Source organism: Adlercreutzia muris (genome assembly GCF_008831045.1).
Classification (GTDB): domain Bacteria; phylum Actinomycetota; class Coriobacteriia; order Coriobacteriales; family Eggerthellaceae; genus Adlercreutzia; species Adlercreutzia muris.
This window is the reverse complement of record NZ_WAJS01000001.1, coordinates 55,777-171,119: the sequence shown is the minus strand read 5'-3', so window position 1 is coordinate 171,119 and position 115,343 is coordinate 55,777. Positions and strand designations below refer to the sequence as shown.

The 115,343-nt window shown below is 64.0% G+C and carries 91 protein-coding genes, 1 tRNA gene and 2 pseudogenes (1 of these 94 running past the window's edge); 23 read left to right on the top strand and 71 right to left on the bottom strand.

Annotation, left to right across the window (positions count from 1 at the left end; all coding sequences use genetic code 11):
* Positions 1-39: 39 nt before the first annotated feature.
* The 5 genes from F8D48_RS00740 to F8D48_RS00720 all read right to left on the bottom strand — a co-directional run bounded on the left by F8D48_RS00740 (position 40) and on the right by F8D48_RS00720 (position 2,046).
* A complete protein-coding gene (locus F8D48_RS00740) occupies positions 40-477 on the bottom strand; it encodes a Lin1244/Lin1753 domain-containing protein (RefSeq protein ID WP_114538710.1) in 438 nt (145 codons plus the stop codon).
* Positions 470-808 carry a hypothetical protein gene (locus F8D48_RS00735; protein WP_151429548.1) on the bottom strand — a complete coding sequence of 113 codons (339 nt, stop codon included), beginning with the start codon at positions 806-808 and terminating at the stop codon, positions 470-472. The genes F8D48_RS00740 and F8D48_RS00735 overlap by 8 nt, the downstream gene beginning before the upstream one ends.
* On the bottom strand, positions 805-1,203 hold the full coding sequence (locus F8D48_RS00730) for a hypothetical protein (protein WP_114538708.1): 399 nt from the start codon (positions 1,201-1,203) through the stop codon (positions 805-807). Before F8D48_RS00730 ends, F8D48_RS00735 begins: the two co-directional genes overlap by 4 nt.
* A gap of 164 nt (positions 1,204-1,367) precedes the next feature.
* On the bottom strand, positions 1,368-1,772 hold the full coding sequence (locus F8D48_RS00725; RefSeq protein ID WP_151429547.1) for a hypothetical protein: 405 nt from the start codon (positions 1,770-1,772) through the stop codon (positions 1,368-1,370).
* 70 nt (positions 1,773-1,842) lie between these two features.
* Entirely contained in the window at positions 1,843-2,046 is a 204-nt protein-coding gene (locus tag F8D48_RS00720) for a helix-turn-helix domain-containing protein (protein ID WP_114538707.1), read from the bottom strand.
* 162 nt (positions 2,047-2,208) lie between these two features.
* On the opposite strand from F8D48_RS00720, the gene F8D48_RS00715 reads away from it, so the two are divergent.
* Both F8D48_RS00715 and F8D48_RS12205 read left to right on the top strand, forming a co-directional pair.
* Positions 2,209-2,451: a helix-turn-helix domain-containing protein gene (locus F8D48_RS00715; protein WP_151429546.1), complete on the top strand. Its 243-nt coding sequence runs from the start codon at positions 2,209-2,211 to the stop codon at positions 2,449-2,451.
* Between the two features lie 64 nt (positions 2,452-2,515).
* A pseudogene (locus F8D48_RS12205) lies at positions 2,516-3,457 on the top strand (recombinase family protein); the annotation flags it as partial.
* Between the two features lie 490 nt (positions 3,458-3,947).
* On the opposite strand, the gene F8D48_RS00705 reads toward F8D48_RS12205, so the two are convergent.
* From F8D48_RS00705 to F8D48_RS00690, 4 genes are all read right to left on the bottom strand, one after another.
* A tRNA-Ala gene (locus F8D48_RS00705) sits at positions 3,948-4,023 on the bottom strand.
* Positions 4,024-4,091: 68 nt separating this feature from the next.
* The gene (locus tag F8D48_RS00700) at positions 4,092-4,949 is read right to left on the bottom strand and encodes an Mrp/NBP35 family ATP-binding protein (RefSeq protein ID WP_135971403.1); all 858 of its coding nucleotides are present in this window, start codon (positions 4,947-4,949) and stop codon (positions 4,092-4,094) included.
* 157 nt (positions 4,950-5,106) lie between these two features.
* The gene (locus tag F8D48_RS00695) at positions 5,107-5,424 is read right to left on the bottom strand and encodes a CDP-alcohol phosphatidyltransferase (RefSeq protein WP_151429545.1); all 318 of its coding nucleotides are present in this window, start codon (positions 5,422-5,424) and stop codon (positions 5,107-5,109) included.
* A 38-nt stretch (positions 5,425-5,462) separates the two neighbouring features.
* On the bottom strand, positions 5,463-5,813 hold the full coding sequence (locus tag F8D48_RS00690; RefSeq protein WP_151429544.1) for a CDP-alcohol phosphatidyltransferase: 351 nt from the start codon (positions 5,811-5,813) through the stop codon (positions 5,463-5,465).
* A 203-nt stretch (positions 5,814-6,016) separates the two neighbouring features.
* Between F8D48_RS00690 and F8D48_RS00685 the strand changes: the two genes are divergently transcribed.
* The gene (locus tag F8D48_RS00685; protein ID WP_135971400.1) at positions 6,017-6,535 is read left to right on the top strand and encodes a metallophosphoesterase family protein; all 519 of its coding nucleotides are present in this window, start codon (positions 6,017-6,019) and stop codon (positions 6,533-6,535) included.
* A gap of 238 nt (positions 6,536-6,773) precedes the next feature.
* Here F8D48_RS00685 and dmsD read toward each other — a convergent pair whose 3' ends face one another.
* The 5 genes and pseudogenes from dmsD to F8D48_RS00660 form a co-directional block, all read right to left on the bottom strand.
* Positions 6,774-7,421, bottom strand: coding sequence for a Tat proofreading chaperone DmsD (gene dmsD / locus F8D48_RS00680; protein ID WP_151429543.1), 648 nt, complete (start codon positions 7,419-7,421; stop codon positions 6,774-6,776).
* A gap of 113 nt (positions 7,422-7,534) precedes the next feature.
* Positions 7,535-7,831 (bottom strand): 4Fe-4S dicluster domain-containing protein, encoded by a 297-nt coding sequence (locus F8D48_RS00675; protein ID WP_151429542.1) that lies wholly within the window; start codon positions 7,829-7,831, stop codon positions 7,535-7,537.
* A gap of 43 nt (positions 7,832-7,874) precedes the next feature.
* A pseudogene (locus tag F8D48_RS00670) lies at positions 7,875-8,249 on the bottom strand (4Fe-4S dicluster domain-containing protein); the annotation flags it as partial.
* Positions 8,250-8,405: 156 nt separating this feature from the next.
* Complete coding sequence (locus F8D48_RS00665; RefSeq protein WP_151429540.1) at positions 8,406-8,978, bottom strand: 4Fe-4S dicluster domain-containing protein; 573 nt, start codon at positions 8,976-8,978, stop codon at positions 8,406-8,408.
* Between the two features lie 4 nt (positions 8,979-8,982).
* Positions 8,983-11,343, bottom strand: a complete 2,361-nt coding sequence (locus F8D48_RS00660) for a molybdopterin-containing oxidoreductase family protein (protein ID WP_151429539.1) — start codon at positions 11,341-11,343, stop codon at positions 8,983-8,985.
* Positions 11,344-11,647: 304 nt separating this feature from the next.
* Between F8D48_RS00660 and F8D48_RS00655 the strand changes: the two genes are divergently transcribed.
* Both F8D48_RS00655 and F8D48_RS00650 read left to right on the top strand, forming a co-directional pair.
* Positions 11,648-13,456 carry an ATP-binding protein gene (locus tag F8D48_RS00655; protein WP_151429538.1) on the top strand — a complete coding sequence of 603 codons (1,809 nt, stop codon included), beginning with the start codon at positions 11,648-11,650 and terminating at the stop codon, positions 13,454-13,456.
* 423 nt (positions 13,457-13,879) lie between these two features.
* A complete protein-coding gene (locus F8D48_RS00650) occupies positions 13,880-14,581 on the top strand; it encodes a response regulator transcription factor (protein ID WP_151429579.1) in 702 nt (233 codons plus the stop codon).
* A 150-nt stretch (positions 14,582-14,731) separates the two neighbouring features.
* On the opposite strand, the gene F8D48_RS00645 is transcribed toward F8D48_RS00650, so the two are convergent.
* From F8D48_RS00645 to F8D48_RS00635, 3 genes are all read right to left on the bottom strand, one after another.
* Positions 14,732-15,361 carry a GNAT family N-acetyltransferase gene (locus F8D48_RS00645; RefSeq protein ID WP_151429537.1) on the bottom strand — a complete coding sequence of 210 codons (630 nt, stop codon included), beginning with the start codon at positions 15,359-15,361 and terminating at the stop codon, positions 14,732-14,734.
* A gap of 101 nt (positions 15,362-15,462) precedes the next feature.
* A complete protein-coding gene (locus F8D48_RS00640) occupies positions 15,463-16,731 on the bottom strand; it encodes a chloride channel protein (RefSeq protein WP_151429536.1) in 1,269 nt (422 codons plus the stop codon).
* A 514-nt stretch (positions 16,732-17,245) separates the two neighbouring features.
* Positions 17,246-19,648, bottom strand: a complete 2,403-nt coding sequence (locus F8D48_RS00635) for a hypothetical protein (RefSeq protein ID WP_151429535.1) — start codon at positions 19,646-19,648, stop codon at positions 17,246-17,248.
* A 389-nt stretch (positions 19,649-20,037) separates the two neighbouring features.
* Here F8D48_RS00635 and F8D48_RS00630 point away from each other — a divergent pair, with 389 nt between their 5' ends.
* Both F8D48_RS00630 and F8D48_RS00625 read left to right on the top strand, forming a co-directional pair.
* Positions 20,038-21,582, top strand: a complete 1,545-nt coding sequence (locus F8D48_RS00630) for a vWA domain-containing protein (RefSeq protein WP_240806153.1) — start codon at positions 20,038-20,040, stop codon at positions 21,580-21,582.
* 56 nt (positions 21,583-21,638) lie between these two features.
* The gene (locus F8D48_RS00625) at positions 21,639-23,162 is read left to right on the top strand and encodes an ATP-binding protein (RefSeq protein ID WP_151429534.1); all 1,524 of its coding nucleotides are present in this window, start codon (positions 21,639-21,641) and stop codon (positions 23,160-23,162) included.
* Between the two features lie 124 nt (positions 23,163-23,286).
* On the opposite strand, the gene nrfD is transcribed toward F8D48_RS00625, so the two are convergent.
* Genes nrfD through F8D48_RS00605 form a run of 4 tightly spaced genes read right to left on the bottom strand, consistent with a single transcriptional unit; the run spans position 23,287 to position 27,567 of the window.
* Entirely contained in the window at positions 23,287-24,153 is an 867-nt protein-coding gene (nrfD, locus tag F8D48_RS00620; protein WP_151429533.1) for an NrfD/PsrC family molybdoenzyme membrane anchor subunit, read from the bottom strand.
* A gap of 6 nt (positions 24,154-24,159) precedes the next feature.
* A complete protein-coding gene (locus F8D48_RS00615) occupies positions 24,160-24,696 on the bottom strand; it encodes a 4Fe-4S dicluster domain-containing protein (RefSeq protein WP_135971220.1) in 537 nt (178 codons plus the stop codon).
* Entirely contained in the window at positions 24,696-26,879 is a 2,184-nt protein-coding gene (locus F8D48_RS00610; protein WP_151429577.1) for a molybdopterin-containing oxidoreductase family protein, read from the bottom strand. The genes F8D48_RS00615 and F8D48_RS00610 overlap by 1 nt, the downstream gene beginning before the upstream one ends.
* Positions 26,880-26,937: 58 nt before the next feature.
* The gene (locus tag F8D48_RS00605; protein ID WP_151429532.1) at positions 26,938-27,567 is read right to left on the bottom strand and encodes a molecular chaperone TorD family protein; all 630 of its coding nucleotides are present in this window, start codon (positions 27,565-27,567) and stop codon (positions 26,938-26,940) included.
* A gap of 154 nt (positions 27,568-27,721) precedes the next feature.
* Between F8D48_RS00605 and F8D48_RS00600 the strand changes: the two genes are divergently transcribed.
* Positions 27,722-29,368, top strand: coding sequence for a LuxR C-terminal-related transcriptional regulator (locus F8D48_RS00600; protein ID WP_151429531.1), 1,647 nt, complete (start codon positions 27,722-27,724; stop codon positions 29,366-29,368).
* A gap of 284 nt (positions 29,369-29,652) precedes the next feature.
* Positions 29,653-31,065, top strand: a complete 1,413-nt coding sequence (locus F8D48_RS00595) for a S1C family serine protease (RefSeq protein WP_151429530.1) — start codon at positions 29,653-29,655, stop codon at positions 31,063-31,065.
* 255 nt (positions 31,066-31,320) lie between these two features.
* On the opposite strand, the gene F8D48_RS00590 is transcribed toward F8D48_RS00595, so the two are convergent.
* The 6 genes from F8D48_RS00590 to F8D48_RS11845 form a co-directional block, all read right to left on the bottom strand.
* On the bottom strand, positions 31,321-32,253 hold the full coding sequence (locus tag F8D48_RS00590; protein WP_151429529.1) for a DUF4097 family beta strand repeat-containing protein: 933 nt from the start codon (positions 32,251-32,253) through the stop codon (positions 31,321-31,323).
* Positions 32,250-33,173, bottom strand: coding sequence for a helix-turn-helix domain-containing protein (locus F8D48_RS00585; RefSeq protein WP_240806152.1), 924 nt, complete (start codon positions 33,171-33,173; stop codon positions 32,250-32,252). The genes F8D48_RS00590 and F8D48_RS00585 overlap by 4 nt, the downstream gene beginning before the upstream one ends.
* A gap of 377 nt (positions 33,174-33,550) precedes the next feature.
* Positions 33,551-34,519, bottom strand: a complete 969-nt coding sequence (locus F8D48_RS00580; protein WP_151429528.1) for a helix-turn-helix domain-containing protein — start codon at positions 34,517-34,519, stop codon at positions 33,551-33,553.
* Between the two features lie 204 nt (positions 34,520-34,723).
* Entirely contained in the window at positions 34,724-35,266 is a 543-nt protein-coding gene (locus tag F8D48_RS00575) for an NYN domain-containing protein (RefSeq protein WP_151429527.1), read from the bottom strand.
* Between the two features lie 15 nt (positions 35,267-35,281).
* Positions 35,282-36,034, bottom strand: coding sequence for a 23S rRNA (guanosine(2251)-2'-O)-methyltransferase RlmB (rlmB, locus tag F8D48_RS00570; protein ID WP_151429526.1), 753 nt, complete (start codon positions 36,032-36,034; stop codon positions 35,282-35,284).
* 166 nt (positions 36,035-36,200) lie between these two features.
* Complete coding sequence (locus F8D48_RS11845; protein ID WP_240806151.1) at positions 36,201-36,563, bottom strand: response regulator transcription factor; 363 nt, start codon at positions 36,561-36,563, stop codon at positions 36,201-36,203.
* Positions 36,564-36,580: 17 nt separating this feature from the next.
* On the opposite strand from F8D48_RS11845, the gene F8D48_RS00560 reads away from it, so the two are divergent.
* Positions 36,581-38,002 carry an FAD-binding protein gene (locus F8D48_RS00560; RefSeq protein ID WP_240806150.1) on the top strand — a complete coding sequence of 474 codons (1,422 nt, stop codon included), beginning with the start codon at positions 36,581-36,583 and terminating at the stop codon, positions 38,000-38,002.
* Between the two features lie 241 nt (positions 38,003-38,243).
* Here the strand turns inward: F8D48_RS00560 and F8D48_RS11840 are convergent, their stop codons facing one another.
* The 5 genes from F8D48_RS11840 to F8D48_RS00535 form a co-directional block, all read right to left on the bottom strand.
* The gene (locus tag F8D48_RS11840; protein WP_240806149.1) at positions 38,244-38,762 is read right to left on the bottom strand and encodes a hypothetical protein; all 519 of its coding nucleotides are present in this window, start codon (positions 38,760-38,762) and stop codon (positions 38,244-38,246) included.
* 292 nt (positions 38,763-39,054) lie between these two features.
* Complete coding sequence (locus tag F8D48_RS00550) at positions 39,055-39,669, bottom strand: helix-turn-helix transcriptional regulator (protein ID WP_170272669.1); 615 nt, start codon at positions 39,667-39,669, stop codon at positions 39,055-39,057.
* 259 nt (positions 39,670-39,928) lie between these two features.
* Positions 39,929-41,689 carry a proline--tRNA ligase gene (locus F8D48_RS00545; RefSeq protein ID WP_151429524.1) on the bottom strand — a complete coding sequence of 587 codons (1,761 nt, stop codon included), beginning with the start codon at positions 41,687-41,689 and terminating at the stop codon, positions 39,929-39,931.
* Entirely contained in the window at positions 41,686-42,810 is a 1,125-nt protein-coding gene (ispG, locus tag F8D48_RS00540) for a flavodoxin-dependent (E)-4-hydroxy-3-methylbut-2-enyl-diphosphate synthase (protein ID WP_151429523.1), read from the bottom strand. Before ispG ends, F8D48_RS00545 begins: the two co-directional genes overlap by 4 nt.
* Positions 42,811-42,914: 104 nt before the next feature.
* On the bottom strand, positions 42,915-44,024 hold the full coding sequence (locus tag F8D48_RS00535) for a site-2 protease family protein (protein WP_151429522.1): 1,110 nt from the start codon (positions 44,022-44,024) through the stop codon (positions 42,915-42,917).
* A gap of 508 nt (positions 44,025-44,532) precedes the next feature.
* Between F8D48_RS00535 and F8D48_RS00530 the strand changes: the two genes are divergently transcribed.
* Positions 44,533-48,357, top strand: a complete 3,825-nt coding sequence (locus tag F8D48_RS00530; RefSeq protein WP_151429521.1) for a VaFE repeat-containing surface-anchored protein — start codon at positions 44,533-44,535, stop codon at positions 48,355-48,357.
* A gap of 136 nt (positions 48,358-48,493) precedes the next feature.
* On the opposite strand, the gene dxr is transcribed toward F8D48_RS00530, so the two are convergent.
* From dxr to F8D48_RS00495, 7 genes are all read right to left on the bottom strand, one after another.
* On the bottom strand, positions 48,494-49,744 hold the full coding sequence (gene dxr, locus F8D48_RS00525) for a 1-deoxy-D-xylulose-5-phosphate reductoisomerase (RefSeq protein ID WP_151429520.1): 1,251 nt from the start codon (positions 49,742-49,744) through the stop codon (positions 48,494-48,496).
* Between the two features lie 42 nt (positions 49,745-49,786).
* Positions 49,787-50,938, bottom strand: coding sequence for a phosphatidate cytidylyltransferase (locus F8D48_RS00520; RefSeq protein WP_151429519.1), 1,152 nt, complete (start codon positions 50,936-50,938; stop codon positions 49,787-49,789).
* The gene (locus F8D48_RS00515) at positions 50,939-51,718 is read right to left on the bottom strand and encodes an isoprenyl transferase (protein WP_151429518.1); all 780 of its coding nucleotides are present in this window, start codon (positions 51,716-51,718) and stop codon (positions 50,939-50,941) included.
* Between the two features lie 32 nt (positions 51,719-51,750).
* Positions 51,751-52,314 (bottom strand): ribosome recycling factor, encoded by a 564-nt coding sequence (gene frr / locus F8D48_RS00510; RefSeq protein ID WP_135970644.1) that lies wholly within the window; start codon positions 52,312-52,314, stop codon positions 51,751-51,753.
* An 84-nt stretch (positions 52,315-52,398) separates the two neighbouring features.
* Positions 52,399-53,115 (bottom strand): UMP kinase, encoded by a 717-nt coding sequence (gene pyrH, locus F8D48_RS00505; protein WP_135970643.1) that lies wholly within the window; start codon positions 53,113-53,115, stop codon positions 52,399-52,401.
* A 500-nt stretch (positions 53,116-53,615) separates the two neighbouring features.
* A complete protein-coding gene (locus F8D48_RS00500; RefSeq protein ID WP_151429517.1) occupies positions 53,616-54,185 on the bottom strand; it encodes a hypothetical protein in 570 nt (189 codons plus the stop codon).
* Positions 54,185-55,849 (bottom strand): FAD-dependent oxidoreductase, encoded by a 1,665-nt coding sequence (locus F8D48_RS00495; protein ID WP_240806148.1) that lies wholly within the window; start codon positions 55,847-55,849, stop codon positions 54,185-54,187. Before F8D48_RS00495 ends, F8D48_RS00500 begins: the two co-directional genes overlap by 1 nt.
* Before the next feature lie 342 nt (positions 55,850-56,191).
* Between F8D48_RS00495 and F8D48_RS00490 the strand changes: the two genes are divergently transcribed.
* Positions 56,192-57,661, top strand: a complete 1,470-nt coding sequence (locus tag F8D48_RS00490; RefSeq protein WP_170272668.1) for a helix-turn-helix transcriptional regulator — start codon at positions 56,192-56,194, stop codon at positions 57,659-57,661.
* A 149-nt stretch (positions 57,662-57,810) separates the two neighbouring features.
* Here F8D48_RS00490 and F8D48_RS00485 read toward each other — a convergent pair whose 3' ends face one another.
* The 19 genes from F8D48_RS00485 to F8D48_RS00395 all read right to left on the bottom strand — a co-directional run bounded on the left by F8D48_RS00485 (position 57,811) and on the right by F8D48_RS00395 (position 83,613).
* The gene (locus F8D48_RS00485) at positions 57,811-58,512 is read right to left on the bottom strand and encodes a hypothetical protein (protein ID WP_151429515.1); all 702 of its coding nucleotides are present in this window, start codon (positions 58,510-58,512) and stop codon (positions 57,811-57,813) included.
* 595 nt (positions 58,513-59,107) lie between these two features.
* On the bottom strand, positions 59,108-60,667 hold the full coding sequence (locus tag F8D48_RS00480; RefSeq protein WP_151429514.1) for a S1C family serine protease: 1,560 nt from the start codon (positions 60,665-60,667) through the stop codon (positions 59,108-59,110).
* Positions 60,668-60,914: 247 nt separating this feature from the next.
* On the bottom strand, positions 60,915-66,665 hold the full coding sequence (locus tag F8D48_RS00475) for an isopeptide-forming domain-containing fimbrial protein (RefSeq protein WP_151429513.1): 5,751 nt from the start codon (positions 66,663-66,665) through the stop codon (positions 60,915-60,917).
* The gene (locus F8D48_RS00470; RefSeq protein ID WP_151429512.1) at positions 66,628-66,927 is read right to left on the bottom strand and encodes a hypothetical protein; all 300 of its coding nucleotides are present in this window, start codon (positions 66,925-66,927) and stop codon (positions 66,628-66,630) included. The genes F8D48_RS00475 and F8D48_RS00470 overlap by 38 nt, the downstream gene beginning before the upstream one ends.
* A gap of 186 nt (positions 66,928-67,113) precedes the next feature.
* A complete protein-coding gene (locus F8D48_RS00465; RefSeq protein ID WP_135970633.1) occupies positions 67,114-67,806 on the bottom strand; it encodes a histidine phosphatase family protein in 693 nt (230 codons plus the stop codon).
* Between the two features lie 9 nt (positions 67,807-67,815).
* Positions 67,816-68,586, bottom strand: a complete 771-nt coding sequence (locus tag F8D48_RS00460) for an amino acid ABC transporter ATP-binding protein (protein WP_135970632.1) — start codon at positions 68,584-68,586, stop codon at positions 67,816-67,818.
* Complete coding sequence (locus F8D48_RS00455; RefSeq protein WP_135970631.1) at positions 68,579-69,232, bottom strand: amino acid ABC transporter permease; 654 nt, start codon at positions 69,230-69,232, stop codon at positions 68,579-68,581. Before F8D48_RS00455 ends, F8D48_RS00460 begins: the two co-directional genes overlap by 8 nt.
* Positions 69,233-69,504: 272 nt before the next feature.
* Positions 69,505-70,359 carry a transporter substrate-binding domain-containing protein gene (locus F8D48_RS00450; protein WP_151429511.1) on the bottom strand — a complete coding sequence of 285 codons (855 nt, stop codon included), beginning with the start codon at positions 70,357-70,359 and terminating at the stop codon, positions 69,505-69,507.
* Positions 70,360-70,512: 153 nt separating this feature from the next.
* Entirely contained in the window at positions 70,513-71,679 is a 1,167-nt protein-coding gene (locus F8D48_RS00445; RefSeq protein ID WP_151429510.1) for a 4Fe-4S binding protein, read from the bottom strand.
* Between the two features lie 92 nt (positions 71,680-71,771).
* Complete coding sequence (gene mobB, locus F8D48_RS00440) at positions 71,772-73,091, bottom strand: molybdopterin-guanine dinucleotide biosynthesis protein B (RefSeq protein WP_151429509.1); 1,320 nt, start codon at positions 73,089-73,091, stop codon at positions 71,772-71,774.
* A 352-nt stretch (positions 73,092-73,443) separates the two neighbouring features.
* On the bottom strand, positions 73,444-74,961 hold the full coding sequence (locus tag F8D48_RS00435; protein ID WP_135970627.1) for an alanine/glycine:cation symporter family protein: 1,518 nt from the start codon (positions 74,959-74,961) through the stop codon (positions 73,444-73,446).
* A gap of 357 nt (positions 74,962-75,318) precedes the next feature.
* A complete protein-coding gene (locus tag F8D48_RS00430) occupies positions 75,319-75,846 on the bottom strand; it encodes a shikimate kinase (protein WP_135970626.1) in 528 nt (175 codons plus the stop codon).
* A gap of 50 nt (positions 75,847-75,896) precedes the next feature.
* Complete coding sequence (locus F8D48_RS00425) at positions 75,897-77,708, bottom strand: DUF2207 family protein (RefSeq protein ID WP_151429508.1); 1,812 nt, start codon at positions 77,706-77,708, stop codon at positions 75,897-75,899.
* On the bottom strand, positions 77,708-78,379 hold the full coding sequence (locus F8D48_RS00420) for a potassium channel family protein (protein ID WP_135970624.1): 672 nt from the start codon (positions 78,377-78,379) through the stop codon (positions 77,708-77,710). Before F8D48_RS00420 ends, F8D48_RS00425 begins: the two co-directional genes overlap by 1 nt.
* Before the next feature lie 9 nt (positions 78,380-78,388).
* On the bottom strand, positions 78,389-79,051 hold the full coding sequence (locus F8D48_RS00415) for a potassium channel family protein (protein WP_135970623.1): 663 nt from the start codon (positions 79,049-79,051) through the stop codon (positions 78,389-78,391).
* 132 nt (positions 79,052-79,183) lie between these two features.
* Positions 79,184-80,002 carry a CMP-2-keto-3-deoxyoctulosonic acid synthetase gene (locus tag F8D48_RS00410; RefSeq protein ID WP_151429507.1) on the bottom strand — a complete coding sequence of 273 codons (819 nt, stop codon included), beginning with the start codon at positions 80,000-80,002 and terminating at the stop codon, positions 79,184-79,186.
* Positions 80,003-80,228: 226 nt separating this feature from the next.
* Entirely contained in the window at positions 80,229-81,080 is an 852-nt protein-coding gene (locus tag F8D48_RS00405; protein WP_151429506.1) for a hemolysin family protein, read from the bottom strand.
* Positions 81,081-81,172: 92 nt separating this feature from the next.
* Positions 81,173-83,122 carry a PH domain-containing protein gene (locus F8D48_RS00400; protein WP_151429505.1) on the bottom strand — a complete coding sequence of 650 codons (1,950 nt, stop codon included), beginning with the start codon at positions 83,120-83,122 and terminating at the stop codon, positions 81,173-81,175.
* Entirely contained in the window at positions 83,122-83,613 is a 492-nt protein-coding gene (locus tag F8D48_RS00395) for a PH domain-containing protein (protein ID WP_028027793.1), read from the bottom strand. The genes F8D48_RS00400 and F8D48_RS00395 overlap by 1 nt, the downstream gene beginning before the upstream one ends.
* Positions 83,614-84,056: 443 nt before the next feature.
* On the opposite strand from F8D48_RS00395, the gene F8D48_RS00390 reads away from it, so the two are divergent.
* The 7 genes from F8D48_RS00390 (at position 84,057) to F8D48_RS00360 (ending at position 92,815) form a co-directional block, all read left to right on the top strand.
* Positions 84,057-84,731 carry a response regulator transcription factor gene (locus F8D48_RS00390; RefSeq protein WP_151429504.1) on the top strand — a complete coding sequence of 225 codons (675 nt, stop codon included), beginning with the start codon at positions 84,057-84,059 and terminating at the stop codon, positions 84,729-84,731.
* Entirely contained in the window at positions 84,728-85,822 is a 1,095-nt protein-coding gene (locus F8D48_RS00385) for a sensor histidine kinase (protein WP_151429503.1), read from the top strand. Before F8D48_RS00390 ends, F8D48_RS00385 begins: the two co-directional genes overlap by 4 nt.
* Positions 85,823-85,905: 83 nt before the next feature.
* Entirely contained in the window at positions 85,906-87,222 is a 1,317-nt protein-coding gene (locus F8D48_RS00380; RefSeq protein WP_151429502.1) for an RNA-binding domain-containing protein, read from the top strand.
* A gap of 646 nt (positions 87,223-87,868) precedes the next feature.
* Positions 87,869-88,627 (top strand): ABC transporter ATP-binding protein, encoded by a 759-nt coding sequence (locus tag F8D48_RS00375; protein WP_028027790.1) that lies wholly within the window; start codon positions 87,869-87,871, stop codon positions 88,625-88,627.
* Positions 88,617-90,824 carry an ABC transporter permease gene (locus tag F8D48_RS00370; RefSeq protein WP_151429501.1) on the top strand — a complete coding sequence of 736 codons (2,208 nt, stop codon included), beginning with the start codon at positions 88,617-88,619 and terminating at the stop codon, positions 90,822-90,824. Before F8D48_RS00375 ends, F8D48_RS00370 begins: the two co-directional genes overlap by 11 nt.
* Before the next feature lie 373 nt (positions 90,825-91,197).
* Positions 91,198-92,307, top strand: a complete 1,110-nt coding sequence (locus tag F8D48_RS00365) for an ATP-binding protein (RefSeq protein WP_151429500.1) — start codon at positions 91,198-91,200, stop codon at positions 92,305-92,307.
* A gap of 64 nt (positions 92,308-92,371) precedes the next feature.
* Positions 92,372-92,815 (top strand): GatB/YqeY domain-containing protein, encoded by a 444-nt coding sequence (locus F8D48_RS00360; RefSeq protein ID WP_016310254.1) that lies wholly within the window; start codon positions 92,372-92,374, stop codon positions 92,813-92,815.
* 280 nt (positions 92,816-93,095) lie between these two features.
* Here F8D48_RS00360 and F8D48_RS00355 read toward each other — a convergent pair whose 3' ends face one another.
* From F8D48_RS00355 to F8D48_RS00340, 4 genes are all read right to left on the bottom strand, one after another.
* The gene (locus F8D48_RS00355) at positions 93,096-93,386 is read right to left on the bottom strand and encodes a GIY-YIG nuclease family protein (protein WP_136433772.1); all 291 of its coding nucleotides are present in this window, start codon (positions 93,384-93,386) and stop codon (positions 93,096-93,098) included.
* A gap of 5 nt (positions 93,387-93,391) precedes the next feature.
* Positions 93,392-94,690 carry an ATP-binding protein gene (locus F8D48_RS00350; RefSeq protein WP_151429499.1) on the bottom strand — a complete coding sequence of 433 codons (1,299 nt, stop codon included), beginning with the start codon at positions 94,688-94,690 and terminating at the stop codon, positions 93,392-93,394.
* Positions 94,691-94,855: 165 nt separating this feature from the next.
* Positions 94,856-95,947, bottom strand: coding sequence for a hydrogenase formation protein HypD (gene hypD / locus F8D48_RS00345; protein ID WP_151429498.1), 1,092 nt, complete (start codon positions 95,945-95,947; stop codon positions 94,856-94,858).
* A 110-nt stretch (positions 95,948-96,057) separates the two neighbouring features.
* On the bottom strand, positions 96,058-96,321 hold the full coding sequence (locus tag F8D48_RS00340) for a HypC/HybG/HupF family hydrogenase formation chaperone (RefSeq protein WP_028027785.1): 264 nt from the start codon (positions 96,319-96,321) through the stop codon (positions 96,058-96,060).
* 675 nt (positions 96,322-96,996) lie between these two features.
* Between F8D48_RS00340 and F8D48_RS00335 the strand changes: the two genes are divergently transcribed.
* On the top strand, positions 96,997-97,227 hold the full coding sequence (locus F8D48_RS00335) for a hypothetical protein (protein ID WP_151429497.1): 231 nt from the start codon (positions 96,997-96,999) through the stop codon (positions 97,225-97,227).
* 71 nt (positions 97,228-97,298) lie between these two features.
* Here F8D48_RS00335 and F8D48_RS00330 read toward each other — a convergent pair whose 3' ends face one another.
* Together F8D48_RS00330 and F8D48_RS00325 are read right to left on the bottom strand one after the other, a co-directional pair.
* Positions 97,299-98,348: a DNA-processing protein DprA gene (locus tag F8D48_RS00330; RefSeq protein WP_151429496.1), complete on the bottom strand. Its 1,050-nt coding sequence runs from the start codon at positions 98,346-98,348 to the stop codon at positions 97,299-97,301.
* Between the two features lie 38 nt (positions 98,349-98,386).
* Positions 98,387-98,950: a hypothetical protein gene (locus tag F8D48_RS00325; RefSeq protein ID WP_151429495.1), complete on the bottom strand. Its 564-nt coding sequence runs from the start codon at positions 98,948-98,950 to the stop codon at positions 98,387-98,389.
* Positions 98,951-99,301: 351 nt separating this feature from the next.
* Here F8D48_RS00325 and F8D48_RS00320 point away from each other — a divergent pair, with 351 nt between their 5' ends.
* Positions 99,302-99,526: a helix-turn-helix domain-containing protein gene (locus F8D48_RS00320; RefSeq protein WP_084636631.1), complete on the top strand. Its 225-nt coding sequence runs from the start codon at positions 99,302-99,304 to the stop codon at positions 99,524-99,526.
* On the opposite strand, the gene F8D48_RS00315 is transcribed toward F8D48_RS00320, so the two are convergent.
* The 5 genes from F8D48_RS00315 to F8D48_RS00295 all read right to left on the bottom strand — a co-directional run bounded on the left by F8D48_RS00315 (position 99,523) and on the right by F8D48_RS00295 (position 108,280).
* Positions 99,523-100,704 carry a PDDEXK nuclease domain-containing protein gene (locus F8D48_RS00315; protein ID WP_201757820.1) on the bottom strand — a complete coding sequence of 394 codons (1,182 nt, stop codon included), beginning with the start codon at positions 100,702-100,704 and terminating at the stop codon, positions 99,523-99,525. The two genes, F8D48_RS00320 and F8D48_RS00315, sit on opposite strands and share 4 nt — an antisense overlap.
* 2 nt (positions 100,705-100,706) lie before the next feature.
* Positions 100,707-103,352, bottom strand: a complete 2,646-nt coding sequence (locus F8D48_RS00310) for a carbamoyltransferase HypF (RefSeq protein ID WP_151429494.1) — start codon at positions 103,350-103,352, stop codon at positions 100,707-100,709.
* 326 nt (positions 103,353-103,678) lie between these two features.
* Positions 103,679-105,625 carry a glucose-6-phosphate isomerase gene (locus tag F8D48_RS00305; protein WP_201757819.1) on the bottom strand — a complete coding sequence of 649 codons (1,947 nt, stop codon included), beginning with the start codon at positions 105,623-105,625 and terminating at the stop codon, positions 103,679-103,681.
* Positions 105,626-105,915: 290 nt separating this feature from the next.
* Positions 105,916-106,629 (bottom strand): LytR/AlgR family response regulator transcription factor, encoded by a 714-nt coding sequence (locus tag F8D48_RS00300; RefSeq protein ID WP_135970511.1) that lies wholly within the window; start codon positions 106,627-106,629, stop codon positions 105,916-105,918.
* Positions 106,630-106,870: 241 nt separating this feature from the next.
* Positions 106,871-108,280, bottom strand: a complete 1,410-nt coding sequence (locus tag F8D48_RS00295; protein ID WP_151429493.1) for a Sapep family Mn(2+)-dependent dipeptidase — start codon at positions 108,278-108,280, stop codon at positions 106,871-106,873.
* A gap of 277 nt (positions 108,281-108,557) precedes the next feature.
* Here F8D48_RS00295 and F8D48_RS00290 point away from each other — a divergent pair, with 277 nt between their 5' ends.
* Positions 108,558-109,880 carry a dicarboxylate/amino acid:cation symporter gene (locus tag F8D48_RS00290; RefSeq protein ID WP_151429492.1) on the top strand — a complete coding sequence of 441 codons (1,323 nt, stop codon included), beginning with the start codon at positions 108,558-108,560 and terminating at the stop codon, positions 109,878-109,880.
* A gap of 143 nt (positions 109,881-110,023) precedes the next feature.
* On the opposite strand, the gene F8D48_RS00285 is transcribed toward F8D48_RS00290, so the two are convergent.
* Positions 110,024-111,994, bottom strand: coding sequence for an FAD-dependent oxidoreductase (locus tag F8D48_RS00285; protein WP_151429491.1), 1,971 nt, complete (start codon positions 111,992-111,994; stop codon positions 110,024-110,026).
* 610 nt (positions 111,995-112,604) lie between these two features.
* Here F8D48_RS00285 and F8D48_RS00280 point away from each other — a divergent pair.
* The gene (locus F8D48_RS00280; protein WP_170272667.1) at positions 112,605-113,552 is read left to right on the top strand and encodes a helix-turn-helix transcriptional regulator; all 948 of its coding nucleotides are present in this window, start codon (positions 112,605-112,607) and stop codon (positions 113,550-113,552) included.
* 335 nt (positions 113,553-113,887) lie between these two features.
* Here F8D48_RS00280 and F8D48_RS00275 read toward each other — a convergent pair whose 3' ends face one another.
* Positions 113,888-115,343, bottom strand: partial view of an ATP-dependent Clp protease ATP-binding subunit gene (locus F8D48_RS00275; RefSeq protein ID WP_205717298.1) — the 3' portion only. 1,358 nt of this gene lie beyond the right edge of the window; the window shows 1,456 of its 2,814 coding nt (coding positions 1,359-2,814); the start codon falls outside the window, past its right edge; its stop codon occupies positions 113,888-113,890.

The following is a 115,343-nucleotide window of genomic DNA, read 5'->3' as shown; positions in this document are numbered from 1 at the left end:
TTCCGTGTGGTTTTCGTTCTCGCGCTTTTCATGGGTCTATCAGGCGTTTTGGTTTGGCTGTGGGTTTTTGCGCGGTCTGCCGCCCTTGCGTCCGGCTGCACGTTTCTTGCCGAAACTAAGCGCGTTTTCGTGCATCCGGGGATTTTCCAAGCACCCGTTTTCATCGGTCTGCAAAAGCCCGATGCTTAGCAACTGATCTACGAACGCCGTAACCTCTTCGATGCAAAGCAGTTCGCAGAAGTTGGAGCCGTCGCCGAATTGCAGCACGTCACCCAGAATCAACTTATCTTCTTCGGTGCTGAACGGGATTACGTGCCCTTTGTTGGATGCCAGAAGTTCGCACACGCGCCACCAACGCCCGTAACCGCTCCAACCAAGCCGCCTGATAAGGCGCTGGCACTTAATGTCATTGGACGCGTTGGAATCGTGCGGGAAGTACGCCAAGCGGTCTTGCGCAAGTTCGCTTGCGTTAGGCATCTTCGCGCCCCTCTGCTTCGGCGTGCATTGCGGCAACCCTCGCGGCTACCTCGTCGTGCTTGCTGTCCTTGCGGCGAAGGTAGATTGCGCCAGCTTGCTTGATGCTGCCGGTGACAGCGGCCATTTGGCGCTGCTCGGTCAACTTGGGTTCTTCGATGATCGCCGCCGCGAGAACCAAACCGGCTTGCAGACCGGCGAACAGCGCCGTTGAATCAAGCTTGATGGTTTCGCCGGTATCGGCGTTGACTATGGCAACATCGGCACCCACGCAATCAAGCAGCGCGAAAGTGTCCGTGATGCGCTCTTTGGCTTTCTTCGTGTTGGTCATCATTTCTTTTCGTCCTTCCTGTCGAACATTGATTTGCGCGTCTCTATGCGCAAGTCGGGGTTGTTTTCAAGCAGCCACCGCGCAAGCAGCGGGGTAACTGTGTTGTTGATGCTGTAGTGGTGCGTGATGCCGTGCTGGTCGGTGTAGGGCACCGCTACAAGCCTGTAAGCGCTCTCGTATCGCACGCGCTCAATTAGGTACTTCGTGGACACCCGCAAGCCGCGCCGGTGGATGGCAAGCGCCGTCAACTCGATTTCGTGCGCCGCCTTGGGATTGACCCGCAACCACTCGTTGAACAACTCGCGGTAGCTTTCAGCTTTGAGCGGCACCGGGAACACAAAGGCGCGTTCTTGGGCTATGACGGCTTCCACGGGCTGCGTGTAGTCATCAACGTTCATAGCGGTGCTGCCTTTCAAGGCGTGCCAGCAAGCAATCAAAGGCGAAGCGGGCTTGCTCATACGTGGCAGTGAACGGCACCGGCAACGGGTGGCGAACGCGCACACCGCCGCCCTGCTCAATGTAGGCCGTCCAGAATCCGCGCTTGTCGCGCTCGAATGTGGCTTTAGGCATAGCGCTTCACCAGCCACACGATCACGGCAGCGTCAACGACGATGCAAAGAGCCGTCAGCCAAAGCCCGTAGGTGTCGCCAAGCCAGATTTGGAAGGTGGCAACGGCCATGGGCAAGATGCCGGACATTGTGAGCGCTAGGAAAGCCATAACGGCAATGCGCTGCCAAAGGCGCGGCCAACGTGCTAAGATTTCTTCGTCAAATTGCGGCCAGCATTTTTGACGTGCAAGCGTGCGGGTTCCAGCCGTGCGCTTGCTTCGTTTTTGTGGCGGCATCGTAAAGCGGTTGCAAGGCTTTGAAAGAAAGCCGCTTGCGTTGCATCCAGCTTGCCGCCCTCGCGGTCGGTAACCATTATCAAAACCAAAGGTTTTAGCGCTGGTTTTCATGGTGGTTAACATTCGCTTTCGGTCGTGGTTTGGTCATTGGTTTTTCTCCTTTCTTAGAACCAACGCGCTAGACCGATGCCCGTTAAGCTGCTGCAAAAGGCACGATGCCTAGCAATTCGTCTGCCGTGCATTCGTACAACTTGCAAAGCTGAATCAGGCGTTGCGCAGTGGGTGACGTTTTCCCGTTCTCCCATGAACCAAGCGTGGTGATGGATACGCCAAGGCGCGTTGCCGCTTCTTGGGCGGTATAGCCCTTGCGCTCGCGTGCTTTGCGATAGTTGCCCATAATTCCTACCCCCTTTCTTTCTGCTCGTATAAGCCTTTGTGTTTCCAAAATAAACCAAACGGCTTACTTTGTGGTTTAGATAATAAGCCGAACGGTCTAGCGCGTCAACAATATTTTGTATACAATTATCCGCAAGGCTCACAAGCGGGAAAGGTTAGGCAAATGGATAACGAAAATGTAAAACGCCTGATTGGTTCGCGTATAGCGATTGCACGCAAAGCCGCTGGCTTGAATCAAGATCAAGTAGCGGAAGCAATCGGCGTGCATAAGCAGACTATTTCACGTTGGGAAAGCGGGAAACGTGCGCCCAATGGTGAGGAAATCAGGTTGCTAGTTAACCTGCTTCATTGCTCCGCTGATTTCATTCTTGGTCTGTCGGACACAATCACGATTCCCGAACAATAGAAAAACCCCGCGCAGGTTTGACGGCTGGCGCGGGGCAATACCAAATAGGCAAGGTGATTTTATCATGGTCAAACGTAGAGCGGCTATATACGCCCGCTTTTCGTCACACAACCAACGGTCGGAAAGCATCGAAATACAGGTTGACGCTGGCACCCGCTACATAGCTGAAAACGGCCTTGAACTGGTGAAGATATATGCGGACTACGCCAAGACGGGGCGCAACACTGACCGGCGCGAATACAAACAGATGATGAACGATGCCCGGTTAGGGCTGTTTGATTATGTGGTGATCTACAAGGTGCCGCGCATCATGCGCAACCGTGACGAAATGGCGCTAACGCGCATCATGCTGCGCAAAGCCGGTGTTGAAATACTCTACGCCGGTGAGGAAATCGCCAGCGGTTCGGCTGGCGTGCTGCAATTGGGAATGCTCGAAGTGCTGGCCGAATGGGAAAGCGCCATAGACAGCGAACGCATCATTGACGGCATACAGAAGAACGTGCAAAGGTGCATGGCGAATGGCCGCACGCTCTACGGTTGGGACATTGTAGAAGGGCGCTACGTTATCAATGACCGCGAAGCTGCGGTGCTGCACAAAATGAAAAACATGGTGTTTGCAGGTTCGATAATCGCCGAAGTGGTCAGGGCTGTTGCAAACGTGCGCACACGTCAGGGAAAGCCCATTAACCATGATCGCGCTAAGAAGCTGTTGTTGCGCCCGCAAAATGGCGGCACGTATAGCTACGCCGGGCACGTGGTTGAAGGTGGAATGCCCGCGCTCTGGCCGAAAGCTGAACAAGATATGCTAATAAGCATCTTAGGAAATCCGCGCCCGCGTCGCCGCGTAGACCACGCCGCAGAATGGCCGCTAACCGGCAAGCTGTATTGCGCAGAGTGCGGCAACACTCTTGCCGGAACGTCCGGCACCGGCAAAAGCGGCACGGTCTATGCCTATTACAAGTGCAAGAAGTGCAAGCGCACTTTCAGACGCGACATTTTGGAAGATGCCATAGTTGACATGACCATATGCGCCCTAGAGCGCCCCGACGTGCGCAAGCGCATTGCCGACGGCATGGCAACCTATGAAGCCACTATGGAAGATGCGCCGCTTGAAAGCGAGCGCCTACGCAAGGAAATAAAAAGGATTGATGCCGCGTTTGAACGAATCTGGCAAGCCATAGAAGACGGCATAGCGCCACCGGGCGGCAAAGGACGCATTGAGGATTTGAAAGCCCGCAAAGATGCGTTGGAAACCGAATATCAGATAGCCAAGGCCAATGAAAACATTGAACCGGGCTTTTCGGAATTGATGGACTGGCTAGACAATGTAGCCGAAGAAATGAACCCGCAAGAAATCCTAACAATGTTTGTGCGGGCGGTGCAGATCGACAAAGCCGAAGTGCGGTTGTACTTCGCCTTTGACTATTACGGCGACAATTTCACGCCGCCAAAAAAAGACGAACACCAGTTAAAACGGTGTTCGTCTAATTCTCCTATGGTGGAGCCTAGGGGGATCGAACCCCTGACCTCATGGCTGCCAGCCATGCGCTCTCCCAGCTGAGCTAAGGCCCCGTAAAAGTGCGAGGAATATAATAGCACAACGGGTCGGGGGCGCAAGTACTTTTTTGAAAAAGTTTTTGCTATTTTTCGGCAGCCTCGGCAGCGGCCTTCTCCACCTGCTCGATGATGCCGTCCAGGGCACCTTCCACGTCGTAGGCCTCCACACGGCCCTCGTCCACCAAACGGGCGAAGTTCGGGTCCATGGGCAGGGTGGCCACGGCGGGGATGGCGTACTTCTCAGCCACAGCCGCGCCCTGGGGCTCGCCGAAGATATGGTGCTCCTTGCCGCAGTCGTCGCACTTGAAGTAGGCCATGTTCTCCACGAGGCCCACCACGGGCACCTCCAGGGAGCGGGCCAGGTTCACGGCCTTGCCCACGATCATGGCCACCAGCTCCTGGGGCGCCGACACGGTGACGATGCCGTCCACGGGCAGCGACTGGAACACGGTGAGGAACACATCCGAGGTTCCCGGAGGCATATCGACGAACATGTAGTCCACGTCGCCCCAGTTCACTTCCTGCCAGAACTGCTTGATGGCGCCGGAGACCACCGGACCGCGCCAGGCCACGGGCATGTCGCCCTCGGGCAGCATGAGGTTCACGGACATGAGCTTGATGCCGCTGGCGGAGGCGGCGGGATTGATGCCGTCGGCATCGCCGGTCAGGCGGGCATCCACGCCGAAGGACTTCGGAATGGAGGGGCCGGTAATGTCGGCGTCCAGAATGGCCACCTTGTAGCCGCGCTTGTTCATCTCGGAGGCCAGCAGGCTCGTGACGAGGGACTTGCCCACGCCGCCCTTACCAGACACCACGCCCACCACGTGCTTGATGTTGGAGCGCTTATTGGCCTCCAGCGTAGAGGGGCCCGCCTCAGCAGTGCGGTCTCCGCAGCCGGACACGCCGCAGCTGGAGCACTCGTGGGAGCATTCTTCTGCCATGATTCCTTCTTTCTCTCTTCTCAGGCGGTTGCATTATTCGCAACCAAGATAGTTCGTGGGGCATCATAGCACAACCCCCGAGGTGCAGGGTGCATTTCCTCGGGGGTTGCGAGAGGCTGGGCGGAGTCGGGCCCCTGAGGGCCGACAGCGACGCCCCCTAGAGGTCCTCGGGCATGTCCTTGCCGTCGCCCGAGGCGTAGAAGGTGGCCTCTTCAGCCAGGTCGCGCACGGATTTACCCTCGTGGAAGGGCAGCTCCAGAAACTCGGCGATGGTGGGCACGAGGGGGCTGCAGTCGACGTAGTGCCCCTTCTCGTTGAACTGGTTGGTGTCCTGCGCGCGCCAGTACTGGTCGTTCACATCGGTGAGGTAGTACAGGCCGTCGGCCACTTCCATATACAGAGAGTGGTTCGTGTGCAGGTAGGTGGGCAGCTCGTCGAAGGTGATGTCCAGGGCCTCAACGTCTTTCTTTCCCATGGGTGCTCCTGTTCTCGCGCGGGTGGATGCCGCTGATTCTACTCCTCGGCGGCCTCGGCATCGGCGGCGTTTTCCACCTCCACGATTTCCTTCCCATCGCCTGATGGATAGAAGGTGGCCTCGGCGAAGACGCCCTTGATGGTATGGCCCTCGTCGTTGTAGGGCAGCTCCAGAAACTCGCCGATAGTGGGCACCAGCGGGCTGCAGTCGATGTAGTGGCCCTTCTCGTTGAAGCGCTCGGTGTCCTGGACGCGCCAGTAGCGGTCGTTCACGTCGGTGAGATAGTACAGCCCGGCGGGCGTCTCCATGTACACGGAGTGGTTGGCGTGCAGGTAGGTGGGCATATCCTCATATGCGATGTCGAGCGCCTCGTCGATTTTCTTACCCATGGGACGTCCTCTCTCGAGCGGATTCGCGCGGGGGCGCCGCCCATCGACGGTACTCCCCGCCTGGTACCCCCATCATAGCAGGGACGCTGCGTCAACGAGGGCGCGCGGCCGATAATTTATAAGCGTTTTGCTTCGACTTTGCTGCGCAAAAACGGCTATTATCGTTGCAAGAACGAACGCTCCCCAAAAAAACAGGAGGCCCCATGCGCATCGGCATCATCTCGGACACCCACGGCTCCTTGAGCCCGGCGGCCTACGCGGCCCTGGCGGACTGCGACCACATCATCCATGCCGGCGACATCGGCGGCCCCGCCATTCTGCGAGAGCTGGAAACCCTGGCCCCCGTGACCGCCGTGCTCGGCAACAACGACTTCGCGGAATACGGCAGCGCCGTGGACCATTTCGCCCGGCCCGTGATCGGGGGCGTGAAGTTCCTCGTGGGCCACAAGCCCGGTGACGTGCGCGTGAACCGCGGGGGTGCCTCGCGGGGCCTCGGCCCCGGCGACCCCATTCCCGACGTTATCGTGCACGGCCACACCCATGTGCCGGAGCTGATCGTCGGGCCCGAGGCGCGGCCCGCGGCTATATATATGTGTCCCGGCGCGGTGTTCCGCCCCCGCAGCGACTTCGGCCGCACCATCGCGAAGATGGATGTGGCAGAGGGCCGCGTGCTGCACACGTGGATCGAGAACCTCGACGGCAAGGTGCTGCTGGAGGTGTAAGGGCAGCCGCCAAGCGTCGGCGAGAGTTGTGGGCGCGCACGCCGCAGAAGGCCGCAACCACGCCGGCGAGGCCCAGCACGACGAAGGCGGCGGCCTCCTCCCCCGTGGCGCGGCCCGTCAGCACGGGCAGGCTCATGAGCAGGTAGGCCATCGCTCCCGACGGCGCCAGGGTGGTGAAGAGCGCCAGGGTGATCTCGCTTATGGCAAGGGGCGAAGCCGTCCATGGAACGCTGGCGCCCTAGCGGTAGAAGCGCGGGAGCTCGACTGTCAGGCCGCGCTCCCGCTGGAGGCCGACCAGGGTGAGGCGCGTCAAGCGGGCAAGACCGACGTAGAAGGGCTGCTCGGCCGCCTCTTCCAGGGCCTCCAGATAGTGGGGCGCCCAGGTGAGCAGATGGTCGCGCAGGTAGTCGTCCACCAGCTCGGGCCGCTCGGCGGCAAGGAAGGACAAAAGAGCCAGCATGAGGCCGATGTGATCCTCGGGAGTGCGCTCGTCGGCCAGGCGCTCCACGCCCACGGCGCGCATCCACGCCCGCAGGGCCAGGGTGCTCTCGCCGAAGACGACGCACTCGCGATCGGTGTACACCGAGCCCCAGGGCGGCGCGGGCAGATGCCCCGGCCCTACGAACAGGCGGCGGTACTCCCACACCACGTCATCGTGGTCGGCGCCGGCGGCCAGGCCCTCCTTCATGGCGGCCAGGGCGCCCTCCACCGCAGCGATCTCATCGCCGGCGAAGGGCCATTGCGCAGCCGCAGCGGCCACATCCAGCTCGGCCAGGGCGGCAAAGGCATCGGCGGCATCGCCGGTGCGGGGGTCGTTCAGGAAAAACGGCGCCAGGCTCGCCCCCGCGAAAACGATGGCGTCCACAGGCTCAGTAGCTTCGGTCATGGCTTCCCTCTCTCTTGTGCTTGCCCGCAGGCTCGGCCACTCTGACCGGGCTCGGGCCCTCTTTCCTCGACGGCACCGCGCCCCTCCCGGGGCAGGACGCGACGCCCCCTTCCCTATACGATCTCGCGGCCGTTCTGCACGCGGCCCTCGGCGCGAACGCGACCGGGATCGGCCTCGGCGCAGACGGGCAGCGTGATGGCCAGGTGCGGCGCGGTGACCGTCGCCTCGGGCAGAGGCGGCAGGTCGGCCCGGTCCCCGAAGCGCTCGCGCACCTCATCGATGGGCCCGAAGCCCAACGCCCGCAAAGGGCAGGCCTCCGCGCACACCGGGGCGCTCCCGGCGGCGATGGGCTCGGTGCACCCGTCGCACCGCCGGCCGTTGAAGTGGAACCCGTACTGCACGGCGCCCATTCTCTCCTAAGCCCCTGAAACCGTCGCTGCCATTCTACCCCACTCAGGTGCGCCTAAGGAAGTCGGCGAGACTCCGGCAGGCGCCTGCAGGCTTGGCATCAACGGGCACGGTGATGACCAGGTTCGGCTGGCTCTCGCTGGCCGCCGGCAGAGGCGCGATCTCCGCGTCGGTGCCGTAGGTGGCCCGCAGCTCCTCGATGTCGCCGAAGTCCAGGGCGCGCAGGGGGCAGGCCTCCACGCAGATGGGCTGCTTGCCCTCGGCCACGCGCTCGGCGCACATGTTGCACTTCACGGACTTCATGGCCTCCGCCACCTTCGGGGCGCTGTAGGGGCAGCTCATGGTGCAGGTGCCGCAGCCGATGCACTTCTCCGGATCGCTCTTCACCTCGCCGGTGTCCAGGTCCTTGTCGATAGCGCCCTGGGGAACTTCCGCCGGGTCGCTTCCTGAGAGCCATGCCTCGAAAGGGCGGTGCCCCGACGAAGGGTCGGGGCACCGTTGGGAGGGCTTGCTTGCCGACGGGCCGCCGCTGGCGTGCCGTCGGCGTGTCGCCGGTCTGCTGCCGACGGGGGAGCCTTAGGCTTTCTCGGCGGCTGCGGCGACGACGGTGTCGTCGGGCTCTTCGGAAAGCGCCGCATCCACGGTGATGACGAAGTTGGGCTTGGTGCCGGAATTCTCGTCGGACACAATATCGGCTGCGTGAGCGCTCTGCAGCGCGTCCATCTCATCGAGGGCCAGGTTCGCGCCGGGGCAGGCGGCCACGCAGGCGGGCAGCTCGCCGCGCTGGCGGCGGTCGTAGCAGCCGTCGCACTTGAACGTGGTGCTCGTCGCCTCATCATAGCTGGGAGCGCCGTAGGGGCAGGCCGAGATGCAGGTCTTGCAGCCGATGCACACGGTGTGATCCTGCATGACCGTGCCGTCTTCCAGCTTAGTGTAGGCGCCCACGGGGCACATCTCCACACAGGCCGGCTCCTCGCAGTGGTTGCAGGCCATGGAGAGGAAGGCGAAGGCCGTCGGGTCGTCCTGGCGAATCTCGGTCACGGTGCGCAGCAGCACGCCGCGATCCAGCTGCTTCTCGCTCTTGCAGGCGATGGAGCAGGTCTTGCAGCCGTAGCAGTTCTTGTTGTTCATCCAAAATCCGATGGCCATGGCTTTACGCCTCCTTCTTCACGTCGACGAGAGTCTGGTTGCAGCAGTGGGTGCCGCCGAGGGTCTTCCACTTGTCGTTGGTCACGTAGCTGGACGAGCCGCCCTGCTGCTCCCACCAACCGTTCTGCAGGCCGATCACGCCGGGTTTCAGCAGCTTGTTCACCCGCGCGATGCCCCGGTGCTCGCCGCGATCGTTGAATACCACCACGGCGTCCCCGTCGGCAATGCCGCGAGCAGCCGCGTCATCAGCATGGATGAGGATGTGCGGCTCGGTGTCGCAGATCTCGTCCATCCACGGCAGGGCGTGGAAGGTGGAGTGCACGCCGCGATAGGTCTTCTGCTGCACGGCGAACAGCGGGTACTTGCTTGCCAGCTCGTTGTCGTTGCGGGCGTCCTCCTCGGAGCGGGCGTAGGTGACGATGGGGTCGAAGCCCTCTTCCTTCCAAGCGGCCACCCAGAACTCGGCCTTCTTGGAGGGGGTGAGGAACTCGCCGTCCTTGTAGGGGATGTAGTCGGGGCCCACCACGTCGATGGCCTTCTTCTCCTTCAGTTCCTCCAGGGTGATGCCCGTCGGCTCGATGACATTGCTGATGAGGGTGTCCATGGGCACGTCGAAGGCGTCGCCGAAGCCGTAGCGCTTCGCGAGCTCGGTGAAGATCTCCAGGTCGGACTTGCACTGGCCGGGGCCGTCCACGGCCTTCTCCACCAGCTGCACCCAGTGGGAGCGGGCGTTGGCCAGCACGCCTTCCATCTCGAACATGCCGGTGCAGGGCAGCACCAGGTCGGAGTAGAGGGCCGTCGAGGTGAGGCAGTGCTCCACGGTGACCACGAAGGGAATGGCCTCCAGGGCCGCCTTCACCATGGTGGTGTTGGGCCACTGGGTCATGGGGCTGCCGGTCATGGACCACAGCACGTTCACCTTCAGCGGATCTTCGGCCAGCACCGCCTCGCCGAACTTGAAGCGGGGAATGGCGGGAACCTTATGGTCGAGCTCGGGCACGGGGATGGGGGCGCCGGTCTTCACCTCGTTCATGCCGCCGGCATCGGACACGCCGTCGCCGACGTGGCCCACCTGCCCGCAGAAGGCCGCCAGGTACGCGCCTACGGCCGTGGCGTAGGTGCCGTTCTCGGTGCGCATGAAGCCGCCCATGTTCTGCACGATCATGGCGTGCTCGGCGGTTGCGTACTCGCGGGCGATGCGCTGGATGTCGGCCGCGGGCACGCCGCACTCCGTTTCGGCCGCCTCGGCGGTCCAGGGGGCGGCGTTGGCGTAGATGAGCTCGAACTCGGTGCTGTACTGTTCGGCCTGGGGCGTGCCCTCCAGGGTGAGGGCGGCCGTGATGTTGGGGGCGTCGTGGCGCACCACCGTGCCGGTGGCCGTGTCGAGCACCATGAACGAGGCCGGGTCCTCGGCGCTCTCGAGCACCGGCGCGCCCGTGGCCTTGTCCACAAGGCAGGGGGCGCAGGTGTGGGCCAGCAGGAACTCCTCGTCATAGAGCTTCTCGTCCACGATGGTCTTCAGCATGGCGAGGCCCAAGGCCGCGTCGGTGCCGGGCCAGGGAGCGATCCAGTCGGTGGCCTTGGCGGCCGATTCGGTGTAGATGGGGTCGATGACCACGAGCTTGCCGCCGTTTTCCACCACCTTCTCGAAGCGCTGGAAGTAGCCCTGCTTGGAGATGGCCGGGTTGTTGCCCCAGATCACACAGTAGGTGGAGTTCTCGATCTGATTGCGGCAATCGAGGAAGCGCTGGCCGTAGATGGGCACGATGGCCGCCGTGGTGCCCGCACAGCAGAGGCTGCCCACCGTGGTGGAGGCGCCCCCGAGATGGGCGAAGAAGGCGTTGGCCACCGGGCCGTGCATGGCCCCGAAGTTGCCGGAGCCGGTCACGTAGCAGATAGATTCCACGCCGTCGGTGGCGATGGCTTCGTCGAACTTCTGCTGGATGAGGTCGAAGGCCTCGTCCCAGGTGATTTCCTTGAACTTCCCCGAGCCCTTGTCCCCGTCGCGCAGCAGCGGCACCGTCAGGCGCTCCGGGTCGTTGGTCATGTAGGCGCGGGCGATACCGCGGCCGCAGGCAGCGCAGTCGTTCAGCTCGGAAGACTCCACCTTCACCAGCTTGCCGTCCACCACATAGCCCTTGAGGTTGTGATGCTGGCACTCCGGCGGGCACGTGGAATAGAAGATCTCCGCGCCCTCGTAGGGATCCTCGCCCGTCGCGGGCAGCCCCTCCTCGGCGGGCGCGTCGTCGGTGGCCGCAGGCGCGCACCCGGCCAGGCCCGCGGCGGCTGCCGTGGCGGCCGCGGCCCCCACGAAGGCGCGACGGGTGAGCGTGGCGTCTGCGGCGCGTTCGCTGTTCTTCGTCATAGAACTCTCCTCCCTCAGATAGGATTTCCTCGCGGCGCTGTGCCGACAGCCCCCCACCGTCCGTCGCGCCGACTGCGACGCGCATCACCGAGGGGCGCTGTCTGCGGGGCGGCGGCCCTCCTCGACCGAGACCCCCAGCGCACAGGCCCATTGTGCCGCTGCCGAGGATCGGTCGCAATGGTCGGGAAGGGAACTTTCCATTAAGAATTCGGGACAAATATTAAAAAAGAATTACCTTCCCCATCAGCTATTCCCGCGCCCCTCCCCATCGGGCATAATAGGGTGGTTGGCAAGGAGGGGATCCATGGCGCAACAACCGTCGGAACGCTCGTTCCGCTTCGGCATACGCTTCAAAATCGCCGTATCCATCGGCGTCATCATGGTTGCGCTCATGGGCGTCGATATCCTGTGGAACCTGTCGCTGCAAAACGCCCAGGCTGAGAACGAGGCCCGAGAGAAGGCCGAGGTTCTGGCCGCCGAGATGCGGGCCGCCTGGGACTTCGTCGATAGGAACCAGAACGTCATCAACCGCGCCGAGGACGGCAGCTTCCGCACGAAGCACCTCGTATGCGTGGTGGCGGCGAAGTCCATTTCCATGCTGTTCACCACGGAAACCGACTATTCCATCCGCTTCACCAACGACACGCCCCGCCAGGCGGCCAACGCCCCGGACGCCTTCGAGCAGGAAGCCCTGGCCGCCTTCAATGCCGACCCGGAGCTGAAGGCCTATTGGCGCGTCATGGCCGGCGCCGACGGCGAGCGGGTGTTCCGCTACCTCGAGCCCCTGTACGTGACCGAGTCATGCCTGGAATGCCACGGCGAACCGGTCGGCGAGCCGGATCAGTACGGCTACCCGAAGGAGGGCATGGCCGTGGGGCAGGTGGGCGGTGCCATGTCCATCACCGAGCCCATGGACATTTACGCCGCCGGCATCCAGAACAGTATGGTGCAGCAGGTGGTCATGGTGCTGTTCATGATGGTGGCCGCCTTCGCCGGGCTCTACTTCGTCACAAGCCGGCTGGTGCTGCGGCCCATCGATGCCCTGCGCGCGGCGGCGAAATCCGTGGGCGAGGGCGACTTCGACTACACGCTTGCGGTGCCCGACCCCCGGGCCAGGCCCCGTGACGAGATCACCGAGCTCTCGGGCGAGTTCGGCCGCATGGCCCGCGACCTGGAGGCGCTCTATGCCGACCTGGAAGGCCAGGTGCGCTCCAAGACCGATGATCTCATGGTACTGAACGACCTGCTCAACTACCAGAAACGGGAATTGAAGGCAGCCCTTGACCGCCTCGGCGAGGAGGTGGCCTACAAGAACGAGTTCTTCGCCATTGTGAGCCACGAGCTGCGCACGCCGCTCACGAGCATCCTGGCCTACGCCCGCATCCTGAACGGCGATGAGAGCCTGGCGCCCAAGACCCGCGAGGCCGTGGCCGAGATAGAGTCGAATGCCACCCTGCTGCTGAACATGGTGAACAACATCCTCGTCATTTCCAAGCACGCGGCCCAGAAGGACGAGCTTGTGCCCGAGCCCGTGGACTTCGTGGACCTGGCCCAGTTCGTGCGCAAGGCCCTGGCCCCCATCGCCGCGGCCAAGGACGTGCGACTCACCTGCTCGGTAGCCCCCGACGTGCCCCTGGCCATGGCCGATTGGGAGAAGCTGCGCCGCGTGCTGGAGAACCTCGTGGACAACGCCATCAAGTACACCCACCGCAGCGGCTTCGTGGACCTGGCCATCACGTTCGAGCCCACGGGCAGCGAAGCCAGCGAGGGCGGCGCGGGGGATGGCGACGACGCGAGGGACGGCGACAGCGCGGGGGACGGCGACAGCGCGGGGGACGGTGGCGACGCGAGGGACGGCGAGATCGTGATGCGGGTGAGCGACGACGGCATGGGCATTGCCGCCGAGGACCTGGATCAGATCTTCGAGCTGTACAAGCAGGCGGGCCAGTCGGCCAACCGCCGCTATCGGGGCACGGGGCTCGGGCTCGCCGTGGTGCGGGACCTGACCGAGCTGCACGGGGGCACCGTTGCCGTGGAGAGCCGTGTGAAGGAGGGCAGCACCTTCACCGTGCGCATTCCCGCCGTGCCCGTGCCGGAAGAGGAGGAAGAGTGAGAAGCGCGCCACAGCCCTCCCCCGTTAGCCTCCAATGCCCTCGATGCTCCCAACGCTCCCAAAGCCCCGAACGGGCGATGCGACCGCGTCCATCGTGCATTCGAGGCATCGCAGGCCCCTCGGCGGCCCCCTTTCCGCGAGATTGCGTCGCAAATGTGCGATGTGAACGGTCGTATCGCACATTCGGGGCATCGCGAACCCCTCGGCGGCCCCCCTTTGCGCGAGATTGCGTCGCAAATGCGCGATGTGAACGGTCGTATCGCACATTCGGGGCAGAAAGAAAGCCCGCTGCGGTAATTCATCCCGGTTTCTTGCCCCAAAAACGCTCTGCGCACGATCACATCGCACTTTTGGGGCACAGGCGCAGAGGGGCGACGGCCTCAACGCATCTCCCACCGCAACCCGTGACGAAGGAGGACGATGATGGCGAAGATTCTGCTTGTCGACGACGAGCCGCGCATCGAGAAGCTGGTGCGCGACATGGTAGAGGGCGCCGGTTATGAGTTCGCCTACGCCGAGAACGGCGCGGACGCGCTGGCGCTCGAGGGGAGGATCGCGCCCGACCTTGTCATCATGGACGTGATGATGCCGAAGATGGACGGCTTCACCGCCTGCCGCGAGCTGCGGGCCCGGGGCGTCACGGTGCCGGTCATCTTCCTGTCGGCCAAGGGCGACATCGTGGACAAGGGCGTGGGATTTGCCGCTGGGGGCGATGACTACATGGTGAAGCCCTTCGACCCCCGCGAGCTCATGATGCACATCGAGGCGCACCTGCGCCGCGCGGCCATGCGCCCCGCCACCGCGCCGGCCAGCGGCACCATCGCCGTGGGCCGCCTCTCGCTGGATATGGCCCAGCACCGGGCCACTCTCGGCGACAGGCCCGTGGCGCTCACCCCGAAGGAGTTCAAGATATTGGCCGCCTTGGCCGCGAGCCCCGGCACCGTGCTCTCCCGCGAGCAGCTAGTGGAAGCCGCCTGGGGCCCCGAGTTCGTGGGCGAGACCAGCTCCATCACCGTGTTCATCAAGAAGCTGCGGGCCAAGATAGAGGCCGACCCCACCGAGCCCCGCATCATCGAGACCGTCTGGGGCATCGGCTACCGCCTGGACCCGGAGGCCTGCAGGTAGAAGACGTCGCTGTGCGGCGGCCGCTCCCGCAGCCGGAAAGCGGCACGGCCTGCGGGGAGACCCTCGGAAACGGTGCGGGCCCAAGCCCCCATCATCCGAGGCCCCACCACCCAAGCCTCCATCACGCGAGGCCCCGCCACCTCGCTAAACTTACAGCGGCAGCTCGTACATGGACACCTGGATGTCGCCGAGGGCCGGGTAGTACACGGTCCAGTCGCCCCGATCCTCGAAGCCGCAGGATTCGTAGAGACTGCGGGCCCGCTTGTTGTGGGGGAAGGTATCCAGGCGCAGAACCGCGAGCCCATCGGCGCGGGAAATCTCAATGCCCTGGGTCAGAAGCTGTCGCGCGAAACCGCGGCCGTGATAGGCCGGCAGCGTGGCCACCACGTGCAGCACGCCCACACACTCGGGCGCTGCATCCACAGCCCAGGGCACCGCCTCGTAGCCGGGCGACCCCTCGTGGTTCACCACCATGGCGCTCGCGATGACGGGATGGGAACCGGCAGCGCCCTTGCCGCCTTCGGCCCGGGCGCCCTTAGCCCCGCCGGCACCCGAGGCGCACGCATCCGCTTCCACGTCCTCCCCTTCGGCATCCCCGGTGAGCACGCCGAGAATCACCTGGCCGGCCGCCACCGACTCTCGCAGAAGCTCTGCGGACGGATGGCCGCCGCGCCGCCATTGCACGTCGAAGTCGGTGCCTTCCATCTGGTCAGCCATCTGCCCGTAAAAGTCGAAAACCGCATCCAGCTCATCGACTCGCGCCTTGCGCACTTCCAGCATCGCTCCACCCCTCTCTTCTCCGCGTTGAATGCTCTTCGCCCACTCTACCACGCCGGGATGAAACGCCGGCCCGCACAAGGTCTCTCCCTGGGGTGCGGCCGCTATCGTTCCAGCCAGCCTCTCGGCACGGGAACGAGGGCACCGATGGCCGCGGCGGCCAAAAGCACGAAGGCGGCCTTCACGGGAAACACCAGAAACAGCAGCAGCGCCGTCATGAGCGGTTGGCGCATGACACAGCCAGTCAGGCCGGCAGTGGCGGCGCACAGGGCGAAGACGGGATCGACGCCCGTGAGCGCCGCGGCGCCGTAGCCGATGGCGATACCAGCGAAGATGATCGGGAAGAAGTGGCCGCCGCGCCAGCCCAGGCCCAGGCAAACCTGGGTGACGATCACCTTCAGGAATCCCGTGGCCATGAGGGCCGCCGCGCTGAACGTGGTCCACGTGGCCGCGAGCTGCTCGGTTTGGGCCTCGCCGGCGAACATCGTGAAGGGAAGCACGACGCCCGCGGCGCCGAGGAACGCTCCGGCCGCCACCGCCTTCGCCACGGGGCGATCCCCCAGGCGGCTGGCCAGCCCGCGCACGATCCGGCCACTGCCGTGAAAGAGCCAGCCGGCCGCAGCCCCCAGCAACGCAAGGGGAATGCCCCAGGCCAGTTCCAAAGCGCCAATGGCGATGGTGGAGAAATGGGGCAGGCCTCCTCCTTGGCCGAACAGAGACCCGAGCCCGACCATGGCCCCCAGGGCCCCGGCGATGGCGAGCAGGTAGGCAACCAGCTTCGTCGCCCGGGGCACCTCGATGGTCGACGGAGCCGCTCCCGCAGACTCGTCGGCATACCCCGCCAGAGGCGCAGCCAGGCCGAACAGGGGCGCCGAGAACGTGGCCGACACCACGGCCGCCACGCCCACCTGCGACAGCTCGCGCACCTGCGACCCCATGAAGCGCATCTTGTCGCCCACCCAGGTGGCGAGCCCCGCGATCACACCCGTGAGCCCCGCCTCGGGGCCGATGGAGCCGCCGAACAAAAGCGGCAGCAGCGCACCTGTAAACGATGCGCCCAGATGGCGGTACTCGTAGCGGCCCGTGGCCTTCACCTGGGCCATCACCGTGTTCATATCTTCGGGATAGGCCCCGCATCGCCTCTGGAAGAGCCCGATGATCGCACCGCCCGCCAGGCAGAACGCCAGCGGATACACGACGGCGGGAAGCCCCTGAGCCTCCAGGGCAGCCGGGGCCTTCACCCACAGAAGATCGATACCGAGGTTCATGAGAAAGAAGAACGCCCAGGCAAAGGCCCCCGCAAACCCGCCGAGCGCCACCGTGAGCACCCCGAACAGCGCCCCGCGCCCCGCTTTCGCCGCCAGTTTTCCCACAACCGCCCCCTCTTCTGCCCCGTATCGGATGATGCTTGTCGCTTACCGCTCCGCGCCTGCCTCTTGTTGTTTGCCGCTCCTTGCTGTTACCCGCGCAGCCCTGTCCCGGCGATGGCGCCTGTGCCGCCTGAGCACAGCCGTCTTCACGCAGCTGTCTTCGCGCCGTTGTCTTCGCGCCGTTGTTTCCTCATGTGCGATATCCACTTTAGCGGATAAGGGCCGCTTTCGCCGGAAGGGCGTGCTTTTTTTGGGCGCAAAACACCGGTGCGCTCAGGCGCATCGCTATTTCGGGGCTATTTCTCTCCCGAAAGGGGGTGCATAATGCAGTTCTGGGCGCGAATCGACGATACGAACGGGCGCATCATCACTTCGGGGCAGCTTTCCGTTGCAGTCGGTTTGAAATCACGAGAAAACGGCCAAAAACATCGTTTTTCGCGATCAGATCGGTATTTTGCGGCCGTTGATCTGCGAAGCACTTTGCCACGCAGTGCACCTCCGGAGATCAAGTCGGCATCTACAGCGCGAAGCGGTCGCGAGCCCGTTGGGGGGCCGTGGCGCGGGCGGCCTCGGTGCGGTCGTGCTGCCAGTTCATGAGGAACAGGACGCAGTCGGTGCGGTTGCTGGCGCGCAGGCGCTCGATCTGACGGTCGAAGAGATCGCCGTCATCGAGGAAGCCGGCGTCGGCGAGGGCCCGCACCATGGCGATGTCCCCCTCGCGGGCCACGTATTGGCACGCCTCGACCGCCCGCTCGCGCAGGGCTTCCACGATACGGTCGCGCATCGCGGGCGCTAAGCGGAAGGGGGCGGCCAGGCGATGGAGCAGTGCCCCCAGGTGATCGGGCAGGCCGCGACCTGTGAGCAGCTGATCGTCGTAGCGGGCGAAGTCGAAGGGAACGCCGTCGTCGGGCGTGGCCAAGAAGCAACTCATGAGCTGGTCAGACGTGATGTGCACCACGACATCGGCCGCAGCCAGGCGCACCACGGCGTACTCGAAGCTGCCCTCGCCGATGCTGGTAACGCTAGCAGGAATGAGCACCGGCCCCGCCAGTGTGCGCGAGCAGAAGCAGTGGGCGCCAATGGTGCGCAGGCCCTCGGACAGCATGAGCTTGCGCGTGCCCTTGCAGGCGTTGCCGTCGCGCACTGCGCGCACGGTGTCGGGGATGGCAAGGGTGGCCGGTGCCGTGATGAGGGCCCGCTCGGCAACAACCGTGAGCGGGGCGCCCTCTACCGTCCGGGGCAGCGCCAGACGGTCGGCCGCCGACACGGGCGCCACCATGGCGCTGGCCGCGCTGGCCGCCGCCTCCCGAGCCGACACGTCGGACGCGCCGCGCATCCGCGCGTGGGCCGCAGACGAGAACTGGCGCGACACCGAATCGGGCGCCGGCGGCCCCGCCACCAGATGGGCTTCGCGGGAGGCGGGCGACGCTGAAGCGGCCGCAAATGATGCCGGCGGGGAGCCGGCAACGGCCGCGTCGCAGTTGTCAGGCGCAGCCATGGGCGCGGGCGCGGCGAAACCGTACCAGCACTGCGCATCGTCCACTGCCTGGAAGTCGGTCACGCGGCCGCCGCAGCGCGCGACCACCCGGGCAAGGGCTGCCGGGTCGTCGCCACGCCACACGGTCTCGGGAGGCACGGCGCCGTCAACACGGACCAGCGATGCCGGAGCATCGATGACGTGGGGAGGGGTCACCCCCTTCGCCAGCAGGGCCGGCCCCACGATCTGCACGCCATCGGGCATGGCAAGCCGCTCGCCATAGGGCGCCTCCGCAAACAACAGGCGGAAAACGCTCCCGTCGTCATCGGCCACGGGGCCTCCACTGACAGCAGTGCGCCGCCCGATTGCACCATTGATGGGGCAATCGCCGATGTTGCCGCCTCCCCCGTCCGCGTTACCTGCGGCAACCCCAACGCTCGAGGACGAAGCGGCCCCAATTCGCTCCAGCAAACAGTCCCCGACCACGACGAAGCGCTCGTTGGAGGGGCTTACCCGGTAGCGCCGGGCCGTCAGCCGCGGGTTGGGCAGCGCCAAGTCCAGCGGCGCCGGGTCGTACACGCGCACGCCCGCGCCCAAGTACACCACCTCGGCGCACACTGACCCGAAGGCCTGGGCGCCGATCACCTCCACCGTGTCGGGCACCACGAGCAGCCGCACCGATGCCCCGCTCGTGAAGCGCCGGGCGAAGGCCTCCGACGCGATGCGCACCACGGGCACCCCGTCGATGAACGCCGGTATCGCCACGATAAGCTGATCGCTGGGAAGCCCATGGTCGGCCAAAGCCGACAGGTGCACGGCCGACAGGGCGAAGCCACCACCGTCGCGGCGCACCTGCACCGGCACCATGGTAGCGAAATAGTCAGTGGCCGCCACTCCATAGGGATCGCTCGGTGCTTCGTCAGCTTCGCTCGATGTTTCACGCAATATTCCTGATGTTTCACAGGCTGCCAAATTTGTTTCACGGCATGTATCTGTTGTTCCACGGTTATTTTCAAGTGTTTCACGGTTTTGCGATGTTTCACGCTCATGGGGCGGAATCCAGCGGGGCGTCTGCCCGAGCGTCCACAGCTCGTGGGGCGTGAGCGGCCGTTCGTCCCCGGCGGCGCCGGCCGCCTCCCCGCGCAGCGCGTCGCCGATCAGCGCCATGCGCTCCTCATCTGAGATGCCCATGCCAAGAGCGCCTACGATCAGCAGATCGCCGTCGGTGCCATCAAGCTCGTCAGTCTCGTCCAGGGCCGCATCGTGTACCCAGGGCTTGTAGGGGGCCAGCTGCGGGCGCCAGTTCTCGCCCTCAATGGCGTGGCCTGGCTCTTCCAGGATCACATCGGCCAGCGAGAGCGCCAGCGGGTTTTCTTGCGCCCGCGCAATGAGATTGTCGATGGAAGAAGTTGCGTCGCGAAAGACCAGAGCATTACCGTCCATAGTTTTGTGCACCTTCCCAATTCCGATGCTCGCAGGCTGTTTACCCCGTGTGCGCCCCATGCTACACTACGCCACGAAACGGCACAACGACAGAGCACTTTGCCGATTTCTGGCCAAAAAGGCTTCGAGTGAGCGCTCTTGACCCGCAAAACGGCGTTCTCGTGCGATTTTGGCCCTGTTTTGTCGCCAGATTTCGCAAAGAAGGCTTCGTTTCTCTGCTTTTCACGAGAGAAAGAGCTCACTCGAAGCTTTTTTGGCCAGAAAAGTCGAGAGTGCTCTCCTTGCAAGAGGAGCCCGGCGCGGCGCGCGAGGGCGAGAGGGGCGCGGCGCGGCGCGCGAGGGCGAGAGGGGCGCGGCGCGGCGCGCGAGGGCGAGAGGAGTGGGGCACGGTGCACGAACGCGAGATGGAGGCGCTGGCCTGCGATGCGCTCGACCTGGTGCGCAACGGCCTTCTGGTGAACCTGCGCTTCATGAGCGCCGCCTTCGCGCGGCTGGTTCCCCTGCCCACTCCCGGCGCCACCCTCGCCACCGATGGCGCCCACCTGCGCTTCGACCCGGCCATCTGGGCCCGCACCTATGCCCGCGACAGCGCCGAGGCCACCCGCTCCTACCTGCACGTGGTGCTGCACAATGTGTTCCTGCACCTGTATCCTGGCGCGAATGTGGAGCCCGATTTGTGGGACATCGCCTGCGATATGGTGGTGGAATCGGTCATCGACCAGTTGGATCTTCCCGCTACGCGCACGGCAACGGCCGCCGCCTCGCGCCCCGAGCTAGAGCGCATGGCCGAAGAAGCCGGCCTTATGACCGCCGAGCGCGTCTACGCGGCCCTGCGCGAGCGCCGTGCTGCGGGCACAAGTGCCGAGGAACTTGCTCGCCTCGCAGCTCGCTTCTCCGTGGACGACCATCGCCCCTGGCACGCCGTCACCGTGGCCGAGGGAGACGACGGCACCCGGGCCGAGGGCGAGGCGGCTGAGGGCACGGGCCAACGCGGAGCCGCCGCCGGCGCGGCCGATACCCCCGGCACCGATATGGATATTCCCGACGAGGCCGCCGACGTTCCCTACAGCCACAAGGCCCACCGGGCCATGGATGCCGCCGACATCACCCAAAAGGAGGCCCCCGAGCACGCCGCCCGGGCCATCGGCGAGCGCTTCGCCGACACGGTGCAGCTGGACCGCTCCCGCGAGCAATGGGAGAACGCCGCCCTGGAAATGGGCGTTCAGCTGGACGCCTACGCGAAGCTGTGGGGCATCGAGGGCTCGAACTTGGCCATGAACCTGCGCAAGGTCACCCGCGAGAAGCACGACTACCGCGCCTTCCTGCGCAAGTTCTCCCGCATGGGCGAGCAAATTCGCGTGAACGACGACGAGTTCGACTACGTCTTCTACACCTACGGCCTTCAGCTGTACGGCAACCTGCCCCTCGTGGAGCCGGTGGAATTCGCCGAGGAGAAGCGCATCCGCGACTTCGTCATCGCCATCGACACCTCGGCCTCCACCAAAGACGGCCTCGTGCGGCGCTTCATCGAGCGCACCTATTCTATCCTCGCCGACGAGACGAATTTCTTCTCGAAGATGAACGTGCTCGTCATCCAGTGCGACGCCGCCGTGACCGACGTGGCCCGCATCACCTGCCTGCGCGATTTGGAAGACTACCTGGAAAATCCTGTCATCAAGGGCCTGGGGGGCACTGATTTCCGTCCCGTGTTCGCCTACGTGGACGAAGCCCTCGCAGCTGGCGAGCTAAACGACCTCGGCGGCCTCCTCTACTTCACCGACGGCCAGGGCACCTATCCCGCCCGGCGCCCCGCCTTTGAGACCGCCTTCGTTTTCCTCGATTCCGACGATGCCGCCGCCAGCGCCCCGGTGCCTCCGTGGGCCATGAAAGTCGTTTTGGACGAGACCTTCGTATTAGAAGAGGAGCCCCTCTGACCATAGCTCTTCCCTCGCCGCCATTTCACGAACCGCCGTCCGTAAAGGAGCCCCCTATGAACATCCGCGAAGCGAAACAGCAGATTAAGAACGCCATGGTGGCCTATTTCACCAAGGACGAGTTCGGCAACTACCGGCTGCCGGCCGCCCGGCAGCGCCCAGTGTTTCTGCTTGGTGCCCCGGGCATCGGCAAGACGGCCATTATGGAGCAGATCGCCCAGGAGCTGGAAGTGGGCTTCGTGTCCTATTCCATGACCCACCACACGCGCCAAAGCGCCTTAGGGCTGCCCTTTATCGCCACGAAGACCTATGGCGGCGTGGAATACCAGGTGTCCGAGTACACCATGAGCGAGATCATCGCCTCGGTTTACGAGGCCATGGAATCCACGGGCCGTCCCGAGGGCATCCTGTTTCTGGACGAGATCAACTGCGTGTCGGAGACCCTCACCCCGGCCATGCTGCAATTCTTGCAGTACAAGGTGTTCGGCCGCCATGCCGTGCCCGACGGATGGATCGTGGTGACCGCGGGCAACCCGCCCGAGTACAACCGCACGGCCCACGATTTCGACATCGCCACCTGGGACCGCCTGAAGCGCATCGAGGTGGAGCCCGACTACGATGTGTGGCGCGAATTCGCCGTGTCGGCGGAAGTGCACCCGGCCGTCATCACCTACCTCGATATCGAGCGCAACCACTTCTACGCCGTGGAGGCCACGCCCGACGGCGCATCCTTCGTCACAGCCCGCGGCTGGGACGACCTGTCGGCCATGATCAAGCTCTACGAGGCCCAGGGCTTGGCCGTCGACGAGCTGCTCGTGGAACAGTACGTGCAGAACGGCGACATCGCGAAGCGGTTCGCGATGTACTACGACCTGTTCACGAAGTATCGCAGCGATTATCAGATCGACCGCATTCTCGAGGGCACGGCCGATACGGGCCTGGCCGAGCGGGCACGGCGGGCGCCCTTCGACGAGCGCGTGGCCGTCATGGGGCTCATCGTGGATGCCACGGTGGGCCGTTTGCGCCAAGCCGTTATGGAAGAGAAGGCCGCGGCGTTCACCCACGGCGTGCTGGCCGACCTGAAGGCGCGCCTGGCTACCGCAGGCGTGGCAGAGGATGGCAACGGGGCCGATCTCATGCGCGCCACCGCCACCGCCCTCGCCCACGACCGCGATACGGAGCGGGCCGCGAGCCTGCTTACCGAGGAGCGCTATCGCTCCTTCGAGCGGGCCATCGGCCTGCTGGACGAGGTACTGCGCACCGGGGCCGAACGACCGGAGGGGCCCACGTTCAACCTGCTGCGGGAGCGCTTCAATGCGCGGCTGGACGCGCTGGACGGCAGCATCGATGACGCCGCAGCCGCCCTGGACAACGTGTTCAGGTTCGTGGAAGAGGCCTTCGGCGAGGGCCAGGAGATGCTCATGCTGGTAACCGACCTATCGGTCAACCGCGCCGGCATGGCCTTCATCAACGACCACGGCTGCGAGCGCTACTTCGCCCACAACCAGAACCTCCAGTTCTACGAGCGCGGCAGCGACCTGGCCGCCCGCATCGACCGCATCACCCTGGAAGAGGAGTAGGGGCGCACCCCGATAGAAGTGGGACACCTTACCGGGTAAGGTGTCCCACTGTGCAGGATTCGAGGGCCGGGACACTTTGGGGCACTTTACCCGGTAAGGTGTCCCGGCCCCATCATTGAAGGGTCTACAGGTACACCACCGGCAGGGCCGCCAAAATAACCAGCAGGCGCAGCATGAAGCCGCCCACGAGTACACCGCCCTCGCCGATGACACTCACCACCATGGACGTGGTGGACGTCTCCACCTTCCGCGTGATGAACACGGGGTATCCCTCGATGGCGAAGGGCGCCACCAGGCCGAGCAGCACCAGGCCGCCCCAAAACATGGGCGCGTACTGACCCGACACCAGCGAGGCCACCGATGCGGCGCCCTCGGCGCTGCCCGAGCTCACGATGACGAGCATGGTCACGAGCACCACCATCTCGATGGCCGACAGGATCACATGGCTCTTCTTGATGAGCCACATGTGTTCGAAACGCTCCCGGTCGGTCACCAGACCCACCAAACTCGTGGCGGCAAGACCGGCCGAGAGGGCCGACACCACGAACAGCACCGGCAGAATGGCGTTGTTCCACAGCGGATAGGCCTTCACGACGCCCAGCAGGAAACCCGTGTAGGCGGCCACGCAAAAGGCGGACACGATGCCCACCCAGGTCAGCCCCTTGGGCACGGGACGGCGCAGCACCTCAAGCAGAGCGGCAACCACCGATACCGGCATGAACACGCAGATGAAGTACACGCCGAGGGTCATTACGGAACCCGGGTTCATCACCAGGTAGAAGAAGCGCAGCGGGTTATGCAGCCCCGCCTCCGCATCCAGCATGAGCATGAGCAGCCCGATGCCGAGGAAGATCGGCGCGATAATGCGGCCTGCGACGCGCATCTTCACGCTATCGGGGTACTTCGCCTCCACAAAGGCCGAAGTGAGGAAGGCCCCGGCGGATGCACCCGCCAAGAACAGGTACCATGCGATCATAGATCCCCAAACCATTGGTCATCACCTCACGTAGTAGATTTTCGCGGCGGTCAAGTCGCTCGCCAGGGGCTGAGCGTTCGTGCGGGCGATCTCCCGGCAGATCTCGCTTTCGGGATCGTCCAGGTCACCGAAGATGCGGGCACCGGAGACGCAGGTGTTCACGCAGCGCGGCGGGTTGCCCGGCTGGCCCTCGTACCAACAGAAGCGGCACTTCTCGATCACGCCGGTCTTTTCGATCTGCACGCGCACGCCGTAGGGGCAGGCGGCCATGCAGTACTTGCAGCCGATGCACTTGCCCTCGTCCACCAGCACCACGCCGGAATCGGTGGTGTAGGTAGCGTGGGTGGGGCACACGGCCTCGCAGGGGGCGTCCTCGCAGTGCATGCACTGCACCGGCACCACTTCCGCATACACGTTGGGATACGCGCCTTGCTCCACCTCGTCGAACTTGATGAACGCCTCCTCGTGATCGAGGCCGTTCACCATCTGGCAGGCGATGCGGCAGGCATAGCAGCCGACGCACTTCTTCGTATTGATGAGCATGCCATAGCGGGTCATCAGTCTTCCACCTTCCTAACCGTAACCGCCACTTCCTGGCTCATGGTGGAGCCCACGGCGGGCTCGAGATGCAGCGGGATGAAGTCCATCATGTTCAGGCCGAAGCCCTGGGCGCGGGTGAGATAGGGCGACGTGCTGCCGTAGTGCGTGGGCAAGAACAGCACGCCGGGTTTCAAGCGCTCGGTCACCTTGACGGCCACACGACCCGAAGCCTCGCTCGAGGACAGCTCCACCGTGTCGCCATCGGCAATGCCCAGCTCAGCGGCATCGGAGGCGGCCATCCATAAACGCTCGAGCTGGTACTCGCGGGAAATGGCGTTCAGGGCCTCCAGGTTCAGCGTCATGGTGTGGGAGTGGATGCCCTGCTTGCCACCGATAAGGGAGAACTCCCCCGCCGCCGGCTCCACCAGCCGCGGCACATAGCCGATAACCGGGTTCAAGCCCGCTTCGGCCACCTTCGCCGAGGTGAACTGGAACTTCTCCGTGGGAGTCTTGAACGTGGGCGTGCCGAACTCGAAGCCCGGATCGGCCAACTCCACGATGCCGGCCTCGCGCACCGCATCAAGGGAGGTGCCCACCGTGGCCAGCTGGGCATCGGCCAGCTCCTCCACGGTGAAGGGGAAGTACTGCCCCACGCCGCAGGCCTCGGCCAGGCCGACGAAGATCTCGTCACAGGACTTGGTCTCGGGGTGCACGCGATCGATCACCGGCGTGCGCAGCGCCACATAGTGCTTCTTGCCGCCAATGAACTCGGGCAGCTCCATACGCTCGAGCACGGTGCACTCGGGCAGCACGTAATCGGAGGCGAGGGCCGTCTCGCTCATCTGCACGTCGATAGTCACCACCAGCTTGGCCTTGGCCAGAGCCTCGCGCCACTTCGCCGGCTGGGCATAGCCCTGTACCGCGTTGGAGTTGTAGAAGAACACGCCCTGCACGGTGCCGTCGTTGCAGCCGTTCAGCACGGCCAGGTTGGTGCCGGTGCCGGACAGCGCAAGGGGGAACTCGGCGTCGCCCACGCGCTTGGCCGCGGGCTTGGGCACCTCGGGGAACCTCGCCGGATCAACATCGCCGGCCTTGGGCGAGGAGGTGATGAGCGCGCCGCCCTTCTGACCCCAGCAGCCCAGAAGCGCATTCACGGCGCATACCGCGCGGGCCGTCTCGAAGGAGTTCTGGTAGGCGCACCCGAAGGCCGCGCGCCAGGAGGGCTCGATGGCGCAGGCGGGCGCTGCGGCAGCCAGGGCCTCGGCCAGCTCCACAATGGTGTCGGCCGGCACGTCGCAAATGCCCTCGGCCCACGCCGGCGTGTACTCGGCCACCTGGGCCGCGAACTCCGGGAAGCCCACGGTGAACTGCTCGATGAACTCGTGGTCATACAAATCGTTCGTCACCAGCACGTTGGCAATGCCCAGCAGAAGGGCGATGTCGGTGCCAGGCTTGATGGGCACCCAATCGGTGGCGAAGATGCCGGTGTTGTTCAAGCGCGGATCCACGATGACCACGCGAGCGCCCTTGTCGGCAGCCCCGGCCAGGCTCTTCACCGACGAGGGGCGGATGCCATCGCCGTAGCTGCGACCGATGAAGACCACCATCTTGGTGTTCGGGAAATCCACGGAATAGTTCGATGCGCCCGTGGCCTCCTGGATGCCACTTTCCTTAGACAGGTTGCAGGCAGCGGCGTGGGTGTACACATTGGCCGAACCGAGCGCATTCATGAAGCGCTTGCTGTAGTACTTGCCCGAGGGACGGGGATCCTGAACGATGGCCAGGGCCTCAGGTCCCGCCTCAGCCAGGATCTCCTGCACCTTGGCCCCGATCTCGGCAAAGGCATCGTCCCAGCTGATGGGGGCGAAGCTGCCGTCTTCGGCCCGCTTCATGGGCTGGGTCAGGCGACCATCGGAATAGGCCCACTGGGCCGTACCGTGACCGCGACCGCACAGCGTTCCCTTGGAATAGGGATGCTCTTCCATGCCCTCCACGGTCCACAGGCGCCCATCGAGGGTAGTGGCGACCAGACCGCACTTGCTTGAGCAGCCGTTGCACAGCGACGCCCCCTGGGTCTTCGCCCCGGCAGCCTCAGCCCGCTCGGCCTGCCACGCGGCCACCGAGCAGGTGCCCACGGCAGCCAGCGCGGCGGTGGCGGCGGTGCCCTTCAGAAAGGTCCGCCTGGTGGGATTGCAGCGCATTAAAGCCTCCTTCTCTTGCATGTCTGCGTTCTCCTTGTCTCTGAAGCCCTTCGGCGTTTTACCGAAGGCTCTGGGAAAGATTGTGAATCGCCCGGGTCAGGGCCCCCGTCAGTTCGCGGCCGTGGGCCAGGGCAGCCGTCAGCTCATCGTGATGCCGCGCCACGGGCAACGGACGTGCCTTGAGGGCCGCAAGTCGGGTTGCCAGGGCTTCCTCGTAAGCGCTGAGCCAATCGAGGTGGTCGGCCAGCAGAGCGCGCACCGCTTCGCCATTGCCCGCTTCTGCGTACAGGCACGCTACTTCGGTCAGCAGGACCACATGGTCGGGCATGGCCTCGTAGGCGGGAGGAACCTCCAACTCCAGCCCATCGTAGAGCGCGCGCATATGCTGGGCGCTGTCTCCAAGCAGCAGGTTCCGCGCGGCACCGAACTGCGCCGGGCCGCCCCCGTCACCTCCCGACATAGAGGCCCACGGCTTATAGAGAGATTCCACGGGAAGGGTTGCGGCCAGGGCCCCCAAGGTGAGCACCTCGTCCTCAAGACGGCGGCGCACTGCCGCCGAGGGGGGTGCGGGAGCGGCAAGGCCATCGACCGCCGCCGCTTGAGCTCCTTCATAGGCTGCGGGATAATCGGCACCCCAGAGCGCGAACAACGCTCCTAAGGCCCTCACGTAATTTGCCCGCTTCTGCATGATCGCACCTCCTCTCGATGGCGACCCATGCTAGAATCGTCGGCCTCGCTCTATATCATCAGTTTCTGATGATTTGCCTGAAAGCAAGTCGGTCATAATAGATGACACGCCAGCAAATGCCCAGATAGAGCATGGTATGAGGAGGGGAGGGCCAATGGCAACGATGATTGAGTTCTCCCGCACGGGCGATGTGTCATCCCCGCGTTCTCTGCGGCTGCGCTATCTCGGCCTTGCCTTCTTCTGGGCGTGCAGCATGCTCACTTTCCGCAGCGCCATTTTGCTGACCGGCAACGCCGACACACCGGAATTCAACACCTTGGTGGTGGTCGTCTCGTTCCTCGCGAACATGACCACTTTGTTCAGTATCTCGGCCCTCGTGGAACGCACACCGGAGAACCTGGCGAAGTTCTCCCCGTGGCTATTCTGCGGCGCCATCATCGCCGGTATCGCCCTCATCCATTTAGCAGGCGCCAGTTTCGAAGGCGGCGGTCTCGTGGCCGCCCTCGTGGCCGGCTCAGCCCTTGCCGGGGTGGGCTACGGCTACTTCTGGGGAAGCTGGGCCGATGTGCTCGGGCGCATGCACCCTTCGCGCACCGTGCTCTACGCGCCCGCGGCGTTCTTCCTCACCACCGTCCTCTTCCTGGGCATCAGCCTGGCAGTATCGCTGGCCGCCGTACCACCGGTGCTGCTCATGGCGCCTCTGCCCGTTATCTCGCTGCTCTGCCTTACGCGCTGCCGTGCCGATGATGCCTGCGAGCCCGAGCCCCAGGCGGAGGGGAGGCGCTATCTGAGCGCCCTCACCTCCCTCGTGCCGCTCATCATCGCTGCCCTCATCTTTTCCTGCCTGTTCGGGTTCATGTGGGAAACGGCTGTGCTCAGCGTGGATTCAGCCACCGATGCCCACGGCTTTCCCCTGGTGCTGAACTTGGTCGCGGCCCTCGGGCTGCTCGTCTTCGTCATCGCTTCGCGACGCCACATCAACCTGTCCTGGACCTACCAGCTGCTCATTCCCGTCTCTATCGCGCTCTTCGCCGTCGTTCCCTTCTTCTGGACCGTGCATCCGGTGATCCTGAATGCCATCATGAGCGCCATCTACGGCGTCTTCGATGTCATCATCTGGTACATGGTGGCGGCTACAGCCTACGACTTCGCTGTATCTGGCTTCGTGGTGGGCGGCCTCGTGCGCGCCTTCTCCATTCTGGCGCGGCTCATCGGCATTGGCATCGGCTATTTGGTCATGCTCGTACCCGAGGTAGCCAGCGGTGCCATCGTGGGCGTCTGCATTGCGGCGGTGTATCTCCTGGTCATGCTCTTGTGGTTTCTCTGGCACAGCGCCAAGCACCCGTCCTTCGAGGTTCCCGAGGATGACGACGACGCGGAGCCTGCCCCCTCCCTGACCGGCCCCGCCATCGTCTACGGTTGCGTGAACCTCGGCAGCAAACCGTCCGCAAACGAGAACGGCACCGATGGCACTTTCTCAGCCGAAGGCGCCGAAATCGCCTCGGCAAATGCCGAAGCTGCCATGGCAAATGCCACAACCGACGCTGCAGGCGCCGAAAAGGAGCCCCCAGCCGACGATGCCCCCGACGAGGCCGTCTTCGCCCTCATCGCCGAGGATTACGGCCTGACGCGCCGGGAAGCCGAAGTGCTCCCCTACCTGGCCCGCGGCCGCTCCGCCAAGGTTATCGCCGAGGCGCTGTTCGTATCGGAATCCACCATCCGCACCCACACCCGCCGCATCTTCGAGAAAACCTGCATCCATTCCAAGCAGGAGCTCATCGACCTCGTGGACAAGTACTGAATTGCCAGCGCCGCGGCCGTGTCGCGCGCGGCCGCCCCCAGGCAGACCGGGACGCTCTTGCCCGGTAAGAGCGTCCCGGCTCCTTGCTCTATCAGGCGTCCCTCTTTCGGAACAGTGATCCATGCTCACCGGGAAAGGGCGGCCCCCTCATCCCTGCGGACTACTCTCGTTGGTGTATCTGCGTGTCGGGAGCATGACGAGGGGTTGCCGCAGCCGATCTTCCATGTTTCGCCGTGATAGTCTGCGCTCCAGCAAAAGACAGACCCCTTCAAAAAGGAGCCATCATGACGAACTTCAACACGAATCCTTCTCCTCGCGGCAACCACGCTCGCCCCGCCGAGCTCATCGCGGACAGCGTCCCCGCCTTCGATATCGACCGCTCGGTGGCCGCGTCGGTGGCCGAGACCGTGCCCGGCGCCCAGTCGAAGCGCAGCCGCACCTTCCTCACGGGCTTCGCCGGCGCGGCCATGGCCTGCATGCTGGCCCTCGGCATCAACGGCGCCGTCATCAACCCCGCCACCGCCGAGGCCGCGAACGAGCCCGCCCCCATGAGCCAGGCGGCCCTCACGCCCCAGAATGGCGAGACCCTCGCCGAGGCCGTGGCGGCCAAGTGCCTGCCGTCGGTGGTGTTCGTGGAAACCTACGCCGATGCGGGCGGCCAGCTCCAGGCCATGGGCACCGGTTCCGGCGTCGTGATGACCCAGGACGGCTACCTCATCACCAACAACCACGTGGTAGACGGCGGCCAGGCCTTCAAGGTGACTATCGAGGGCAACACCTACGACGCCGAGCTGGTGGGCGCCGACCCGTCCTCCGACGTGGCCGTGCTGAAGGCCAAGGACGCCAATGGCCTCACCCCCATGGAGATCGGCAATTCCGACGACCTTACCGTGGGCCAGTGGGTTATGACCCTGGGCGCTCCCTTCGGCCTGGAGCAGTCGGTGGCCACGGGCATCGTGTCGGCCACGAGCCGTTCCCAGATCATGGACGCCAGCACCTCGGCCCAGGCCGGCGGATCGGGCGAGGTCACCATCTACCCGAACATGATCCAGACCGATGCGGCCATCAACCCGGGCAACTCCGGCGGCGCCATGGTGGACGCCGACGGCAAGCTCATCGGCATCAACACGCTGATCACCTCCTATTCCGGCAACTACTCCGGCGTGGGCTTCGCCATTCCCGCGAACTATGCGGTGAACCTGGCCCAGCAGATCATCGCCGGCGAGACCCCGACCCACGCCCAGCTCGGCGTGAGCCTGTCCACGGTGAACGACCAGATGGCCGGCAGCTACAATCTGCCTGCCGAGAGCGGCGCCTACGTGGCCAGCGTGGCCCAGGGCTCCGGCGCCGAGGCTGCGGGCCTGGCCGAGGGCGACATCATCACGGCCCTCAACGGCGAGAAGGTGGAAGGCGCGAGCGACCTTATGCTGGCCGTGCGCGGCGAGAAGCCGGGCGACACCGTGACGCTGACCGTGAACCGCAACGGCCAGGAGCAGGAAATCCAGGTGACCCTCGGCGATGACGCCGCCAGCCAGAAGGCCGCAGCCGAGGCCAAGAAGCAGCTGGAGCAGTCGATGCCCGAGCAGGGCGACGGCTACGGCTACGGCCAGGACGGCGGCAACGGCTACGGATACGGCGACCCCTACGGCCAGGACGGCCGCGGCCTGAACCTGGACGACCTCTTCGGCCAGCGCTAAGCCGCACAGCCAACGCGCACCAACCAAGCCCGAAACGCAGAAGTGCCCTCCGCGGAGGGCACTTCCTTTTGCGCTTGCTGAAATGCGAGGAAAATGCCGTTTCTCGTAGCCTTTTCGCCGAAAGCGCCGCGAGTCGAAGAAGCGATCTGGGAAAACGCCCGCACCTCTCTCGCCGAAACTACGAGAACCGTCATTTTCCTCGCAATCCGGGCCCGTACGTCCTGGCGCCGAGGCGAATTGCCGTTCCCATCGCCCCTAAGCTGCGGGACGCACCGTGAAGGCACCGCTGATCATGGTGAAAGAGAGGCTGCACGGCTTTCCGTTGCCATTTCCCTGGTTCGCAAACTCGTTGTTGAAGTTGCCGCTCGTCTTGTCGACCTCGGCCGCCAGCTGCGTGTCGGCGGGCAGCTCCAACGTCAGCGAGCCCGAGGCCATGCTGCCCGTCACCTCCGCAGGCGCTGCGTCGGGCAGCGAGAGGCTCACGTCGCCCGATGCCTGGTCGAGGCCGATGTTCTCGGTGATGGCACCCTGGACGCGCACCCGACCGCTCGCCACGCTGAGCTCCGCGCGCTTGGCCGCAAGCCCCGTCATATCCACCTCGCCCGAGGCCACGCCCAGCTCCAGCTCACCACAGTTGAGATTCTCCACGGTATAGCGGCCCGAAGCCGCCTCCAAGCCGAACAGCTCCAGCTTCTCGCCAAGGGACGCGGGCACCGTGACCGTCAGGTCCTTCTGGCCGAACCAGCTCTGCGAGCATCCGGACAGGCCTCCATGGCCCTCCATGTAGGAAACGGACAGGGTACCGTCTTCGACCTCGCACACCATCACGGGGCACGAGCCACCGCGCACCGTCTCCTCCACGATCACCTTGCCGCCCGTCTCGCTATCGGGTGCCACCCGCACCTGCCCCGAGCCGGCCAGCCAATTCACCTCGATGGCGCTCACCTCGGAGGCATCCGCCTCGAAGCGGGTTCCCTCGGTAGTGGTTTCGTAGTTGCCAAGCTGGGCCAGGCCGGACAGCGCGCCATCTACGGCGTTGATGCCAGCACAACCCAGCACACCGCCGGGCCACAGCGGCGAGCTCGCGAACCACCCACCCCGCCCGCAGCCGCCGAGCCATCCGCACACACCCAGGCACAGAAGCCCGATGAGCGCGATCTTCACCCACGTGCTCGTCGCCAGCTTCATCGGGCACCTCCCTCAGACGAGGCGTCTTCACGGGCCGCATCCTGCGCCGCGCGCCCACGCTCGACGACCCATTCGCGATAGGCGGGGTCGGATTCCAGCGTGCTCACAATCCAGTAGTAGAACGGAATAGTAAGGAAGATGATCCAGCCCGGATGCCACCATCCGAAGCAGAAACCGGCCAGCAAGAAGAGCACAGCGCACAGCAGCGGGTAGGGAAAGCTGCGCAGCGGGTCTTTCGGTTGGGGCGGCGCGGGCGGCGCAATGGGTACCGCAGCCGCCGGGGGAATTGGGGCTGAGCCCCCGAAGGGTGCTGCCCCCACTGGCGGCACGGGAGCCTGCGGAGCGCCGTAGCCGGGCATCACCCCGCCCGGCATGCCGCCCGGCACTGACGGTCCGCCGGGGGAAGCGACCTGCGGATACGGCGGCGCAGCAGGCGCACCGGCAACCCCGGGCATACCGCCGGCCATCGAGCCAGCGCCCATGGCTGCACCAACTCCGCGGGCGCCCGCGCTCACTCCGACCCCCGGCGCCGGGGCGCTCACCTCCACGACCACCTTCTGGGCGCCATCGCTCTCGGCAGCCGCCGAGGCCGCCACGGCTGCCGTCTCGGCGCGCTCGGCCGCCGCGCGGGCCGCTTCGGCCGCTTCCGCCGCCTGGCTCTCGGCCGATTCGGCGCGCTCCTGCGACTCGTAGCGCACGTCTTCCTCAACTTCGGGGCTCACGCGCAACAGCTCGTCGAGCGTCACGCCGTACAAGTCGGCCAAGGCAATGAGGTTCCCCATATCGGGCGCCGACTCGGCCCGTTCCCATTTGGAAACGGCCTGGCGCGACAGCCCCAACTGCTCGGCCAAGCCTTCTTGGGAGAAACCGCGCTCGCGGCGCAGCTCGGCAAGGCGTTGGGCGATCTCCACGTTCATCATGGTTCCCTTTCGTGTCCTGCGTGTTGTCACGTCTCGCCTTTCACCCTATGGTTTCCCCGGAAGTTGCACCAGCACCCTTTGTGGTCAATTTCAAAATCCTGCGGAACATTGCCGCGACAACCAGCGGTTGCCCCATATGCCACCTGGGAAAATGCCAATCACTTTCTCAATGATACCAGCATACCAAAGAAAAGCCCCCGTGTTCCGAGGAACCGGGGGTGCCCAAGCGCTGAGGGAAGGCGGCGGCGTCCGACTGCGGGACAGCAACCCGCTCGAGGCAGCGGAGACTCGCTCGGAGCAACAGCGGCCCGTTTGGGAAGGGCGACGGTCGGCTTCGGCGCAACGTCGCCCCTTCGAGCCGTCGGCACGGCACGCGTCTAAGACACCTCCTCGACAACGGCCTCGCAATTCCGGCGGCGGTGCCAGCGCTCGGAGGTTTTCACGATGATCATCTCCGCAAGTGGGATGGTGAGGAAGATGACCCACGCGGGATGCCACTGGCCCACCACGAAGGCCATCCAGAAGAACCACGCCGTGGCGCCGACGGGATACAGGCCGCAGAGCATGGGCGCCACGCGGCGCGACACGATGGCCGCGCCCACGATGTAGTACACGGGAATGAGGAACAGCAAGAACAGCCCCTGCCACCACGCGCCGCTCACCAGGCCGAGCAGCAGGTAGGCTGCCAGCACGATGCCCCAGAAGGGAAACTTCATCCACCGCTTGGCGAAGTCGGAATCGATGTCGTCGAAGGAGGCGTGCTCGAAGATGTGGTCGGCGGCCCCGGGCTCGGTGGTGTTCACACGCACGCCGTCCCAGCCCACGTGCACCTCCTGGCCGTAGCGGTCGCGCACGTGCACGCCGTCGGCCCAGCTCACCAGCACGTGATCCTTGCCGTCGTTCACGCGAATGCCGTCGGGTCCCACATGCACGTGGCCCCGCCCCTCCTCTTCGACGTTGATCCCATCGAGGCCGAACGACACGTTGTCGCGGACATCGGCCGCAGGTTCGCCTGCGCCGCCAGCGGCATCGGCGGTCGTGGGCACCGCACCCACCGTGCTCCCGCCAGCCACCGCGCCCGCCGCGCCCCGGTGCCCCGCGGCCCGGTCGGCCGCCTCGAAGGCCACATCGTCGGCAATGGCGTCGTCTACGTACAGCAGCTCGTCCAACGACACCCCGTACAGCTTCGCCAGGGCAATGAGGTTGTCGGTGTCGGGCGACGACTCCGACCGCTCCCACTTGGAAACGGCCTGGCGCGACACGCCCAGCTTCTCCGCCAGGGCCTCCTGGGACAGCCCTGCCTGCTTGCGGCGCGCGGCCAGGCGCTCGGCAATCTCAACGTTCATGGTGTGGTCCCTTTCTTCTGCGTTTGCCTTCCTCGACTGCCTTCGAGCCTACCGAAACGCCGCCGCCCGCGCGACCAATTCCCGTTGTCATTTCCCGCAATTATTGGTTGCGGAATGCTTGACCTGGGAAAACACCGTCCTCTCTTGCGCGAATACTGCCGAAGGGGCCCACCGCCGAACACCACGATGCCAGCCGGCCGCCATCTACTTCTTGTCGCGCAGGGCCTTCAGCTTCGCCAAGGTGCCGGCGGGAATGCGATCGGCCACGGTGCGCTTGGGGGCCACCTTCGGGGTGTCGTCGAGCCGCGCGTCCTCGTAATACTCGCCCATCTCATGGGAGAACCCCTCGGCGCTCATGCGATCCACGCCGCCGCCGAACACCGTGTCCTGGATGGCGGCGTCGCTCGTGACCACCATGGTCTCCACGCCGCGCTTGCCGGCATCGTAGGCCAGCTTCTCGATCACCTTGTCGGCCGACTGCCCCGCCGGCGAGAAGACCACATCCACGCCGCCCACCTTGGTGCGGCTGCCCTGGGAAAGTTCGTTGTCGCCCGCGTCGAACACGATGACAGCGCCCATGTCGCGCCCCGCGAAGTTCACCACATCGTTGATGAGCCGCTCGCGCGCCGTGTTGAAGAAGTCGTCGGTGTAGTCCTCATCGGCCCGCGGCTGCCACCGGTACCGGCTGCCCGACCGCAGCACGTTGTACCCATCGACGATCAGCAGTTTCTTCCGTTGCTTCGCCACATTCCCACCCGCAAGCTAGGCCCAATTTTGCCTAAGCCACTCGTACATGCAGGCGGTGGAGGCTTGGGCCACGTTCAGGCTGGAGATCTCGCCCACCTGGGGCAGCTTCACACCGAAGTCGCAGCTTTCCAGCACCAGGCGCGACACGCCCTCGCCCTCGTTGCCCATCACGAGCACGATCTTGCCCTTCAGGTTCGTATTCCAAATATAGTCGCTCGCGTGCTCGGTGGCAGCGGCCACCCAGAAGCCCTCTTCCTTCAGGCGGTCCAGAGTACTCGTAATGTTTGCCACCTGGCTCACGGGAATGTGCGAGATGGCCCCGGCCGAGCTCTTGTAGGTGGCCGCCGTCACCCGGGCCGCCCGCTTGTTCGGAATGATGATGCCCGCAGCGCCCACCGACTCGGCCGAGCGCGCGATGGCCCCCAGGTTTCCGGCGTCGGTAATGTGGTCGAGTACCACGATGAGCGCCCGTCCGTCGTGCTCCTCGGCCGACTTCGCCGCCGCCTCCAGAATGGTGGTCACGTTCACGTAGCCGAAGGGTTCGGCCTCGGCCATGACACCCTGGTGGCTGCCGCGCTCGGAAATTTCGTCGAGCTTCTTCTTCGACACCTTCTTAATGGGTATGTTGCGATTCTTCGCCTTGCGCTGGATGTCGCGCACGATGCTGTCGCCCTGACTCAGGTTATCAGCCATGAGGATGTACTTCAGGGGCACGTGAGTGCGCAGTGCCTCGATAACCGGGCGCTTGCCTTCAATGAAATCAGCCATGGATTCGCTTTCGTTGGTTGGGGCCGCCGCCCTCCGCCGCGCCGTGCGCCGGCACCCGGACGGCCGCTCGGGGGCCTTTTGTTCGTTCGCAGCAGTGTACCACGCGCCCAGCTCCGCACCCGCGCCCGGCCCGCCAACCGCGCCAAAGCGTCACGGGAGCGCACCCCTACATCACGCCGGAGCCGAAGAGCACCAGATCGATAAGCTCCTGTTTGCTGTGGATGTTGAGCTTCTCGTAGATGTGGCGCACGTGGGTGCGGGTGGTGTTGTAGGACACCATCAGCTCTTCCGAAATGTACTTGGCGCTGCGGCCCAGGGCCACCAGGGCGAGAATGATGGAGAGAACCACCGTGAATAAAAAGACCGTCAGCTCCCAGGGCGTGCGGTCGATGCCCACATAATACAGGGCGCGAATGACCATGTGCGACGTGAAGAAGTACAGCGCCCCCACGCCCACATCGAAGAGGGCCGGGCGTCCGAACGGCGAGGCCGACCCCGCCGTGGAAGAGGGCGCCGACGTGGTGCTCATCGCCTCCAGCGCGGGCGGTGTCCCGCGGCGGCTCGAACGCGGCCTTCAACACGCGCCTGACCCATGAGCTGGGCATGGACTACAGCCGCGAGGAGATCGAGCCCATCTTCCAGGAGATCTTCGCCGCCAACAGCTTCCGCCTGGACCAGGACAAGTGGTGGCTCGTCTACGATGAGTCCGGCAACGCCATGAACTGGCTCATGGACAAGGTGGAGCCCTACGGCATCACCGCCGTTATCGAGAACAACCAGCAAGACGGCGGCAAGAACTGGTGGGACGGCGGTCCGCCGAAGACCCTGAACGTGTCCCATTCCTTCGTGGCCGAGGGCGCCCAGGCCGCCGGCGCCTCCCAGCAGGTGGTCGTGGAGGCCCTGTCCGAGGAAATCCAGAAGGGCGGCGGCCGCGTGTTCTACAACACCACCGCCGTACAGCTCGACCGCGAGGACGACAACACCGGCCGCGTCACGGGCTGTGTGGCCGAGGGCGAGAACGGGCTGGTGCGCTACGTGGCCTCGAAGGGCGTGGTGCTGGCCACGGGCGACTTCTCCCAGGACAGGGACATGGTGGCGAAGTACTGCCCCATCGCCCTGCCCTTCGGCAACGGCGGCGTGTACGACGGCAGCGGCCTGAAGCTGGCCCTGTGGATCGGCGCTGCCTGGCAGAAGTACACCCCCAACGCCCCCATGCTCGCCACCATGGGCGATGAGGTGCTCCCCTGCCGCTGGTGGGCGGAAGGCGCGCTGACCACCTTCCCCGGCCTGCTCGTGAACAACAAGGGCGTGCGCTACTCCAACGAGAACTGCACCTACGGCTACATGCCCTACCCCCAGCGCGTGCAGCCCGACGGGTGTGCCTTCCTCATCTGGGACGCCAACTGGGTAGACGCCTCGGCCCCGTGGCAGGGCGACCGCATCGGCGGGGAGCCCCGCGACACCCAGGAGGTGAAGGACGCCATCGAGATGCTCTTCAATCCCAACACCGACTGGACCACCACTGACGAGTACGCCGGCTTCGATGCCACCATGGCCGAAACCGCCGTGAAGGCCGATACCCTGGAAGAGCTGGCTGACGGCCTGGGTCTGCCCCGCGAGGCCTTCCTCGCCCAGGTGGAGCGCTACAACGGCTACTGCGAGACCGGGCTCGACGACGAGTTCCATAAGGACAAGCGCTTCCTGCTGCCCGTCACCCAGCCGCCCTTCTACGGCATCCGCAACGAGCCCTACACGCTGTGCATCACCGGCGGTCTGAACACCGACATCCAGATGCACGTGTGCGACGCGAACAACGACCCCATCCCCGGCCTGTACGGCGTGGGCACCGTGGTCGGCGACATGTACGGCGACGTGTACGACTACCACGTGCCGGGCATCAACCTGGGCGGCCCCTGCACCACCTTCGGCTACCTGCTGGGCAAGAACCTGCACAACGGCACCTGGTAGGCCGCCCCGAACACGCCTCCCCTCCCAAAAAGGGAACCCGCATCGCGTGGGTTCCCTTTTTTCGTTCCAAATCCTTTTCCGCCTCAAACTGACGGTTGTGCCGTGCGAAGCGGAAATTCGAGCCCGCTTCTACGCCCATTATCGGCTTTACGGCTCATTTCCCGCCCCGTTTTAACGGTTGTGCCGTTCACATCGTCAATTCGGGGCTCAGTACAATACCGAGAAGAAGCGACTCCAACAGCTACTCTGCCTTCGCGCCTGCATCGCGAGCGGCGATCTCGGCGGCCTTGGCCGCGAACGCGGTGCGCTCCTCCGGCGTCATGGCAGCCATCTGGGCCTCCAGCACGTCGTGCTTCAAAGCGGCGGCGAAGTCGGCGGAATCCTTCCTGGCCTCCCCGGCCGCCTTCTGAACGGCATCGGCGGCCATCTCGGTCTGAGAGCGGGCCATGGACACCGCGGCCTCGGCCTGCTCCTTCGCCAGCTCGGAGGCAGTCTTGGCCTGATCGCCCAGGTGGCTGGCGACCACTTTCGCCTGATGGGCCGCCTCGTCGGCCGCGGCCTGAGCCTGCTGGCCCACGCGCTCGGCCGTGGCCTGAGCCCGCTTCAGCACCTCGGAGTTGATCTCCTTGCCCTGCTCCACGGTGATCTCGCCCTTGGCGATGAGCTGCTCTACCAGCTCCTGGGTCTTTTCAGCCCCTAGGGCCATGGCGCCCACACCGGCCAGGAACACATCCTTCAGTCCGTCGGCAATCGTTGTCATGATCGGGCCTCCCTTATCTCGGTGGCGGTTTCGCGCCTTCCACTATACGACCCTCCGCAGGCCCCGCACCCCAAAGGCCGACAGCGTTACCGCCCCGTCAGAAGATGATTGCCTCGGTCATATTCATCGGCCGCTCGCCTCAGCCGCGTCGCAGATGGCGACACGGAGCCGCAGATGCGCCCAAGGACGGCACGGTGCCCCTTGGCCGAGCCCGCAGGCAGCGGCACGCGACTCTGCGCCGGCAACGGGCCTCGACCGCCTCACCACACTGCAGCAGTCGCCCGGCAACCACCTAGCCCATAAATATCTTCATCACCACATACATCACCACGAAGCCTGAAATCGCACTCACCGACAGCTTCAGGCCGTTGGAAAGCGCCGGGTGACGGCGGCTGAATGCCTGCTCGTCAGCCTCTATGTCCTCGCCCTTGGAAAAAGCGACAATCTCCCGGTAAGTCACCAGGTCGTTCTGCTTCTTCATGATCTCCACCTTGTTGATAACGATAAGGCCCATGACCCAGAAGGCCACGAACAGCACGATGCCCAGCACCTCGCCCTCGGTGCAGTTGGCCGCCAGCGACGAGGGGCCCGTCGGCAGCAGGAATCCCACAATCAGGCAGATGAATCCTACGGCCACCAAGCCCCAGGCGGCCAGCGCCCAATTCTGCATCGTCTTCCAGGTTTCCTTGATGGTCTTCTCCATAGTTGCCACGTCTCCTTTCACGAGTTCGTCGATGGACGTCTCGAACAGCTCGCTTAGCAACAGAAGGCTCTGCACATCGGGATAGGTTCGGTCAGTCTCCCAGTTCGATATGGTCTGGCGCGACACGAAAATGCGCTCCGCCAATTCTTCCTGAGACAGACCGAGGCGGGCCCGATGCTCCTTCAACGATTCCTTCAGCTCCACTGTTCCGTCCTTTCGCAATCAGAGTGACATGACGGGTGCCACCCTACCACCAAAACTCTTTGACATGGCCCCCCATCCAATGAAAAACCCCTGCCAAAAGTCTTTGACAGGGGTTCTGAACTGGTGCTTTACATCATTCGACGCGCAGAGATTTCGCATCCATTCGGTGCGGCTCGCGTCCTTTCGGCGCGAAACAAGAAAGGCCCCGGAAAGCATAGGCTGCCTTCCGGGGCCTCCCTCTGATTGAAAAGCCTCGCTCCTAGCCGAAAATGGCGTCGAAGCTGCCGTAGCCAGCACCCGTATGGGTGTTGTTGCGCATGGCGCGGCGGGCGAAGCCCATGAGCTCAGCCAACACGTCCAGCGACACGTCCTTCTTCTCGCCGGTGCGGCGCAGCTTCACTTCCACCTTGTTTTCCTTCAGGCCGCGCTTGCCCACGACAATCTGCACGGGCCAGCCGATGAGATCGGCGTCGTTGAACTTCACACCGGCGCGCTCGTCGCGGTCGTCGACGACCACCTCGAAGCCGATCTCGGCCAAATCTCGCGCGATCTTCTCGGCCATGGGCTGTACCTCGTCGTCGCCCACGGTCAGCGGCACCACGCACACCTGGGCCGGAGCCACCGACGGCGGCCACATGATGCCGTGATCATCGTAGTGCTGCTCCACGATGGCGGCCATGGTGCGGGAAATGCCCACGCCGTAGCAGCCCATGAAGAAGGGGACCTCGTTGCCCTCCTCGTCCATGAACGTGGCGCCCATGGCGCGGGAGTACTTATCGCCCAGCTGGAAGATCTGGGCCACCTCGATGCCGCGGGCCCCATCGAGGGGCAGCCCGCACTCGGAGCAGCCATCACCGGGCTTGACCGTAGACAGGTCGGCCCACTCGTCCACCGAGAAGTCCTCACCGAGGCGGGCGCCCACATAGTGGAAGCCGTCCTCGTTGGCGCCGACCACCCACTGGGGCACCGCCTGCAGGCTCGCGCACGCGATAACACGCGCGCTCTCGGGCAGCCCCACCGGGCCCATGGAACCCTTGCACAGACCGAAGTCCTTCATCTCCTCATCGGTCAGCAGCGCAAATCCGGGCACCACGCCTTCGATCTTCAGCTCGTTCAGCTCGTGGTCGCCGGGGATGAACAGGCACACGAGATTGCCCTCGGCGTCCTTGCCCGAAAGGGCCTTCACCGTGGAGGACTCGGGGATGTCCAGGAACGCGGCCAGCTCGGCGATGGTGTGCACGCCGGGCGTGGCAATCTTCGCCATGGCATCCACCTCGTATAGCGTGGGGCGGGCCAGGCAGGCACCAGCCTCGGCATCGGCCGCATAGCCGCAGGAGCAGTACACCAGCTCGGCCTCGCCCGATTCCGCCAGGGCCATGAACTCGGCGGTCACGCTGCCGCCGATCTGGCCGCCGTCGGCTTCCACCTCGCGCCACTCCAAACCACAGCGGTCGCAGATCTTCTTGTAGGCCTCGCCCATGGCGTCGTAGGTTTCCTGCACCGATTCCTGAGAGGCGTTGAAGCTGTAGGCGTCCTTCATGATGAACTCGCGGGAACGCAGAAGGCCGAAGCGGGGGCGAATCTCGTCGCGGTACTTCGTCTGAATCTGGTACAGGTTCACCGGCAGCTCCTTGTAGGAGCGCAGCTCGTTGCGCACCAAGTCCACGATGAGCTCCTCATGGGTGGGCCCGAGGCAGAACTCGTTGTCGTGGCGGTCGGTCAGACGCATGAGCTCCGGGCCGTAATCGTCCCAGCGGCCGCTCTCGTGCCACAGCTTCGCCGGCTGCAGGGCCGGCATGAGAATCTCCTGGGCACCGGCGGCGTCCATTTCCTCGCGCACGATATCCTCGATCTTGCGGAGCACGCGCCAGCCCAGCGGCAAGAACGTGTACACGCCCGAGGCGGTCTTGCGCAGCATGCCGGCCCGCAGCAGCAGGCGAGCGCTGGCGATGTCGGCGTCCGACGGGTCTTCCTTCAGGGTGGGGGCGTACAGATTGCTCATGCGCAGGATTTGAATCATAGGTTCTCCAACTCTTCCATCAGGGCGGAAACGATTTCCGCCTCTTGCACTTTGCGAACGATTTTACCATGGGAGAAAACAACCCCGGAGCCTGCGCCGCAGGCCACCCCAATATCGGCATCGGCGGCTTCGCCGGGGCCATTCACCACACAACCCATGACGGCCACCTTCACCGGCTTGCTCACGGTAGCGAGACGCTCTTCCACCTCGCGCGCCAGGCCGATGAGGTTCACCTGGCAACGGCCGCAGGTAGGGCAGCTGATGAGTTCGGGGACGCGGCGGCGCAGATCCAACGAGCCCAGCAGCGTCCAGCAGGCCCGCACCTCCACCACCGGGTCGTCGGTGAGCGAGATGCGCATGGTGTCGCCAATGCCCTCTTCCAGAAGAACTCCCAGGCCGCAGGCGCTTTTGATGATGCCCTGGAAGGCCGTGCCCGCCTCGGTGACGCCGATGTGCAGCGGCACCTGCGGCAACGCAGAGGCCAGCAGGCGGTACGTGTCGATGGTGGTCTGCACGTCGTGGGCCTTGGCCGACACCACGATATCGCGGAAGTCGCACTCGTCCTCGAAGAAGCGCACGTACTCGACAGCCGAAGCCGCCAGCTTCTCGGGCAGCGTGAGGTCATCGCGGGCCGCAAGGGCATCATCGAGCGAGCCAGCGTTCACCCCGATGCGAATGGGGATGCCCGCCGCACGGGCCGCGGCGATCACCTCGCGCGTGGCCTCCAGGCCCCCGATGTTGCCCGGGTTGATGCGCAGCTTCGCCGCCCCGCGCCGAGCCGCCTCGATGGCGATGCGCGCGTCGAAGTGGATATCGGCCACCACGGGCAGAGGTGACGCGGCGCACACGGCCTCGAAAGCGTCCAGGCAGTTGCGGCGCGGGATGGCCATGCGCACGATCTCGCAGCCGGCCTCCGCCAGCGCCTCTATCTGCGCGAGGTTGGCCTCCACGTCGTCGGCCGGGGCATTCAACATGCTCTGCACCGCCACCGGCGCCCCGCCGCCCACGGGAACCGTGCCCACCATCACGCGGCGCGTGCGGGCGTGGGGCTTGCAAGGCTTATTGCCAGCCGCAGCCGTCGAAACAGCCCCGGCAGCACAGGGCTTTAACGCATCACTCATAGGCGTTCCTTACTGAGAACGAAACTAGTTCTATCTATTATAAAGCCGAGGACGGCCCGCAGGCCGTCCCCATACATCATCCATTTCGCTGTGCGCGGCAGGGCTTACCAATTCCCGAAGACGAAGCGCTGGATATCCTGGTTCAGCATGATGACGAAAAAGCCGAGGAACAGGGCCATACCGGCCATGGACATGTAGTTCATGGCCTTCTGGGACACCGTGCGGCGCGTTCCCTTCTGGAAGATTTCCACCACGAAGCGGCCGCCGTCCAGCGGGGGAATGGGCAGCAGGTTCATAATGCCGAGCGACACCGAGATCATGGCCATAAATTCCAGCCCCTGCACAAGGCCGGCCTGGAAGAAGTCCTTCGACATGACGGCGATGCCCACGATGGACGTGGAGTCGGACACGGTCTGGGCCGCCGTCGCGGGATTGAACAGGCCCGCCACCGCCTGCACCACCATGCCGATGTACATGAAGCCGGCCTGCAGCGCCTGCAGCACCGAGGCGTGAATCGTGGTGACCTCGCCGGTCTCGGGGTGGGCCACCTGAAAGCCGATAACCGAGAACACCAGGATGAACACGACCATGGCGAACAGCAGGTTCATGGCAATGCCGGCCAGCAGGATGACCGAGCGTTTCCAGAAAGGCAGCGACCGATATTGCTGGCGATACTCGCTCTCGTAGAGGGCGCGCTCGTCGTGCACAGGGCGAGCCTCGCCCAATTCGTAGCTCGGCAGCGCCGGCGCGCCGGCAGCAGCGGCCTTCTTGAGCTGGCGCTTGGTGGGGGCTACGCGCGGAGCGCGGTAGGTGTTGAACTGATCGGCTTTCTGCGGGCCGACAACGCTGCCCCATTCCACCAACTCTTCCAGGGCCTCGTAAGCCGCATCGTCGGAAATGCCGCAATCGCGAGCCACGTCCTCCATGTTGGCCGTGCCGCGGCGATACAGGGCCGCGAGCACCTCCTGCAGGTGCGGCTGCAAGGGACCGGCCTCCATGCCGCACACCTTGGCATAGCCTCCCAGCGGCACAGCCGTCACCCCGAAGCGGGTCTCGCCCCGGGTAAAGCCCACCGACGGGCCGGGAAGACCGAGCATGAACTCGGTCACGCGAATGCCGAACGCGCGAGCCGCCAGAAAGTGGCCGCCCTCGTGGATGAACACGAGGAAGCCGATGGTGATGACGGCGCACACGAGCATGATGAGAATATCCACTCACTAACTCCTTTAGACGAGAATCGTTGTTCGCCGGCCTCCGTCCCAGGCGGGCCGACGGGCGTGTATCGCCGCCCATTATAGGGAGCGCTCCCGATCGCGCCTCCTCGCACCGGGGTCGCCCTTGAAATAACTACAAGGGGCCTACGGGCCCTTCACAGCTACGGCGAAAGCGGAGGCCGGAGCGGCTCGGAGCGCGACGCTGACGGGCATGGCGGACGGTTTCGGGTGGCGAGGACAAGTGTTGTGGACGGGTGACTCGACGACCCCACCGCGACGCAAGGACGTACGGGGGAAGGCTCTGGCACGGTGCCGGGACGGCGCGCGGCGGGAATCAGGTGCGACGTTCCCGCGACATTTCTACGGTTTTGGGAGCCTACAGTAGGCGCCGTCGAACGCGAGCCGGCACAGCCCCCCCCTCTTCCCCTTCGGACATCGGGCCATCCCTCGCGTTCGGCACTTCCATCGACCCGCGCGCCTTCCGGGCCAGCGCAGAAAGGAGCCCTCCATGGATCCCACCCGTCCAGATCTCGCGCGGCCCGCTCCGGGCCGCACCCAAAAGATCATCAGCGCCATTATGGCGTTCCTCCTCATGGCGTGCATCATGCCCTTCACCACGCCGGCGACCGTCGTCGCCCAAGCCGACGAGCAGAGCACCGTGCCCGTCATGCTCCATTTCAAGGACGAAGCCGGGGAGACCATCGACTACGCCGGCTACGAAGCTCCCTACCTGCGCGATGGGGATGACCTCGTCGTAACGGTGAACGACGATCCGGCCACCCTGCACTATGGCGACAATCTGTCCTTCGAGGTATACGAGAACTACGCCGCCTTCAACTACGAGCAGCGCGACATCACCGCCGAGTGCTCCTACGATGCCGAGACAGGCACGGTGCGCCTCCCGGCCGTCTACGAAGAGGGACGGGACAGCCTCGGAATCGTCTTCTGGCTCTCACCCGCCCATCCCGCCTACGAGCGCTACGTCCTGGCCGACCTTGACACCGACGACGTGACCATCACCTATGACGACCAGGAGATCACCTTCTCCTCCGACATTCCCGACCTCGTGCGCGCAGCCACGGGAGCCGCGGAAGCCGGCGAGAGCGCTCGCGCCTTCCCCGGCCAGGCCGAAAAGCGCTACCAGCTGAACCCCCACACGCGCCTCGAGAACTTCACCGATCAGCAGATCGAGAAGCAGAAGGCCTACGGCTTCCCGCCGGAGAAAGTGGGCAGCTACGGCTTCGGCGTGCTCTTCAGTGCCTCCCAGGTATGGGAGAACAGCAAGCCCAACAGCACCAATTTCAACGACTGGTTCCTCGATGTGAACGACAGTTCCTTCGACGCCGCCGTGGACCTCTACCTGTGGGATACGGTGGCGGCCCGCAACGGGTCGGCCGCCCAGTTCGCCACAGCCCAGACCGGCAGCCATTACTACGATCGCTACGTCACCACCGGCCGCGATTTCTTCGACGCCGGCATCAGCTCGGGCACTGCGCCCACCAACCGCGCCATGGCCCACGGCACCTGCGGATCATCCAATGTGAACAACGGCTACGGCGCCGTCACCACCAACCCCGCCGGTGATAACTACATCGTGTTCAAGGGCACCTACACGGGGCCCCAGACGCAGTACCAGGGCTGGTATAAGTTCTACTACAAATTCGACGCCATGTCCGCCGCTACGGGCAACGAGTTCCAGGATGTCGTGGGCTACCTGCTCGCTGCGCCCGTAACCACCGGGAAGGCCCAGCTTACCAAGGTGTCTACCGAGCCGGCCATCTCCGATGCCAATGGGAACTACTCCCTTGAGCACGGCGTGTTCGCCGCCTTCGATGGGCAATCTTCTGCCGAGGCGGCATCGCGCCAGGCCCAGAACGGTGCCTGGGGTACCTGGGAGGAGGCGCGCGCCTGGGCCGACCAGAACGCGAGTTTCACATTCGTGACCGATAGCGACGGCGCGAGCAACGTCGTCGAGGACATCGAGGCCGGCACGTACTACGTCGCCGAGCTCTTCGCGCCCCCCGGCTTCCGCCTGGCCCCCTCGGTCAAGGCCCTCGCCGTAGAAGCCGCAAGCGATGCCGAGGCTATAAGCTCCCTCGTCTTCGAGGACGTGCCCCAGCAGGGCTCCATCGACCTGCTCAAGCAGTCGAACTATCCCGAACTGACCGGCAATAATCCCGGTTATACCCTCGCCGGCGCCACCTACGGTATCTACCGCGATGAGGCATGCACGCAGCTCGCTCGCGAATTGCGCACCGACCTGACGGCCGAGGGAGAGGGCTATGCCCGAGCCGACGGGCTGCCCATCGGCTCCTACTGGGTACGCGAGACGAAGCGCCCGCTTCAGGGATTCGCCCTCGATACCCGCATCTACCCCGTCATCGTCACCGACGGAGCCGTGACCCGCGTCAACACCACGGCCGTCACCGACAAGGCGAAGCTAAACCCTCTGTCCATTTTCATCCAGAAGCGAGATGCCCAAAGCAAGGAGAATTTTGCCCAAGGTGCGGCTACCTTGGGGGACGCGCACTTCCGTATCGACTATCATGACGTAAAGGGCGGCACAGCGTCGTCCATCGCTCCCTTAACGCCGCGAGCCAGCTGGGTCGTGCGCACCAACGATGAGGGCGCGTTCGTACTGAAAGACGCGGAAAGTAGCTTCACGCACATGGACAAGAACGGGCAAGAGACGCAGCTCCCCTACAAAGTGAGTGGATCCGATTTCTACAAGCTCTCTGACGGCACCATCGCCATGCCCATCGGCACCTACGCCATCCAAGAGGTGAAGGCCCCTGAGGGCTACCGACTCGATCCCACCGTGCGCGTGCGCCATATCACCGATGCCGACCACGACGGCGAGATCATCGAGACCTATGACGCCGAGGAGAACGGCGATCTCGTAACTGATCAGGTCGTGCGCTCCGATCTGCGCTTCATGAAGCGGGCCGAAGGGGCTGCCAAGCTAGCGGGCATTCCCTTCAAGCTCACTTCCAAGACGACGGGCGAGTGGCACATCATCGTCACCGACAAGAACGGCCTCGCCTCCACGGAGTCCACCGCTGCCCATCCCCACGACCAACGCACGAACAGCAACGACGAGCAGTTCCGCGCCCCCGACGGCAGCTTCCGCATGCCCCTCACCCTGGATGTCGATGCCCTCGATCCCACCGCCGGCACGTGGTTCGGTCTACGAGCCGACGGCACGGCCATCGATCCCGACAACGAGCACGGAGCGCTGCCCTTCGATACTTACGAGCTGGAAGAGCTGCGCTGTCCCGCCAACGAGCTGTTCCAGATGATCCACGATGAGATCGTCGTGGACGAGAGCGACCAGGACCTCGCCATCGACCTGGGCACGCTCAACAACACTGCTGCTGGGCGCCCCTCCATCCGCACGAGCGCCTACGACGGCATCTCCAACGATCTCTGCGACCGCGAGATCAGCGCCGATACCGATGTGTCCATTGTGGATCGCGTGACCTATTCCGGCCTTAAGCCGGGCGAGCCCTACGAGCTGCAGGCCGTGCTGATGGACAAATCCACCGGCGAGCCCTTCCTCGCCGATGACGCCGAAGTGGCCACATCCGCTACCTTCACGCCGAACGACTACAACGGTTACCAGAACATCGAGCTGCACTTCGATGCCTCGGGCATCGAGGAATCCACCGAGCTGGTCGTGTTCGAGACCCTGCTCAAGAACGGCTCGGAGGTGGCCGCCCACCACGATATCGACGATCGCAAGCAGACTATCACCGCCAACCCCATCACCATAGCAACCTCCGCCCGCGACAGCGTGAGCGGCACCCACGAGGGCGAACCGGCCGAAGAGGTCACGATCGTCGATGCCGTAAGCTACCAGGGCCTCACCCCGGGCTTCGAATACCGTCTTGTGGCCCTGCTCATGGACAAGCAGAGCGGCGAGCCCTTCGCCGTTGGCGATGAGATCATCACCGCCGAGAAGACCTTCGTGCCCGAGCACAGCGATGGCATCGTAGAAGTGGAAATCACCATCCCCGGCACCGACCTCGATGGCGCGAGCCTCGTCGTCTTCGAGTCGCTCTACCATGGCGATGCGGAGGTGGCCCTCCACGCCGACTTGGAGGACGAGGGGCAGACGGTCACCTACGGCTACCCCGACCTGCCGTTACCTCCCACGGGCGGCACCGAGGAGCCCGAGCCCCAAGAGCCCGAACCGAGTCAGGCCGCCTCTCCCGCTCCCGGGCGCTTGGCCCAAACAGGCGACAACAACCTCATTCCCATCGGCATCGCAGCCCTGGCCGCCTGCTTCGGCGGAGCCCTTGCCTGGCACAGCTTCCGCAACCGTCACAAGTAGCCATAGTAGGGCGGCCTCAGGCCGCCCTACCCATCACCTCAATGATCTATATCATTTTGAAATCAATTTAATATCTACATGATCTCTATCTAACCATACAGGCCATTTCAGAGGAGCGCTGCCGCGCACGGCAAGGCTAGCGGGCGGCGCACCACAAACGGGCTTGGGCGCGGGCCCAGCCGTCCACCGCCTCTAGCTGATCGAGGCTCTCCACCGGCTGGACGCCCGCACGCTCATGGGCTTCCATGACGGCCTCCACGCAGGCGGCAATGTCCAAATAGCCGATCTGCTCGGCCAGAAACGCCGCCACGGCCACCTCGTTGGCAGCATTCATAACCGCAGGCAGCGTGCCGCCCACCTCGCCCGCATGGCGGGCCAGGGGCAGGCAGCGGAACGTATCCGTATCGGGGGCAGCGAACTCCAAGGTGCCCAGGGTGCGGAAATCGAGAGGAGCCACCGGAGCCTCCCAGCGAGCCGGGTAGGACAGGGCGAACTGAATGGGAATGCGCATGTCGGTCGTACCGAGGTGCGCGAGCACCGAGCCATCGGTGAACTCCACCATGGAGTGGATGGCGCTCTGGGGCTGCACCACCACTTCGATCTGGTCGTAGGCCATGGCGAACAGATGGTGCGCCTCGATCACCTCCAGGCCCTTGTTCATGAGGGTAGAGGAGTCGATGGAGATCTTGGCCCCCATGTTCCAGGTGGGATGGGCCAGGGCCTGGGCCGGCGTGATGGCCGTCAGCTCGCTGCGAGTCTTCCCGCGGAAGGGGCCGCCCGATGCCGTCACCCACAGCTTGGACACCTCCTGGGGATTCTCCCCCAGAAGGCACTGGTAGATGGCGCCGTGCTCGGAATCGATGGGCATGAGCGCCCCCGCCGGGCCTGTGACCGGAGCCGCGCCATCGGCACGGCGTTGCTCGTCGAGGCGGGCCGCCAAGGGCATGATGAGGTCGCCCCCCACCACGAGTGACTCCTTATTGGCTAGGGCCAGCACTTTGCCAGCGGCCAGGGCATCGTAGCTCGCCCGCAGGCCCGCAGCGCCCACCAGGGCGTTCACCACCACATCGGCCTCGGGCAGCTGGGCCAGGGCCGCCACCGCCTCGGGCCCCACGGCGAAAGAGGCCTCGCTCTCACCCACAGCGCCGGGCAGCGCAGCCACCAGAGCGCGCGCCTCATCGCAACGGGGATCGTCGATCAGAGAGGAGTCGCCCACGGCCAGATGGCGCACGCCGAACGCGCGGGCCTGGGCGAGCAGGCCGTCCAAGCTCCCATGCACGGCGAGCCCCACCACTTCCAGCTGGTCGCCATGCTGACGCACCACATCCAGTGTCTGGGTGCCGATGGAGCCGGTCGAGCCGAGAACGACGATGCGGCGCTTGCTCATGGGCCTGCCTTTCAGGTCGGGAACAGAAGGCGGGATGCCGCCCTAGAAGACGACGTAGGGAATGCATCCGCCGGCCACCATGAGGATGGCGGCGGTAATGGAGGTGAGGAACAGCGAATCACTGCGATCGAGCAGACCGCCATGGCCGGGCATGATAGTGCCGGAATCCTTGAAGCCCGAGTTGCGCTTGATGCGGCTCTCGGCCAAGTCTCCCAGAACGCCCATGCAGCCGGCGATAGCCCCGAAGGCCACCGCCTGCACGACGGACATGGTCACGCCTGGCACGAAGGAGATGGCGCACCAGAACAGCACCGAGCCCACGAGCCCCGCGAAGAAGCCCTCCCAGCTTTTCTTCGGACTCGTGCGCGGAGCCAGCTTGTGACGGCCGATCTTGCTGCCCACCAGGTAGGCAAAGGCGTCGTTGGCCCACACACTCAAGAACAGCAACAGCACCACGATGCCGCCCCACGGCTCCGGTAGCGATACGCGGATGACGATGAGACCGCACAGCAAAAGCCCGGTATAGGCTGCGCCGAAGAAGCTCACGCCCACATCGGGAATGCGGGCCCGCAGCCAGAACACGTACCAAACGATCAGCGCCAGCAGCAGCCCCAGGCTCACGAGCATGGCGCCGATGAGCCCGGCCAGATACACGCTCGCCGGATAGAGCACCGCCGCGACAATGCCGAGCATCTCGTTGGGCAGCTTCGCATCGGAGCGCAGCATGTAGAAGAACTCCCCAGCGCAGATGCCTGCCACGGCCATGAGCATGAGCACCATGGGAATGTTGCCCGCCAGCACGCACACCACGGTCACTGCCGTGTACACCGCGCCGGTACGGAAGCGCACCTGCAAATCAGAGGGATTCTTCAGCTTCTGCGGGGCCTTGTCGAGGGCCTTGCGCTTCAGGCGGTCGCGCTTCTCCTGGCGGGTCTCGCGCTTCTCCTGGCGAGCCTGCTCCTCTTCCTCGGAAAGGTCGTAATGCCACGGCGGCCCAGGAGGCGCCGAGGCGGGGTCGCAGGCCAGCGGGGGCAGCTCGCGCTCCTCATCCTCATCGGTCAGCAGGCCGAACCCGATATGGTCGGCCTTGGGCTCGCAACGGGCCCCCTTGATGCTCGGTGCGCTCTGGCGCAACCGCTCGCGGGCCCGACGGGCGCGACTCTTCTTCTCGTCGTCGGAGATGCCGCCTCTCATTTAGGCCACGCCCCCGAAACGGCGATTGCGGCCCTGGTACGCCAGCAGGCAGCGCAGGAACTCGTACCGGTCGAAGTCGGGCCACAGCACATCGGTCACCACGAACTCGCTATAGGCGATCTGCCACAGCAGGAAATTCGACACGCGCATCTCGCCCGAGGTGCGAATAACCAGATCGGGATCGGGCATACCGCAGGTGTACAGCCCGCGCTCGAACATCTCCTCGGTAGGCTCCAGCACCTCGCCGGTCTCCTCGGCTATCAGGATCGCCTCGCGCATGCAGACGGCCGTGGCCCGCAAAATCTCCTGGCGACCGCCGTAGTTCACGGCCACCACCAGGGTCATTCCCTCGTTGTCGCGGGTCTTCTCCCAGGCGGCGTCGAAGGCCTCGCGCGTCTCTGCAGGCAGCGGCGACAGATCGCCGATAGTGCGCACGCGCACACCCTCGGCATGAAGCCCGTCCACCTCGGCCAGCATGGTCTTGGCAAACAGATCCATGAGCCCCACGACCTCGTCTTCGGGCCGCTTCCAGTTCTCCGTAGAGAACGAGTAAATGGTGAGGTACCGAACGCCCAGGTCAGACGCGCAGCGAATGGTCTCGCGCACCGCCTCGATGCCGGCCTTGTGTCCGCGCAGGCGATTGAGCGCGCGCTTCTTCGCCCAGCGCCCGTTGCCATCCATAATGATGGCCACCGATTCGGGCACCCGCGCACGATCAAGCGCCGCAGGGTCGAGCCCCGCGGGCGGGTTCGGGAATATGTAATCCAAACTTTTAGCCATATCATTTCTCGCAGGTTCGCCCACGGAACCAGCTAGATCTCCATGACCTCGGCTTCCTTCTTCTTCAGCACCTCGTCGATCTCGGCGACGAACTTGTCGGTCATCTTCTGAATCTCGGCCTCGGCGCGCTTGGACTCGTCCTCGGGAAGATTGTCGTTCTTCACGGCCTTCTCAACCGCGGTGTTCGCATCGCGGCGGGCGTTGCGCACGGCCACGCGGGCCTCCTCGGCGAATGTCTTGCACTGCTTCACCAAATCGCGGCGGCGCTCCTCGGTCAGGCTCGGAAACGGCAGGCGGATGACGTTGCCGTCGTTGTTCGGGGTCACGCCCAGATCGCTCTCCAGGATAGCCTGCTCGATAGCGCGCAGCACGCCCTTGTCCCAGGGCTCGATGACCAGCAGGTGCGCCTCGGGCGTCTTCACGCCGGCCATCTGGTTCACCGGAGTGGGCACGCCGTAGTAGTCCACCTTGATGCGGTCGAGCACCATGGCGTTGGCGCGGCCGGTGCGCACGCCGATGAAGTTGTCCTTCAAGGCCGCCACGGCCTTCTCCATGCGCTCCTCGGCGCCCATGAGAATCTCATCGATATCTGCCATTGGGGTTTCCTCCCTCTTTAGGAACAGAGCCCGCGGGCTCCTCGGATACAAAATGCGCGACCGGGAAGGCCGCGGCCGTGCGCGCTACTCGACGACCGTGCCCACCGGCTCGCCCTGGAGCGCGGCCTTGATGTTGCCGGGCGTGGTCAAGCTGAACACGATCATGGGCACGTCGTTGTCCATGCACAGCGACGTGGCCGTGGCGTCCATCACGTTGAGGCCGCGGCTGAGCACGTCCATGTAGCTGATGCGGTCGAAGCGCTGGGCCTCGGGATGAGTCGTGGGGTCGGCATCGTAGACGCCGTCCACCTTGGTGGCCTTCATGACGCAGTCCACGTCCAACTCGCAGGCGCGCAGGGCGGCCGTGGTATCGGTAGTGAAATAGGGATTGCCCGTGCCGGCAGCCAGAATGACCACGCGGCCCTTTTCCAGGTGGCGCACAGCGCGGCGACGGATGTAGGGCTCCGAGACCTCCTGCATGTTGATGGCGCTCTGCACACGGGAGAAGATGCCGTGGCGCTCGAAGGCGTCCTGAAGGGCCAGGGCGTTCATCACCGTGGCCAGCATGCCGATGTAGTCGGCCTGGGCGCGATCCATGCCCTCGGCCGAGCCGGCCAAGCCGCGGAAGATGTTGCCGCCGCCGATGACCACGGCCAGCTGCACGCCGTCGTGCACGATCTCGGCAATCTCCTCGGCCAGGTCGTCGACCACCTTCGGATCGATTCCATACCCGAGATCGCCGGCCAGCGCCTCGCCGGACAACTTCAGCAGAACGCGATCGTACTTATATTCGTTCGCCATCGAGCAAATCCCTTCATCGGCAGGTTCTATCTAAACGGATACATATTACCCGAAATAGCGCCCCCGCACCGCCGCGCTCCCCCAAGACCTGAGAAAAACAGACGGCCCCTTGGGCGCCTTCGCCGCCTCTTCAAGCGGAAAACTGACCGAATCCGAAAAGAGGGCCCGCCAAAAACCGGCGGTTCGCACGGGCAGAAGCGATGTTTTCGCCTGAAATGGTCATCGAGATCGCCCCGGAAAGACCTTTCTGGCCAGAAATCAGCGGTTTGCACGAGCGAAGGCGGCGATTTTGCCCAAGATGCCAGCGAAAAGCGTCGTGGAAGGTCGCTTCTGGCCAAAAATCGGCGGTCCGCACGGGCGGACATGAGAAAGCGGGACGCCAGGGAGGGTTGGCGTCCCGCGCGGGATAGGTTATTGAAGGGGTCCGCAGCAGGGCGTCCGGCCCGCAGTGGGGCACCCCGCCAGGCAGCGGGGCGCCACGGCTGCGACCGGCGGCCAGGCTAGGCGGCGCCTTCCAGCTGCTGGCAAGCCGCCAGGGCCTCGGCGTAGTCGCGCTGATAAGTCTCCACCTCGGCAGCGAGCGCCGCCAGCGTATCGGCCGGCAGCAGGGCCGCTCGAGCCTCCTCCACCGTGGCGAAGGGGCTCGCCTCCAGCGCCAGGGTCAAAGCCCGCTCGGCGTTGCGCGCCGGGCCCACGCGCAGGCCGCGCCAGGTGCCGGCGGCCATGAGCGCCCGCCGCGCATCCTCGGCCCCGCCGTCGGTCCTGGCATCGCCCCCAACCTGGGAGCCAGCCGCAGCCACGCGGGCCTTTGCCTCGGCCACCTGGGCCTCGGCCCGGTCGAGCTCGGCGGCCCGATAGGCGGCCGTCCGCGCGAAGCGGTCGACCTCGGCGGCAGAGCGGGCCCGCGCCAGTGCCGCGCCCTTGGCCTCCATGGCCGGCAGCTGCTGGTACAGGCGCTCCAACTGCTCGAAGGTCTGCTCGGGCGAGGTCGCCCCGGCCGCCGAGTCGGCCCCGGCGCGGGAGCCGCGAAGCCCGCAGGCCCGCTCGGCCCCCGTCACAGCGGCGGTCACTAGATCTCCTGGTAGACGCCGGCCAGCTGCTCGCCGAGGCACTTGCCCTCCACCAGGCAGCGGCCGTGGCTGTTGCCCTGGATGTTGATGGGGTAGTCCACCGCGTAGATGTCGCCGGCGCAGTTGCCGATGGCGTACAGGCCGGGAATCGGCTCGTCCTCGGCGGTCAGCACCTCGAAGTTGTCCGAGATGTGGATGCCTCCCACCACCGACAAGAGGCCCGGAGCCACCATGCACGCGGTGAAGGGGCCCTCCTCGATAGGGAACAGGAAGTGCTTCTCCTTGTAGAAGTCGGTGTCCTCGCCAGCCTTGCACAGGGCGTTGTAGCGCTCCACGGTGGCCTTCAGCTCGGCCGGATCTACCTCAATCATCTCGGCGAGCTCCTCCAGGGTGTCGGCTCGCTTGTAGTAGTCGGGCACCTCGGCGATGCCGTTCTCCACGGTGTCGGTGTGACCGTCCACAGCGGCCTGGTAGTCGGAGCCATAGGGGCGGAAGGTGTCCCAGAACATGCCGCCGCCGTGCTCGAGCGAGCCCAAGAGGTCGGTCTGCCAGTTGGCGTCGAAGATGGACCAGGCATGGTCGGCGCCGCCGTTGTACATCACGCCCAAGCACTTGCCCTGTACCCAGGTGGCCTCGTTCATGAAGCGCTTGCCGTCGGGGTTCACGAACAGGAAGGGGCCGTGGAAGGTGGCCGCCGCCTGCGGGTGCATCATGGTCGGCCAGGGGCCCTCCTGGAAGGCGCCGCCGGCCCAGGCGGCCATGTTGTGGCCGTCGCCCACGTTGCCCTGGTCGGAGCACAGGCGCGTGAACACGCGGTTGGCCACGGGAGCGAACTCATTGATGTACTCGTCGTTGTAGCTGATGTCGCCGGTGGCCAGCACGACGCCCTTGCTCGCGTTGTACTGCACGTACTCGCCAGCCTTGTTCTGGCAGATGGCGCCGGTCACGCGGCCGGACTCGTCCTGCACCAGCTGCACGGCGGGCATCTCGTACACGAACTCGGCGCCGGCCTTCAGAGCCTCAGCCTCGAACATGTACTCCACGAAGTCGGCCATGGTGTGCTCTTCGTACAGCGGGCCGCCGAACATGAAGTGGTAGCAGGCGATCTCGGGGTGCACCGTTGAATTGGAGCCCACAGTGACCATGCACTGGGCGCCGTTGGCCTCAGCCATGTCGAGGAACCAGTTCATGCAGCGCTCCGACTCGCGGAACCACTTGGCCACGAGCGACTCACGACAGCGGTTGCCGCAGGTGGACACCCAGCGCTCCATCTCCAGCGACTTGTCGAAGGTCAGACCCAAATCGTCCAGGGCGCGCGAGGCGATGGCGCCGGTGCCGCCCACGCCGTGGCCGTTCAGCACGGCGTCCTTCTCCACGAGCACGACCTTCGCGCCGTTCTCGGCCGCCGACAGAGCGCAGCAGGCGCCGGAGTAGCCGCCGCCGATGACGAGCACCTCGGTGTCCACAGTCTGGCCGATCTGGTCGGTCGCGATGGGCTCGGGCTTCACTTCCCAGGTGTGCTTGGCAGCCTCGCCGGTCTCGGACAGCACGGCGTCGGCGGCCCCGCTATCCTGGGGCGCGCAGCCGGCCATGCCGAGAGCGGCCACGCCGGCGGCGCTGAAGGCAGCACCCTTGAGCAGATTGCGTCGAGAAATTGCAGTCATGTTTCCCTCCATAGTCTCGTATGACCTGCGCGCCGGCACCATCGCAGCCCGCGCATCCGCGGGCGGCATGAGCAGGTGCCGGCCCTCCCCGGCTTTCTCCTTGCCGGGATCGAGGGCCACTATGCCCGTTTCGACGCCGATGCGTAAGCCACCAAATTGGGTATTTTGCCGTGCCGAAACCGCCGCATTTCGGGTGCCCCATCACACTTTTGAGGGGGACATATTTTGGGTTGTTTTTGGAAACCGCCTGTTCAGGGCCCCCTATCGTCCCGAAGTTCTTGACAGCGGCCCCCGCGGCTGGCTCCGACGGCTGCTACAATGCACCCAGGGAAGGAGGGCATCATGGAACGAGCGAAGCGGCTCATCGAGGGGCTGCGCATTCACCATCTGGGATTCGGCTTCTTCTGGACCGTCACCTTCGTGACCCTCACGGGGTTCCAGGACGGCGGCGTGCTCGCCGGGCCGTGGCACCTCTACGCCCTGTCCGACGAGATCCTGCTGCCCGCGGCCGTGGGCGCCCTCGGCCTCGTCTGCGCGCTGCGCCGCCGCGAGTTGCCCCACGGCGCGGCATCGGCCGCCAGCTTCATGCTCAGCGGGGCCGCGCTGCTATACTTCCTCACCTTCCGCTTCGGGGAGGGAAGCGACCTGCTCGCCGTGGCGGCGGGACTGCTCATGGGCGGCGCCTGCGCGCTGTTCTTCCTCCTCTGGGAGCTGTTCTACGTCACCGAGGGCCAGCAGCGGGCCCTCATCTGCATTCCGCTGTCGGCGGCCATGTCGGTGGCGCTTTACCTCATCGTCGGCATGCTGCCCGCGGTGGCCATGGCCTTCGTCACGGTGACGGTGCTGCCCTTCCTTTCGCTTGTCAGCCTGCAGCGCAGCCTCGCGGAGATCGAGATGGACGCGGTGCCCGCCCTCACGCGTCCGCGCCTGCGCCGTGCCATCGGCGATTTGTGGCGCCCTGCGCTGTGCGTGGGCATTCTGGGATTCGCGCAGAAGCTCGTCGGCAGCGTGGGCTCCTCGGGGGCCGGAAGCACTTTCGCCGTGCTGCTCGGCTTTGCGGCGGCGGCCCTTTTGGTGGTGGCGCTCGAGCTGTTCCTGTCGAAGGGCTTCGACATCTTGCACATCTACCAGCTGCTGTTCCCGGCGCTCACCATCGTGTTCCTGCTGCCGTCGCTGTTCGGACAGCAGTACGCGCCCCTGCTGGACGCCTTCCTCATGTTCGGGTTCGAGGTGCTGAACCTGCTGCTCATCATCACCTGCGCGGTGTACACCGTGCGCAACGGCCTGCCGCCCTCGCCGCTGTACGCGCTCTGCATCGCGCCGGTGCTTCTGGCCATGACCCTCGGCGGCGTGGCCGGCGCCCTGCTCGGCCCGGCCCCCTCCAGCGACTTTGCGCACTGGGCGAGCGTCATCCTGTTCTGCATCGTGCTGCTGTCGGTGGCCCTCGTGTTGGTGGCGAGGGGGAAGGGCGAGGCGTCGGCCTCCCTCACCGATGCCGAGCTCCTCAATCGCGCGGCGCGGTCGTCGGCGAAGAAGGAGGCCTGCGCCGAGACGGCCCCCGGCACCGAGGCGACACCGGCCCGGGAAGACCGTGGCGCCATCGTGGTCGCGTACCTGAGGGAGCGCGGCCTGTCCCCGCGGGAGATCGAGGTAGCCGAGCTGCTCATGAAGGGGCACACCGTGTCGGCCATCGCTGGGAGGCTGTTCATATCGGAGAACACCACCCGCGGCCACACGAAGAGCATCTACAAGAAGCTCGACGTGCACTCCCGACAGGAACTGGTGGACCTAGGCGACCACTTGGGCAGCTAAGACCGCCAGGACCTCGGGCGGCGAGACGCCTTGACGGTGCCGAAGCAGCCGAGGTGCCTCGGGGGTGCCGAGGCCGTAGTAGAAGGCATTCGTTTCCCTGGCGACGACATCGCCAGCGGCGCCTCTGGCCGGCGTGCCCTCAACCTCCATCACCACGCCCTGAATGACGCCCTCGCCTGGGATGAGCCCATGTAGGACGCCGTGCCACACAGCGTGCGCGTCACAGCCTCAAAGGTTTTCGCGTACCGACTCGCAGCAGCCGCCCGATAGGCCGACCGCGACGTCGACTTGCCGCCCCTATAGGACGAGGAGCCCGGGCTCCATCCGCTGCCGCCCCTTCCGGAGCCGCCCGACTTGTAGCCCAACTGCCTCACCGTCTTCGCGATATTCTGGTTCGCCTTTTTCAGAGGGGCCCATATGGTCTTGGCCTTCCGGGCGCTCTGGACCCTTTTGACAGTCGTGACGATCTTCGATATTGCCGAGGTCTTCTTCAGCTTCTGGATCGTGCTCTTGCGAGCCGTCGACTGCTTGGTCGCCCGCTTCTTGGCGGCCTGCTGTTGCTTGTAACGGTTCTTTGCGGCGGACACGTGGCCCGTGGGGTCGGCCGAGGCCACCGGGTTGCCCTCGGCGTAGGCGTAGCTGGCCGCGATGCGGCCGTCGCCGGCCATTACGGCGCTCACGCTGCCAAAGCCGTCTTCCAAGTACGTATCGGCCACAGGCACGGCCTCGGTGCCGCCCACGGCAGATAGGCGCCCCAGGCCGTAGGTGTCGTTCAGGGCGCCCGATACACTGGATTCGCGGGCCAGGGGCTGGGCCACATCGTCGATGACCGTGGAGTTCACATAGGCCACCAGCTCCCAGCGCTCCTGCACATAGGGCGTGCAGGTGGAGCCCTGGGTACCAAATCGCCTATTTTTGACATCCTTCTTGGCTTTCCTGTCAAAAATGAGGGGTTTGGTATCACGGACAGTTTTTTAGCGATGCTGTGACCTGGTGTTCCTCTAGGCAGAAGCGCCAAACACCTGCTTTTCGCCAAGAAAATGGCACCAAACTGCCCGTTTCCGCCAGAAACCTCCCTGAGGTTGGCGGAAACGGGCAGTTTGGTGTCGCAGAGGGTCTTGCGTGGCCATTGTTACAGCCAGCAGGGCTATCCGCAGCCCCCCCTCTGCCGTCGGCAGGGCTATCTGCGGCTCCCTCCTCTGCGGGCGGCAGGGCTATCTGCGGCGCTTTTTCCTCGCAGCCGACAAACACCCCCTTCCGTCAAACGCAAAGCGGGCCGGCTCCGTGGAGGGAGCCGGCCCGCTGGGGTTGCGAGGCATGGGCGGTGCTTAGGCGAGGCACCTGGTGCCGTAGCGGTTCACCGCACTGGCGCGGCGGAGCGCCTTGCTGCAAGTTGAAGCACTCGCCGCGCCGAGGCGTCGGAACAGATGCGGGTTGGCTCGAAGCCTACGCGGCGTCTTGCTGCTGCTGGCCGTAGAGGCGCAGCATGTCCTCGATGCTCAGGCCGCCCATGCCGCCCTGGGGCTGATCCATGGACTGCTGCTCGGTCTCGGCCTTCTTCTGCTGCTGGGTGGCAGCGTCGTCGCCGAGGGTCACCTGGACCTCCTTCTCCTGGCCGCCGCTGTTCACAGTCAGGGTCACGGTGTCGCCGGGGTTCTTGGTGCGCACGTCCAGCATGAGGTCGCTCGCGCTTTCCACGGGCTGGCCGTCGAAGGCGGTGATGATGTCGCCGGGCACGATACCGGCCGCCGCGGCGCCGGAATTCTCGGACACGCCGGCCACGTAGGCACCGGTGTCAACGGCCAGGCCGTAGCGCTGAGCCGCCTGGGCGCTCACGGTAGACAGGCTCACGCCGAGCTGGGCGTGGGTGGGCTCCTGGCCGGCGATGATCTGCTGGGCCAGGTTGATGGCGTAGTTCACCGGGATGGCGAAGCCGACGCCGGAGTAGTTGCCGGAATAAGAGGTGATGAGCGTGTTGATGCCGATGAGCTTGCCCTCGTCGTCCACGAGCGCGCCACCGGAATTACCGGGGTTGATGGCCGCGTCAGTCTGGATCATGTTCGGATAGATGGTCACCTCACCCGAGCCACCGGACTGCATGGACTCGGTGGCGTCCATGATCTGGGAACGGCTCGTGGCCGATACGATGCCCGTGGCCACCGACTGCTCCAGACCGAAGGGGGAGCCGAGGGTCATGACCCACTCGCCAATGGTGAGATTGTCGGAATCGCCAATATCCATGGGGGTAAGCCCGCTGGCATCCTTGGCCTTCAGTACGGCCACGTCGGAAGAGGCGTCGGTGCCCACCAGCTCGGCGTCGTAGGTCTCGCCGGCCACGGTCACCTTATAGGCGGCACCACCTTCAACCACGTGGTTGTTCGTGATGATGTAGCCATCCTCGGACAGCACTACGCCAGAGCCCTGGGAGTACATCTGGAGCTCCTGGCCACCCTGGTCTTGCGGGGTGCCGTAGCCGTAGTTGTAGCCGAACAGCTCCTCCAGGCCGCCCATGCCGCCCATAGACTGCGGGGCGGCGTACACGTCGATGGCCACCACGGAGGGCAGGCACTTCGCGGCCACGCCCTCGGCCAGAGTGGCATCCTCGCTCGGCGAGATGACCACCGGCTGGCCGGTGTTGGGATCGGTCACCGTGGTGGCCGGGGAAGAACCGGTCATGGCATCCACCGCCCCCCACACGCCGAAGGCGAGCACGCAGGCCACAAGCGCGCCGGCGAAGGCAATGAGGAAGGTCTTGCCGCCGGAGCTCTTCTGGGCCGCATGCTGGGCATGGACGGGCTCGGCTTCATAGGTTTGCTGGGCACCGGCCTGGGGCGCGGCGTAGCCATGCTGGGGCGCCCCCCAGGCTTGCTGGCCATGGGGAGCACTGTGGGTTTGCGAAGCGGCCGGGGCGGGGTGAACCGGCTGGAAGGAACTCGGCTGGCCGGGCTGGCCATCGGGGGCGGGAGTGCCCCCGCCGGGGGCGGGAGTGCCGTTCATGTCAGTCATAGGGGTCTCCTTTGCAGAAGGGTTGCAACGTATGCTGCGGCAAACCTTAGCACGCCCCTGAGAGAATCCACCATGCTGGCAACCCATCGTCACGCTTGCGTCACGGAGATACACCACCTGGTGTACATCCGGGAGCGGCCAGCGGAACGCAGGCGACCCCCTCCGCGCGAAGAAGGGCGGTCTGTCGGGCGCGGATGTGGCACTCGACGAAAAAGGGGGCGGCCCCTTCCGGAACCGCCCCTAAGCCCTAAGCCCTGCGCCGGCTCTGACGCCGCGACCGCGCCAGGGCGATGACGGCCACGCAGCCGGCCACGCAGGCCGCGACCACCAGGAGGGCCCCGCGGGCCGCATCTCCCGTCTGGGCCAGATACAGCAGCGTGCGATGCTTCTTATCGTCGCCCACATCGCCGCCGATGATGCCGCCCTTGGCGTTCACATCGGCCGACGGGTACACCGGGTCGGGGTTGCTCACCCCTGGATGCCCCTCGATGAAGGACTCCCAGCCCTCGGAGGGCACGAAGGGGCCGCCAGGGGTCGTGTTGGCACCGCCGGGCTCGCGGGTGGAGGGCAGCGTGCCGTGGGCCGAAGCCGTGTTGCCCACGTCCTTACCCACCGCGTCCTCGGTCACCAGGGCGTCGAAGGTCACCGACACCGAGGCACCGCCGGGCAAGTCGCCGCAGGCCACGGCCAGCACGCGGCTGCGCACATCGTAGGCCGAATCGGGCACGTCGTGCACCGTGCCGGCGGCATCGGTCAGCTTGATGCTCTTCTCCAGCACCTCCAGCCCCTCGGGCACCTCGTCGCGAACGACCGCGTCGTACCACATGGAATACGGCTTGGCGTTGCTCACCGTTACTATGTAGCGCACGGTATCGCCCACGTGGGTGCTACCGTCGCTGCGGTCCAGGTTCTCGGCCGTCTTCACCAGCTTCACGTCGGCCGGTCCCTCGTCGTCATCTTCCAGCTTCGGATCCGACGGGCTCGCCGTGCCGGGGTCGGCCGGCTCGGAGGGCGGGATCACGATCTCCTCGTCCTCGGGAATCTCGGGGAACAGGTCTTTGATCTCGTCGATGACGTCCTTCTCCTTGTCCTCCCACGTGGTACCGTGGTCCTCGGGGTTGTAGGGGCCGGGCGGGGTGGGCTCACGATCGATCACGATGGGCCCCGGCGCGGGGTTGTCGGGATCGGGCTCGGGCACCGTCTGCGAGGGCTGGGTGCCCAGGGGCGCCGCAATGTTGGACAGGTTGCCATCGCCGTCCAGGGCCTCGCCGGTCACCGTGCACTCGAAGGTAACGCTGGCGCTCTTCAGTCCCGGCACATCGCCCAGGCAGAAACCGAGAATGCGCGAATTCTCATCCCAGTCAGCCTCAAAGTCGCGGTACTCCTTGCCGGCCGCATCGGTCACCACCGCCGATCCGGCCACGTAGGCCAGACCCTGGGGCAGCGGGTCTTTCACCACCACGTCGTAGTAGGAGCTGCCGGGCTTGGAGTTCGCCACGGTAATGGTGAAGCGGATGGTATCGCCCACCAGGGCCGATGCCTGGTTGGGCCGGTTCGCGAAGCCGGGGGTCACGTTCTCGGCCGTCTTGGTCGTGGTGATGTCGCCGCCGGGGCGGGGGTCTACATCGTCGGGCACGATGATGAGATCGTGGTCGTCGCGGGCATCGGGGTCCACCGGGTCGGGGCGCATCTCGGGCGTAATGGGCACCGTGACGATGACCTCCTCGCGAAGGGGGTCGCCATCTGGGTCATCGGGGTTGGGCCGCTCGATGGTCACCGGAATATCCACGTGGTCGGCCTCGGGATCCTCCTCCAGCTTCTGCTTGATCTGCTCGTCCAACTCCTTGGCAATATCCTCGGGCGACTGCGGATCCTTCTTGTCGCCGAACTGCACGATGACATCGCCCTCCTGGATGGGGCGCTTCGGCGGCTGGGCATCGGGGTCGTCCGGGTCGGCATCGGGATCGGTCGGCGGAGCCGGCTTCGTGGGATCGTCCGGATCGGCATCCACGGCCTCGTCGAAGGGCGAGCCGGGCTTCACGGGGCCCACGGGCACGCCGGGCTTCTTCGGGCTGTCGGGGTCGCTCGGATCTTCCGGCTCCGGATCCTCCAGGTCGCCGCCGAGAATCTCGGTGGCCGTGTCGGGGTCGGGCACGATGGGCTCCGGCTCCGGCTCGGGGGCGGCATCGGGGCTCGGGGGCAGGGTCGGATTGGCCTCGGCCTCGGCCGGAGTCACCTCTACGCCGTTCTCGGTATCGATGCGGTTATCCCAGTCGAAGGCATCGGGATCGATGCCGTAGACGCCCGACACCTCGGAATGGCTCAGGAACTCCGGCTTCTCGCCCGGCTGCTTGTCCAGCACATCGGTCTTCACGACCACATCCAGCTTGAAGCGGTAGGACTGGCCGCCGAACAGCGTGGGCAGGCTCTTCACCACCACCTTGTCGCCGACCACCTCGTAATCGGCCTGCACCTCGTTGCCCTCCGGGTCAACGATGGTCAGGGCCGAGAAGTCGGTGTCGCCGGGAATGCCCAGCTCGTACACGGGATTGATGCAGGCGGTGTCGTTCTTCTCGTTGGTGGCCGTCACGACGTAGCGCAAGGTGTCACCGGGACGGATGGTGCCGTCGGTGCGCGACATGTCGTAGGCCGTCTCGGTCATGGCCAGCTCGGGCTCCTTGGCCAGATCGGGGAAGATGTACACGTCGAAGCTCTTGGTCACGCTGCTGTAGGCGCCCGTGCCCTTGATGGTGGCCGTGATGGTGGTCTTGCCCGCCGACATCACCCGCGCCACGGCACCCACGCCGTAATCCACCTTGCCGTCCACATAGGGGCGGTTCGTGGTGAAGTCGTTGGGCTCGATCTTAATCACGCCCGGGTTCGAGCTGGTGAACACGATGTCGCCGATGGAATTGGACTGCACGTACAGCGGGAACCAATCCGCATGGGTCGCGATCACCGTGCCGTCCTCGTCGGTCTCGTCGCGGAACTTCGACACGTCGGTCTCCTCCCGCTTGCCGCGGGGCTCCTTGGTGGCAGGGTCAATCCAGTCGCGCTCGGTCTTCTCGTTGATGTTGGCCTTCACGGTAGCCTCGTTGGCGGCCTGGTCGGCGTCGCTAAGTCCCTCGCCGTTGGGCACATAGCCGGTATCCTTCATGTTGAACAGGCGGAAGTCGGGCGTGGCCAGCTCAATTTCCACCGGCGCCGCCTCGTTGGCCGACTCGTAGTAGTTCACGTAGGCGGAATCGTTGTGGGCCGGCTGCCAGGCTTCGCGGGGCTCGGTGCCCATGATGCGGGCCAGGGCCGAGGCCACAGCGGCACCGGCGGCGGCCTCGTCGCGCGGGTCGGACCCCGGGCGGGCGCTCGTGTACTCCACATACACGCGGTGCTCGTTGCCCTCGGCGCTCTTGTCCTCCAGGCCGAAGGCCTCCAGCTGGCCGCGGGTCAGGTTGAAGTAGGCCATGGTGTGCTCGCGGCCATCCGTGTCCTTCTTGATCCACGCCTTCTCGAAGGTGGCGTCTTCCAGCTTGGCGCGATCGAACTCGATGACGCCGCCGAGGCTCTCGGGCACCGCGCGTCCGTCGATGTAGAGCTGCAAGCGGCCCGTCGGTGCCGCGCAGGTGGTCTTCGACATATTGGAGCCGTCGGGGTAGGTGTCGCCGAAGGGCAGCTTGTCGCTGGTTACGTCCACAGGCACCACCAGATGGTTGTTCGTGGCGGTGTTGAAGTTGCCGGCGTTCTCATCCTGGGCCCAGGTGGGGCCGGTGTACTCCTTCTCCACCTTGTTGCCCTCGCCGTCGGTGATCTCCAACTTCAGCGGTTCGGTCAGTTCCCAGGAGGTCTTCGAGGTCACTGGCGAGATAACGGCACTACCCGTAGCCGCATGGCCCCAGTAGGTCATGTTGAAGTTCGGGTCGGAGGCGTACTGGTTGGAGCGCACCTCGATGGTGTAGGTTCCCGCAGCAGCGGGCGTCTTGGTGTTCTCCGATGCGCTGCCGACCGTCTCGCCGTCCTCATCGACCTGCCAATAGTAGTACTTGATGAACTTGTTCTGGTTCAGCTTGCCGTCAATGGGATCGTCAACGGGAATGGGGGTCTTCTCCACATCTACCCGCTCAAGCTCCTTGCCATCGTAGTACTTGTTCCAGTTCTCCTGCACGAAGGTCTCGTCCAGCTTGAAGACGTTCCACTCCTTCGGCTTGGTGTCACCGCCGCCCACCGATCCGGGAGGAAGGGTAGTATTGGAGGTGAGCAGCTTGTCTCCCACATAATAGGAGAAGTTCGCATCGATCTGATGGTCGTCGTTCGTGCCTTGGGGAAGCCAGAGATACAGCTTGCCGTCGTTCAGATTCGCCGGTGCCCCATAGCGCGGGTCGGAGAGCTTCTTGTCAAGCAGAAGCTCCCAGCTCTCCATCTTGGCGTTAAAGTCCGGTGTGACCTGTGCCTTATCGGCCGCCGCCTGAATCTTCGACTTCACATCCACGGTGATCATGCCGACCTTCTTGGTCTTCTCCACGTCACCATAGGCCAGGCCATCATTGTCGTTGCCCTGGAAAAGCGTGCAGTAGACCGAGCCGCCAGTGATGATCACGTAGCCCTGATTGCCACCAATTTCGAGATAGCCGGCGCCGTTGCCCCAATGGGGAAGCAGCGTGCCGCCGGTGATGAGAATGGTCTTTCCTGCATTGGTGCCCGCGCAACCCTGACCGAAGGCATTGCTGTGCTCTGCGCCAAAGGCTTCAATAAAGCCGCCGTTGATGGTGATATCGCCAGCCACCGTGGCGTGAGCATTGCGCGTTATAAGGGCATCCTGGAAGGGGAATGTGTACTGGGTCCCCAGGGACATGCCGCCCTCGTAGGTGCAGCCGCCGCCGATGGCCGCCCCATGATAGGAAGCATAGGCTTTCACCTCACCGCCGTTGAAGACGGTCTCGGTGCTGCCCGCTGCGTGACCGCCGCCAATGCCGCAGCCGGCGCCGTTGCCAGTTCTGTCGTTTGCCTCGGCATGGATAATGCCGCCGTTGAACGTCATGTGACCCGAATTCTCCAGAGGGCCGCCGCCGATGGCCGCCGCACGAATACCGCCATAGGCGTTCAAGGCTCCCGGATTTCGGCTGTCGAGATTCGAGAGGCTGTTGACCAGATCGGAGCCTTTGGCCGTAGCCGTCTGCGTGTCGCCGTCCTTATCACGGTACTTCGTGCCTGCGGGAATCATGCCCTGCTCGGGAACAATGGCCCTGCCGGCCGTGTCCACGTTGCGGACCGCGTCGTCCACCACGAGAACCGAGCCCTCGCCGCAGCGAAGGGCCGGGTACTGCTGATAGCGCGTGGGGTCGGTGGCAGTATTCGCCGTCTTTGTAAGGTGCTGGTTGGCGTAGAGCGTGTTCACCGTGCCATCGGCGAGGGTGAGGTGCACGGTCGTCTTGTTCTTCACGTCGTCGGCAGACACTTCTGTCGTGAGGTAGGAGCCATTATCGGTGCTGTTGGTGACGATGTTGAAGGGAAGCTCGCTGCGAATGTTCACGCCCTCGAAGGTGATATCGGCCTTCACGCCGGGCTCGACCCGGATGGAGGTGGACACCGCCGTATCAACCCCCTGGGTATTCCTCAGACGATAGGTGCCGTCTTTCTTGATGACGAGGGAGGATATCGTGTTTTCGGCCTTGTACTGAGGGTACACCGTAATGTCGCGGCCGCTGTTCGAGCCAGCGGGACGCGTGCTACTCCGACAGTAATGGGTATAGGTCACCGTCTCCAAATCGTAGTCGGTGCCGGGCGTGCCGCCCTGGATGGAAAGTCCGCCGTAGTCGGTGAAGCCGTCACCGTCGGCCTGGGGCGCGGGCTCGCCTTCCTCGGAGGCCGCGACGATGCCGTCATCGGCTGCGGGAGCAGCGACAGCCGGGGCATCGGCAGAGTCGGCAGAGTCGGCGGCATCGACAGCGGGATCGGCTACCTCTTCCTTAGAAGCGCCCCCCCCCCGTGGCGTTTTCGGAGCCATCGCCGGGTGCCGAGCTGTCAGGCGCAACGCCATCGCCACCAGCGGAAGTGTCGGCGTGCTCATCAGATTCGGGCGGCAGGGCCTCGCCAGTGCCAGTTTCGCCGGCATCCAGAGGACGGTCGTTCACCGTCAGCGAATCGGAAGATGTTTCTTCAGGGCTTCCGTAGGCGAATGCACCCACGGACGGCAGGGTCAAGCCCGCCGCCAGGGTTACCGCCAGGATGCAACGAAACAGCTTCTTTTGGGGTACGTTTTCTTTCATTGCTGCTCCCAACTGGCCTTCCACAGCCGATGGACCGAGGAAGACGCAAACGTAATCGTCGGTATAGGTGTCGCACAGTATACGCCAACCCGACGATTTTTCAACAAAGCGTCTTTGCTCGGGAACGAAACATTTCGTTAAGAGCCCCGCTGCACCGTTGGGCGGGAGCCGATGCAACTCCAGCAGCTAGCCCGCCAAATGATCGGTGGCGCCGATGGCCCCCACGGAAATGGCACCATCATCCCACACCACCTCGGTGATAGAGGCATTCTCGATCTTGGAGGGAAAGGGCACGCCATCGCGGACGTACAGGAACACCAGCGCGCGGATGAGCAGGGCATGGGACACCACGAGCACATTGCCACCGCCCGCCTCCTCCACGGCGCGGCCGCATTCGTGCAGGAACGCCTCGATGCGGGCAGCTATGGCAGCGAAATTCTCAGCCCGTTCCGTTGGATCGGTGGCATTCAGATAGTCGGCGATCTCGTTGAGGCGCCGATTCTGGGCTTCCCGGGGCAGATCCTCCCCGAACAGATCCCGCAGGCACTGGCGCATGGCCTCGGAGGGCTCCCCCTCCAGCGCCCCGAAGCACCACTCGCGCAGCCGTGCATCTTCGCGTACGGGAACGGGCGCAATAGCCCGTCCCTCGCAGGCACGCGCCTCTGCCCGGGCTTCCAGGGCCAGGGCCAGCGTATCGCGGGCCCGGGAGGCGTCGCTGGCATAGGCGGCCGCAAAATCCCGATCGGCCAAGCCCCGGCCGAGCAGGCGGGCATCGCGCACACCCTTCTCCGTCAAGGGCGAGTCGCACCATCCCTGAACGCGGTTCTCAACATTGAACTGGGTTTCCCCGTGGCGGGTGAAGTAGAAGGTGACGGCCATGACGTGCGGCTAATCTCGGTCGTAGTTCGCCAGAAAGGCCCGGGTGCGGTCGTGCCGGGGGTTGTTGATGACCTCGCTGGCCGGTCCCTGCTCCACGATAACGCCGCCGTCCATGAAGATGATCTGATCGGCCACGTCGCGGGCAAAGCCCATCTCGTGGGTGACGATCACCATGGTCATATGCTCGGCCGCCAAATCGCGGATAACCTTCAGCACCTCGCGCGTGAGCTCCGGGTCCAGGGCACTCGTCGGCTCGTCGAAGTACAGCACATCGGGGTTCATGGCCATCGCCCGGGCAATGGCCACGCGCTGCTGCTGGCCGCCGGACAGATCGCAGGGCACCATGGATTCCTTATCGGCCAGGCCCATCTTCGCCAGCAGATCGCGCCCCCGGGCCAAAGCCTCGTCCTTCGGCATCTTCTGCACACAGATGAGGGCATCGGTCACATTCTGCAGCACCGTATAGTGCGGAAACAGGTTGAAGTTCTGGAACACGAGCCCATAGCGGGTCTTGGCCTTCGCGATGGTGGCCGCATCTCCGTACACGGCGCGGCCCTCGGCGTTGTTGGAGCACACCACCAAATCGCCGTAGGACAAGTCGCCCGAGTTCAGCGTTTCCAACAGCGCCAGGCAGCGCAGCAGCGTGGACTTCCCGCCGCCCGACGGCCCGATGACCGCCAGCACGTCGCCCTTATTCACCGTCAGCGAGATATCCTTCAGGACCTCGTTGTCCCCGAAGGCCTTCTTGCCGTGGTTCAACGTTACAACAGCGTTAGTCATGATAATAATCCAGCTTCTTCTCGACGCGGTTCAGGATAAACTCGATGACCAGACAGAACACCCAGTAGATGAGAGCGGCGATGGCGTAGGGGATCATGGACACCTCGCTGGCCGCGAGCGCCTTGGCTGCCGAGAACATCTCCATGATGCCGAGCACGAAGGCCAGAGACGTGTCTTTCACCAGGGTGATGATCTCGTTGCCCATGGCCGGCAGAATGCGCTTGATGACCTGGGGCAGCACAATCTTCGTGAAGGTCTGGGCCTTGGAATAGCCCAGCACCGTGGCCGCCTCGTACTGGCCGCGGGGAATGGACTGGATGCCCGAGCGGTAGATTTCCGCGAAGTAGGCCGCATAGTTCAGGATGAAGCCGATGGCGCAGGCCCAGAACTTCCAATCGCTGCCCATGTTCAGGCCGAACAAGTAGTAGGGGCCGAACATGATGGCCATGAGCTGCAGCATGAGCGGCGTGCCGCGCAGGATGGAAATGTAGAGCTGGGCGAGCCAAGCCAAGGGCTTGAACCGGCTCATGCGGGCCAGGGCCACCACAATGCCGAGGGGCAGCGACCCCACGAGCGTAATGACGAAGATTTGGGCCGTCAGCCCGAAGCCTTCCATGAGAATGCCCATCATAACGGGAAATTCCACGCCTCTCCACTTCCTCTCTAGCCGTCCGGCCTACACCCGGGTGCCCATGATACCGCACCCCAGCGCCACGGAGGGCGAAGCCCGTCAGGACTTCGCCCTCCCTATACATTTACTTTCCCGACTCCCGGGGTGCGCCCAAGGAAGTCAGCGAGGTTGCGACCGGCTAGTCAGTCAGCACCCAGTTGTCTTTGTGCCACGAGGGAAAGCCCTGAATGCGAAGGCCAGGTGTCTGTCGGAACCGCAGCGTCGGCGTTGACTAATTGCGAAAGCAATTAGTCAACGAGAACCCAGTTGTCGATGCTGATGCCGTACTCGCCCCACTTCTCGCACAGCTGGGCGATGGTGCCGTCGTCGTACATCTCCTTCAAGGTCTTGTTCACGGCGTCCACCATGGCGGTATCGCCGTCCTTCGCGAAGCCCACGGCGTAGTTCTCGGTGGACAGGGGCTCCAGCTTCACGAACATGTCCGGCTTGGCAGCCATCTGGTAGTCGGCAATGGACAGGTCGCAGGCCACGGCATCCACGGCACCGGACTCCAGCTGCATGAAGGCGTTGTTGTAGTCGCCGATGGTCTGGGCCTTGCCGCCGGCAAAGGTGTCGGCCAGGGCCTTCTGATCGCCCTCGAGCACGTCCAGGGCGGCGGAGTCGGCCTGGGTCATGACGTTCTTGTCGGCCAGATCCTCCAGCTTGCTAATGCCGGAGTCCTTCTTCACCACCACGACCTGCTCGTTGTGCATGTAGGGCTTCGAGAAGGCGTACTTACCCTCACGGCCCTCCATGGTAAATCCGTTCCAGATGCAGTTGATGGTGCCCTGGCCCAAGAGCGCGTCCTTGGCATCCCAGTCGATGGCCTCCAGCTCAAGGTTCCAGCCGTTGCGAGCGGCCACCTCGGTGGCCAGGTCGATATCGAAGCCGGTCAGGTTGCCGTCGTCGCCGATGAAGCCGTAGGGCGGGTAGGCGTTATCGAGACCCACGATAAGCGTGGTGGCCTCGGGATTGGCCGCGGCACCGTTGTCGGCACCGTTGTCGGCCGCGCCATTGTCGCCCGCACCGGCACAACCGGCCAGAAGCGCCGCGCCCAGGCACAGGGTCGCGGCCATGGCCGCCAGTTTCGTCATCTTCTTCATAGGTTCCTCCCTTGAAGGCGGCGAACCCTTCGTTCGCCCCTTGTCCGTTGCTTCCGTCGCACCGCTTATCCGGCGCGTCCGTTCACTTTACCTCTTTAGCGTACTAAAGTACTGAAGTGTTGGCAAGTATAACACGGGAAGCGGCAGAACCCGCTACTTTTTGCGGTTAAAGAGCTTGTTGTTGCCGCTCTTGGAGGCGGAAATCTCCACGAGGCGCGGTTCGAAGTCGAACAGCTCGGCCATGGGGACCACAGGGATGATCTCGATGCACTTCTTCAGGCAGGCATCGGCGCACAGGTTGCACTGGGTGCAGTCGGCCATGGAGAACTCCACATAGCCCCGGGTCTTGTCCGGGTGCACGTCGAGGCTCTTGCGCAGGGCATCGGTGGGACAGAACATCACGCACATGCCGCAGCCGTTGCACTTCTCCACGTCGATCTCAATGTCGCCGAAGATGCGCGTGAACATCTCGGGCACCTCCGGCTCGCCGATGCGGCTCATGGCATCGAGGATCTCCAGGTTGCGCCCAGCTTCAATGGTGGGCATCTTCCCCGCCCCGTTCTTCACGCCGAGCTTCTCCCGCAGGGACTGCTCCTCCTTCTGGAGCTTCAGCTGCTTGAGCTTCTCGTTCACCATTTTCTCGGCCGCCGTCTTCGCCACATCTTTGGCGTAGTGGCCCGTGGAGGTGAAGAACTCACGGCGCGCAGCACCCACGGCCTTGTGCAGATCGGCCACCCTCACGGCCTCGGGGAAGTCGTCGCTGCGGGTGATGGCGGTGGCAGACCCCACGGCCTCCAGCAGCGTGCGGGCAGACTCCACCGTGTCATCGATGCACGGTGCGGCGGCGCGGTACTTGCAGGTACGGCAGGTGCCGTCCACCAGCTGGATGTCCCGAATGCCCCGGGCGGCCAGTTCCACGAGCAGGCGCTCGTCCATGCGAGCCAGGCAGGGCACTACAGCATACTTGTCCGGATCGCCGGTCTGGCGGGCGGCCTTGCGGGCGCAGGCGATCACGGTCACGCCCTCGGCAGCGGCAGTGGCGGTGGCCACAGCAGCAGCCAGCTCCTCTTCCATGGGATCCACCGAAATGAGGGCGCTCGTGGGGCACACCGCAATGCACGCCCCGCACGCCACGCAAGCCCCGGCGTCAATGGCCAGCTCGTTCTTCTCGATCTCAATGGCATCGGCCATGCACACATCGGCGCACTTGCGGCAGGTGGAGTGGCGGTTGCGCACGGCCACGCAGCGGGTGGGCGCCGTAATGACCGCCTTGGTTTCCAAGGCGTCTACCATCTCCATGATATCGTTCAGGTTGGGCATGACGTCCGTTCCTTCCACTTGCGAGCAGGCCGCGCCCCGCGCGCAGGGCCGCGGGTTCCCCTCGGCGGCGCGAGCCGGTTTTTCGTGCGCCCCTATTCTCCCAGATAGGAATCTTCGATGCGAGCCAATTCTTCCGGCGTATTCGCATTGATGAAGCAGCCGCCGCGGGGCTCCACCGCGAGCACCTTGTCCTGAGTGTAGGGAAGCACCGAAAGCTCGGGATCATCGAAGAAGCTCTGCACCCGCTTCTCGCCTCGATCGGCGCGACGGCGCACGGCGGGCATGCAGGTTTCCCGACGGTACATGGCGTGCAGGGGCTCGAAGCCGTGCTTGTTGTGGGGAGCCACCACATCGGCACCGCTCTCGTGCATGGCCAGGGCCTCGGCCACCACCAAGCGGGCGCTGGCGAACACCATATCACAGGCCACCACGGCCACATAGGGATTCTGCGCCGCGGAAAGAGCCGTGTACATGCCGGGAAGGGCCCCGCGCTCGTTGTAGGCGTCGGGCACGAGGCGAATGCTCAAGTCGGGGTACATCTCATGAAGGAACGCCAGGTTGGGGGCCTCGTTGGTGGTGATGATGAGCTCGTCGGCCACCGGCGAGAGCCGCTCCACGAGCCGGCAAATGAGGGGACGGCCGACGAAGGGCACCGTGGCCTTCGAGCGGCCCATGCGCCGCGATTCGCCCCCGGCCTGAATGACCACGGTGACGCGCGGGCGCACGTAGTGCTCGGCCAGGAAATCGGCGAGAGCCGCCGTGTCCTCCAGGCCCAAGGCCGGAATGCCGTAGAGCGCCGCCGCCTCGCGGGCCGCGGGAATGTCGGTGACCACCGCCACGGTGGACGCGGCCGGCATCTTCTCTCGCTCGTCGGCGGCGAAGGGAGCAGCGGCCGGAGCCGGGGAGGAAGCAGGGCTCGAGGGGGCGGGGGCGCCGGCCCCAGCCGTGGCCGCCCCGTCTCCGCGGCCCATCTGCACGTGGTCGGCCCCCAGGGGCACGCCCTCGCGGGCGCCCCGCAGGAACACCTCGGCCGTGTGGGCATCGGCGGCGTTGCCCGCACGCATGACCTCGATGGTGGGCAGGCCGCTCTTGCGATAGCCCTCCACCACCACGATGTCGTGACCGGGCATGGAGCGCACCAGATCGCCGCACTCCTCTTCGCCCTCGATGGTCTTTATGCGCGCCACCTGGCCCGGAGCCGCGATAACCGTCTCGGAGGCGCCGGCGGCGCGATGGCGGTAGGAGTCCTTCCCCGGATAATCGATGTCGAATCCGGCATGGGAATGATGCTTGATGGAGCCCACGTCGTAGCCGCGGTCCACCAACTCGGCGATAAGCTGTTCAATGAGCGTGGTCTTCCCGGAATTGTGTCGCCCCACAATGGCAATGGCCGGGCTCGGTATATCGATCATAGTATCCCTCAACCTCTCTGCGAGCGCCCCGCCTCCCCAGGCCGCAGCACGAATACTGCCGGGTCGCGCCCCCTCGTCATAGTTCCGGGCCAGTATAGCACGAGCGCGGGCCATCACGCCGCCCCGGAGGACAACGAGGGCTGATCGCAAGCGCCGCCCAGCTCCGACCACGGGGGCGGGTCGCGAGCGCCGTCCTGTGCCGCGCTGCGAGGTGAAGCAGGCAGCGCACCGCCAAACCGCCTCGGCGCGTCGCGAGTTCCACCCCCCCCTTGAAAGAAAAGGGCCCGACCACATGGTCGGGCCCGAGGGCTTTCCCTAGCGAGGCCAGGGGTTGTCTCGCCAAAGGAGGAGGCTACTTCAAGCCCTCCACCTCGAAGGAGGCCGCCTCCTCGATGTACTCTTCCACCGGGTTGTCGCCGTAATCGGGCAGGTCGGCGGTGGTCCAGCACTCGCAGGCCGGCATACCGGGCACGCTCGAAGCCAAGAACACCGGGTCTTTGCCCTCCTCGCGCTGACGGGTGTAGTCGGCCAGCGCGGCCAGAGCCCACTTGCCCAGCAGCAGGATGGCCACCAGGTTGATGATGGCCATGAAGCCCATGAAGATGTCGGCCAGGTTCCACGCCAGATCGAAGCTGTTCACACAGCCGTAGAAAATGGCGGCCAAGCACAGCACGCGGAAGACCACCATGCCCCACTTGGTGTTCTTGAAGATGTAGCGGAAGTTCGTCTCGGCGTAGAAGTAGTTGCCAATGAGGCTGGAGAACGCAAAGGCGAAGATGGCGAAGGTGATGAAGTGGATACCCACCTCGCCCACGGCATTGTTCACGGCCAGCTGCACCAGCGGCATGCCGTTCAGGGCCGCGGCGGCCTCGGGGTCCTGCACCCAGAAGATCATGACCATCATGGCCGAGCAGGTGCAGATGAGCAGCGTGTCGATGTACACCGACAGGCTCTGCACGAGGCCCTGCTTCACGGGATGCGACACGCTGGCGGTAGCGGCGGCGTTCGGGGCCGAGCCCATGCCGGCCTCGTTGGAGAACAGGCCGCGCTTGATGCCGAGCATGACCACCGAGCCCGCGAAGCCGCCGGCGATGGACTGGAAGTTGAAGGCCGACTGGAAGATGGTGCCGAACACCGCGGGCAGCTCGCCGATGTTGGTGACCGTGGTCCACACGGCCAGCACGATGTAGGCGATGGCCATGATGGGCACGATGATGGAGGTGATGATGGAAATGCGCTTCGCCCCGCCGAAGATGACGAAAGCGGTGAACACGATGAGCACGATACCCACGCCGATGGCCGTGCCGTTGGTGGCGTAGTCGGGAATGTAGTACTCCAGGGCCGAGGTCATGTTGAAGGCCTGCAGGCCGTTGAAGCCGAAGGCGAAGCACAGGATGAGCGCCCAAGCGAAGATGATGCCGAGCCAGCGCTGGCCCAGACCCTGCTGAATGTAGTAGGCCGGACCGCCCCGGAACTCGCCTTCCTTACCGCGGATCTTGTAGATCTGGGCCAAAGTGGACTCGATGAAGGCCGACGCGGCGCCGATGAGGGCCATGGCCCACATCCAGAAGATGGCGCCCGGACCGCCGGTGGCCACCGCCGTGGCGATGCCGGCGATGTTACCGGTGCCCACACGGGAGGCGGTGGACACCATGAGGGCCTGGAACGACGAGATGGATTTCTCGCCTTCCACGTGCTTCTTCTCCGTCAGCTGGGTGAACATATCCTTGATGTAGCGGATCTGCACGCCCTTGGTGCGGACGGTGAAATAGATGCCGACGAACACGAGCAAGATCACCAGGATGTAGGTGTACATGAACCCACTGATCTCGCCGGTCCATGCAACAAGCATCTCGTTCAAATCGGTCATAGATGCTCCTTTCCGGAACGCGCCGGACATCAAGCCCGTGCGTTCCCAGACGGGGCCCGTCTTTCTGCGCGCGAATCACGGGCAATGCGCACCGTCGGACGGTGTCAGCGTGATTCGCGATAGGAAAACGGCCTCTTGGTCACGGCGCACCGGCCCCTACCGGCGCGAGATAGTGCCCCTATTTTACACGACGGACAACCCCAAACCTCCGAGGTTATCCAGGTATTTCGGAGCAATCCCCTCATCGTACGCCCCACGAGAGCCACGGCACCCTCGAGAGAACCGAACGCGTCCTCGCCGCAAGACAGGAAGAGCGAGGGAAGCCGCCAATGAGTCGGCCGGCCCGCGTGCAACCCCCTACTTCAACGCCGCGGCTACTTTGCGGGCGGCGGCGGTGATGGTGAGGTCGTTCACGTCCACGGTGATGTCGGCGTACTTCTCGTAGAGGGGCAGGCGCTCGTCGTACAGGTCGCGCAGGCTCATGCCGATGCCACCCTTCATGACCACCCCGCGGTCGGAGAAGTCGGCCAGGCGGCACTTCAACTCGTCGAAGTTGATCTTGAGGTACACAATGCGGCCGATCTTGCCGAGGTGCTCCATGGCCGCGTCGCTGTAGACGGCCGAGCCGCCCGTGGCGATGACCGAGTGCTCGAAGCTCATCTCGGAGAGCACCTGGTTCTCGATCTCGATGAAGGCATCGGGGCCCAGCGTATCGATGAGCCGCTGGAGCGACTTGTCGCAGGACTGCTGGATGAGCAGGTCGGCATCGACGAAGTCCATGCAGAGGATCTTCGCCAGTACGATTCCCAACGTGGACTTGCCGGCGCCGGGCATGCCGATGAGTACCACGTTGTCGCGGCCGGGCTCGAAGGACTTCTCTTTCATGGGGCTTCCTTTCTTGTGAGGGCGGCCCGGGGCCGCCAGGACAGATAGGGTCAGGACACCTCGGCGCGATGGTGGGCCGCCCGCAGAGCGTCTCCCAACGTTCGGGACAGGCGCGGCGCCAGGTAGGCCAGCGTGGCTGCCATCGTGGCGGGAACGAGGATGCCGGCGGCCACGGGCTGGCCGGACACGGTGCTGCCCACCTCTTCCCCGTACTCGGAAACGCCGAACAGGTAGGCGTAGATGACCAGCTCGGGGCGGTCGATCTCGGCCCGCACATCGCCATCGCGCAGCCAATTGCGCAGGGCCTTGGCGCGGGCGACGATGTTGTTCCCCTCCACGGAGCGGCGCATGGTGTAGTTGCCGAGCACGGCCGTGGCGCCAGCGGCGGCCAGGGCCAGCAGGGCCGGCAGCCACCCGAGGGCGAAGAAGGAGACAATTGCCAGCAGGGTCACCAGGGCGGCAGCCAGCAGCACCACGCGCTGGGCGCGGCGGCTGCCCCGATCGAAGAAGCAGTAGGGCTCCACCAAGGCCGTGAGCGACAGCTGCCACGCTTGCTCGGCCTGCAGGAACTCGCTCGGATGGGAGCGCGCGAAGGCGGCCGCAGCGCCCACGGAGAGCTCTTCGGCCCCTGCGGCCAGGGTGCGCAGCAGACGCAGCGTGGCGCCGTCGAGGACCGCCTCGGCCTCGGCCGGGGACGTCGTTCGGGCGCCGAGGTCGGGCAGCAGCACGAGGGCCGCCGGGCGCCCGTCGTCGTCGCGACGCACCGTCAGGGCCCCGCGGCGCACCATGTCGAGCACCGTGGCCACCACGTCGTCGGGGCTCTCGTGGTTCCAGCGCCACAGGCGCCCCATGACTGCTGGGGCAAGGCGCGCGTCGGGCACCTCGTCCCCGTAGTCATCGGTGAAGGCCGGCGGCCGCTCGCGACCCCAGCGTCGGTAGACGAGCAGCGCCCCTACGAGCACCACGGCCGCCAGGCCCAGCAGCCCGATGATGAGCCGCAACCGGATAATCGTGCGATACGTATCGCGATCGACCCACTCGGCCTCGTAGCGGGGCGTCCAGGAATACTGGGGGTTGCCCTGATTCGCCAGTCGCGCCTCGTCGCTCAGGTTGGTGAGCCAGTCCACGGGAAAGAGCACCCGGGCCTCGGCGAACTGGGTGGGCTCCACCTCGGGATCGGTGAACGTGATCGACCCGTCCAGGGCGATGGACACCGAGCCGTCCGCCGGCCCATGGCCCCAGGCGTACACGTTGTCCTCAGCCCGCACGGTGTCGTCAGCAGCCAGGGGCAGCACCACCTCGGCCGTCACGTTATCGAGGGCCACGGCGTAGTCCCGCGGCACGTACAGCCATTGGAAATCGGCGGCATCGTCGTAGGCAACCACGGCACCTTCCACCCGATAGGCCACCTCGAACACCACCCGGGAGGGCAGATGACCCACGAAGGCGTACAGCCGGTGCTGGAAGCGGTCGTAGGCCCAGGCGTCGCTCTCGGGGCCGCCCCCTGAGCGCCAGGGCAGCTGGAAGGTAGCCTCGGAAAGGTCCACCCATTCCCCGTCCACGGCCCCCTCGGCATTGGCCGGGGCCATGCGCACCCGTTCCACCACCAAGGCGGCATCCTCGGGAAAGCCCTCGTAGAGCCACTTGAGGGTCTCGCGTTCGGCGCCGTCGAACTCGAAGATACGCTGGTCGACCACGGACACCGAGCCGTCGGTCTGCACCTGGGCCACGAGGTCCACCTCGGTGCAGCGATAGTCGGCCGCCCAGGCCGCAATCGGCGCCACGGCGACCCACAGCAGAGCGAGCACCGCGGCGCCCAGGGCAGCGAGGGGAAGCAGGCTATGTCGCGACCGCTGACGCACTACAGGCTCCGGAACGCCTGCCGCACGTCGTCGAGCACGTCGTTGTCGGCAACGACGATGGCCTTGTCCCCGGGATACAGCAGCGTGTCACCGTTGGCCACTTCCACGTCGCCACCGCTGGACACGGCGGCAATAAGAGCGTTTTCCGGCAGGGGAATCTCCTCGATGAGCACGCCGTCCTCGTTGGAGAAGCGGCGCATGCGCGGCACCGTCACCTCGGCGAGGGCCACATTGCCGTGGGTGAGCGACGACACCACCGACACCGAACCCAGCAGGGCCTCCTCCTCGATGAGGTTCGCGATGAGGGTCGTGGAGGACACGCACTCGATCCCCACCTCACGGAAGATGCGCTGGTTCTTCGGATTGTTCACGCGGGCGATGCAGCGGGGCACATGGAACACCCGCTGAGCGATCTCGCAGGACACCAGGTTGGAGTCGTCCTGACCCGTGGTGGCCACGAACACGTCGGCCGTGCGAATGCCCGCGTCCTCCTGATAGCGGGAATCGCAGCCGTCGCCGTGAATGACCAGGTAGCGGCCTTCCAACTGCACCGACAGGCGGTCGGCCGTAGCCAGCTTCTGCTCGATTACGGCCACCTCGTTGCCGCTCTTCAGCATGATGGAGGCCAAGTAGGAACCGATTTTGCCGCCGCCGGCAATGACAATGTACATGGGACGTCCTTAATCCAGGATATAGCGCGAGAACTGGGAGATCACATCGTGGCGCACGCAGGCGAGAATGGAGTCGCCGGCGTAGAGCAGGGAATCGGCTGTCGGAATAGAGGAAGCCGAGCCGTCGGCCCGCTCGAAGGCGATGATGCGCACCTCGTGATCGCGCTCCAGCTCGGACACGCGCACGGTGCGGGCGTTGTCGCGGCTCGACAGATCCAGGGTGAAGCGCAGCACTTCGAATTCCCCGAAGGTATCGATGTGGGAGCCGTGGCCCGACACGATCTTGCTGAACACATCCTCGGCCACGAGCGACGTGCCGCACACGTAGTCGATGCCGAGCTGCATGTAGGCCCGTTCGTGGTCGGGATTATAGAGGCGGGAAATGACATGGGGCACGCCGAACAGATGGTTGGCCACCTCGGCGCACATGAGGTTCGCGTTGTCGAACTGAGTCACGGCCGCCAGCACGTCGCACTCCTCCACGCCGGCCCGTAGCAGCACGTCCTCGTCGAAGCCCACGCCCTGCACGGTGCTGCCGTTGAAGTTGCGCCCCAAGTTCGCGAAGGCGTCGGCGTTCTTGTCGATGACGCAGACGTTGCTGCCGTTGTCGGACAGCATGTTGGCCAGCTGCGACCCCACGCGCCCGCAGCCCACGACAATGACGTTGCTCATAGCCCGCAGTCCTCCCTTACCAAGCCGATGGTGAACTCATTATAGGCACGCGAGCGCCCATGGAATACAGCAACGCCCGCGACCGACCATGCCCCTATACAAGAAAATGGCCGAAGCCATTTTCTCATTCTTTTAGATCTGCTGCATCTGGCCGAGCGTATCTCTGTACCAGTTGTCATAATTCGGGGGGCAATAGCGCATGGCGTACGAGTAGCTGATGGTGAAGCCGTAGCCGCGGGCCAAGCCGGCCACATGGGCGCGAATGGCCGTATCCCAGTCGGGCCAGTGGGTCTGGTCCCAGCCCCAGGCGTTATGGGACTTGAAGCACACGCGGCCCTTGGTGGATTCGGTGTTGGAAATGGCCGGCGACCAGCGCGGATCGATGCCCGCTTCCCAGGCGGCCTCGGCGAAGGTAGAGCCATGGCCGGCCAGGGGGCTTCCGAACAGATAGTCATCGATGCGCTCGGTCCATTCGGCGACGAAGGCCTCGCGGCCGACGGAGAAGTCGACATCGCCGGCGGGCAGGGAACCGAAGGTGGCGTAGTACTCAGAGCGGGTGGCGTCAGCCCGGGCGATGGCGCGTTGCTCGGCGGCACGGGCCTCCTCCTCGGCGGCAATGCGGGCGGCCTCTTCCTCGGCGGCAATCTCGTCGATGCCGGCGCTCACGTCGCGGGAGGACGCAGTCTGAAGAGAGGCGGCCTCGGCCACGTCTTCCACAGCCAGCATATCGGCATTGGATTTATCCTGCACCGTTTCGGGGGAGACCTCGCCCTCGGGGCGGTTCTCGGAGCTCATGCGCTCCAGACCGAAGGTGGTGGCGTTCGTATCGTGGGAACCTGCGGAGGCCCATCCGAACCCGAGGAAGCCCACAGCCAGCACCGACAGCACGCAGGCGGCAGCCATCGTCAGAACGACGACCCCCCGATGACTCTGCTTGCGACGAGTAACCACTTGCTTCCTTTCATGACAGCACGAAACCAGCCGCAGAAGCGGCAGCAGCGTGCTGGATTAAGGTGGGTGGTTTGCTGCAAGATGTTTGCGCTCTATGTTGTTTTCGACAGGGCGTATTTTAGCGTAGTTGGCCGCTGGCGCAAAAGCGGCAACGGCCGATGTTCACGTTTTGTTCGCTTGACAAAGCGATTCCCTCAGGTTCCCGCAGGTAGAGTGTGCGAGAAGCCTAGACGGTTGCGGAGGCGCCTCCACAACTTTCGTCGGTGATTTTGCGCACCCGAATGACCGAGATACGGCTGCGGCGCATCTTCTCCACTTTGAAGGAGAAGCCGTCCACGACGAACTCGTCCCCCACCTTCGGCACGAAGTCCAGGGTGTGGATGAGCCAGCCGGCCACGGTCTCGTAATCGTCGGACTCCTCCATGGGCCAGCCCAGCTCCACGGCATCTTCCACGGGGAAGCGCCCGTCGCAGCGCCACTGGTCGGGGCCGACGGCGCTTACGAGCTCGCGGTCGCGGTCGGTCTCGTCCACGATCTCGCCGATGATCTCCTCTACGATGTCTTCCATGGTGATAAGGCCGTCGGTGCCGCCGTACTCGTCCACTACGATGGCCATCTGCATGCGGGCCTCCTGCAGCTCGGAGAGCAGAGCCAGCACGTTCTTGGTCTCGGGCACATACAGCGGCTCGAACATGTAGTCGGACACGGGGCCTTCCATGCGACCGTCCATGAGCGGACCCATGAGGTCCTTGTAGTTCACGATGCCGATGACGTCGTCCACTTCCTCGTGGTACACCGGCAAGCGGGAGTAGCCGGTGCCGCGCATGCGCTCCAAGGCGGTGCGGGCCGGCTCCACATCTTCGGCCATGATCATGTCCACGCGGGGCTTCATGATCTCGCGCACGGTCATGTCGGCCAGGTCGAGGATGTCGTTGATCATGCGCTTCTCGTCGTCGAGGAGCTCGTCGTTGTCGGCCACCATGTCCTTGATCTCGTCTTCGGACACGGTGTCGCGGCGGCCCGGCTTCAGAAACTCGAGGAAGCCCGGCTTGGGTGATATGTCGTCTGTCTTAGCCATGGCGGGTACTTTACCATATTTCGGCCGCAAAACAGCGGGGGCGGCCCGAGACCGCCCCCGTAAGTTTCGCTTTTGATTGCTCGCCGGCAGCGCTACGAGCCGCAGACCTGGTTGCCGCCTGGCTTCAGCCAGTCGAGCCACGCCGCGGCGTCTTCCGCCGGCACGTCCACGAGCGTCGTGGTGGTGCCCCCCTGGCCGGCGGCCGTGGTGGCCAGCAGCGTGCGGGTGCCGGCACGGCGCTGCAGCGGGTTGCTGCGGGCGCAGCCGAACTGGATCTTCTGGCGGGGGAAACTGATGGTGGTGCGCGACAGACCCCCGTTGCTCACCTGCATGAAGCGGCGGTTGAAGGCGAAGCTGGACTCGCGGGCCCACAGCACCGCGCCGATGATGTCGATGACGAAGAGGATAGCGGCCCAGACGAACAGGCCCATAGCCGCCACAGAGCCCATGGACAGAAGGAACAAGTCGTCGCTCTCGAGGTACAGCGCTCCCGATTCGGCGGCGGCGCCCACGGCCGCAAGGACCGCTGTCAAGATCGCGGCCGCCACGGCGCACCAGAAGCCGCCGCCCTGTACGACGGCACGGCGAATGAGGGCCCGGCGCAGAGCCACCTTAGCCACGGGCTTCGCATCCTGGGGCAGGTCGGCGAACTCAGGAATGAGGCCGGCCAAAATCTCCGGCACGCGGCTGACCTTCACGAAGGGGTGCACCACCAGGCCCTTGTTCAGCAGCTCGTTGGCGTTCTGGTTGTTGTTGGCGCTCTCGCCCTCGGCGGCGTCGATCTTGCCCAGGGATATCTCGCAATAGCCGAGCAGACGGCGAATGAAGGTCTGGTTGATGCTGACCGACTGCACGCGATCTACGGCAAGGCCCTGGAAGCTGTGCTTGAGCAGGCCGTATTCCACTTCGATGCGGTTGTCGCGGCGGCGCGCCTTGAAGCCGCCGTAGCTCACGCAGGTGCCGAGAGCCGACAACAGCCACAGCACGAGCAGCACCACGATGAACGGCACGACGACCAGCCCGACGACCGCGCCCATGGCCTGGGAGGTGGCATAGCTGACGGCGCTGGCCACCACGCTGTTCGCCGCATCGCCGAACAGCTCGAAGGCGTTGCCCACCAGCTGCAAGAGACCGACGATCAGACCGAGAAGGATGAGGCCTGCCGAGGTGGAGCCCGAAAGGCCCGTGAGGAAGAGCTCCTTGTTGGTGAGGCCGTACTCGTAGGTGACGCGGCCCGTGTCCACATCGGCGCCGGCGAACAGGCCGCCCACCTCGTCCCATGCCTGCGAACCGATGTCGAGCACGTTGCCGAACGCGGGCTGACCGACCGGGGCCGGGGCGCCGGGGGCTGCGGCACCCGCGGCGATGCCGGGGGCGGGGGCGACCGCAGGGCTGGCGGCGGGAGCAGCGGGGCTGGCCGCAGCGGAGGCGCTCGGGGCACCGGGAACAGTCACGGCAGTTCCGACCACACCGGCGGCCACGGCAGCCAGGTGGTTCTTGCGGTTGTACAGCTCGGCGCGCAGCCATTCTGCCTGCTGCTTGGTCACATAAGGTACGGTGATGGCCTTGTTCGAGGCACCACCGGCCGTGTCGATGAGCACCGTGCACACCCCGAAGATGCGCTGGAGCAGCGTGGCCCGCTGATCGATGGACTGCACACGCTGGTAGGGCACGTGCACGCGCTTCTTGCTGAACACGCCGGAGCAGAGGGTGAACTCTTCGGGTCCTACGATGAAGTACAGGTGCTTGTAGCTGACAACCCGCATGGCCACCACAATGCCGACGACCACGAGGATGGCGAGGAGCGACCCGCCGGCTACGAGGGCCAGGGCCAGGCCCGTAGGGAGGCCGTCGAGGCCTCCATCGGCGATGACCCCGACGATGGTGGAGAAGTTCGTCACCAGAACAGCCAGGGCAACCACCACCAGGGTGCGGATGCTCTCGAGCCACATGTAACTGTGGTGGACGTGGTGCTTCACCGGCTCAGCGCCCTCGGGCTGAGGCGCGGGCTGCGGTTGCTGGGGTTGCTGCGGGGCCTCCATTAGACATCCTCTCGGGCCAGACGGGCCAGCTCGGCGGCGCGGTCGCGCAGCAGGTCGGCCTCTTCGTTGCCCAGGCCGGGAATCTCGTGCTCACCGGCGGCCGTGGCCACGGTGACGCTGGACAGCCCGAAGGCCCGCAGCACCGGTCCTTGGCGCGTATCGGTGTTCTGCACGCGGATGAACGGGATGATGAAGCGCTTGCGCCAGAAGATGCCCCGGGCGATGTCCAGGTAGTCGTCGGTCAGCTCGTAGCGCCAGCGGGCATAGCGAATGGGCGGCAACACCACGACGAAGAACACGAACAGCGCCGCGAAGACCACGGCCACCATAAGGGCCACGAACCCCGCCCAGGTCTCCGACGGCTCAACTGCCGCAATGATCGCAAACGGCGCGAAGCAGCATAGGAACGCGATGACGATCCAAATAGCGTCGCTGATGCGCCACACGTTCTTGATGCGCGGATTCAACTGGTTAGCGGGCATCTCTCTCATATATGTCCTTTCGCCCCTCGCGGGGCGCCGCCAACGACGCTCACCGCTGCTTGAAAATGCGCTGACCATACTACCCCACTTTCAGCAATTCTCGCGAAAACTTAATACTTGCTCGACCTTGGAGGAAATCCATGACCAGCTTCGTTTGACGCAATCTCCCCTATTTGCGCGAGATTTGGAGTTATGAGCGTCACACAGCCCTTCGAGACTCTAAGATTTAATGAATTTCAATAAAACCGTCCTCCTTTTCTTTCGGAAGACGCTCATAACTCTAAATCTCGTGCAAAAAACAGGGGTCGGCCCGACCAACATCGCCGGCAGGCCGCTTACGCTCTTGTAAGAGTGCGCGGTCGCCGTTCCCGCGACAGGGGCATCGCGGTAGAATGGGCAGGCTGGCAATCGCCCCCGGGATGCCGGGGGGCAAGATGAAGGAGGCGGCCGCCATGGCCCAGCGCATCTATATCATCGAAGACGACGTGGCCCTGCGCACGGAATTGGCCCACGTGCTGGAACTTTCCGGCTTTGCCGTGGGCGTCTACGAGGGAAGTTGGGCCGACACCGCCGCCCGGGCCCTGGCCGCCGAGCCCGACTGCATCGTGCTCGACCTGAAGCTGCCCGGTGCCGACGGCCATTCCATCTGCCGCGACATTCGGGCGAACAGCTCGGTGCCCATTCTCATGCTCACCTCCTCGGAAAGCGAGTTCGACGAAGTGATGGCCATGAACCTGGGGGCTGACGACTACGTGACCAAACCCTACCGCCCTGCCGTGCTGCTGGCCCACCTGCAGGCCCTGCTGCGGCGCAGCGCAGGACCAGCGGCGGATATGACGATGCGCCACAAGGGCGTCACTTTGAACATTGGCGCCGGCACCGTCTCCTTCAACGACCGCACCGCCGAGCTTACCCGCAACGAGTTGCGCATCCTGCAGACGCTCATGCGGAATCCGGGCGTCGTGGTGCCGCGCAGCGAGATTATGTGCGCGCTGTGGGAGTCGGATGCCTTCATCGACGACAACACCCTCACCGTGAATGTGAATCGCCTGCGCAAGACGCTGGCCTCCCTTGGCGTGCCCGACGACTTCCTCGTAACGCGCCGTGGCGTGGGGTACGCCGTATGAGCCAGCCGCCCCACTGCTCCCTCGCTGGCGACGACTTCTCCATCGAAGACCTCGCCGCCTTCACGCCCGCCGCCTATGTGCGCGACAACATGCTGGGGCTGGCGGCGCTGGTGCTGAGCCTCGTAAGCCTCGTGCTCATCCTGCCCGCCCTCGGCGTGAACTCATCGGGCGTGCTGCTGGTGGCCGACATCCTCACCCTGCTGGCTGTGGGCGCCGGCTTTCTGGACTACCGCCGCAAAGCCGCCTTCTACCACGAGTTGCGAGGGTTGCTCGCCTCGCTGCGGCAAGCCCGCGTACTGCCGGCTCTCGTCGCCGAACCCGCCTTCCTGGAAGGGCAGATTGCCTACGGAACCGCGGCCCGCATCAGCTCGCTTGCCGCCGCGGAAACCGACAAGCTCCAGGAAGACGCTGCGGCCTACCGTCGCTACATCGAGTTGTGGATCCACGAGACGAAGACGCCCATTGCCGCGATAAAGCTCATGCTCGCCAATGAGCCGAGCACCCAGTCGGCGAAAATCGCCCGCGAGCTCGAGCGCATCGAGGCTCAGGTGGACCAGGCGCTGTACTATGCTCGATCGACCTCGGTGGAGCGCGACTATGCCATCCGCGAGGTGAGCCTGGGCGGGGCAGCGCGCGAGGCGTGCAAGCGCAACACGCGCTTCCTCATCGAACGCGGGGCACTCCCCGCCTTCAACATTCCCGAGACCATGACGGTGCTGGCCGACGAACCGTGGCTCGTGTTCATCCTGGGGCAGGTGGTGGTGAACGCCGCGAAATACGGCGCCACGAGCATCGAGTTCACCGCGCGCGAGGAAGAGTCCGGCACCCCGCGGGGCCGCACGGTGCTGGAGGTGCGCGACAACGGCTGCGGCATTCCCGCCGCCGACGTGCCCCGCGTATTCGAGCGCGGCTTCACCGGCCAGGTCGGCCGCACCCACGGATCGGCCACGGGCATGGGGCTGTACCTGGTGGCCAGCTTGTGCGCCTCCATGGGCCTGCACGTGGGCCTGGCCAGCGAAGAGGGCACCGGCACCCGCGTCATCCTCACCTTCCCCCACGACCGCACCCGCAAAGAACTCTACGGCTCGTAAGGGCCGCGCTCCCCTCAGCCGCGCAGGTAGAATCAGGTAGAATCAGGTAGAATCAGGTAGAATCAGGTAGAAAGTGAGCCGTCATGCACGAGGGAACCAACGTCGAATTCAAGAGCACGTGGGCCGACGGCATCAAGAAAACTATGGTCGCCTTCGCCAACACAGAAGGTGGCAGCATTTACATCGGTATCTCCGACGAGGGCGAAATCCTTGGCCTTGACGACCCCGACGCTTGCATTGTGAGAGCCGCGCAGGTCGCGGCCAATGCCATCCGACCCGACATCACCCTTTGCACACGGGCAGACATCATCGAAAAAGACGGCCTGCCCGTTGTAGAGATCAAGGTGCAGAGGGGCACCGCGCGGCCCTATTATCTTGCCGAGAAGGGCGTGCGCCCATCGGGAGTGTTCGTTCGCCAGGGAGCCATGACCGCCTCAGCGTCCGAAAGCGCCATTCTCGCCATGATCAGAGAATCCGCCCATGACATATTCGACGCCGAGCGTTCTCTCGATCAAGAGCTCACGTTCGATGAGGCGCAGCGCTTCTTTTCGGAGCACGACATCGCCTTCGGCAAGCAGCAGATGTGCTCTCTCGGCTTTATCGATGAAGCTGGCACGTTCACCAACACGGCGTTGCTCTTTTCCGATCAATGCCCCGTCACGGTGAAGGCGGCGGTGTTTGAGGGTGATACGAAAAGCATCTTCAAAGACCGCTTCGAGTTCTCCGGCTCCATCTTGAAGCAACTACGCGAAACGATCGATTTCATCAACCGATACAATGCCACTCGATCTGAAATCGGCACCGACATGCGCCGCATTGATCGGCGAGACTATCCCGAAAATGCCATCCGCGAAGCACTGCTCAATATGTTCGTCCATCGGGACTATTCAGTTCCCGCTCCCGCTCTGGTCAGCGTCTTCGACCAGCGCGTGGAATTCGTCAACTTTGGAGGACTTGTGGCCGGCATGTCCGCCGATGACCTCATGATGGGCGTCTCTCTCCAGAGAAATCCCCACCTCGCCATGACGTTTTATCGCCTTAAACTGATCGAAGCCTACGGAACGGGCATCCCAAAGATTATGGAAAGCTACACCGGCGCTGATCTACAACCCGAGTTCGACGTGGCATCCAATTCATTCAGAACGACCTTGCCCTCGCTTCTCGCTCCTCATCGAGAGGTAATTACGACGGTACGAGAGCATGGAACCGCGTCCGGGGGGATTCAGGAGGGTCGAGTTCTGGAATACCTCAAAGAGCACGAATACATCTCTCGATCGGAAGTCGAAGCGCTCCTCGGTATTTCCCGCTCCCCAGCCGGGCAGCTGCTGTTGCGCATGGAAAAATCTGGCCAACTGACCAAAACCGGCGCAGGGAAAAACACGCGATACGCGCGCACTTAGCGACCCTTGGTCCTCGAAGGGGCCTGGCAGCTTCGCTTACCTAACACGTTCGTAAGGTAAGCGTAAGCCCGATCGATGGAGCCGCCGCGCCCCTTTCCCTAGGATGGAATTGTGCTCGCAGCCTACGCAATGTAGGAGACGGGTTCGGGGTGTTCCGACCGAGCGAGTTCCACAGCGACTGGAAATGTCCAGTGGACATTTCCACAAAGCGAGGACTGTTTGAGCGAATCGGAATACCGCGAAGCCATCTCCGGCGGGATGGAGAGCGGGCCGCGCATTCGAGAGAAAGGACCATTGTGAAGACGTCAGGGAAGATTATGCTTGCCGTTGCTATCATCGGGGCGGTGGGCGCCATCATCGCCCGCCAGCTGCCCAAGACCGAGAGGAGCTACCACTAATGGCTGAAGTGTACACCGAACCCACCCCCTCGGCCTTTGGCGCCAACCCCACCGATCCGGGCACGCCCCTGCCGCTTTCCGCCGACGACCGCAGCGCTCTTGACGGCCTGGCCGCCGCCTTCTCGCGCGATGCCTACGCGCCCGGCGCCTCCTCGGCTGCCGCGGGCCGCGTCGCCCAGGGTGCCGGCGCCTCTGCCGCCGCTTCCCACGGTGTCCATGCGGCGGCCCCGCGGCCTGCGGGTTCCCCCATCCTGTCGGTGCGTTCCATCGAGAAGGTCTTCGGCAGCCGCGACTCGGTCACCCATGCCCTGGCCGGCGTCTCCTTCGACGTGGCCGCCGGCGAGTTCGTCGGCATCATGGGCCCCTCGGGCTCGGGCAAGACCACGCTGCTGAACTGCGTGTCCACCATCGACACCGTCACGAGCGGCCACATCATCGTGGGCGGCCGCGACATCACCGGCATGTCCCGTCGCCAGCTGGCGAAGTTCCGCCGCGACGATTTGGGCTTCATCTTCCAGGACTCCAACCTGCTGGACACCCTCACCGGCTTCGAGAACATCTCGCTCGCGCTCACCATCAAGGGCGAGCCGGCGCGCAGCATTCCCGGCAAGGTAAACGCCATGGCCGCGCGTCTCGGCGTGGACGGCGTGCTTTCCAAGTACCCCTACCAGATGTCCGGCGGCCAGAAGCAGCGCGTGGCCGCGGCCCGGGCCATGGTGTGCGACCCGAAGCTCATCTTGGCCGACGAGCCCACCGGCGCGCTCGACTCCCGCGCCGCCACGGTAATGCTCGAGATCATGGAGATGATGAACACGCAGATGGGCGCCACGATCATGATGGTCACCCACGATGCCTTCGCCGCCAGCTACACCAACCGCGTGCTGTTCATCAAGGACGGCGCCGTGTTCAACGAGCTGCGCCGGGGCGACGAGAGCCGCGATGCCTTCTTCGCCCGCATCATGGAAGTGGTGTCCTTCCTCGGCGGGGAGGCCGGCCATGTATCTTAAGCTCGCCCTGCGCAACATCCGCCGGTCGGTACGCGACTACGCCATTTACTTCATCACGCTTCTGTTCGGCGTGGCGGTGTTCTACGCGTTCAACTCCATCGGCAGCCAGCAGATCCTCTTCGACATGGAAAGCTCGGCCTCGGTTTCGGTCTTCGAGTCGACCACCCAGCTGCTCGGCATGTTCTCGGTCGTGGTGGCCTGCGTGCTGGGCTTCCTCATCCTGTATACGAACCAGTTCCTCATCCGGCGCCGCAAGCGCGAGTTCGGCACCTACCTGGTGCTGGGCATGACGCCGGGCCATGTGTCGCGCATCGTGCTGTACGAGACGGTGCTCGTGGGCCTCATCTCGCTGGCCGTGGGCCTTATCTGCGGCGTGCTGCTGTCCCAGGCGCTGTCGTTCTTCACCGCGGCGCTGTTCGGCACCACCATGAGCAACTACCAGTTCGTGTTCTCGCCTGACGCGCTCGTGGTCACCCTGGCATGCTTCGCCGCCATCTATGTGGTGGTGGCCCTGTTCAACACGTTCACCGTGAGCCGCTGCAAGCTCATCGATCTCATCCGCGCCGGCGAGAGGAACGAGCGGGCCGGAGTGCGCAACCCGTGGGTGTGCCTTGTGGTGTTCGTCGTGGCCATCGCTGTGCTGGCCTACGCCTACCAGCAGCTCATCGCCAACGGCCTGGTGATGCTGGATCAGCCCGAGTTCGTGCGCGCCACCATCGCCATGCTTGTGGGCTCGCTCATGTTCTTCTGGTCGCTGGCCGGCTTCGCCATCGCCGTGCTCACGCGCCTGCGCGGCGTGTACCTGCGCAAGCTGAACCTGTTCACCGTGCGCCAGATTGCCAGCAAGGTGAACACGGCGTTTCTGTCGCTGTGGGCCGTGTGCGTGCTGCTGTTCTTCTCCATTACCGTGTTCTCGTCGGGCATGGGGTTCGTGGAGGTGTTCGTCGGCGGCGTGGAGAAGGCCAACCCCTACTCGGCCACCTTGAGCGCCGGGGTATGGTACGGCCCCGATGGCACCACGGGCTCGTCGGCCGGCGAGCGCGAGCGCCGCGCCGAAATGGAGGCCGATGCCCCCGATCGGCTGGCCCTGGCCGAGGAATACGACTGGGACATGGCCGCCGCTCTGGAAGCAGGCGCGCCCGAGCTGTGGGCCGAGACGATAGGCGCATGGGCCCAGGTGAGCATGTGGTCGCTGCCCGACATGACCTACGACCCGATCATCGATGCCGCCGAAACCGTGGCGAGCCCCGAGGCCATGCGCATCGACGACTTGGGCAAGGTGCGAGATACCGCCGTGGCTGTGATGTCGCTGTCCGACTTCAACGCCGCCCGCACCCTGCAGGGGCAGCCGGCCGTGAATCTTGAGCCGGGCACCTGCGGCCTGGTGAACAACATGGAGATCGTCAATGCCTTGGCCGAGGCCGTGGCGAAGGCGGCCCCGACCATCACCGTGGCGGACCAAGAGCTCACCGTGGCCGGCCCCATCTACGACACCCAGCTGGAAGACAACGCCATGGCCGCCACCGCGCTTATCTTCGTGGTGCCCGATGAGGCTGTGGAGGCCCTGGGTGCCGAGGGACTCATTCCCACGACCCAAACGCTGAACGTGATGTACGCCGACAACGGCAAGACCGCTGCCGAGAACGATACGGCCCTGGGAGATATCGTAGCCGCCACGCAGCCTTCGGATATGGGCGGCTTCGAGCAGGGGCGCAGCGGCGCCGGCAACGCCTACGCGAACCTGCTGTGGCCGGTCACGCGCATCATCACAGCCCACGAGATGACCGACCAGTCGGCCGGCATGCGACTCATGATCACCTACCTGGCGCTCTACATCGGCTTCATCTTCCTCCTGTCCACCGCAGCCATCCTGGCCATCCAACAGCTGAGTCAGGCCTCAGACTCGGCGCCGCGCTACCGCATCCTGAGCAAGCTCGGCTGCGATGCGGGCATGATCTACCGCTCGCTTCTGATCCAGGTGCTCGTGTACTTCCTCGTACCGCTGGCGCTGGCGGTGTGCCACGCAGCCTGCGCCATCGGCGTGCTGTCCGACTCCATGTTCGATGCCATCGGCGTGAGCACCTTCACCCCCATCATGATGGCCGCGGGGCTCACCATCGTCATCTACGGCGGCTACATGCTCGTCACCTACCTGGCCGCCCGCGGCATCGCGAAAACCGCCCTCACCGAGGGGTAAGCTTCGCACCGAGGCACGGTTTCGCCGTAGGGGCAGCTTCAGACCGCCCTTCCACCAGGACACTCCTCCACTACCGGGGCGGCTTGAGTCACCCCCTACGGATCCCACCACCAAAGCGGCTTCCCCACCAGGGCGGCTCGGACGTTACCGAGCCGCCCTTCTTGCATCAGACAGCAAAGCTTTTTGTACCGTTCTTGCACAGAAAATATAGCTGCACACGTTCTGCGAGGCTCATCGCCCTTGCAAAGCTAGAAAAAGTTTGCAAAACTAGAAAAAGTTTGCAAAAGTTGCAAAGCCATCCACAACGAGCGACGCATCGCTCCCATGCGGACGCCGCCAAATAGCAACCGCACCGACAAGAAAGAGAGGGTCCATGGCACGCAACCCCTTCACTCCCACATTCGGAGTCATCCCTCCCTTTATGGCTGGACGCGAGTCCCTCGTAGAGGAGCTGAAAGCAGCTTTCGACAACGGCCTAGGCGACCCTAATTTATGCACCATCGTCTCCGGGGCCCGTGGCTCAGGGAAGACGGCCTTCATCTCCCTCATAAGCCAAGAGGCGGAGTCGCAGGGCTGGATTTCTGCGAAAACTACCGCTGCCGAGGGCATGCTCGAGGACCTATTGCAACAGGCCGTTCGCAACGCGCGGGAATTCGTCGAAGAAGACGGGGGCCGGCGCCTAAGGGGGCTGAGCCTTGGTCAGTTCCTGAGCCTGGAATGGGAGAACGTGCAACCGGAGGAGGGCAATTGGCGCACCCGTATGAGCACGCTGCTCGACCAGCTCGCCTCCTATCGGGTCGGGCTTCTCATAACCGTCGACGAGGTGAACGTGACGATCGACGAAATGAAGCAGCTCGCTCGCGTATATCAGCACTTCGTCACGGAAGGTCGCCAAGTCGCGCTTCTTATGGCAGGGCTTCCCCATAATATTTCCCAGCTTTTGAGAGACGACGGCATTTCTTTCTTGAGAAGGGCGCGCAAGCACACCCTCGGTCGCATTCCCGACCGAGAGATATCCGACGCCCTCACTGCCACTATCGAAGATGCTGGCAAACGCATTAGCCCCGCCGCCCTTGCGGCTGCGGTCGAGGCCACCGATGGCTTCCCGTACATGATGCAGCTTGTCGGGTTCCACACCTGGGCCCAAGCAGTCGCGGAGGAGATCGACGTCGAGAACGCCGCTACGGGCGTAGAGCTGGCCCGCAACGAAATGGCTGATGGCGTTCTTGCTTACACTTACCTTGACCTTTCGGCTGGCGATAAGCGTTTTCTTGCCGCCATGCTCAACGAGCCGCGCGACGTGCCTCTCGCGCGCGTAGCCGAGAAGATGGACGTGGGCAGCAATTACGCTTCGCAGTATCGCAAGCGCCTTCTCGAACAAGGAATCATAAGCGAGCCCGCCAAGGGCTACGTGCGCTTCGAGATGCCCGTCTTCCCCGAATACTTCGCCGAGCGCTACGAAGAGGATGAGAGCCTGTCTTAACGAGAAGGCGCCCGACGAGGTATGATGGAAACGACACAGCGGGAGCCTTAATGGAAGGACGAGCATGGAATATCAACAGCTGCAAGACGAGATCAAGGCGGCCATGAAGGCGCGCGACAACCATCGCCGCGACATTCTGCGCCAGGTGCACACCGAGTTGAAGGCCATCGAGGTGAACGAGCGGCGCGAGGTAACCGAGGCCGACGTGGACGCCATGCTCAAGCGCGTCATCAAGCAGACGAAGGAGACGCTCGACGGCTCCATCAAAGCGGGGAACAACCAAGAGCGCACCGACACCCTCACCGAGCAAGTGGCCATCCTGGAAGGCTATCTGCCGAAGCAGGTGGAGGGCGAGGAGCTGATCGCGCTCATCGACGCGGTGCTGGCCGACACCGGGGCTGCAACCAAGAAGGACATGGGCCGCGTGATGGGCGAGCTCACGAAGCGCACCGGCGGCAACTTCGACAAGGCAGCCGCCGCCAAGGAGCTCGGCAGCAAGCTGAGCTAGCAGCAGCCGGCAAAGCACCCCGCGCACGAGCCAAAAGGCCTCCCGCAACTGGGAGGCCTTTCTTCGCTAAAAAGTTAAAGCGACCTAAAACTTTTAAAGCAACCTAAAAGAGTTAAAGGCGACCTGCACTCAATGAGTGCAGCTGCCGTTTCCGAGCACTGATGCCCCAGCCGCATTACAACAGCTTTGCCAACGTTGTGCCACTGTGGGCCTTCGGCCTCAACTATGAGACAGCCTTCCGACAGCCAGCACCAGATGAAGATCCCGCAAGCAGCCTTCCCTAACCGAGCAACTCTTCCAGCGCCTCCTCGAAGGAGGAATGGGAGGCGACGGCCAGCAGGGCGTCCTTCTCGTTGCGGGACAGCTGCTTGAAGACGTATTCCGCATGCATGGCATCGTGCTTGGTGGAAAACTCCGCATAGGCAAGCAGGCTCACGGGCAGCCGAGCCCGGGTGTACTTCGCGCCCTTGCCCGCATTGTGCACCGCGAGCCGCGCCTGCACATCCACCGCATAACCCGTGTACAGCGAGCCATCCGCGCATTCCAGCACGTACATGTAATGGGACGCCATAGCGTCTAGGCCCCTAAAGCTCGCAGTGGAATCACGTAGATGCCCTCTTCAGGTTGATAGGCGTACTCACCTGTTCCCGTAACAACGGCCATGAACGCAGGCGGCCGTGTGCGAGCCTTTTCGTTAGCGGTCACCTTCTCGCGAAGGCGTCGCAACGAGGCCACGCCCTGATCGGTTTTGGCTGCCCCGAGCTTGAATTCGAAAGCGGCCCATCGGCCATCCGCCAATTCCACAATAGCGTCAGCTTCCAAGCCGCTGTCGTCGCGATAATATCGCACGGGAACAGCTGAGGTATCGGGATGCGCTCCGGCATATACCATGAGATCTCGCATGCAGAGGTTCTCGAATACGAGACCGAAAGTCTGCCAATCATCGAGAAGCGCCTGCTCGTTCATGCCAAGCAACGCCACTGCCAGCGATGGATCGGCCAAATAGCGCTTCGGCTTTACCGACAGCCGCTTAGGCGAACGTTTCTCCGGCACCCATCCGGGAACTTCCTCCACGAAGTACAGGCTCTTGAGCAAATCCAGATAGGTTGCAAGTGTCGTCGTAGTCATAAGGGGCTCATCGCCGCCGGATATATCGGACAAGATCGTTTTATAGGTGGCTGCCTGCCCCAAATTTCTCGCCAATGAAAGTGCGATTCTTCGAGCCGCCTCCCCATCTTTGCCGTGACGCGGTACGCTTTCATCGAAAATGAGGTTGAGGTATTCACGCGCCGTTAGCTGCGCCTGGATCGGGGTGAGGTCAAGAGCTTCGGGCCACCCGCCACGACACACCACAGCAGCCAAAGACGCCGCATCACCAGCCGCTGTCGCATGGGAGAATTCCCCTTCGAAAAGCGCCGCTAGAGAGATTGCCGCCGTAGAATCGCCCGACTCGGCGAGCGTCATGGGGCGCATGCGAATGCGCCCGATCCGGCCCGCTCCGCTGTGAAGAGCACGCACCTGCTCATCGTCCTTTTTGAAAGGAGTGGATGAGCCCGTGAGCAGCCATGCGCCCCTCAAGCCTCGCTGACGGTCGACCGCATGACGCACGGCATTCCAAATAAGCGGAGCCAACTGCCATTCGTCAATAACGTGGGGCCGCTTGCCCGCCAGCATCGCCTGAGGATCGGACTGGGCCAACGCAAGCGCCTGATCCACATAACTCACGCTTTCACCATGACGGCAAGCCGTCCATGTTTTGCCGCACCACTTAGTTCCCGCCACTTCCACCGCGCCGAAAACCTCGAGATAGCGTTGCACCTGCTCGTCCACGATACGGAGAATATACTCATCACGAGGAGGAAGATCATCAGTCATGGCATCCTCTTTCAGCGTTATCGATAATGGCATGATTGTAGATCATCTACCTGGTATTTCCCCCGTGACTTAAGAAAATCCGAACTTTTCATTTGTGATTTTCCGAATTTTCCACTTGAGAAAATCCGAATTTTTCATTTGTGATTTTCCGGACGAGGAGCTTGTCTAATAATACCGATAATAGACCGCGCAGCTGCCCTCGCTGCTCACCATGCAGGGGCCGACGGGGTTTTCCGGGGTGCACACCGTGCGGAAGAGCGGGCACTGGTTGGGGGCCATGATGCCGCGTAGCACGTCGCCGCAGCGGCAGCCGGCGTGCTCGCGCACCGGCTCCACATCGGGCTGGAAGCGCCGCATGGCATCGAACTCGGCGAACTCGTCGCGGATGCGGTAACCGCTGCCGGGAATCTCGCCCAAGCCGCGCCAGGTGGCCGCGCAGGTCTCGAACACCTCGTCGATGGCAGCGAGCGCCACCGGGTTGCCCTCGGGCATTACGCCGCGGGCATAGGCAATCTCGATGTCGGCGCGCCCCTCGTGCAGCTGGCGCATGATCATGGCGATGCCCTGGAGCACGTCCACTGGCTCGAACCCGGTGATGACGCCGGGAATGCCGTACTTCTCGGCCAGGAAGCGATAGGGTTCCGCACCGATGATGGTAGACACATGCCCCGGCAAAATGAGCGCGTCCAGCTTCAGAGAAGGATCGTTGATGATGACCTCCAGTGCGCCGGGCATGTTCTTGTGCGCCCCGTACACGGTGAAGTTCTTCAGACCCGCGGCCTTTGCGCGCTTGATGGCCATGGCCACGAGCGGGGTGGTGGTCTCGAAGCCCACGCCCACGAAGACGATCTGCTTGTCGGGGTTTTCCTGGGCCAGGCGCAGCGCGTCGAGCGGCGAGTAGACGATCTCCACGGCGCGGCCGGCCGCCTGCTCGGCCAGCAGGCTGGAAGAGGAGCCAGGCACGCGCGTCATGTCGCCGAAGGTGGCGATGGTCACCTCGGGCACGCGGGCAAGGGCAATCACCTTGTCGATGTCGTGATTGCTCGTCACGCACACGGGGCACCCCGGCCCCGAAGCCAGACGCACCCCTTCCGGCATGAGGCCGCGAATGCCGTTGCGGGCAATGGCCACCGTATGGGTGCCGCACACCTCCATCAGCGTCGCCGACTCCGGAGCCAACGCCTGAATGGACTCAATGAGCCCCCGCGCCAGGGCCGGATCCTTGAATGCCTTCAGCTCTTCTTGCATATGATCCATTCTTGCAACCACTCCTTCAGGGGTGTACAATGCGGACAAGCGGAAAGCCCGGTGCAGCGGGCACGACTGCTTCACATTACTCTACTTAATGTGATGAAGAGCCGTTCTTCCTATGCGAGGGACGGCTTTTTCATTGGCGGCTGCCCTTCCAAGTCGGCCAGTTCGGGGAACTGCTTGATAAGCTCGATGGTCTCCTGGGCGAACTGCTCGTCCACTACCTCGATGGCGAACCCAGCGTGCACGAGCACATAGTCGCCCACTTGGGCCTGCGGCGTGAGGTCCACGGAAATCTCGCGGGACACGCCCAGGATATCGACAGTGGCCAGATTGCCCTCTTCGAGCTTCGCCACCTTAGCGGGAATTGCCAAACACATAGGCTGCTCCACTTCTCTCTGTTTGATTACGCCATGCTATCACAGCTCCGCTTCCATGCTCCACGAGAAACGCGGCAGCGCCAATACGTGCACGACCAGCAAGGTCTGCGGTCGAGAGCAGGGGCTATTTACGAGGAATTACCGAAAAACATGGAACACCATAATTGGACAGCCGCCTTGCAACGCCCGCGTCATTCTCGAACACAGCAAGATGCTCTTTCCTACATTGGAGAACAGCACATATCCGATCTACATCTGCCGGAATATCTTGCTTCAAACTATAAAATCTCTGAGAGAATGCACCTTCTAAAGAGAAGGCCTTGAGCATCTCCTCGATTCTTGTCCTGGCCCCCGCTGTCCATAGTGCACTTTGCCGAGGACCGATTATCCTTAAAAGATTGAGCAGCATTTCGTTTTCTTGAATGCTTCGAATGTTGGCCGTGAAATAGTCCTGCTTCGTTTCAACTATTCTATCGAGGTCATATGCGCTCATTCGAGGGTAGCACCGCTTAACAACTGACCTCGTAAGCCTTCCAATGCAAGAGATTGCCTTATAACCAAACTTGCACAATGCGTAGTTGTAGCCCTCCCTATTCAGTTCATCGCTGAAAAACAAGCTGCCATCGATGTCAAACAGATAATGATGCACCAGACGCTCCAACAGCACGGTTAGAAATGGCTACGATGCAGATCGCGCCGATCTTGATCTTGGCAGCCACAATTGTCGATCCCGTTCTTCTGCTCAATACAGTTGAGTCTAGCATCAATGATCTTCGCCTTGGTTATGCTGATTTTTCCGCCCTCTCTCGCCGCCTCGACCACAAGCTCGACATCACCCCCTGCAATGACAAGAAGCTCGTATGCAAGCTGGAAGCCACAGCCAATGCTGTCGACAACAGCGTTTAGATCTTCAGGGCAGACCTTGCTGAACGCAACACTCCCCACTCCATCACCCCTATTCACGGCTGATCACAAGGCTAAATCGTCAGGAATAACTGCGGGACAGATGGCTCCATCTCCACTCGGTAAGTAACAATATCTCTAAGTACTCTCTCGCTGGCTGGAGCGACCCCCGATGCTATCAAATCCTTATTTAGACCAAATTGCGGATCCCCATTGTCGCTCTCTCCGTTAAAGAGAGCCGTCGTGCGCAGGCCCCATTCTTCTCCCTTTTTAAGGGCATGCCGAGACCCACTATCCCCTTCGCCCTCCCTGTAACTGGCCGCAAGAACAACTGCTTTCGAGAACATTGCCTGCAGTCGGTCGCGGTCAACAAACCTTTTTCTTGCTTCAAACTTATTGCGAGGTGGAAGAAAGTACTCCGTTACCAAAAGTCCTCCTTCCTCAACGATTCTATGCGCGAGAGCCCTGTTCTCCGCTGGATATATACTAGAGATAGGCGATGGCAGCACCGCAACAGTTCGGCCTCCGGCCTTTAGGCACACCTCGTGGGCTATAGTGTCGCAGCCCTTGGCGAGACCGCTCACGATGTTCATTTGATTCTCAACGAGAGCCTCTACTATTTTTTTCTCTCTTTGCCCGACCGCTTCGGCAGGATCCAGCAATCCAACAACTGCTACGTTTTCATTGATGCATCCAAGCAGGCTTATATCACCTTTATAGAATAGAAGGTAGGGCTTATCCGAGCCCTTCCTCACCTTTGCATTGATTGGAGGGAACTCAGGATCAAATGGAGAAATGATCCCATCGACGGAATCCCTTAAGGAGACCAACCCCTTTATAGAAACATCGTCAAGAACCAAGTCGCGCTCATCGTCGAAACACTCCCCGTCCAAGACATAGGCAACATCTCTCTTAAACGCATCGAAATCCACAACGTCAGTTGAGAGCCGTTCTTCGCATCGGACACGGAACTCCCGAAACGATTGCCCTCTCTTAAGCTCGAAGAAATCCGCGCAGGAGAGACCGGCGTGCCCGCTTACGATGTTTCGTTCTTTGCCAAACTCATCATTTTTCGAGCACAGGGAGCAGGCAAGAACAAAGAGTGTTTCTTCAGAATACTGCATCGTAATCCCTATCTTGCATAATCAGCACCTTGCCCCTATTAGTTCTCTGGCATAGTAGTCTTTCCGAGGGTGTAAAGAAGCACGCTTGAAGCTCCATTATCTAGCAGAAATTGCGCACAGTCTTCGTCAATACCCACATCTGCCGTATATATATCGTCAACGAGGATGATCGGCCTCCCCCTAACACTCTTTCGTATCTGGCACGTGTCCCTCGTGATTCCTGGATAGGGATCGGGGCCGTTGTTCTTACCGTCTGCAATTCTCCGCTTGTGGGTAGTCTTCGTCTCGGCTACACGCTGGATCCAGTCAACGGCATCTATAATCCACTTCTCACTGCCGCCCTTAACTACTAACCTACTTTTCTTGATAGCAAGCGACAATGCCACGCGGAACTGCAATTGCGATGCATGCCAACAACCATCTGGCTTCGATCTGGGCACCGCCATCACTACTGGCCGGTCTTTTTTAAATCGATCGTCCCGCTGAACCAGTTTATCCAAATCCGCAGAAACAATACTGGATATCTCATCACATACGCGACGCACCTGCTGTTCCGTTGACTCCAGAAATGAATTCTTAATTTCAAGAATCAGCTTACTCAATCGATCGCCCTTGCCATGCCGAACAGCATAGTAGGGACCATGAGAAAAGCACTCGATCGTGTTACGTAAAAACCTGTTTGCACCGATTTTGCAACAGAGCAGGCCCATATCCCATTCAAGGGGAGGCGGAAACTTTTCCCCACAGCCGCCCTGCCGCGGGAAGCAGTAGTAGCCGTCATCATACAGTGAACGCGCATAAGCCACCGCTCCACACTTCGGGCACCTCTGGTACATCCTTCTATCTCCCCATGATCCCTGAACATGCCAAACTCGCCCATGTTCTCGATTCAATAGCCATTTGTTTGATTATACACCAACAATTAGACGCACAGCTATCCTAGTCTTTATGCGGTGAGCCAACTTGCGAAAAATACTGCGCGGCATGCGCTTGGAAGGCGCATTAAGGATTTGCGTATTTCTCAGCGCTTGTCGATTAGACGACTCGGTCTTATGATTGGTGTCGATTATTCTTATTTGTGCAATATCGAAAACGGAAAGGCCAACGCCACTATCGACGTGATAGAAAAGATTGCCTTAGGCCTTAATGTCGAGATTCGAGATCTCTTTTCCAACTAATTGGGAATTGTTGTTTCCACTGGCAGGATCTTGGGCTCGTTTGCTTCGATGGTTTTGCGCACCTGCTCTATAAGCTGCTCCTCATTTGGCAGCCTCAAAGTATAGGTCGACGCGAAAATTGCGTTATTTAGCCCTCCGAGCGCATATTCAGCACGCACGTTATTCTTATCAGTGCACAAAATGATGCCGATGGGAGGGTTGTCGTACTCGTCATTAACTTCAGTTACATAATAATTCAAGTACTCATTGATCTGGCCAACCGCGCAAGCCATAAACTTAGTTGTCTTCAACTCTATGATCACATAAGCTCGGAGCGGCTTGCAATAGAAGACCATGTCAGCGTAATCTTTATCCGACCCTACGGGGATTCGCACATTGCTTCCCACGAACATAAAGCCGCGACCAAGCTCCAGCATAAATTTCTCAATCTGCGCAAGAAGAGCTTTCTGCAACTCCCCCTCGTAGGGCGCACTTACATCAGGGATATCAAGAAATTCCAACACAACAGGCGATTTCATTGCATCCACGGGACGTTGATACGCTATGCCCTCGCAGGCAAGCGCCTTTATGCTTTCCGCATCCACGCTATCTTTTGCATTGATCACACGTTCGAACAGCATGCTGTCCATTTGGCGACGCAACTCGCGCACACTCCAGCCTGCATTGGCGGTTTCATGCTCATAAAAGCCCCGTTTTGCGTCATCATCGACATTGAGCAACTCGCAATAATGCGACCAGAACAATTTTCCAGACACTGTCTGGAAAATTTGATGCGTTAGATAGAACTGACGCATGTAATACAGATTCGTGCGAGAAAACCCGCGCCCCAACGTCACCGTAAGACGCTTCGCCAGCTTTACCAATGTACGATCTCCGTATTTTGCCCGATCGGAGCCATCCTGCTCGTATACGACAATCATCTTGCCGACAGTCCAGTAGGCAAGCAATTGCCCTTTGTTCGCAGCCTGCGCGGCGGAATCGCGAGTATGCACCACCGCATTTTCGACAGCACAGACCAGATCCTCAAACGAAGGGTGCGGCTTAGATCCAAACCTATCCCAGGCAGCTGAAGTTCCGATTCTTTCCGCGCTCCACATATCGTCTGGAATACCAATTGGATCCCCCAGCGAAACGCCGGCTTGGGGCTCCTCGTTCTCCGGCTTCATCACAGTTGTCATGCCTATTCCTCCGAACGGGCGGAGGCCACGGTGGCCTGGCCCAGACTGATGCAGCCGTCGTTGGGGGGCAGATCGCGGTTGATGGCAGCGGTGAAGCCCGCCTCGGCCAGAGCCGGTAACACGTGCTCCACGAGGTAGCGGTTCATGAACACGCCGCCCGACAGCACCACCGTCGAAATGCCGTACAGCGCCCGCACCAGCTCGGCAGCCATCACGATGGCGCTCACCATGGCGTCGTGGAAGCGGCGTGCGATCACCGACGCCGGCACGCCTGCCGCCACATCGTCCAGCAAGGCGCGGAAGGTGGGCTCGGCATCCAGCAGGAGCACCGAGGTATCCTCGGCGGTGCTCGTCTCAGTAGCAACGTTCTTCTGGGCCGTTACCGCATAACGCTCGCGAGCCGCCAGCTCGTTCTCGCCGGCCACACCGGCCGCTTCCTCAACTGCGGCAGCGCCGGGCGCATCGGCCCCGGCTGCCTCCATGGCCGCTTCCAGAAGAATGGCGCCCTCGCCCTCGTAACTCGGCTCGGCGCAGATGCCGAGAAGGGCGCTGGCCGCGTCGAACAGACGTCCCACCGAGGAGGTCATGGGCGTGTTCAGACCACGCTCGATCATACGGTCGCACACCTCGGCCTCCTCGCCGAGGGGTGCCAAGGCCTCAACGGCCGCCGGATGGTCCAGCAGATCGTAGGCCCACAGCACGCCGTAGGCCATGCGCAGCGGATGCTTGATGGCCGCTGCACCGCCGGGCATGGGCACATAGGCGAAATTGGCGAAGCGCTCGAAATCGGTGCGGTTCGCGAGCAGCACCTCACCGCCCCAAATGGCGCCATCCACGCCGTAGCCCGTGCCATCGAAGGCGATACCGCAGACCGCATCGGCCAAGCCATGCTCGGCCATGACTGACACGATATGGGCATGGTGGTGCTGCACCTCGGTCACGGGAAGATCCTGATGGTGCGCCCATTTGCTCGTCAGGTACTCAGGGTGCAGGTCGCAAGCCACGGCCGTGGGCTCCATTTCGAACAGACTCTCGAAGCGATCCTTCGTGGCTAGCCACGCAACGTAGGTGTCGGCGTTTTCCACATCGCCGATATGCTGGGACACGAAACCGTCAGTGCCGCGAAGCAACGTGAAGGTGTTCTTCTGCTCGGGGCCCGTCGCGAAAATGATGCCCGCACCAGGACGTTCGGCGCTGCCAGTCGCCGCCTCAGATGCGACGCCGCTTCCGGTTGCCGCCCCTCGAGCCTCCTCGTTCTCGGACGCCGCCGTCACCGTAACCGCCGTCGACAGCGGCACGGGGGCGAACCCCCGGGCACGGCGTAGAAACTGCACCGCGAGCTCCGGTGCTCCCTCGGAGGTTTCACCCACACGGATGAGTCGCACCACCGAGTCGTCGAAGCGCGTGAGGATGGGACGGTTGTTGCCCAAGAAGGCATCGGCGATGCCGGCCAGCTTCTCGCGAGCCTCCTCATCGGCGATGCAGATGGGCTCGTCATGCACGTTTCCCGAGGTCATCACCAGCAGCGGCACCGGCCGCCCAGGCACGTCGCCCGCTTCGGCAACCTCGGGATGCGCCGCGTACCAAGCCGCCGCGAAGTCGTGCATGAGCAGGTGCTGCACCGGCGTGTAGGGCAGCATCACGCCCAACTCCGATAGCCCGTCGGCCACGCCTTCGCCGATGGCCCCGTCGGGCCGCTTGCGCAGCAGCACGATGGGCCGGGCAGAACCTGTGAGCACCGCCTCCTCTTCCTCGACCGCCTGGCAGAGCGCCCGCACATCGCCCATACCTTGGGCCATCACCGCCAGGGCCTTCCCGTCGCGGCGCTTGCGGCGGCGCAGCTCAGCCACCGCCTCGATATTGTTCGCGTCGCACACCAGATGGAAGCCCCCCAGCCCCTTCACCGCCAGGATCTTCCCCGCCAGCAGCATCTCCACCGCTGCCGTGAAAATAGCATCGGATTCCTCGCGGGTCTTGCCCCATACGACACTGAATCCGCCGTGAACTTCAATATTATCCTCGCTGAATACCGGTTCGCCCAAGGAAGCCAACGAGGTTTCGTCCGTTTGCCGCCAGGCGAACGAGACATGAGGCCCGCACTCGGAGCAGGCATCGGGCTGGGCGTGGAAGCGCCGGTCGAGCGGGTCGGCGTACTCGGCAGCGCAGCGCTCGCACATGGGGAAGGCCGCCATGGAGGTGGCGGCGCGGTCGTAGGGCAAGTGGTCGATGATGGTGAAGCGCGGCCCGCAGTTCGTGCAGTTGATGAAGGGATAGCGGTAGCGGCGGTCGTTGGGGTTGAAGAGCTCGTTCACGCAGTCGGCGCAGGTGGCCAGCTCGGGCGACACCAGAGTCGTCTCGGCCACGGCCTCGTCGTCGGAGAAGCGAATCTCAAAACTGTCGAAGTCCTCCAGGGGCACTTCCTTGATGTCGATCTCCTCCACCTTCGAAGCCGCCGGCGGGTTGTCGGACAACTCCATGATGAACTCGTCTACCAGCTTGCTCTCACCCTCGGCGTGGATGTACACCCCATCGGCCGCGTTCAGCACCCAGCCGTTGATGAGGTACTTCTTCGCCGTCCGATAGACAAAGGGACGGAAGCCCACCCCTTGCACAATGCCCTTCACATGAATGTCAACCGCGTCGATCATGAGCTGCTCCTAACGAAAATCAGGTTCCTCCCTAGTTTACCCAACCTCGAGCACCGAGCGCCCCTTGGTCGATGCTTTGTAGGGAAAAGCGCCGCCATGATGCAGAAATGTGCGGTTTCGCGAGTTTCCAGCGCGCAAGAACTCGCGAAATCGCAAGAAACTGCACTTCCTTGTATCTGAAGCTTTCCGAGAACTCGCGAAATCGCATATTTCTGCATCGCGAGCAACCCGAGCGGCCCCTCACGAGGATTTCATTCTTGTTCTGAGAAGGACGCGGGCCGCGCGCCATCCGCAAACTGATGTCGCGCTACGCCGCGCCGCCTCGCCTAGTCGATAGCCGGCTCGCCTGGGGCTTCCTCGCCCGTCGCCACGGCATCGGCCGCATCGGCGCCCTCAACATCGGCTACTGCAGCGGCTGCAGTAGCTGCAGTAGCCGCAGCAGCTCCGTCGGCTCCAAAGCCGGCATCCCCATCGGCACTCCCGGCCGCCTCCACCACCACCGTGGCCTCGGCCAGCTCTTCGTCCTCAGCTGCTGCGGCAGCCTCGGCCAAGGCCCGATCAGTCAGGATGTCGGCGATCACGTCTTCCACCACCTGGGCCAGAAGGCGCAGGGTCACGCCCGAGTTGTCGGGCAGGTGCAGATGCACGCACCGGCGGCCGCGCTTCGCCAGGGTCACCAAATCGCCAGCGGCCTGGGCCTTCGCCAGCGCCCCCAGGCTCGAAGCCGGGCAGCCCTCGGGCAGCGGGATGTCCTTCAGCTCGTCGGCCGACAGGATGAGGAACACGCCCATGTTCGGGCCGCCCTTCTGCAGCTGGCCGGTGGAGTGCAGGTAGCGCGGGCCCACCTCCAGGCACGACACCACGCCGAAGGCCTCGGCCACGCCGTGGCGGATGGTCTCGATAGCCTCGCGACGGCCCTCTCCCGTGAAGGGCAGAAACGCGTTCAGCGCGAAGAAGTCGCCGGGCTGGATGGAGGATAGCAGCGCATAGAGCGTCTCGTGCAGGTCCTCGCAGCCCTCGAACACGTCCCCGTAGGTCACTTCCACCCGGCCCATGTCCACGGCCTCGGTGAACACCTCGGTGAAGCGGGGCTCAGGCTGGCCGTTCTCCAGGATCTCCAGCACCTCGGCCTTGGCGGAGGCCACGTCGGGCTGGTCGAAGGGGCACACGCCCATGAGATAGCCGCACATGGCGATGGCGTACTCCCACATGACGAAGTGCTCGGCCAGCTCGTAGACCGACTCGATGCGGTAGTTCAGGCGCGGGATGGCGTTGTCGATGTAGGCGAGGCTCATATCGAAGTTGCGGCTCTCGTCCCACAGGTCGGTCTTGGTCTGGTACATGATGACCGAGCGGTCGCCGGGGTCCTCGGTCAGCAGCAGCGAGTCGATCTCGATGCTCGGCAGGATGCCCTGGCCCTCTTTGCCGAGAGACTCGGCCACCAGCTGCTCGATCCACAGGCCCAGCACGCGTCCGCGGCGGGGGGTGAGGAACGAGAACTTGTTGCGGCCCTTCAGGTAGTTGTCGTAGAGGAATGCGGCTAGGCCGATGGCCGGGTTGTCGATGGCGTCCTCGGAGCAGGCCTCCTCGGCAGCGCGAGCGTGAGCCATGAACTCGTCCAGGTCGATGCCGGCCAGGGCCGCAGGCACCAGCCCGAACACCGACAGGGCCGAGAAGCGGCCGCCCACGGTGGGCTCACCGGGAAATACGGCGCGCCAGCCCTCCTCACGGGCCACCCGGTCCAGCTCGCTGCCGGGATCGGTGATGGCCACAAGATGCCGGACGGCCTCCTTCTCGCCCAGGGCCTTTGCGAACTCGGCGCGCACGGCCTCGAACAGCATGCGCGGCTCGATGGTGCCGCCGCTTTTGGACGAGATGATGACCAGCGTGCGATCGGGGCGACACATGGTGAGCATCTCGCGCACGCGCACCGGCGAATCGGAGTCCAGCGTCTTGAAGGACACACGGTTGGAGTCCGGCTTGTTGTACTTGGTGATGGTCATAGGGGCCTGGGTGGAGCCGCCCTGGCCGATGAGCATGACGGTGTCGATGCCCTCGGCCACGGCCTCGTCAGCGAAGGCCTGCACGGCGGCCAGGTCACACAGGGGGTTCGTGGCCAGGTCGGTCCAGCCCATGTACTCGGCGGCGCACTGCTGCGCGACCTCGGAGAACTCGTAGAGCGTGGCATCCTTGGCGTGGATGCGGCTCGCGGCCCGGGCCTTCACTAGGCTCTTTGCAGCGGGATACAGCTTCTCGATGTCAACGGAGAGCATGGTGCTCCTCTTCTCTCTGGGCAACCTCTGCCAGCCAGCAGCATTGCAAACGAGCCCCGCACGGGGGACCCTCCTCGTTAATCTGTTCGCAACATTCTATCAAAGGCCCCGCTACCACGCCCGTTTCCCCGCAACCCTATGGCGGTTCTGTGAACGGAAGGACAAAGCAGACCCTCGTCATGAGAGGGCCCGTCAGACACTTGGCAGGGGCGCTTCGCCACCCCTCGCCGCTCAAGCAGAAGGGCCCTGCCGTAGCAGAGCCCTCCTCGCAGTTCTCTTGCTGACCTTCGCTACAGGTTCAGCGCCTTCTTCAGCGAGCTCACGCGGCGGCGGGACACGGGGATCTTCTCCTCCACGCCATTCAGGGTCAGCAGCAGCGTGCCGCCGGAAACCGATTCAATCTCCTCCACCATGGACAGATTCACCAGGTAGCCGCGGTGCACGCGGAAGAAGCCATGGCCGTCGAGGCGCTTCTCAAGCTGAGCGAGGCTCACCGTAGAGAAGTAGCGGTCGGCGTCGGTCTGCAGGTAGGCGTAATCGTCGCGGGCCATGACGAAGCGGATCTTGTCGATGCCGATGAGAATCTTCTTGCCGCCCTTTTCCACAGGAATGCGCTCGGACTTATGCGCCTGCATATGCAGGGCCACGTGCTCGCGCACCCGGGCGATGGCCTGGGCCAGGCGCTCGGTCTCCACGGGCTTCACCAGGTAGTCGATGGCGCTGACCTTGAAGGCGTCCAGCGCATGCTCGGAATAAGCGGTCACGAACACCACCGCCGGCGGAAACTTCAGGTGCTGCAGGGCCTCGGCCAGCTGCAGGCCGGTGGCCTCGGGCATGTTCACATCCATGAACATGACGTCGCAGGGGTACTCTTTCAGCTTCTCAATAGCCTCGCGCACGTTGGCGGCTTCAGCCGTCACCTCAACCCCGCCAACCTCATCGAGGAGGAAGCGCAGTTCAGAACGGGCAGGCGCCTCGTCGTCAACGATAATCGCGTTAAGCACAGTGTCCTCCAATATGAACCCTCGGTTAAATTCCAGCCCATTCTATAGCACAGCTGACGGCCCGTCATCCCCGACCAAGAATAAACCACGGCTTTATCCCTCGTCGAGGCATTGAAATTACCGATGGCCCCCGAACCGCGAGTCCGGCGATGGCATCCGACCGTAAAAGGGCGGCTTCCGCCCTCGCGGGGGCCGCCCCATCCATCGCCCCTTGGCGGGACGTCTTGCAAAAACGCGCCGGTTACTGAATTTCCAGCCCCTGCAACTCGGCCAAAGCCAACACGTAGATCTCGAAGGAGGCCTTCAGCAGCTCCTCTGACACGCCCTCGTCGGGGCCGTGCTCGCCGCCGACCCAGGCCGGGTTCTCCACCCAGGGCATGTTCACGCCGAAGGATGCGCCCTTCTTAAACTCGCGGGCATAGGTGCCGCCGCCGATGGTGAAGGGCTCATGTTCGGTGTCGCCGGTCACGAACTGGAAGGCATCCTGGAGCACCTGGATCTCGGGATCCTCCGGCTTCACGAGGAAGGGCACCATGAGCAGGGTGTTCTCGAAGGTAGCGCCGATGTCGTCGGTCAGCTTCGTGAGCGCCGCCGTGATCTCCTCGGCGGTGATGGACGTGGGCCAGCGGCTGTCCATGGTCTGCACCAGGCGATCGCCCTCCTTGCGGATGGTGCCGCCCACCACCGTGAGGGGGCCGAAGTACTCGTCGGCCGTGGCGATACCCACGCCGGCACCGGTGGTATCGCTCGTCAGGCTGCGCACCAGCTCCAAAAACTCGCGCTCCTGCTGGTTGCACAGGTCGTTCTCCAGCAGGTAATTCACCAGCAGCAGAATGGCGGAAATGCCGCGCTCGGGCCACGCCGCATGGGCGTTCTGCCCCTTGGCGTCGATGCGCACGGTGCCATCGCCGGCATCGGCCACGGCAATGCGCTCGGCCGCGGGCAACACGTCCGCATTGCCGCGCACGACGGCCCAAGCCTCGCCGGGCACCGCGTTGGAGACCACGCCGCCGGAGATGTCCAGAATCACCGGATCGGCAATGGGCGCGCTCGTAATGAGGCCGTCATAGCCGCCCTTCTCGCCATAGCACACGGGGAAGTCGGCGTCGGGAGTGAACAGGAAGGCCGGGCTGTCGTAGTTCTCGAGGTACCAGGCCACGTCGCGCATGCCCGTTTCCTCATTGGCACCGAAGATGAAGCGCATGGTGTAAGGACGCGGCACGTCCAGGCCGGCCAGGCACTTCACCGCATGGAGGGCCACTACCGAGGGGCCCTTGTCGTCCAGGCAACCGCGGCCCATGAGATAGCCGTCCTTTTCTGTCACCTTAAAGGGCTCGAAGCTCCAACCGGGGCCGGCCGGCACCACATCCACGTGCCCGATGATCCCCAGCTGCGCATCGGTCTCGCCCGGCAGGTCGGCAAATCCGATATGACCCTCGCAGTTGGTGGCGGCCATGCCCATGCCCTCGGCGATTTCCAGCGCCGCAGCCAAAGCGGCGGCGGGGCCGGGACCATAGGGCGCCCCGGGAGCGGCCGCAGCCAGATCCTCTACCGAGGGAATCTCCACGAGCTTGGCGATGTCGGCCACGATGGCGTCGCGGTTCGCATCCCAATAGGCGCCGGCGGCGGCCACAATTTCCTTGCGATCCATAGGTCGCTCCTTTCATATCTGCGTTTCCCCTGGAAACGCGGGACACCATAGCACGATGGAGGCCCGCGCGGAGCCGCAATTGCAGTTCCACACAGCTTCGGGGCAAACGTCCCCAAGATAGCATCGTTGCCATTATGGCCCTTCCCCGACACCAACGCGTCACGTTCCCCGTTTTGTTGCGGGGCCGTTAGATCGCTGCGGCTGCCACCTGGTTTTCCTCGGCAATTTGCTTATAATGAGGGCACTCGTGCATTCATAGGGGAAAGGACTCACCGTTATGGCCGACGATGCCACCGTGCAGCCCGCCGTCGATCCCGCCCTCGGAGACGGCGCGCCTCGCGACAAGAAGGACAAGCCCTGGTTCAAGCGCCTGTCGCTGACTACCTGGATCTTCATCGCGCTCATCCTGGGCGTGTTCGCCGGCGTCGCCCTCCAGGGTGCGCCGGATATCGCCGACACCTACATCAAGCCCTTCGGCACCATCTTTTTGAACCTCATCAAGATGATCGTCGTGCCTTTGGTGTTGTTCTCCATCATCGCCGGCGTCGTATCGCTCGACGACGTGAAGAAGGTGGGGGCCATCGGCGGTAAGACCATCCTGTTCTACCTGGTTACCACTGCTTTCGCCGTCACCCTTGGCCTCATCTTCGCCAACGTGATGAACGTAGGCGCAGGCTATGTGATGGACACCGGCGATTTGTCCTACGAGGCCACTGACCCGCCGTCGTTCATCGACACCATCGTGAACATCTTCCCGAGCAACTTCTTCCAGCCCATGGCTGATGCCACCATGCTGCAGGTGATCGTCATCGCCGTGGTATTCGGCTTCGGCATGATCGCCGCGGGGAAGAAGGCCAAGCCGGTCATCGACATCTGCAACGCCCTGTCGGACGTGTGCATCGCCATCATGCGCGGCATCATCCTGGTGGCCCCCTTCGGCGTGTTCGGGCTCATCTGCCCGGTCATCGCCAACAACGGCATCGACGTGCTGCGGCCCCTGCTGTGGCTCATTGTGGTGGCCTACGTGGCCATGATCTGCCAGATCGCGCTCGTGTACTCGGGCATCATCAAGGTGTTTGCCCGCATGAGCCCGCTCAAGTTCCTGAAGGGTGAGATGCCCGTGATGGGCTTCGCCTTCGCCTCGGCCTCGTCGGTGGGCACGCTGCCCATCAACATGGAATGCACCGAGAAGATGGGCGTGTCGAAGGAGGTCACCTCGTTCGTGCTGCCGCTCGGCGCCACTATCAACATGGATGGCACCGCTATCTACCAGGGTGTGTGCGCTATCTTCATCGCCCAGGTGTTCGGCATCGATCTTACCGTGGGCCAGCAGCTGACCATCGTGATGACCGCCGTGCTGGCCTCCATTGGCACCGCCGGCGTACCTGGCAGCGGCATGATCATGCTGGCCATGGTGCTGCAATCGGTGGGCCTGCCCGTGGAGGGCGTGGCGCTCGTGGCCGGCGTGGACCGCATCCTCGACATGATGCGCACCACTGTGAACGTCACCGGCGATGCCGCCGTGGCCACCTGCGTGGACGCCATGGAGAAGCGCGCTGCTGCCCGCAAGGCTCGCAAAGCCGAGAAGGCCGCGGCATAGCCGGCACAGCTCCAAAGTCGTTTCGGCGGACTGGATCAAGGTCGCAACGCCGAGAAGGTGGCTGCGTAACCGGCATAGGGCCACCAAGCACAAACGAGGCCCCCGACCGTTCGGCAAGGGCCTCGTCCATGGGGAGGGGCTGATTAGGCGAGCATCTGGTTGACGCAGGAAAGGCCTGTGCTCATGCTGGAGACACCGCTGTTGCCGTCGGAGCATTCGCCCACGACATAGAGGCCCTCAATACCCGCACCGTCGGCCGTGAGGGCCTGGTAATCGGGACCGATGGCAACGCCGCCGATGGTCACATGGGCGGCCCAGGTACGCGGGGAGGCGTAGAAGGGAGCCTCGACGATAGCGTCTTTCTCGCTCATGTTCTCGCGGCCGAACACCGTGTCCGCCACGTCTCCACGCGCAATGGCGTTGTAATCGTCAACTGCCTTCGCAAACACCGAGGGGTCGGCGCCGATCATCTGGGCCAGCTCCTCAAGGCTGTCCGCCCGGAAGAGCTTGCTCTCCTCGATGAGCTTGTCCTCGCTGTAGCCCTGCTCGTTGTAGCCGTTCACAAGACCGGAGGTGAGCGCGTCGCTGATGATGAACAGCTTCTCCTCGGGCTGCTTCATCACAGCGGCGGACAGGGCGAAGCGATCGAGCGACTCGTTGATGAAGCGCTCGCCGTTCACGTTGACGAAGAGCCCCAGGCCGTTACCGCCGACGATGGTCTCCGTCGAGTAATCGATGGAGTCGGCAATGGGGAACACCATCTGGCGCCCCATGTTCTTCAGCTCGGCTCCCAGGCCCTCGGCAAGCACGTGACCATCGCCCGTGTGGCCGTAGCTGTTGGTCGTCGGGATAACCGTGGACTCATCCCAGGGCCACATCTCGTTGTACTTCTTCAGCAGATCGGGATTGCCGGAATAACCGCCAGTAGCCAGAATGACGCCACGGTCCGCCATGACACGGTAGGTGGTGCCGTCGGCGCACTGGCCAGAGGCCCCCACCACGGCCTTGCCATCCACGATCAGCTCGGAAACGGGCGTCTCGAAGAGGAAGGTGATCGGGAGACTCTGGGTCTCCACCGTGTTGTCGAACACGCTGAAGAAGCCCTCGCCGTTCTCCTTGTCCACCGCATGGGCCTTGCGCGGCCACGGGAACCCGACGATGCCGACCAGCGTGCCACTCACGGTGTAGCCCTGATCGAAGAGCCAGTTGTTCAGATCGTTCACCTTGTGGGCATAGGGGAGCCAGTACTCCTTCGCCGGACCGCCATTGCGCGAGGCGTAGTCCAGGGCGTAGTACTCCATGGAGTCGTACACCTTCGTGTTGCCCGCGGCGAAATACGCATCGAAGTCGGCCTGCACGGCATCGACGAAGTCCTTGGGAACGCCATTGTCCAGGCTCTTCTGGAGCGTCGCGTGGAACATGTCGCGGTTGCCGTCCGTCATATCGGGCTTCATGTCGTCGACGCCTTCGAACACCTCGAGCCAGCCACCGCTGACCAGCGCGTTGCCGCCAGCATAGGCGGTTTTCTCGAACACCACCACATCCAAGCCCTGCTGGGCCGCGGCGACGGCGGCGGCCATGCCGGCACCACCGGCGCCGCACACCACGAGATCTGCCTGGATCTCCTTGGTCTCATCCGACTTCTCCGGCGATGCGGCCTTCTTCAGCGCCGAAGCGTCTCCATTCGCCTGGTTGACGCAATCAGCCACGCTCTCGATGATGGCCATACTCGTCAGCGTGGCGCCCGTCACGGTGTCTACGTTCAGGCTCTGCAGCTCCACGATCTGCTGCGGCACCCGCTCGCGAGCCGGGGCGCTGATGCGCTCGGTGTCTTCGAACTCCACGATCTCGACGCTCTCGATGGCGCTTTCGGACATGCGCACCTCGACAGTCACCGGGCCCTTCTTGCCGGGCGCGGACGCCGTATACGTCCCCGGGGCAAACGCCGCGGTCGAGGCAAGTCCATCTCCCGACGATTGCACCTCGGGAGCGCACCCCGCAGACACGAGAGCAGCCTGGGCGGCGGCAATGGCCGCGCAGGCGACAAACGTCCTACGCGAAAGTGAGATGTTGCGCAGCGTGGGGAAAACCTCAGCAGTGTTAATTTCCTTCATTCTTGCCCTCCTCGATCCATACTTCCTTTTCCTTTACGCAGCGGTATAATTCCGCCGCGAAGAGAATCGGGGAAAAGGGGTGGCAGTTCATCGCCCCCGATGAGCTAAATGCCCGCGATTCACTCGTTCATTTTGTGTTAAATGGCAGGTGGGGACAGGTTATTTGATGACGCGACGCGAAAAAGGCTACTTGCGCGAACAGGATTCTCCGAAGGAGTCGATCTTGCCCGCTACGGTTCGGCTCGCCTTGCTGCCCGGCCTCATTTGGGGCTGGCTGCTCATATCCATGGGGCAGACGGCGATCGCGGGGGCCGGCTCGGACGCTTCGCCGGCAATGCTTTCCTTCTCGTGGCAGATAGCTTTTATCGCCCTGCTCGCCATCTCTCTCCCTCTCGCCAAAAAAGGCCGACCCGCGCCCTCGCTGTTCGCGTCCCTCGCGTTCGGCCTTGCAACTGCGACGCTCTTGGTTGCCCAGCCTCTCGTTCCTTCCGGCGAGCTCCTCCAATACCTCGTTCTTCGCCAGGTGCTCATGGGCGCGGCCTGCGCCTCGCTCCTCTGCCTCTGGTCGCGCATGGCCCGACCCCTTTCGGCTCGGCGAGGATCCCTCCAAATGCTTTGCGCGGGGATAGTGGCCGTGCTTGCGCTCACCGTCTACATGGCGCTGGCCGTCCCCGCACGCTTCGGGCTTCTCGTGCTGATGCTCGTCGCCGTCGCCCTTGACGTTCTCCTTGCCCCGCTGCCCCCGGAAGAGGAGCCTCCGGCGGCGCCGGAAGATCGACCCGAGTTCTCGGCGCTCGTGCCCCTGGCTATCTGCGCCTACAGTTTGCTCAGCTTTGCCTTTCGCACCGTGTTCACGCCCTCGGCAGGTATTTCGATTGCCACTACATCGTTTGCGGGCGTCGTGGTCACGGGGGCTTTCGTGCTCTACTTCCAGAGAAGGCCCTTTGCGCTGCGCACGGGCCTCTGGCTTGCCTCGGGCTTCGTGCTGCTTATCTGCCTGAGCGCTCTGCTTGTCATCCTGTTTCCCGAAAGCGGCTTATACCTCATCGCCTTTCTCCTCAACACGGCGGCGTTCCTCCTGGGAGGACTCATGTTCTTTTTGCCGGGCATGTTGGCGAGGACCGTCGGAAAACCCGCCTGCCTCGGCTTTCGCCTGGCCGCGTTTCTGTTCTTCGCATCGCGCCTCGCAAGCGAGATTCTGGTTACGGTCTTTGCCCTCGATCCTCCCTCGTCTTTGGTGCTCGCCCTGATCTTTCTTGTGATCTCCCTGCTCGTGCTGATATTCGGGTTCTTCTACACTGGCCTTCCCCATCGATCGCCGGCCGCCAGCGCCTCGCCGCTCGAGGACAAATGCGCTCGCCTCGCAAAGGAGCACGACCTCACCGAGCGGGAAGCGGCCGTTCTCGTTCCCCTGGCCAAGGGGCACACGGTAAAGTCCATCGCCGAGCAATTCACCGTCTCCTTCCACACCGTGCGCTCCCAGGTGCGCAGTATCTACCTGAAGCTGGGCGTCCATTCACGCGAGGAGCTCCTGGATATGCTCGAATCGCTGTCGTAAGCGCCAACCCCCCAGCTTCGCAGCACGGAGGCTTTCATCGTCACCGCGGTCACGATGTCGCTATCCACACGGACGGAAGGACCTTCGTGACCAAAAGCGCCCCGGGTCTTGGCTGCCCGGGGCGCTTGCTGTGAAAGGGGTATGCGGTTGAGTAGCGCGCCGGCTTCCGGTGTCGCTGACCGAGACCTCTGAACGCTGTCCGTCCGCGACCCCAAGTCGCTCCATGAAAGCATGAAGGAGCGAAGCGCCTGAGCCGAAGGAGAACAGCGGAGCGGGGGTTCGGGCGATAATGCCGGAAACCGGTGCGCGGAGGGGCGAGGTCGCCCCTCCTTTTACTAGGCGATGGGATCCTCGCCGAGGTCGCCGCCCGACAGGGTGTCCAGATCCTGCAGGGCCTCCTTCGGGTCGGCCCCGGCGGTGAGGAAGCTGGGATCGTCCAGGTTCAGGCCGTCCAGGTCCATGGGGCCCTCAATGCGGCAGGCGTAGTTGCCCTCGGCATCCAGATCGATGAGCACGTGGCTGCGGTCGCGCAGCTCGCCGGAAATGACCTTCTCGGCGATGCGGTCCACCACCTCGCGCTGGATGAGGCGCTTGAGCGGGCGGGCGCCGTACACCGGGTCGTAGCCGTCGATGGCCAAGTGCTCCATGGCCGCCGGCGTGACGTCCAGGGTGATGTGGCGCGCCTGCAAGCGGTCGCGCACCTCCTCCAACTGCAAATCCACGATAGGCTCGATGGCCGAGATGGACAGCTCGTTGAAGGTGATGACGTCGTCGATGCGGTTCAAAAACTCGGGGCGGAACGTGGAGGACAGGGCGTCCTGGATCTTGTTCGCGAACTCCTGCATACGCTTGGCGGCCTGCTCGGGCGTCATGGACATCATCTTCTCGGCCATCTCGCCCATGGTCTCGCCGCCCGTGGCCTGGGCCTCGTCGAAGGCACGGCCCTCGGCGGCGTGCTCGCGGATGATCTGCGAACCCACGTTGGAGGTCATGATGATGATGCAGTTCTTGAAGTTCACCACGCGGCCCTGGCCGTCGGTCAGGCGGCCGTCATCGAGCACCTGTAAGAGGATGTTGAACACATCGGGATGCGCCTTCTCCATCTCGTCCAGCAGCACCACGCAGTAGGGGTTGCGGCGCACGGCCTCGGTCAGCTGGCCGCCCTCGTCGTAGCCCACGTATCCCGGAGGCGCCCCGATGAGCCGCTGCACGGAGAACTTCTCCATGTACTCGGACATGTCGATGCGCACCATGGCCTTCTCGGAATCGAACAGGTACTCGGCGAGCGTCTTGGCCAGCTCGGTCTTGCCCACGCCGGTGGGGCCGAGGAACAAAAAGCTGCCGATGGGACGGTTCGGGTCGGACAGGCCCGCGCGGTTGCGGCGGATGGCGCCGGCCACCACGCCCACGGCCTCGTCTTGGCCGATAACGCGGCCCTTCAGCACTTCCTCCAGGTCAACGAGCTTCTCCATCTCGCCCTGCATCATCTTGGCCACGGGAATGCCCGTCCAAGCGGCCACCACCGAGGCGATCTCCTCCTCGGAGACCTCTTCCTTCAGGATGGCGCCGTCCTGCTGCTTCGTCTTCACGGCTTCCTCGGCCACGTGCAATTGTTGCTGCAGCTGGGGAATGCGCGAGTAGCGAATCTCGGAGGCCAGCTGCAGGTTGCCCTCGCGGGTGGCGCGCTCCTCATCAAGCTGGGCGCTTTCCAACTCGGCCTTCAGGTTCTGCACGCCCACGATGGCGTCCTTCTCGTTCTGCCACTCGGCCTTTTGGGCATCCAGCGCCTCG

Coding starts and splice junctions, on each gene's coding strand:
- F8D48_RS00740 (WP_114538710.1), bottom strand. CDS start 477: ATGCCTAACGCAAGCGAACTTGCGCAAGACCGCTTGGCGTACTTCCCG.
- F8D48_RS00735 (WP_151429548.1), bottom strand. CDS start 808: ATGATGACCAACACGAAGAAAGCCAAAGAGCGCATCACGGACACTTTC.
- F8D48_RS00730 (WP_114538708.1), bottom strand. CDS start 1,203: ATGAACGTTGATGACTACACGCAGCCCGTGGAAGCCGTCATAGCCCAA.
- F8D48_RS00725 (WP_151429547.1), bottom strand. CDS start 1,772: ATGTTAACCACCATGAAAACCAGCGCTAAAACCTTTGGTTTTGATAAT.
- F8D48_RS00720 (WP_114538707.1), bottom strand. CDS start 2,046: ATGGGCAACTATCGCAAAGCACGCGAGCGCAAGGGCTATACCGCCCAA.
- F8D48_RS00715 (WP_151429546.1), top strand. CDS start 2,209: ATGGATAACGAAAATGTAAAACGCCTGATTGGTTCGCGTATAGCGATT.
- F8D48_RS00700 (WP_135971403.1), bottom strand. CDS start 4,949: ATGGCAGAAGAATGCTCCCACGAGTGCTCCAGCTGCGGCGTGTCCGGC.
- F8D48_RS00695 (WP_151429545.1), bottom strand. CDS start 5,424: ATGGGAAAGAAAGACGTTGAGGCCCTGGACATCACCTTCGACGAGCTG.
- F8D48_RS00690 (WP_151429544.1), bottom strand. CDS start 5,813: ATGGGTAAGAAAATCGACGAGGCGCTCGACATCGCATATGAGGATATG.
- F8D48_RS00685 (WP_135971400.1), top strand. CDS start 6,017: ATGCGCATCGGCATCATCTCGGACACCCACGGCTCCTTGAGCCCGGCG.
- dmsD (WP_151429543.1), bottom strand. CDS start 7,421: ATGACCGAAGCTACTGAGCCTGTGGACGCCATCGTTTTCGCGGGGGCG.
- F8D48_RS00675 (WP_151429542.1), bottom strand. CDS start 7,831: ATGGGCGCCGTGCAGTACGGGTTCCACTTCAACGGCCGGCGGTGCGAC.
- F8D48_RS00665 (WP_151429540.1), bottom strand. CDS start 8,978: ATGGCCATCGGATTTTGGATGAACAACAAGAACTGCTACGGCTGCAAG.
- F8D48_RS00660 (WP_151429539.1), bottom strand. CDS start 11,343: ATGACGAAGAACAGCGAACGCGCCGCAGACGCCACGCTCACCCGTCGC.
- F8D48_RS00655 (WP_151429538.1), top strand. CDS start 11,648: ATGGCGCAACAACCGTCGGAACGCTCGTTCCGCTTCGGCATACGCTTC.
- F8D48_RS00650 (WP_151429579.1), top strand. CDS start 13,880: ATGGCGAAGATTCTGCTTGTCGACGACGAGCCGCGCATCGAGAAGCTG.
- F8D48_RS00645 (WP_151429537.1), bottom strand. CDS start 15,361: ATGCTGGAAGTGCGCAAGGCGCGAGTCGATGAGCTGGATGCGGTTTTC.
- F8D48_RS00635 (WP_151429535.1), bottom strand. CDS start 19,648: ATGGACGGTAATGCTCTGGTCTTTCGCGACGCAACTTCTTCCATCGAC.
- F8D48_RS00625 (WP_151429534.1), top strand. CDS start 21,639: ATGAACATCCGCGAAGCGAAACAGCAGATTAAGAACGCCATGGTGGCC.
- nrfD (WP_151429533.1), bottom strand. CDS start 24,153: ATGGTTTGGGGATCTATGATCGCATGGTACCTGTTCTTGGCGGGTGCA.
- F8D48_RS00615 (WP_135971220.1), bottom strand. CDS start 24,696: ATGACCCGCTATGGCATGCTCATCAATACGAAGAAGTGCGTCGGCTGC.
- F8D48_RS00610 (WP_151429577.1), bottom strand. CDS start 26,879: ATGCGCTGCAATCCCACCAGGCGGACCTTTCTGAAGGGCACCGCCGCC.
- F8D48_RS00605 (WP_151429532.1), bottom strand. CDS start 27,567: ATGCAGAAGCGGGCAAATTACGTGAGGGCCTTAGGAGCGTTGTTCGCG.
- F8D48_RS00600 (WP_151429531.1), top strand. CDS start 27,722: ATGGCAACGATGATTGAGTTCTCCCGCACGGGCGATGTGTCATCCCCG.
- F8D48_RS00595 (WP_151429530.1), top strand. CDS start 29,653: ATGACGAACTTCAACACGAATCCTTCTCCTCGCGGCAACCACGCTCGC.
- F8D48_RS00590 (WP_151429529.1), bottom strand. CDS start 32,253: ATGAAGCTGGCGACGAGCACGTGGGTGAAGATCGCGCTCATCGGGCTT.
- F8D48_RS00585 (WP_240806152.1), bottom strand. CDS start 33,173: ATGATGAACGTGGAGATCGCCCAACGCCTTGCCGAGCTGCGCCGCGAG.
- F8D48_RS00580 (WP_151429528.1), bottom strand. CDS start 34,519: ATGAACGTTGAGATTGCCGAGCGCCTGGCCGCGCGCCGCAAGCAGGCA.
- rlmB (WP_151429526.1), bottom strand. CDS start 36,034: ATGGCTGATTTCATTGAAGGCAAGCGCCCGGTTATCGAGGCACTGCGC.
- F8D48_RS11845 (WP_240806151.1), bottom strand. CDS start 36,563: ATGAGCACCACGTCGGCGCCCTCTTCCACGGCGGGGTCGGCCTCGCCG.
- F8D48_RS11840 (WP_240806149.1), bottom strand. CDS start 38,762: ATGACAACGATTGCCGACGGACTGAAGGATGTGTTCCTGGCCGGTGTG.
- F8D48_RS00545 (WP_151429524.1), bottom strand. CDS start 41,689: ATGATTCAAATCCTGCGCATGAGCAATCTGTACGCCCCCACCCTGAAG.
- ispG (WP_151429523.1), bottom strand. CDS start 42,810: ATGAGTGATGCGTTAAAGCCCTGTGCTGCCGGGGCTGTTTCGACGGCT.
- F8D48_RS00530 (WP_151429521.1), top strand. CDS start 44,533: ATGGATCCCACCCGTCCAGATCTCGCGCGGCCCGCTCCGGGCCGCACC.
- dxr (WP_151429520.1), bottom strand. CDS start 49,744: ATGAGCAAGCGCCGCATCGTCGTTCTCGGCTCGACCGGCTCCATCGGC.
- F8D48_RS00520 (WP_151429519.1), bottom strand. CDS start 50,938: ATGAGAGGCGGCATCTCCGACGACGAGAAGAAGAGTCGCGCCCGTCGG.
- F8D48_RS00515 (WP_151429518.1), bottom strand. CDS start 51,718: ATGGCTAAAAGTTTGGATTACATATTCCCGAACCCGCCCGCGGGGCTC.
- frr (WP_135970644.1), bottom strand. CDS start 52,314: ATGGCAGATATCGATGAGATTCTCATGGGCGCCGAGGAGCGCATGGAG.
- pyrH (WP_135970643.1), bottom strand. CDS start 53,115: ATGGCGAACGAATATAAGTACGATCGCGTTCTGCTGAAGTTGTCCGGC.
- F8D48_RS00495 (WP_240806148.1), bottom strand. CDS start 55,849: ATGACTGCAATTTCTCGACGCAATCTGCTCAAGGGTGCTGCCTTCAGC.
- F8D48_RS00490 (WP_170272668.1), top strand. CDS start 56,192: ATGGAACGAGCGAAGCGGCTCATCGAGGGGCTGCGCATTCACCATCTG.
- F8D48_RS00480 (WP_151429514.1), bottom strand. CDS start 60,667: ATGACTGACATGAACGGCACTCCCGCCCCCGGCGGGGGCACTCCCGCC.
- F8D48_RS00475 (WP_151429513.1), bottom strand. CDS start 66,665: ATGGCTCCGAAAACGCCACGGGGGGGGGGCGCTTCTAAGGAAGAGGTA.
- F8D48_RS00470 (WP_151429512.1), bottom strand. CDS start 66,927: ATGAAAGAAAACGTACCCCAAAAGAAGCTGTTTCGTTGCATCCTGGCG.
- F8D48_RS00465 (WP_135970633.1), bottom strand. CDS start 67,806: ATGGCCGTCACCTTCTACTTCACCCGCCACGGGGAAACCCAGTTCAAT.
- F8D48_RS00460 (WP_135970632.1), bottom strand. CDS start 68,586: ATGACTAACGCTGTTGTAACGTTGAACCACGGCAAGAAGGCCTTCGGG.
- F8D48_RS00450 (WP_151429511.1), bottom strand. CDS start 70,359: ATGAAGAAGATGACGAAACTGGCGGCCATGGCCGCGACCCTGTGCCTG.
- F8D48_RS00445 (WP_151429510.1), bottom strand. CDS start 71,679: ATGCCCAACCTGAACGATATCATGGAGATGGTAGACGCCTTGGAAACC.
- mobB (WP_151429509.1), bottom strand. CDS start 73,091: ATGATCGATATACCGAGCCCGGCCATTGCCATTGTGGGGCGACACAAT.
- F8D48_RS00435 (WP_135970627.1), bottom strand. CDS start 74,961: ATGACCGATTTGAACGAGATGCTTGTTGCATGGACCGGCGAGATCAGT.
- F8D48_RS00430 (WP_135970626.1), bottom strand. CDS start 75,846: ATGAAAGAGAAGTCCTTCGAGCCCGGCCGCGACAACGTGGTACTCATC.
- F8D48_RS00420 (WP_135970624.1), bottom strand. CDS start 78,379: ATGTACATTGTCATTGCCGGCGGCGGCAAAATCGGTTCCTACTTGGCC.
- F8D48_RS00415 (WP_135970623.1), bottom strand. CDS start 79,051: ATGAGCAACGTCATTGTCGTGGGCTGCGGGCGCGTGGGGTCGCAGCTG.
- F8D48_RS00405 (WP_151429506.1), bottom strand. CDS start 81,080: ATGGCTAAGACAGACGACATATCACCCAAGCCGGGCTTCCTCGAGTTT.
- F8D48_RS00400 (WP_151429505.1), bottom strand. CDS start 83,122: ATGGAGGCCCCGCAGCAACCCCAGCAACCGCAGCCCGCGCCTCAGCCC.
- F8D48_RS00395 (WP_028027793.1), bottom strand. CDS start 83,613: ATGAGAGAGATGCCCGCTAACCAGTTGAATCCGCGCATCAAGAACGTG.
- F8D48_RS00390 (WP_151429504.1), top strand. CDS start 84,057: ATGGCCCAGCGCATCTATATCATCGAAGACGACGTGGCCCTGCGCACG.
- F8D48_RS00385 (WP_151429503.1), top strand. CDS start 84,728: ATGAGCCAGCCGCCCCACTGCTCCCTCGCTGGCGACGACTTCTCCATC.
- F8D48_RS00380 (WP_151429502.1), top strand. CDS start 85,906: ATGCACGAGGGAACCAACGTCGAATTCAAGAGCACGTGGGCCGACGGC.
- F8D48_RS00370 (WP_151429501.1), top strand. CDS start 88,617: ATGTATCTTAAGCTCGCCCTGCGCAACATCCGCCGGTCGGTACGCGAC.
- F8D48_RS00365 (WP_151429500.1), top strand. CDS start 91,198: ATGGCACGCAACCCCTTCACTCCCACATTCGGAGTCATCCCTCCCTTT.
- F8D48_RS00360 (WP_016310254.1), top strand. CDS start 92,372: ATGGAATATCAACAGCTGCAAGACGAGATCAAGGCGGCCATGAAGGCG.
- F8D48_RS00355 (WP_136433772.1), bottom strand. CDS start 93,386: ATGGCGTCCCATTACATGTACGTGCTGGAATGCGCGGATGGCTCGCTG.
- F8D48_RS00350 (WP_151429499.1), bottom strand. CDS start 94,690: ATGACTGATGATCTTCCTCCTCGTGATGAGTATATTCTCCGTATCGTG.
- hypD (WP_151429498.1), bottom strand. CDS start 95,947: ATGGATCATATGCAAGAAGAGCTGAAGGCATTCAAGGATCCGGCCCTG.
- F8D48_RS00340 (WP_028027785.1), bottom strand. CDS start 96,321: ATGTGTTTGGCAATTCCCGCTAAGGTGGCGAAGCTCGAAGAGGGCAAT.
- F8D48_RS00335 (WP_151429497.1), top strand. CDS start 96,997: ATGGCTACGATGCAGATCGCGCCGATCTTGATCTTGGCAGCCACAATT.
- F8D48_RS00330 (WP_151429496.1), bottom strand. CDS start 98,348: ATGCAGTATTCTGAAGAAACACTCTTTGTTCTTGCCTGCTCCCTGTGC.
- F8D48_RS00315 (WP_201757820.1), bottom strand. CDS start 100,704: ATGACAACTGTGATGAAGCCGGAGAACGAGGAGCCCCAAGCCGGCGTT.
- F8D48_RS00310 (WP_151429494.1), bottom strand. CDS start 103,352: ATGATCGACGCGGTTGACATTCATGTGAAGGGCATTGTGCAAGGGGTG.
- F8D48_RS00305 (WP_201757819.1), bottom strand. CDS start 105,625: ATGCTCTCCGTTGACATCGAGAAGCTGTATCCCGCTGCAAAGAGCCTA.
- F8D48_RS00295 (WP_151429493.1), bottom strand. CDS start 108,280: ATGGATCGCAAGGAAATTGTGGCCGCCGCCGGCGCCTATTGGGATGCG.
- F8D48_RS00290 (WP_151429492.1), top strand. CDS start 108,558: ATGGCCGACGATGCCACCGTGCAGCCCGCCGTCGATCCCGCCCTCGGA.
- F8D48_RS00285 (WP_151429491.1), bottom strand. CDS start 111,994: ATGAAGGAAATTAACACTGCTGAGGTTTTCCCCACGCTGCGCAACATC.
- F8D48_RS00280 (WP_170272667.1), top strand. CDS start 112,605: ATGCTTTGCGCGGGGATAGTGGCCGTGCTTGCGCTCACCGTCTACATG.